This window comes from Gluconobacter sp. Dm-74 (assembly GCF_018256135.1).
GTDB lineage: Bacteria > Pseudomonadota > Alphaproteobacteria > Acetobacterales > Acetobacteraceae > Gluconobacter > Gluconobacter cadivus.
This window is the reverse complement of the sequence record NZ_JAERLX010000003.1, coordinates 171,302-286,644: the sequence shown is the minus strand read 5'-3', so window position 1 is coordinate 286,644 and position 115,343 is coordinate 171,302. Positions and strand designations below refer to the sequence as shown.

99 protein-coding genes and 2 tRNA genes (2 of these 101 running past the window's edge) are annotated in these 115,343 nt (G+C 61.0%); 54 read left to right on the top strand and 47 right to left on the bottom strand.

What is annotated here, in order from left to right; all coding sequences use genetic code 11:
* The 3 genes from dinB to JK208_RS06790 all read left to right on the top strand — a co-directional run.
* Positions 1-600, top strand: the 3' portion of a protein-coding gene (dinB, locus tag JK208_RS06800) for a DNA polymerase IV (RefSeq protein WP_249201983.1). Its footprint begins 492 nt before the window's first position; 600 of the gene's 1,092 nt are visible here — the last part of the coding sequence; the start codon falls outside the window, past its left edge; its stop codon occupies positions 598-600.
* Positions 601-716: 116 nt separating this feature from the next.
* The gene (locus tag JK208_RS06795) at positions 717-1,910 is read left to right on the top strand and encodes an MFS transporter (protein WP_211575264.1); all 1,194 of its coding nucleotides are present in this window, start codon (positions 717-719) and stop codon (positions 1,908-1,910) included.
* Between the two features lie 32 nt (positions 1,911-1,942).
* On the top strand, positions 1,943-2,497 hold the full coding sequence (locus tag JK208_RS06790; RefSeq protein ID WP_211575113.1) for a TIGR00730 family Rossman fold protein: 555 nt from the start codon (positions 1,943-1,945) through the stop codon (positions 2,495-2,497).
* Positions 2,498-2,522: 25 nt separating this feature from the next.
* On the opposite strand, the gene JK208_RS06785 is transcribed toward JK208_RS06790, so the two are convergent.
* Complete coding sequence (locus JK208_RS06785; RefSeq protein ID WP_211575112.1) at positions 2,523-2,999, bottom strand: GAF domain-containing protein; 477 nt, start codon at positions 2,997-2,999, stop codon at positions 2,523-2,525.
* A gap of 221 nt (positions 3,000-3,220) precedes the next feature.
* Between JK208_RS06785 and JK208_RS06780 the strand changes: the two genes are divergently transcribed.
* Positions 3,221-4,696 (top strand): mannitol dehydrogenase family protein, encoded by a 1,476-nt coding sequence (locus JK208_RS06780; RefSeq protein WP_211575111.1) that lies wholly within the window; start codon positions 3,221-3,223, stop codon positions 4,694-4,696.
* Positions 4,697-4,781: 85 nt separating this feature from the next.
* Here the strand turns inward: JK208_RS06780 and murA are convergent, their stop codons facing one another.
* The 8 genes from murA to JK208_RS06740 form a co-directional block, all read right to left on the bottom strand.
* Complete coding sequence (gene murA / locus JK208_RS06775; protein ID WP_211575110.1) at positions 4,782-6,038, bottom strand: UDP-N-acetylglucosamine 1-carboxyvinyltransferase; 1,257 nt, start codon at positions 6,036-6,038, stop codon at positions 4,782-4,784.
* Positions 6,039-6,076: 38 nt separating this feature from the next.
* Positions 6,077-6,628: a dCTP deaminase gene (gene dcd, locus JK208_RS06770; RefSeq protein ID WP_062031134.1), complete on the bottom strand. Its 552-nt coding sequence runs from the start codon at positions 6,626-6,628 to the stop codon at positions 6,077-6,079.
* Between the two features lie 90 nt (positions 6,629-6,718).
* Entirely contained in the window at positions 6,719-7,633 is a 915-nt protein-coding gene (locus JK208_RS06765) for a DMT family transporter (RefSeq protein WP_349291964.1), read from the bottom strand.
* Between the two features lie 6 nt (positions 7,634-7,639).
* Positions 7,640-7,819 carry a hypothetical protein gene (locus tag JK208_RS06760; RefSeq protein ID WP_099285779.1) on the bottom strand — a complete coding sequence of 60 codons (180 nt, stop codon included), beginning with the start codon at positions 7,817-7,819 and terminating at the stop codon, positions 7,640-7,642.
* Positions 7,809-8,993 carry a glycosyltransferase family 4 protein gene (locus tag JK208_RS06755; RefSeq protein ID WP_211575109.1) on the bottom strand — a complete coding sequence of 395 codons (1,185 nt, stop codon included), beginning with the start codon at positions 8,991-8,993 and terminating at the stop codon, positions 7,809-7,811. The genes JK208_RS06760 and JK208_RS06755 overlap by 11 nt, the downstream gene beginning before the upstream one ends.
* A gap of 191 nt (positions 8,994-9,184) precedes the next feature.
* Positions 9,185-11,404: a pyrroloquinoline quinone-dependent dehydrogenase gene (locus JK208_RS06750; RefSeq protein WP_211575108.1), complete on the bottom strand. Its 2,220-nt coding sequence runs from the start codon at positions 11,402-11,404 to the stop codon at positions 9,185-9,187.
* Positions 11,404-11,784, bottom strand: coding sequence for a glycerol dehydrogenase (locus JK208_RS06745; RefSeq protein ID WP_099285782.1), 381 nt, complete (start codon positions 11,782-11,784; stop codon positions 11,404-11,406). Before JK208_RS06745 ends, JK208_RS06750 begins: the two co-directional genes overlap by 1 nt.
* Positions 11,785-11,935: 151 nt before the next feature.
* On the bottom strand, positions 11,936-13,084 hold the full coding sequence (locus JK208_RS06740) for a hypothetical protein (protein WP_194261147.1): 1,149 nt from the start codon (positions 13,082-13,084) through the stop codon (positions 11,936-11,938).
* 282 nt (positions 13,085-13,366) lie between these two features.
* On the opposite strand from JK208_RS06740, the gene dnaK reads away from it, so the two are divergent.
* Both dnaK and dnaJ read left to right on the top strand, forming a co-directional pair.
* A complete protein-coding gene (gene dnaK / locus JK208_RS06735) occupies positions 13,367-15,271 on the top strand; it encodes a molecular chaperone DnaK (RefSeq protein ID WP_211575107.1) in 1,905 nt (634 codons plus the stop codon).
* Between the two features lie 145 nt (positions 15,272-15,416).
* Entirely contained in the window at positions 15,417-16,559 is a 1,143-nt protein-coding gene (gene dnaJ, locus JK208_RS06730; RefSeq protein ID WP_211575106.1) for a molecular chaperone DnaJ, read from the top strand.
* Between the two features lie 75 nt (positions 16,560-16,634).
* Here dnaJ and aroE read toward each other — a convergent pair whose 3' ends face one another.
* Together aroE and JK208_RS06720 are read right to left on the bottom strand one after the other, a co-directional pair.
* Positions 16,635-17,489 carry a shikimate dehydrogenase gene (aroE, locus tag JK208_RS06725; protein ID WP_211575105.1) on the bottom strand — a complete coding sequence of 285 codons (855 nt, stop codon included), beginning with the start codon at positions 17,487-17,489 and terminating at the stop codon, positions 16,635-16,637.
* Positions 17,490-17,588: 99 nt separating this feature from the next.
* Positions 17,589-18,056 carry an Rrf2 family transcriptional regulator gene (locus tag JK208_RS06720; protein ID WP_194267057.1) on the bottom strand — a complete coding sequence of 156 codons (468 nt, stop codon included), beginning with the start codon at positions 18,054-18,056 and terminating at the stop codon, positions 17,589-17,591.
* An 80-nt stretch (positions 18,057-18,136) separates the two neighbouring features.
* Between JK208_RS06720 and JK208_RS06715 the strand changes: the two genes are divergently transcribed.
* Complete coding sequence (locus JK208_RS06715; RefSeq protein ID WP_211575104.1) at positions 18,137-19,318, top strand: globin domain-containing protein; 1,182 nt, start codon at positions 18,137-18,139, stop codon at positions 19,316-19,318.
* A 2-nt stretch (positions 19,319-19,320) separates the two neighbouring features.
* Here the strand turns inward: JK208_RS06715 and JK208_RS06710 are convergent, their stop codons facing one another.
* Complete coding sequence (locus JK208_RS06710) at positions 19,321-19,926, bottom strand: FMN-dependent NADH-azoreductase (protein WP_211575103.1); 606 nt, start codon at positions 19,924-19,926, stop codon at positions 19,321-19,323.
* A 91-nt stretch (positions 19,927-20,017) separates the two neighbouring features.
* On the opposite strand from JK208_RS06710, the gene JK208_RS06705 reads away from it, so the two are divergent.
* Positions 20,018-20,455: a helix-turn-helix domain-containing protein gene (locus JK208_RS06705; protein ID WP_211575102.1), complete on the top strand. Its 438-nt coding sequence runs from the start codon at positions 20,018-20,020 to the stop codon at positions 20,453-20,455.
* 25 nt (positions 20,456-20,480) lie between these two features.
* Entirely contained in the window at positions 20,481-21,227 is a 747-nt protein-coding gene (dapB, locus tag JK208_RS06700) for a 4-hydroxy-tetrahydrodipicolinate reductase (RefSeq protein WP_211575261.1), read from the top strand.
* Between the two features lie 64 nt (positions 21,228-21,291).
* On the opposite strand, the gene JK208_RS06695 is transcribed toward dapB, so the two are convergent.
* Positions 21,292-22,080, bottom strand: coding sequence for an SDR family NAD(P)-dependent oxidoreductase (locus JK208_RS06695; RefSeq protein WP_211575101.1), 789 nt, complete (start codon positions 22,078-22,080; stop codon positions 21,292-21,294).
* Positions 22,081-22,417: 337 nt separating this feature from the next.
* Between JK208_RS06695 and metK the strand changes: the two genes are divergently transcribed.
* The 7 genes from metK (at position 22,418) to JK208_RS06660 (ending at position 28,746) form a co-directional block, all read left to right on the top strand.
* Positions 22,418-23,602: a methionine adenosyltransferase gene (metK, locus tag JK208_RS06690; RefSeq protein WP_099285788.1), complete on the top strand. Its 1,185-nt coding sequence runs from the start codon at positions 22,418-22,420 to the stop codon at positions 23,600-23,602.
* 28 nt (positions 23,603-23,630) lie between these two features.
* Positions 23,631-24,326: a tRNA (guanosine(46)-N(7))-methyltransferase TrmB gene (locus JK208_RS06685; RefSeq protein ID WP_194261330.1), complete on the top strand. Its 696-nt coding sequence runs from the start codon at positions 23,631-23,633 to the stop codon at positions 24,324-24,326.
* A gap of 38 nt (positions 24,327-24,364) precedes the next feature.
* A complete protein-coding gene (locus tag JK208_RS06680) occupies positions 24,365-26,005 on the top strand; it encodes an electron transfer flavoprotein-ubiquinone oxidoreductase (protein WP_194261137.1) in 1,641 nt (546 codons plus the stop codon).
* Positions 26,006-26,111: 106 nt separating this feature from the next.
* The gene (locus JK208_RS06675) at positions 26,112-26,861 is read left to right on the top strand and encodes an electron transfer flavoprotein subunit beta/FixA family protein (RefSeq protein ID WP_211575260.1); all 750 of its coding nucleotides are present in this window, start codon (positions 26,112-26,114) and stop codon (positions 26,859-26,861) included.
* Positions 26,861-27,766, top strand: coding sequence for an FAD-binding protein (locus tag JK208_RS06670; protein WP_211575100.1), 906 nt, complete (start codon positions 26,861-26,863; stop codon positions 27,764-27,766). The genes JK208_RS06675 and JK208_RS06670 overlap by 1 nt, the downstream gene beginning before the upstream one ends.
* A 135-nt stretch (positions 27,767-27,901) precedes the next feature.
* Positions 27,902-28,609, top strand: a complete 708-nt coding sequence (gene lepB, locus JK208_RS06665) for a signal peptidase I (RefSeq protein WP_211575099.1) — start codon at positions 27,902-27,904, stop codon at positions 28,607-28,609.
* A gap of 60 nt (positions 28,610-28,669) precedes the next feature.
* A tRNA-Pro gene (locus JK208_RS06660) sits at positions 28,670-28,746 on the top strand.
* 128 nt (positions 28,747-28,874) lie between these two features.
* Here the strand turns inward: JK208_RS06660 and JK208_RS06655 are convergent.
* Together JK208_RS06655 and hemH are read right to left on the bottom strand one after the other, a co-directional pair.
* A complete protein-coding gene (locus JK208_RS06655; RefSeq protein ID WP_194267077.1) occupies positions 28,875-30,185 on the bottom strand; it encodes a glycoside hydrolase family 68 protein in 1,311 nt (436 codons plus the stop codon).
* 351 nt (positions 30,186-30,536) lie between these two features.
* Positions 30,537-31,568 carry a ferrochelatase gene (gene hemH / locus JK208_RS06650; protein WP_211575098.1) on the bottom strand — a complete coding sequence of 344 codons (1,032 nt, stop codon included), beginning with the start codon at positions 31,566-31,568 and terminating at the stop codon, positions 30,537-30,539.
* 458 nt (positions 31,569-32,026) lie between these two features.
* Between hemH and JK208_RS06645 the strand changes: the two genes are divergently transcribed.
* A complete protein-coding gene (locus tag JK208_RS06645; RefSeq protein WP_211575097.1) occupies positions 32,027-32,449 on the top strand; it encodes a host attachment protein in 423 nt (140 codons plus the stop codon).
* Between the two features lie 26 nt (positions 32,450-32,475).
* Here the strand turns inward: JK208_RS06645 and JK208_RS06640 are convergent, their stop codons facing one another.
* The 5 genes from JK208_RS06640 to JK208_RS06620 all read right to left on the bottom strand — a co-directional run bounded on the left by JK208_RS06640 (position 32,476) and on the right by JK208_RS06620 (position 36,605).
* Complete coding sequence (locus tag JK208_RS06640) at positions 32,476-33,561, bottom strand: anhydro-N-acetylmuramic acid kinase (protein ID WP_211575259.1); 1,086 nt, start codon at positions 33,559-33,561, stop codon at positions 32,476-32,478.
* A 29-nt stretch (positions 33,562-33,590) separates the two neighbouring features.
* Entirely contained in the window at positions 33,591-34,481 is an 891-nt protein-coding gene (locus tag JK208_RS06635) for an N-acetylmuramic acid 6-phosphate etherase (protein WP_211575096.1), read from the bottom strand.
* Positions 34,478-35,539 carry an aspartate-semialdehyde dehydrogenase gene (locus tag JK208_RS06630; protein WP_211575095.1) on the bottom strand — a complete coding sequence of 354 codons (1,062 nt, stop codon included), beginning with the start codon at positions 35,537-35,539 and terminating at the stop codon, positions 34,478-34,480. Before JK208_RS06630 ends, JK208_RS06635 begins: the two co-directional genes overlap by 4 nt.
* Before the next feature lie 23 nt (positions 35,540-35,562).
* A complete protein-coding gene (locus tag JK208_RS06625) occupies positions 35,563-36,201 on the bottom strand; it encodes a 2OG-Fe(II) oxygenase (protein WP_211575094.1) in 639 nt (212 codons plus the stop codon).
* 80 nt (positions 36,202-36,281) lie between these two features.
* Positions 36,282-36,605 carry a hypothetical protein gene (locus JK208_RS06620; protein ID WP_194267084.1) on the bottom strand — a complete coding sequence of 108 codons (324 nt, stop codon included), beginning with the start codon at positions 36,603-36,605 and terminating at the stop codon, positions 36,282-36,284.
* Between the two features lie 175 nt (positions 36,606-36,780).
* Here JK208_RS06620 and JK208_RS06615 point away from each other — a divergent pair, with 175 nt between their 5' ends.
* Positions 36,781-37,743: an alpha/beta hydrolase gene (locus JK208_RS06615; RefSeq protein ID WP_211575093.1), complete on the top strand. Its 963-nt coding sequence runs from the start codon at positions 36,781-36,783 to the stop codon at positions 37,741-37,743.
* Between the two features lie 73 nt (positions 37,744-37,816).
* The gene (locus JK208_RS06610) at positions 37,817-40,471 is read left to right on the top strand and encodes a 2-oxoglutarate dehydrogenase E1 component (protein WP_211575092.1); all 2,655 of its coding nucleotides are present in this window, start codon (positions 37,817-37,819) and stop codon (positions 40,469-40,471) included.
* A gap of 22 nt (positions 40,472-40,493) precedes the next feature.
* Here JK208_RS06610 and JK208_RS06605 read toward each other — a convergent pair whose 3' ends face one another.
* Positions 40,494-40,655, bottom strand: coding sequence for a hypothetical protein (locus tag JK208_RS06605; RefSeq protein WP_167383417.1), 162 nt, complete (start codon positions 40,653-40,655; stop codon positions 40,494-40,496).
* A 111-nt stretch (positions 40,656-40,766) separates the two neighbouring features.
* Positions 40,767-40,842: transfer RNA gene (locus JK208_RS06600), tRNA-Lys, on the bottom strand.
* Positions 40,843-40,993: 151 nt separating this feature from the next.
* Between JK208_RS06600 and arfB the strand changes: the two genes are divergently transcribed.
* Positions 40,994-41,416 carry an alternative ribosome rescue aminoacyl-tRNA hydrolase ArfB gene (gene arfB / locus JK208_RS06595; RefSeq protein WP_062031087.1) on the top strand — a complete coding sequence of 141 codons (423 nt, stop codon included), beginning with the start codon at positions 40,994-40,996 and terminating at the stop codon, positions 41,414-41,416.
* Positions 41,417-41,481: 65 nt separating this feature from the next.
* Here the strand turns inward: arfB and JK208_RS06590 are convergent, their stop codons facing one another.
* Positions 41,482-41,664 carry a hypothetical protein gene (locus tag JK208_RS06590; RefSeq protein ID WP_211575091.1) on the bottom strand — a complete coding sequence of 61 codons (183 nt, stop codon included), beginning with the start codon at positions 41,662-41,664 and terminating at the stop codon, positions 41,482-41,484.
* Positions 41,665-41,759: 95 nt separating this feature from the next.
* Here JK208_RS06590 and JK208_RS06585 point away from each other — a divergent pair, with 95 nt between their 5' ends.
* Positions 41,760-44,402, top strand: coding sequence for a TonB-dependent siderophore receptor (locus JK208_RS06585; protein WP_211575090.1), 2,643 nt, complete (start codon positions 41,760-41,762; stop codon positions 44,400-44,402).
* Positions 44,403-44,539: 137 nt separating this feature from the next.
* Here JK208_RS06585 and JK208_RS06580 read toward each other — a convergent pair whose 3' ends face one another.
* Genes JK208_RS06580 through gyrA form a run of 3 tightly spaced genes read right to left on the bottom strand, consistent with a single transcriptional unit; the run spans position 44,540 to position 48,366 of the window.
* On the bottom strand, positions 44,540-45,025 hold the full coding sequence (locus tag JK208_RS06580) for a peptidylprolyl isomerase (RefSeq protein ID WP_086649281.1): 486 nt from the start codon (positions 45,023-45,025) through the stop codon (positions 44,540-44,542).
* Positions 45,026-45,056: 31 nt separating this feature from the next.
* Positions 45,057-45,587 carry a pantetheine-phosphate adenylyltransferase gene (gene coaD / locus JK208_RS06575; protein ID WP_211575258.1) on the bottom strand — a complete coding sequence of 177 codons (531 nt, stop codon included), beginning with the start codon at positions 45,585-45,587 and terminating at the stop codon, positions 45,057-45,059.
* Positions 45,568-48,366, bottom strand: a complete 2,799-nt coding sequence (gyrA, locus tag JK208_RS06570) for a DNA gyrase subunit A (RefSeq protein WP_211575089.1) — start codon at positions 48,364-48,366, stop codon at positions 45,568-45,570. Before gyrA ends, coaD begins: the two co-directional genes overlap by 20 nt.
* Positions 48,367-48,638: 272 nt before the next feature.
* Here gyrA and JK208_RS06565 point away from each other — a divergent pair, with 272 nt between their 5' ends.
* Complete coding sequence (locus tag JK208_RS06565; protein ID WP_249201982.1) at positions 48,639-51,713, top strand: Hint domain-containing protein; 3,075 nt, start codon at positions 48,639-48,641, stop codon at positions 51,711-51,713.
* A gap of 138 nt (positions 51,714-51,851) precedes the next feature.
* On the opposite strand, the gene ssb is transcribed toward JK208_RS06565, so the two are convergent.
* A complete protein-coding gene (gene ssb / locus JK208_RS06560) occupies positions 51,852-52,436 on the bottom strand; it encodes a single-stranded DNA-binding protein (protein WP_194261122.1) in 585 nt (194 codons plus the stop codon).
* A gap of 132 nt (positions 52,437-52,568) precedes the next feature.
* Here ssb and uvrA point away from each other — a divergent pair, with 132 nt between their 5' ends.
* Both uvrA and JK208_RS06550 read left to right on the top strand, forming a co-directional pair.
* Positions 52,569-55,613, top strand: coding sequence for an excinuclease ABC subunit UvrA (gene uvrA, locus JK208_RS06555; RefSeq protein WP_211575083.1), 3,045 nt, complete (start codon positions 52,569-52,571; stop codon positions 55,611-55,613).
* A gap of 151 nt (positions 55,614-55,764) precedes the next feature.
* Positions 55,765-56,415 (top strand): RNA methyltransferase, encoded by a 651-nt coding sequence (locus JK208_RS06550; protein ID WP_211586757.1) that lies wholly within the window; start codon positions 55,765-55,767, stop codon positions 56,413-56,415.
* A 45-nt stretch (positions 56,416-56,460) separates the two neighbouring features.
* On the opposite strand, the gene JK208_RS06545 is transcribed toward JK208_RS06550, so the two are convergent.
* On the bottom strand, positions 56,461-57,402 hold the full coding sequence (locus JK208_RS06545; protein ID WP_211575081.1) for a rhodanese-related sulfurtransferase: 942 nt from the start codon (positions 57,400-57,402) through the stop codon (positions 56,461-56,463).
* A gap of 167 nt (positions 57,403-57,569) precedes the next feature.
* Between JK208_RS06545 and JK208_RS06540 the strand changes: the two genes are divergently transcribed.
* From JK208_RS06540 to JK208_RS06525, 4 genes are all read left to right on the top strand, one after another.
* A complete protein-coding gene (locus tag JK208_RS06540) occupies positions 57,570-58,055 on the top strand; it encodes a hypothetical protein (RefSeq protein WP_211575079.1) in 486 nt (161 codons plus the stop codon).
* Positions 58,039-59,268: a hypothetical protein gene (locus JK208_RS06535; protein WP_211575077.1), complete on the top strand. Its 1,230-nt coding sequence runs from the start codon at positions 58,039-58,041 to the stop codon at positions 59,266-59,268. The genes JK208_RS06540 and JK208_RS06535 overlap by 17 nt, the downstream gene beginning before the upstream one ends.
* A 10-nt stretch (positions 59,269-59,278) precedes the next feature.
* Complete coding sequence (guaD, locus tag JK208_RS06530) at positions 59,279-60,631, top strand: guanine deaminase (RefSeq protein WP_211575075.1); 1,353 nt, start codon at positions 59,279-59,281, stop codon at positions 60,629-60,631.
* Between the two features lie 178 nt (positions 60,632-60,809).
* Positions 60,810-61,787, top strand: coding sequence for a DUF3034 family protein (locus tag JK208_RS06525; protein WP_211575073.1), 978 nt, complete (start codon positions 60,810-60,812; stop codon positions 61,785-61,787).
* 120 nt (positions 61,788-61,907) lie between these two features.
* Here the strand turns inward: JK208_RS06525 and JK208_RS06520 are convergent, their stop codons facing one another.
* From JK208_RS06520 to JK208_RS06500, 5 genes are read right to left on the bottom strand one after another with little or no spacing between them, the layout of a single operon-like run.
* Positions 61,908-63,311, bottom strand: coding sequence for a nucleobase:cation symporter-2 family protein (locus JK208_RS06520; RefSeq protein WP_211575070.1), 1,404 nt, complete (start codon positions 63,309-63,311; stop codon positions 61,908-61,910).
* 9 nt (positions 63,312-63,320) lie between these two features.
* Positions 63,321-63,653 carry a hydroxyisourate hydrolase gene (gene uraH / locus JK208_RS06515; RefSeq protein WP_211575068.1) on the bottom strand — a complete coding sequence of 111 codons (333 nt, stop codon included), beginning with the start codon at positions 63,651-63,653 and terminating at the stop codon, positions 63,321-63,323.
* Positions 63,650-64,174, bottom strand: coding sequence for a 2-oxo-4-hydroxy-4-carboxy-5-ureidoimidazoline decarboxylase (gene uraD, locus JK208_RS06510; RefSeq protein WP_211575066.1), 525 nt, complete (start codon positions 64,172-64,174; stop codon positions 63,650-63,652). Before uraD ends, uraH begins: the two co-directional genes overlap by 4 nt.
* Positions 64,171-65,070: an allantoinase PuuE gene (puuE, locus tag JK208_RS06505; protein WP_211575064.1), complete on the bottom strand. Its 900-nt coding sequence runs from the start codon at positions 65,068-65,070 to the stop codon at positions 64,171-64,173. Before puuE ends, uraD begins: the two co-directional genes overlap by 4 nt.
* A 14-nt stretch (positions 65,071-65,084) precedes the next feature.
* Entirely contained in the window at positions 65,085-66,545 is a 1,461-nt protein-coding gene (locus tag JK208_RS06500) for a SidA/IucD/PvdA family monooxygenase (protein WP_211575062.1), read from the bottom strand.
* A 174-nt stretch (positions 66,546-66,719) separates the two neighbouring features.
* Between JK208_RS06500 and JK208_RS06495 the strand changes: the two genes are divergently transcribed.
* The 3 genes from JK208_RS06495 (at position 66,720) to JK208_RS06485 (ending at position 70,825) form a co-directional block, all read left to right on the top strand.
* Positions 66,720-67,643, top strand: coding sequence for a LysR family transcriptional regulator (locus JK208_RS06495; RefSeq protein ID WP_211575060.1), 924 nt, complete (start codon positions 66,720-66,722; stop codon positions 67,641-67,643).
* Positions 67,644-67,836: 193 nt separating this feature from the next.
* Positions 67,837-70,194, top strand: coding sequence for a TonB-dependent receptor (locus tag JK208_RS06490; RefSeq protein WP_194261108.1), 2,358 nt, complete (start codon positions 67,837-67,839; stop codon positions 70,192-70,194).
* 100 nt (positions 70,195-70,294) lie between these two features.
* The gene (locus tag JK208_RS06485; RefSeq protein WP_249201981.1) at positions 70,295-70,825 is read left to right on the top strand and encodes a cupin domain-containing protein; all 531 of its coding nucleotides are present in this window, start codon (positions 70,295-70,297) and stop codon (positions 70,823-70,825) included.
* Positions 70,826-70,855: 30 nt separating this feature from the next.
* Here the strand turns inward: JK208_RS06485 and JK208_RS06480 are convergent, their stop codons facing one another.
* Together JK208_RS06480 and JK208_RS06475 are read right to left on the bottom strand one after the other, a co-directional pair.
* Complete coding sequence (locus tag JK208_RS06480; protein WP_249201980.1) at positions 70,856-72,952, bottom strand: protein-disulfide reductase DsbD; 2,097 nt, start codon at positions 72,950-72,952, stop codon at positions 70,856-70,858.
* Between the two features lie 127 nt (positions 72,953-73,079).
* The gene (locus JK208_RS06475; RefSeq protein ID WP_249201979.1) at positions 73,080-74,171 is read right to left on the bottom strand and encodes an SDR family oxidoreductase; all 1,092 of its coding nucleotides are present in this window, start codon (positions 74,169-74,171) and stop codon (positions 73,080-73,082) included.
* Between the two features lie 109 nt (positions 74,172-74,280).
* On the opposite strand from JK208_RS06475, the gene JK208_RS06470 reads away from it, so the two are divergent.
* The 5 genes from JK208_RS06470 to JK208_RS06450 all read left to right on the top strand — a co-directional run bounded on the left by JK208_RS06470 (position 74,281) and on the right by JK208_RS06450 (position 78,729).
* On the top strand, positions 74,281-74,670 hold the full coding sequence (locus JK208_RS06470; RefSeq protein WP_211575056.1) for a helix-turn-helix domain-containing protein: 390 nt from the start codon (positions 74,281-74,283) through the stop codon (positions 74,668-74,670).
* Positions 74,671-74,808: 138 nt separating this feature from the next.
* Positions 74,809-77,217: a mechanosensitive ion channel family protein gene (locus JK208_RS06465; protein WP_211575054.1), complete on the top strand. Its 2,409-nt coding sequence runs from the start codon at positions 74,809-74,811 to the stop codon at positions 77,215-77,217.
* Positions 77,218-77,437: 220 nt separating this feature from the next.
* The gene (locus tag JK208_RS06460) at positions 77,438-77,746 is read left to right on the top strand and encodes a hypothetical protein (protein WP_211575052.1); all 309 of its coding nucleotides are present in this window, start codon (positions 77,438-77,440) and stop codon (positions 77,744-77,746) included.
* A gap of 15 nt (positions 77,747-77,761) precedes the next feature.
* The gene (locus tag JK208_RS06455) at positions 77,762-77,986 is read left to right on the top strand and encodes a hypothetical protein (protein ID WP_211575050.1); all 225 of its coding nucleotides are present in this window, start codon (positions 77,762-77,764) and stop codon (positions 77,984-77,986) included.
* A 2-nt stretch (positions 77,987-77,988) separates the two neighbouring features.
* Positions 77,989-78,729: an RNase A-like domain-containing protein gene (locus tag JK208_RS06450; protein WP_211575047.1), complete on the top strand. Its 741-nt coding sequence runs from the start codon at positions 77,989-77,991 to the stop codon at positions 78,727-78,729.
* Between the two features lie 39 nt (positions 78,730-78,768).
* On the opposite strand, the gene JK208_RS06445 is transcribed toward JK208_RS06450, so the two are convergent.
* Positions 78,769-79,992 (bottom strand): YncE family protein, encoded by a 1,224-nt coding sequence (locus JK208_RS06445; protein ID WP_194267154.1) that lies wholly within the window; start codon positions 79,990-79,992, stop codon positions 78,769-78,771.
* Positions 79,989-80,846, bottom strand: coding sequence for a creatininase family protein (locus JK208_RS06440; protein WP_211575045.1), 858 nt, complete (start codon positions 80,844-80,846; stop codon positions 79,989-79,991). Before JK208_RS06440 ends, JK208_RS06445 begins: the two co-directional genes overlap by 4 nt.
* A 138-nt stretch (positions 80,847-80,984) precedes the next feature.
* On the opposite strand from JK208_RS06440, the gene JK208_RS06435 reads away from it, so the two are divergent.
* Entirely contained in the window at positions 80,985-81,482 is a 498-nt protein-coding gene (locus JK208_RS06435; RefSeq protein ID WP_194261100.1) for a DUF2721 domain-containing protein, read from the top strand.
* 283 nt (positions 81,483-81,765) lie between these two features.
* A complete protein-coding gene (locus JK208_RS06430; protein ID WP_156474507.1) occupies positions 81,766-81,903 on the top strand; it encodes a hypothetical protein in 138 nt (45 codons plus the stop codon).
* A 54-nt stretch (positions 81,904-81,957) separates the two neighbouring features.
* Here JK208_RS06430 and JK208_RS06425 read toward each other — a convergent pair whose 3' ends face one another.
* Positions 81,958-83,205 carry a multidrug effflux MFS transporter gene (locus tag JK208_RS06425; RefSeq protein ID WP_211575043.1) on the bottom strand — a complete coding sequence of 416 codons (1,248 nt, stop codon included), beginning with the start codon at positions 83,203-83,205 and terminating at the stop codon, positions 81,958-81,960.
* A gap of 148 nt (positions 83,206-83,353) precedes the next feature.
* On the bottom strand, positions 83,354-84,382 hold the full coding sequence (gene pstS, locus JK208_RS06420; protein WP_194261098.1) for a phosphate ABC transporter substrate-binding protein PstS: 1,029 nt from the start codon (positions 84,380-84,382) through the stop codon (positions 83,354-83,356).
* Between the two features lie 331 nt (positions 84,383-84,713).
* Here pstS and JK208_RS06415 point away from each other — a divergent pair, with 331 nt between their 5' ends.
* The 4 genes from JK208_RS06415 (at position 84,714) to JK208_RS06400 (ending at position 90,584) form a co-directional block, all read left to right on the top strand.
* Complete coding sequence (locus tag JK208_RS06415; protein ID WP_211575041.1) at positions 84,714-86,429, top strand: OprO/OprP family phosphate-selective porin; 1,716 nt, start codon at positions 84,714-84,716, stop codon at positions 86,427-86,429.
* 148 nt (positions 86,430-86,577) lie between these two features.
* The gene (locus JK208_RS06410; RefSeq protein ID WP_211575039.1) at positions 86,578-87,111 is read left to right on the top strand and encodes a heme-binding protein; all 534 of its coding nucleotides are present in this window, start codon (positions 86,578-86,580) and stop codon (positions 87,109-87,111) included.
* 161 nt (positions 87,112-87,272) lie between these two features.
* Complete coding sequence (locus tag JK208_RS06405; protein WP_211575037.1) at positions 87,273-89,192, top strand: AsmA-like C-terminal region-containing protein; 1,920 nt, start codon at positions 87,273-87,275, stop codon at positions 89,190-89,192.
* A gap of 66 nt (positions 89,193-89,258) precedes the next feature.
* Positions 89,259-90,584 (top strand): UDP-glucose/GDP-mannose dehydrogenase family protein, encoded by a 1,326-nt coding sequence (locus tag JK208_RS06400; RefSeq protein WP_211575035.1) that lies wholly within the window; start codon positions 89,259-89,261, stop codon positions 90,582-90,584.
* A 23-nt stretch (positions 90,585-90,607) separates the two neighbouring features.
* On the opposite strand, the gene JK208_RS06395 is transcribed toward JK208_RS06400, so the two are convergent.
* The 5 genes from JK208_RS06395 to pspF form a co-directional block, all read right to left on the bottom strand.
* Complete coding sequence (locus JK208_RS06395) at positions 90,608-92,017, bottom strand: sugar porter family MFS transporter (protein WP_241009395.1); 1,410 nt, start codon at positions 92,015-92,017, stop codon at positions 90,608-90,610.
* Positions 92,018-92,225: 208 nt separating this feature from the next.
* A complete protein-coding gene (gene cysC, locus JK208_RS06390; protein ID WP_211575033.1) occupies positions 92,226-94,106 on the bottom strand; it encodes an adenylyl-sulfate kinase in 1,881 nt (626 codons plus the stop codon).
* 2 nt (positions 94,107-94,108) lie between these two features.
* Positions 94,109-94,903 (bottom strand): sulfate adenylyltransferase subunit CysD, encoded by a 795-nt coding sequence (cysD, locus tag JK208_RS06385; protein WP_099285886.1) that lies wholly within the window; start codon positions 94,901-94,903, stop codon positions 94,109-94,111.
* A 77-nt stretch (positions 94,904-94,980) separates the two neighbouring features.
* Complete coding sequence (locus tag JK208_RS06380) at positions 94,981-95,661, bottom strand: phosphoadenylyl-sulfate reductase (RefSeq protein ID WP_211575031.1); 681 nt, start codon at positions 95,659-95,661, stop codon at positions 94,981-94,983.
* Positions 95,662-95,929: 268 nt separating this feature from the next.
* A complete protein-coding gene (gene pspF, locus JK208_RS06375; protein WP_211575029.1) occupies positions 95,930-96,991 on the bottom strand; it encodes a phage shock protein operon transcriptional activator in 1,062 nt (353 codons plus the stop codon).
* 113 nt (positions 96,992-97,104) lie between these two features.
* Between pspF and pspA the strand changes: the two genes are divergently transcribed.
* The 8 genes from pspA to radA all read left to right on the top strand — a co-directional run bounded on the left by pspA (position 97,105) and on the right by radA (position 104,071).
* A complete protein-coding gene (gene pspA, locus JK208_RS06370) occupies positions 97,105-97,788 on the top strand; it encodes a phage shock protein PspA (RefSeq protein WP_099285830.1) in 684 nt (227 codons plus the stop codon).
* Positions 97,789-97,815: 27 nt separating this feature from the next.
* Positions 97,816-98,055, top strand: coding sequence for an envelope stress response membrane protein PspB (gene pspB / locus JK208_RS06365; RefSeq protein ID WP_194267171.1), 240 nt, complete (start codon positions 97,816-97,818; stop codon positions 98,053-98,055).
* On the top strand, positions 98,052-99,311 hold the full coding sequence (locus tag JK208_RS06360) for a hypothetical protein (RefSeq protein WP_211575027.1): 1,260 nt from the start codon (positions 98,052-98,054) through the stop codon (positions 99,309-99,311). The genes pspB and JK208_RS06360 overlap by 4 nt, the downstream gene beginning before the upstream one ends.
* A 2-nt stretch (positions 99,312-99,313) precedes the next feature.
* The gene (locus JK208_RS06355; RefSeq protein ID WP_211575025.1) at positions 99,314-100,657 is read left to right on the top strand and encodes a GIN domain-containing protein; all 1,344 of its coding nucleotides are present in this window, start codon (positions 99,314-99,316) and stop codon (positions 100,655-100,657) included.
* Positions 100,658-100,709: 52 nt separating this feature from the next.
* Entirely contained in the window at positions 100,710-101,495 is a 786-nt protein-coding gene (locus tag JK208_RS06350; protein ID WP_062029251.1) for an ABC transporter permease, read from the top strand.
* The gene (locus tag JK208_RS06345; protein WP_211575023.1) at positions 101,492-102,295 is read left to right on the top strand and encodes an ABC transporter ATP-binding protein; all 804 of its coding nucleotides are present in this window, start codon (positions 101,492-101,494) and stop codon (positions 102,293-102,295) included. The genes JK208_RS06350 and JK208_RS06345 overlap by 4 nt, the downstream gene beginning before the upstream one ends.
* Positions 102,292-102,498: a hypothetical protein gene (locus JK208_RS06340; RefSeq protein ID WP_062029257.1), complete on the top strand. Its 207-nt coding sequence runs from the start codon at positions 102,292-102,294 to the stop codon at positions 102,496-102,498. The genes JK208_RS06345 and JK208_RS06340 overlap by 4 nt, the downstream gene beginning before the upstream one ends.
* A gap of 172 nt (positions 102,499-102,670) precedes the next feature.
* Positions 102,671-104,071, top strand: coding sequence for a DNA repair protein RadA (radA, locus tag JK208_RS06335; protein WP_211564581.1), 1,401 nt, complete (start codon positions 102,671-102,673; stop codon positions 104,069-104,071).
* Between the two features lie 9 nt (positions 104,072-104,080).
* Here radA and JK208_RS06330 read toward each other — a convergent pair whose 3' ends face one another.
* Both JK208_RS06330 and JK208_RS06325 read right to left on the bottom strand, forming a co-directional pair.
* Positions 104,081-105,751 carry an alginate export family protein gene (locus JK208_RS06330; RefSeq protein WP_211575021.1) on the bottom strand — a complete coding sequence of 557 codons (1,671 nt, stop codon included), beginning with the start codon at positions 105,749-105,751 and terminating at the stop codon, positions 104,081-104,083.
* A 99-nt stretch (positions 105,752-105,850) separates the two neighbouring features.
* Positions 105,851-106,438: a YigZ family protein gene (locus tag JK208_RS06325; RefSeq protein WP_211575019.1), complete on the bottom strand. Its 588-nt coding sequence runs from the start codon at positions 106,436-106,438 to the stop codon at positions 105,851-105,853.
* Between the two features lie 80 nt (positions 106,439-106,518).
* Between JK208_RS06325 and JK208_RS06320 the strand changes: the two genes are divergently transcribed.
* The 4 genes from JK208_RS06320 (at position 106,519) to JK208_RS06305 (ending at position 114,181) form a co-directional block, all read left to right on the top strand.
* Entirely contained in the window at positions 106,519-109,107 is a 2,589-nt protein-coding gene (locus JK208_RS06320; RefSeq protein ID WP_211575242.1) for an MMPL family transporter, read from the top strand.
* Positions 109,108-109,211: 104 nt separating this feature from the next.
* Entirely contained in the window at positions 109,212-109,763 is a 552-nt protein-coding gene (locus JK208_RS06315; protein WP_194267196.1) for a VOC family protein, read from the top strand.
* The gene (locus tag JK208_RS06310) at positions 109,760-110,275 is read left to right on the top strand and encodes a cupin (RefSeq protein WP_099285839.1); all 516 of its coding nucleotides are present in this window, start codon (positions 109,760-109,762) and stop codon (positions 110,273-110,275) included. Before JK208_RS06315 ends, JK208_RS06310 begins: the two co-directional genes overlap by 4 nt.
* Before the next feature lie 702 nt (positions 110,276-110,977).
* A complete protein-coding gene (locus JK208_RS06305) occupies positions 110,978-114,181 on the top strand; it encodes a TonB-dependent receptor domain-containing protein (protein WP_249194528.1) in 3,204 nt (1,067 codons plus the stop codon).
* Between the two features lie 133 nt (positions 114,182-114,314).
* On the opposite strand, the gene JK208_RS06300 is transcribed toward JK208_RS06305, so the two are convergent.
* Positions 114,315-115,343, bottom strand: partial view of an FAD/NAD(P)-binding oxidoreductase gene (locus JK208_RS06300; RefSeq protein WP_211574992.1) — the 3' portion only. The gene runs 207 nt beyond the window's last position; the window shows 1,029 of its 1,236 coding nt (coding positions 208-1,236); its start codon lies beyond the right edge, outside the window; the stop codon is at positions 114,315-114,317.

Sequence of the window (115,343 nt, the reverse complement as noted above, 5' to 3'; positions counted from 1 at the left end):
ATTACGCCCGCCATGGGGCCGGATTTCGTCGCAGCGCTGCCCGTGGATGCGTTTCACGGCATCGGTCCGGCCACCGCCCGGAAAATGCGCGCCCTCGGGATCGAGACAGGCGCGGACCTGCGGACACACGACATCGAAACCCTGACGCGGCATTTCGGCAAGGCGGCGGCGTTCTATTACGGCATCTCACGCGGCATTGATCATCGTCCCGTCGTTGTGAACCGGGAGCGCAAATCCCTCGGAACCGAGCAGACCTATCTTCAGGATCTGACCTCCGAAACCGACGCACACATGGCCCTGACGCAGATCGCCGCCAAGCTGTGGGGCAGTCTGCAACGGCGCCAGCTTCAGGCCCGGACCGTAACGCTGAAGGTCAAATACGCCGATTTCCGCCAGATTACCCGTGCCCGTACCCTGTCTGCACCGGTCCCGTCCGAAGAGGTCCTGCTGCAAACGGGCCAGAGCCTCATGATGCCGCTGTTTCCTTTCGTGCCGGGCGTCCGTCTGCTGGGCCTGACCCTTTCGGGCTTTCATGCCCCCGCACCCACGTCGTCCGACCAGATGGAACTGCTGTTCCGAGACGCGCCCGACCCCTCATAAGCGCCCTCCACGCGGAATTTATGACCCAAAGACAGGGCGGCCCTCGTGACGGCACCCGTCATCTGGCCTATGCCATGGGGGATCTTTTCACAGACAAGCCTCAGGAGAGCAGAGCCATGACCGCGCAGGAAACGTCGGCGGCCTCACCGACGAAACGCGTTCTTGCCGTCGTCCTGTTCAATCTGCTGGTCTATATCGTGATCGGCCTGCCCAATGCCGTTCTGGCGATTTTCGTCCATCAAGGGCTGGGCTACAGTACCACCGTCGCAGGCATCACGTTCTCGCTCCAGTATTTCGCGACCTTCGCCGCACGCCCCTCCGCCGGACGACTGGTGGACCGGATCGGCCCCAAACCCGTCGTTATTGGCGGACTTGTGACCTGTGTGCTGTCGGGCCTGCTGATCGCAGGGTCCGGGCTTTTGGCCGCAACACCGCTGCTGTCTCTGGGAGTGCTGCTGTCCAGCCGCCTGCTGCTGGGCTGGGCGGAAAGCTGGGCCGCGACCGGGGTGATCGTCTGGAACATCCGTCGCGCCGGGGCGGAGAATACCGCCATCGCCATTTCATGGAACGGCATCTGCTCCTATGGCGGAATCGCGCTGGGCGCACCGGTCGGCGCGAAACTCTCTCTGCTGGCCGCGCCTTATGGCGGTCTGGTCTCGGTGGGTATCCTCTCGGCGGCGCTGCCCCTGTTCGGCCTTGCGATCATCGGATTCTATCCCGCCGTCGAACCCCTCCCCGCAACCAGCAAGCCCATCGCTTTTTCGCGCGCCCTCAGACTCGTTCTGCCGCATGGATCGGCGCTGGCAGCAGGGTCCATCGGATTTGGCGCCATCTCGTCGTTTCTGGCCCTGTACTATTCCGTCCTGCACTGGGAGGGCGCCGCCACCGCGCTGGCGGTTTTCGGGTTCATTTTCGTCGTCATCCGGTTTTTCTTCGCCTCACAGATTGCGATCCGTGGCGGCGTGTTCGTAGCGATCGTCTCGCTGCTGGTGGAAGCGCTGGGACTCGCCACGCTCGGCCTGTTCCAGACGCCGTTCGCAGCCCTCGTCGGGGCCGCGCTGACGGGAGCAGGCTTCTCCCTGCTCTTCCCCGCACTCGGCGTTCTGGCCGTCAACAGCGCGGGTCCGGAGAACCGTGGGGCGGCTCTGGGCGCCTATTCCATCTTCATTGATCTTGCCATCGCCTTCTCGGGGCTGTTTCTTGGACAGGTCATCGAGTTCGCGGGCTACAGAACGATGTTCGCCACCACCGCAGTCTGCTGTCTGGGCGGTGTGCTGATCAGCCGTTCGCTGGGCCGCCGGATTTCCTGACAGATCCTTGCTTCAACTGACACGGACCCGACATGATCATTCGTTCCTGCGCCGTTTTCTGTGGTTCCCGCTTCGGCAACTCCCCCGCTTACGCTGAAGGGGCAACAGAGATCGGAACGGCTCTGGCGCAACACGGAATCACGCTGGTCTATGGCGGCGGGCATGTCGGGCTGATGGGCACGGTGGCGGATGCAGCGCTCAAAGCAGGCGGCAGGGTCATCGGCGTCATCCCCGAATTCCTCCATGCCCGCGAAGTCATGCACAAGGGCGTCACGCAGCTTGAAGTCACACCCGACATGCACACCCGCAAGGCCCGCATGTTCGAACTCTCCGACGCCTACGCCATTATTCCCGGCGGCCTCGGCACCTTCGACGAACTCATGGAAATCATGACCTGGAAGCAGCTCGGCCTGCATCAGGGGCCGATCTATATCGTCAATATCGACGGCTGGGCCACATCTCTGGTGCAGACGCTCAACGATGCCGTCGATCAGGGTTTCGCAGAGCCGTCAGCCCGCCATCTGTTTACGGTCGTGCAGGACGTGCCGGAACTGATGGAGCATCTGTCCGTCAGCGTCCCGGCCTGAGTTCTGGAGCGGGGCGCGTCCCCGCTCACCCCTCCAGCGTTGCCACCAGCAGCGCGACAACCTCTTCCAGCCGCACACGGTCCGCGTCCGAAAACCGGTCCTTCACCGGGCTGTCGATATCCAGCACGCCCACAAGCGCGCCCCCCGCCACGACCGGCAGCACGATTTCCGATTCCGACGCCGCATCACAGGCAATATGGCCCGGAAACGCATGGACGTCCGGGACCACGAGCGTCTCGCGGTTCTGCGCAACCGTCCCGCACACGCCCCGGCCCAGCGGAATCCGCGTGCAGGCCAGCCGCCCCTGAAACGGCCCCAATACAAGCTGCTGTTCCGCCTCTTTCCAGAGATAGAATCCTGACCAGTTGATCTGCGGCAGGGCCTCGAACAGCAGGGCCGCGATATTGGCCATGTTGGCGATCATGTCCGTCTCGGTCGACACGACGGACCGCACCATCGGAACAAGCTCGTCAACGCTCAGGCGATGGATGGGAGCACTCATAAAAAGACAGTCCTGCAAAAACAGAAGATTAGGACCGCCGATCATAGGTCAGATCGGAAAAAACGCGAAAGGACGCCATTTTTAATAGAAAAGCGTTCGTTTCCCGTAATGCTCCCGGGTCTGCGAGAATTATTAGAAATTATTCACAAAATAAAAAACAGTTTCTTCAAATGAAGAGACTTCTAAAAGAAGCCGGTCCTTTCGTCTGAAAGATCCTTTCCATGATCCTGACATCCCAGACCCTTCCGACTCTGCCGGACTCCATCCTGACCTCCCCCTATGATCGGGAAAACGTCACACCCGGCATTGTCCATCTCAGTGTCGGCAACTTCCACCGTGCCCATCAGGCCGTCTATACGGACCGCGCGCTGGCCCTTCCGGGACAGTCCGACTGGGGCATCGTTGGCATGGGCCTGATGGACTTTCCCGGCGAAGTGGCAAAGGCCGAGGCCCTGTACGCACAGGACGGCCTCTACACCCTGCGCGTCTGCCCGCCGAACCGGCCCGATACGGTCCGCGTCGTCAAGTCGCTGGTCGAATACATCCATGCCCCCGCCGACCGCGAAGCCGCTCTGAAGCGCCTGACGGACCCTGCTATCCGCATCGTCAGCCTGACCATCACCGAAGGCGGCTATTACATGGACGAGGCGGGCCGGTTCATGACCGAACACCCCACCATCGCCGAAGACCTGCACCGCCCGATCCCACAGACCGCCTTCGGCATGATGACCGAAGCCCTGCGCCAGCGCCGGGACGCCGGGATCGCCCCCTTCACCATCCTGTCCTGCGACAATGTGCCTGCGAATGGCGATGTCGCCCGCAATGCCGTGCTGTCCTTTGCCCGTCTGCGGGACGCGGAACTGGCGGCGTGGATCGAAGCTGAAGTGGCTTTCCCGTCCTGCATGGTCGATCGCATCACCCCGGCCGTTCATCCCGCCGACGTGGCGCGCCTCAATGCACAGAGCGGCATCGAAGACCGCGTTCCGGTTTTCTGCGAAGACTTCATCCAGTGGGTCGTGGAAGACAATTTCCCCGCCGGACGCCCGGCCTGGGAGCAGGTCGGCGTCCTGTTCACGGACGATGTCGAGCCTTACGAACAGGTCAAGCTGCGGATGCTGAACGCATCCCATTCCATGCTGGCCCTGCCCGGCGTGCTGATGGGATACCGGCTGGTCGATGAAGCGATGGGCGACGAACATCTCGCTGCCCTGCTGGAGCAGTTCCTGCGCCACGACGTCGCACCACAACTGACGGCGCCTCCGGGCATCAGCCTGTCGGACTATGCCGCCCAGCTTCTGGAGCGGTTCCGCAACCATGCCGTCAGCGACCAGCTTCTGCGCATCACATCCGACAGCACGTCCAAACTGCCGGTCTTCCTTCGCGCCACGGCGGAAGACGTTCTGAAAAATGCGCAGGACCCGCGCCGGATCGCCTTTGGCCTCGCCTGCTACTGTGCCTATCTGGTGGGCCGCGACGACGTACAGGCCAGCTTTGCCGTCACCGAACCCCGCCTGAGCGCCGACGACCGTGCTCTGGCGCTGGACCCGAACCCGGCCAAGGCGCTGGAGATGAGCGTGTTCGCCGGATGGGGCCTTGAAGACTCCGCCGAGTTCCTCACGCGCTTCATCCAGACCCGCGAAGACCTGAAAACACGCGGCACCGCAGCCGTCCTGAAGGATCTGGTCGCAAACGTCTAAAAGTTTTTGGGTTCCGCCTTTTTTCAAAAAGGCGGAGTTCTTTGAAGCTTTTTGAAAAAAGCTTCACCAAAAACTTTTATCCCTGTCAGTCCGAGACGCGGGCGATATCGGCACCGCAGGCGGCGAGCTTGCGGTCCACGCCTTCATAGCCCCGGTCCAGATGGTAGATGCGGCTGAGCTGCGTCTCGCCTTCCGCTGCCAGACCCGCGAGGATCAGCGAGAAGGACGCCCGCAGATCGGTCGCCATGACCGGCGCACCCGACAGCTTCGACACGCCACGGATAATGGCCGAGCGGCCATGCACGTTCACGCGCGCGCCCATCCGGTTGAGTTCCGGAACATGCATGAAGCGGTTCTCGAAAATCGTCTCGGTGATCATGGACGCCCCTTCCGCCACGGACAGCATCGCCATGAACTGCGCCTGCATATCCGTTGGGAAACCGGGATATGGCTCGGTCATGATGTCCACGCCCTGAAGCGTCCCGCTGCGACGGACCCGCAGGCCGCGCTCCTCTTCCACAACCTCGACGCCCGTTTCTTCCAGCGTGCGGATTACGGCACCCAGATCATCGGCCCGTCCGCCCACGAGCAGCAGATCACCGCCCGTGATACCAGCCGCGCAGGCATAGGTGCCGCACTCGATCCGGTCCGGCATGACGGCGTAATGCGCGCCGTGCAGCTTTTCCACACCATCAATAACCAGCGTGCCCGAGCCTTCGCCCGTGATCTGCGCGCCCATGGCGTTGAGGCAATGCACCAGATCGCTGATTTCCGGCTCACGCGCGGCGTTGACGATATGAGTGCGCCCCTTGGCCAGCGTTGCGGCCATCAGCAGGTTCTCGGTCGCGCCCACACTGGCAAACGGCAGGATGATCCGGTCACCCTTCAGCCCGTCCGGAGCGGTCGCATTGATATAGCCGTTCTCCAGCCGGATTACGGCCCCCAGCGTTTCCAGTCCCTTGAGATGCATGTCCACGGGCCGCGTTCCAATGGCGCAGCCACCGGGCAGCGAGACCTTCGCCTCACGCGCCCGTGCCAGAAGTGGTCCCAGCACCAGAATAGAGGCGCGCATCTTGGAGACGATGTCATACGGCGCCTCGACGGAACCGATCTCGCCGCCAATGGACAGGGTGCGCGGCCCGGCTTCCTCAACCGCAATGCCCAGCCCAAGCAGCAGGTCGCGCATCGTCTGGATATCCGCGATGCCCGGCACATTGGACAGCACCAACCGCTCGGACGTCAGAAGACCGGCGACCATGAGTTTGAGGCCGGAGTTCTTGGCCCCGCCGATCTCGATTTCGCCTGTCAGGCGGCGGCCACCGCGAATGATGAAACGGTCCATGGTGCGATCCTTGAGAAACGGGCCTTGAGAAGCGGAGGTTAGAGGCGGGGCGTGGTGACGCCGGACTGGCGCATGTATTTTCCGGCACGGTCGGCATAGCTGACCTCACAGGGGCTGGCACCCTGGAAGAACAGGAACTGGCAGATGCCTTCGTTCGCATAAATTCGCGCAGGCAGCGGCGTGGTGTTGCTGATCTCGATCGTGACCTGCCCCTCCCATTCCGGCTCCAGCGGCGTGACGTTCACGATAATGCCGCAACGCGCATAGGTGGACTTGCCGAGACACACCACCAACGTGTCACGCGGGATGCGGAAATACTCGACCGTATGCGCCAGCGCGAAGCTGTTGGGCGGGATGGTGATGTCGCCTGTACGGGTCACGAAACTGTTGGAGGCAAAATTCTTCGGATCGACGATGGCGCTGTCCACATCCGTGAAGATCTTGAATTCATCGGCCACACGCGCGTCATAGCCATAGGATGACAGGCCGAAAGAAATGACGCCCTCGCGCTTCTGGGCCTCCACGAACGGCTCGATCATGCCTTTTTCCCGGGCCATCTGGCGAATCCATGTGTCGGGCATGATGGGCATGAAAGCACTCCTGGGCGGGGGCGACAGAAATCGCCGTGCGTCTAACCCACCTGCTCTAGCGAGCGACGCCCGATCACGCAATGTGTCGGATCAGTCATTTTTCGTGAGCGCCTGTGACGAACGGCCCAGCAGAGCTTCCAGCCATTGCGGACGCAACTCACTGGTCAGCACACCGCCCACGATCAGCACAGCACCCAGCAGCGTCGCAGGAGGCAGATGATCGCCTGCCATCCATCCCACAAGCCCGCCCCAGACGGGCTCTCCGGCGTAGATCACGGCTGCTTTAGTCGGGGAGACGGATTTCTGCGCCCAGTTCATCACGACCTGCACCAGCGCGCTCAGCCCACCCAGTGTCAGCGCACAGGCGATCCAGACCCATGAGAAAGCCGGAAGCACTTCTCCCGAAACTGGGATCATCAGCCCGGCAAACAGACTACCCGCTAAAAGCTGCATGACCGTTATGCGCAGACTGTCCACACCGCGGGCATAAAGGCTGATGAGGACGATTTCGATCGCAATAGCAATCGCGGCACACAGCGTCAGCAGATCACCACGCCCAAAAGACAGCGACAGCGCCGCCGGCCCCGCCAGACAGACCAATCCTGCGAACGCCAGACCGATCCCGAGCCAGCTCATGAGATGTGGCGCCCGGCGCAGGAACGCCCATTGAAAGATCGGCACCAGCGGCACATACAGCGCCGTAATAAAGGCGGAGCGGCTGCTGGTGATGTCGTGCAATCCTGCGCTCTGCAACACATAGCCGGTCGCCAGAGTAACGCCGATCAAGGTTCCGGCCCAGATTTCCCGCCGGTTGAAATCCAGCAGTTTCCGCCCGGCCAGAAGGCCGACGAAAACTGCGGCCATCATGAACCGGACAAAAACGAAAAACCGCGGTCCGCAATGCTGCATGGCGGTATGCAGCACAAGGAAGGTCCCACCCCACAACACTGTCACGCCCGTCAGCGCCAGCTCCTCTGGGGACGGCATGGGGAACTTGCGTTTCACCGGCTCTCAGCGCTCGTCGGGAGCGGATGAGGGAGCCTCATCCTGCGGACGCGCACGCTGCTGCTGTTTGCGGCGCATCAGATTGGCCCGGAGCGCCTTGGCCTCCCGGCTTTCGCGCTCTTCCTTTGCGGCGGCAGCGCGGTCACGGATGATCTGCTCCGTAGGGTTTGCGTCCTTACCGGTCATGGGTCTGTTCCTCGAATGTCGTCCGCAGACGGGTACCAAGAAGCTCGTCATAAACGCCGAGCGTGCGGGCCTGCATGAGCGATGTCGTATAATGGGCGATAGCATGGGCGCGGGCCTTTTCCGCCAGCCAATTCAACGCATCTTCGTCCGTTTCCAGCACGCTTTTTAGCGCATCCGCCAACGCCTCCGCATCACCGGGCGGCACGACAAGGCCCGTCTCCCCGGGCAGGATCGTTTCCATCATGGCCCCCTGCGCCGTGCCGATCACCGGACGGCCCATCATCTGCGCTTCCACTAAGGTCCGACCGAACGGTTCTGGCCGAAGCGAGGGCGCTACGACAACAGTCGCCAGATCACAGGCCGCAGGCATGTCCGTACATGTTCCGGCAAACCGGACACGATCCTCAAGACCAAGTTCCCGCACGCGCTGCTGCAATCGACGCGAGAACTTCTGGTCACCCTCCGGCCCCGCTAGAACGCAGATCCATCCTGTATCCGCCCGATCCCGCAAGAGCGCCAGCGCCTCAATCAGAACGCCCTGCCCTTTCCACTCCGTCAGCCGGGCAGGCATGAGAATGACGTCTTCGCCATGCAACACCCCCCAAGCTTCAGCAAGTTTCTGCACGCGCTCACCGGAAATCACGCCGGGTTCGAACTCCTGCGGGTCTGCCCCACGCGGAATGACACGAAGACGGCTTTCCGGCACGCCGTATTCGCTCCGCAAACGGTTCGCAATGAACTCCGAAATGGCGATGACGCGCACGCCCCGCGCCAGCACGGAATTGTAGAGTTTCTTGCCCCACCATGTCGCCTCATGCACGCCATGCCATGTCGTCACGAGCGGGATGTTTTCGCGGCGACAGGCGATCCATGCTGCCCAGGCCGGAATCCGCGAGCGCGCATGGACCAGATCCACGCCTTCACGCCGGATAATCGCCTGAAGACCCCGCGCCCGGCGCAGAACGGCGAAAGGGGATTTTTTCTTCAGATCAAGCGCGATATGCCGCCCGCCCGCATGACGGAGCTGCACCAGAAGACGCCCCGGACGCGAAGCCACAATCGCGGTCCCGCCTCCTTGAGTGATGGCGGCGGCAACCTCAACAGCCCCGCGCTCCAGACCGCCGGTGCCCAGCGCCGGAAGAACCTGAAGGATGACGGGAGAGCGGTCGGTCATGAGGGTTCTGCGGAGCCTGTTCCGGAAGGGTATTTTCAGATGAAAACAGCCTGTAGCCGGGTCTGCCTCCCCTTCCCACCCGAAAAATGAAAAACGATCGCCCTGAACGACAAAAGGGGTGGGCCCCGTGCCATTTCCGGCACGAAAACCACCCCTTTCGCCTGTATCGGGAGCCGTAGCTCCCGGTTTTATCAGCCCTTGTGATCGGGCAGGGCGTAAACCACAAGCTGGTCGCTGACCGGCGTCATCATGAAGTGATGTCCACCCGCCATGATGGCGACGTACTGGTGACCATTGGCCTCGTAGGTCATCGGGTTGGCCTGTCCGCCGCCCGGCAGAACCGCGCTCCAGACCACCTTGCCGGTATGTTCGTCGATAGCGCGGATCTGGTTATCCGTAGCCGCACCGATGAACACCAGGCCACCAGCCGTCACGACCGAACCACCATTGTTCGGTGTGCCGATCTCCCAAGGCAGACCAGTCGGCAGACCCCATGGACCATTGGCGCGGGCCGTTCCCAGCGGGTGCTGCCACAGCACCTTTTGACCATGCTTCATGTCGATGGCCGTGATCATGCCGTAGGGCGGACGGTTGCACATCATGCCCGTGTACTGGTTCCAGAACGGGGTCACGACGATGCCGTAAGGCGTGCCGTCCATGGCGCCGTTACCTTCTGCTCCGCCACCACCCGGCTTGTAGTTCGGGTCGTCGATCGGCATCAGGCCAAGCTGGTCAGCCTTCTTTCGGGTCACGAGCTGGTCGTACATCGGGGTGATGTTCCAGTTCGCGATCAGGATGCCGCTCTGCGGATCATAGGACATGGAGCCCCAGTCACTGCCGCCGTTATAGCCCGGATATTCGATCCACGGCTTGTCGACGCTCGGCGGGGTGAACTCGCCCGTATAGTTCGCACGACGGAACTTGATACGGCAGAAGAGTTGGTCAAGCGGAGACATGCCCCACATGTCCGTCTCTTTCAGATCCGGCACGCGCAGGGCGGGCATCCCCGTGGACCAAGGCTGCGTCGGCGTACGCGGATCGCCCGGAATCACACCCGGAGACGGAGCAGGACGCTCCTCGACCGGCAGGATGGGCTTGCCGTCACGACGATCGAGCACGAAGGTCTGACCGCGCTTGGTCGGCATGATCAGCGCCGGAACCGTCTGGCCATCCGGGCCAGGCATGTCCATCAGCGTCGCCTGCGAGCCGATGTCATAATCCCAGACGTCCTTGTGAGCCGTCTGGAAGACCCAGCGCGGCGCGCCCGTCTTCACGTCGATGGCAACGACTGCCGAGGACACCTTGTTTTCTTCAGGGCTACGCAGCGCACTGTAATAGTCCGAAGCCGAGTTTCCGGTCGGGACGTAAACGAGGCCGAGCGCATTGTCGCCGGTCATCGCAGCCCAGGAGTTCGGCGTACCACGGCTGTAATGGTTGTTGCCCGTCGGCTGGCTGTGATCGTTGGGATTGTTCACATCCCAGGCCCACAGGAATTTGCCGCTTTCGGCGTCATAGCCACGGATCACACCCGACGGCGCCCAGCGACGCTGACCGTCGAGGACTTCGTGGTTGACCACGACCACACCATTCACAACCGGCGGCGGCGTCGTCATGGACACGAAGCCGGGAACGGACTCGCCCATGCCCTGCATCAGGTTGACCTGACCACCATGCCCAAAGCCTTCGCACAGATTGCCGGTCGCGGCATCAACCGCGATCAGGCGCATATCGAGCGTGCCTTCGAGAATACGATTGTGGCAAGGCTGGCCTTCCGGCACCTGCGAGGACGTGAAATACGTCACACCCTTACACGCGGCGGTGTAGGGAATGGCTTCATATTTCTCGTTGATGTTGTGACGCCAGATCTCCTTACCCGTCGCCGGGTCGAGCTTCATGATGTCGTTCTGTGCCGAACACATATAGAGGCCATCGCCAACCTTGATCGGCGTGGTTTCGGCAGCCCATTTGTTCGTCTGTCCCGGACGCGGATAGCTGCCCGTGTGATAGACGAAAGCAACCTTGAGCTGGTCGGCGTTCTGCGGCGTGATTTCCGACAAGGGCGAATAGCGCGTCTGGCTGTCATCACGACCATAGGCGGACCAGTCTCCCTGCGCAGGAGCGGCGCTCTGCTGCGGCACCATCTGCGGAACGTCGTTCGGGTCCATGGACCCGATATCCGGCAGATTGGCAGCGTTCACACCCGCAGCCTGCGGCGCATAGGGAGACGGGCCGGAGAAGCGGCTCGTACTGGCAGGAGTCGTTGCCGTCGGTTCGTCGGCATTGCCGGGGCCGGGAACGGAAGCCGTCGGCGAACCGCCACTTCCGGCAGGAGCAAACTGGGCGTTGGCAGCCAGCGGAGCACAGGCCAGCGTGACGCAGGCTGCGGTGGCGAGAAGATGGGATCTGCGCATCAGATGGCTCCCCTCAGGGTGCGGCGGGTTTCCAGTCGGCGAAGAACAGGAATGGTGAGAACGACGAGGATACCCAGCAGCGTGGGGCCAAAATCGCGCGGCAGAAGATCAACCGGGCTGAAACCCACTTCCCACAGCGACCAGACCCATGTGTAAGCCAGCGCGCCCAGATAAAGGAAGGCACCGAGCGTACGGCCCAGAACCATGAACACGCCGCTGGCAACCAGCACGACGCCACAGATCAGATAATAGACGGAGCCGCCCAGCATCGCGAGTTGAGCCCCGCCGATAACAAAGAACAGCCCCACCAGAACGATAACAACCCCGAGCACGAGCGTGAGCCACTCGGTCAGGGTTCTGTTGCCATAAGTATTTGGCATCGGTGAAAGCCTCCTGCACTGATACCCCGGACGGTAATTCCGGACTTTCAGGAAAGCTACGGCTCTTTTGCAATATTCCCCTGTTTTATTCTAACAAAACCGTGTGCGAATACAGTTTCATTATGGTGAATTCAAATAAACGTTATTCCAATTACCCAGCCGGAATCGTGACAACCGCGCCACCCGTATGGTTGGTCGCCGCAAGGGCTGCCAGAACCTGCACCATCGTAAAGGCCAGTTTGCTCTGGAAATCCCGATCGCTGATCCAGAACCACGCATTGTGATAACTGACGGCGGCATAAGGGCCGTCCGGCTCGTCCTTGCTCGAATGGATCACGACTTCCGGCCGGTTTTCAATTCCGACCTGCCCGATCGTTGGCGGGGTCCGACCAGCCTTGATGTCGCCTTCAGGAACTTCAACCTCATAGGCAAGCTGCGTCAGCATCGCGAGCATCGAGCGCGTCAGAATCGCAATCTGGCCCGGATGCTTGGGGTACGGCCCATAGACGATCTCGGCCTCTTCCGCCGTCGGATCGAGATGCAGCAGACGACGCACTTCGGCCTGAATCGCGAGCAGATTGCTTTCCGAAGTGGATGTCAGAACAAGATAGGACCGCTCAGGCCCCGGCCCGCTGCCACTGCCGTTACTGTCGGACTTGCCACCGTTCTTCTTGCTGTCCGTCGGCGTCGCCGGATCGGTCGTGATGCGGATGGTCATGGCGCCCGCAACCTGAAGCTGCCTCAGATCATGCAGCAGCAGATAGAACCGTACGGACCCGCCGCCAAACGGTCCCGCGCCGAGGCCCCGCACATTGGACAGGCCATCAATGGACTGCGCCGTCAGACGCAGCAGCGTGTCGATCGGCAGCCCGCCAAGGCTGAGCGGCATAATGACGGTCGGCGAGATCGGCCGGACCACGTTCTCGGCATATTGCTGCCCGGTGACGGGCTGATAGGTGAAAGTCGGGCTTTCCCCCAGCGACATCGTCCCTGTGCCGAACAGGTAGTTCCCGACCGCCGTGGCCGGATAGGCGTAAAAACCGCCGCTGACGCTCTTGGAGACACTGTAACCCGCAATCACCTGAGTTGTATCGAGGAAGGTCGGCGGATCGGCATAGCGCAGCCGCACGATATTGAGCAGCATCTCGTGCTTCTGGGTATCCCCCAGCGCGCGGGAGTATTCGAGCTGGTCGTTACGCAGCTTTCCCGGGCCCATGGGACCACAGGCAGAGAGCCCGATTGCGGAAAAACAGGTCAGGGCAGCCAGCAGCGTGGCACGAAAGTAGGAAGGATTCGGCATGGCTGTATGAAGACTGTCCCATTGGCAGGCAAAGCGGAAGGCCCGACCTTACTAAAGGGCGGTGGGCATATCTGAAACCGCCATATTTCTTTTGAATGCCCTTTTCACCGCGCGGCAGGACAAGATTCTCGACGAAATGTGTCGTCCAAGTGCTTGAAACACCCTCCAGCCTTGCCTAGATCAGTAGTCGAAACACAGGCCCGTGAGGGTCTGGGGACGTCAATAGGGTTCGATCCGGTGCCTCACAGGGCCGGGACGGACCGCTGAGAGGACTGATTTTACATGAGCAAAGTCATTGGCATTGACCTTGGTACCACCAACTCCTGCGTCGCCGTACGCGAGGGTGACGAAACCAAGGTGATCGAAAACAGCGAAGGCGCTCGCACGACGCCGTCCATGGTCGCTTTCACCGACAAGGGTGAGCGTCTCGTCGGACAGGCCGCGAAGCGTCAGGCTGTCACCAACCCCGCCAACACACTGTATGCCGTCAAGCGCCTGATCGGCCGTCGTTACGACGATCCGACCGTCCAGAAGGACAAGGAAATGGTGCCGTACGGCATCGTCCGTGGCGACAATGGCGATGCATGGGTCGAAGCCCGCGGCGAGAAGTATGCTCCGTCGCAGATCGCAGCCTATGTTCTGGGCAAGATGAAGGAAACCGCCGAAAGCTATCTCGGCGAGACCGTCTCCCAGGCCGTCATCACGGTTCCGGCCTACTTCAACGACGCCCAGCGTCAGGCCACCCGTGACGCTGGCAAGATCGCTGGCCTTGAAGTCCTGCGTATCATCAACGAGCCGACCGCAGCAGCCCTCGCCTATGGCCTTGGCAAGCGCGATTCCGGCACGGTGGCCGTTTATGACCTTGGCGGTGGCACGTTCGACGTCTCCATCCTCGAGATCTCCGACGGCGTGATCGAAGTGAAGTCCACGAACGGCGACACGTTCCTGGGCGGTGAAGACTTCGACAACCGTATCATCGGCTTCCTCGCCGACGAGTTCAAGAAAGAGCAGGGCATCGACCTGCGTGGCGACAAACTCGCCCTGCAGCGCCTGAAGGAAGCCGCCGAAAAGGCCAAGATCGAGCTGTCCTCCTCCAAGGAGACCGAGATCAACCTGCCGTTCATCACCGCTGATGCTTCCGGCCCGAAGCACCTCGTCGTCAAGCTGTCCCGCGCCAAGCTGGAAAGCCTCGTCGATGATCTGGTGCAGCGTACCCTCGGCCCGTGCCGCGCAGCCATCAAGGATGCGTCCGTCTCCCCGAGCGAGATCGACGAAGTCATTCTCGTTGGCGGCATGACGCGTATGCCGAAGGTTATCGAGACGGTTAAGGAATTCTTCGGCAAGGAACCGGCCCGCAACGTCAATCCTGACGAAGTGGTCGCCATCGGTGCTGCCGTTCAGGGCGCTGTCCTGAAGGGTGACGTCAAGGACGTCCTGCTCCTCGACGTGACGCCGCTGTCGCTGGGTATCGAGACGCTGGGTGGCGTGTTCACCCGTCTGATCGATCGCAACACGACGATCCCGACCAAGAAGAGCCAGACCTTCTCCACGGCCGAAGACAACCAGAACGCCGTGACCATCAAGGTCTATCAGGGCGAGCGTGAGATGGCAGCCGACAACAAGCTGCTGGGCAACTTCGACCTTCAGGGCATTGCGCCTGCACCGCGTGGCGTGCCGCAGATCGAAGTTACGTTCGACATCGACGCCAACGGCATCGTGAACGTGTCCGCCAAGGACAAGGCCACGAACAAGGAACAGCAGATCAAGATCCAGGCTTCTGGCGGTCTGTCTGACTCTGACATCGACCGCATGGTCAAGGACGCGGAAGCCAACGCAACCGCCGACAAGGCCAAGCGCGAACTGGTCGAGCTGCGCAACAGCACGGAAAGCCTCATCCACCAGACCGAGAAGTCCATCACCGAAGGTGGCGACAAGGTTCCGGCGGCTGACAAGTCCGAAGCTGAAGCAGCCATTGCCGAAGCCCGCGAAGCTCTGGGTGGCGACAATCTCGACGCCCTGAAAGCTGCCAGCGAGAAGCTGACGCAGGCTGCCATGAAGGTTGGTCAGGCTGTTTATCAGGCTGGTCAGGGTGCTGAAGGCGCTGCTGCTCCGGAAGCTGAAAAGAAGGACGACAACGTCGTCGATGCCGACTTCGAAGACCTCGAAGACGACCACAAGAAGCACTGATCGGGTGACTTTCCCGGATGGAGCGCAATGCTCCGTCCGGCCCTGTTTTCCGAGGGCGCCCGTTCCCGCAAGGGGGTGGGCGCCATTCTTGTTTTTCCGGCCCATAACAGGGACCGCCTTCCGGAACGCCCCCTAAGGACCGAACATGGCCATCAAAATTGACTATTACGAATCCCTTGAAGTCTCCCGCACGGCCTCGCCGGACGAGCTGAAAAAAGCCTTCCGCAAACAGGCCATGCGTTACCACCCCGATCGCAATCCGGGTGATGACGCCGCCGAGCAGAAGTTCAAGGAAATCAACGAAGCCTATGATGTCCTGAAGGACTCGCAGAAGCGCGCGGCCTATGACCAGTACGGCCATGACGCCTTCGAAGGTGGTATGGGCGGAATGGGCGGCGGCTTCGGCGGTGGTTTTGCCGGTGCGGGCGGTCTGGGCGATATCTTCGACCAGATGTTCGGAGACATGATGGGCGGCCGTCGGGGTGGTGGACGCCGGACCGGGGCGGATGTCCAGGTTCAGGTCGAAATCACGTTGATGGAAGCCTTCACGGGCGTGAAGAAGGATGTCGAGGTTCGCACCCGCGTGGCCTGTGAGTCCTGTCACGGTTCGGGCTCGGCTGATCCCAAGGCGGGCAGCACCACCTGCCCGACCTGTCATGGTGCGGGCAAGGTCCGGGCGCAGCAGGGCTTTTTCCTCGTCGAGCGCCCCTGCCCGACCTGTCATGGTTCGGGACGGACCGTCGCCAATCCGTGCAAGGTCTGTCACGGCACGGGAACGCAGGCGAAGACCGAGACCATCAGCATCGATATCCCGGCTGGCGTCGAGGACGGCACCCGCATCCGCATGGCGGGCAAGGGCGAAGCTGGCGGCGAAGGCGTGCAGCCGGGCGATCTGTATGTCCACATCTCCGTTCTGTCGCACGACATTTTCCAGCGCGACGGTGCGAACATCTATTGCCGCGTTCCGCTGCGCATGACGCAGGCAGCTCTGGGTACGGAAGTGGAAGTGCCGGTTGTGGATGGTGGCCGCAGCAAGGTCCGCATCCCTGCCGGAACCCAGACGGGCGAGACGTTCCGTCTGCGCGGCAAGGGTTTCTCGGTCCTGCGGTCTTCAGCACGCGGGGACATGTATATTCAGGTCTCGGTCGAAACGCCGAGCCATCTGACGAAGCGCCAGCGCGAACTTCTTGAAGAATTCGAGAAGGAAGCCGGGGACGACCACGCCAAGGGCAGCCCCGAAAGCAGCGGCTTCTTCGCCAAGGTCCGCGACTTCTTCGACGGCCGCTGATCTTTATCAGGCTCACGAAAAACCCCGGTGCCCTCTCTGAAGGCACCGGGGTTTTTTTTTGTCAGTTTTTTTATATCAGGCCGCGCCGAAAATATCCTTCAGGGTTTTTTCCATCACATCGGCATCCAGCGTCTTGCCCAGCCAGTGCTCCACGCAGATCACGCCCTGATTGACCAGCATGCCAAGCCCGTCCAGCGCGGTGCAGCCCTTGCCTTCCGCTTCGCGCAGCAGGCGGGTTCTGGGCGGGTTTGGAATCACATCCGCGACGATCAGACCCTTGCGCAGGGTTTCGACCTTCAGCGGCGGCATGGTTTCGGAATCGCCCAGACCAATGGATGTCGCATTGATCAGAATGTCCACGTCTTCCGGCACGCTGGCATCACCGTCCCAGGCCTGAACATCCGACTTGGCCGACGTATTGTCCCGGACGAGGGCGGCGATGGTCTCGGCTTTCTTCGGATCGCGGTTCATGACGGTGATATGGGCGGCAGAGGCCAGACCCAGTTCCACAGCAATGGCGCGTGCGGCCCCACCTGCGCCCAGAAGCAGGACCTTCTTGCCGGACGGGTCGGTGACCTTTTTGAGAGAGGCCAGAAAGCCCTTGCCGTCCGTATTGTCGCCGATCAGACGGCCATCGCGGATGGAGACGCAGTTCACGGCCCCGATGATCCGGGCGGATTCGGCCACTTCGTCGAGATACTCGATCACCTTGACCTTGTGCGGCAGGGAACAATTGAACCCGACCCATTCCATGGCCCGCGCGCCTGCTACGGCGTCCTTCAGACCCTCGGCCTTGACGTCACAGTTGATGTAGCGGGCGTCGATGTCGTGGTGCTGATAGGCGGCCTCGATCATGGCGACGGTCGGGTTGTCGTCGCAGGGTGTCGAGAACGATCCCGTCAGGATGCTGCGGAAATTCTGCTGGCTCATGAGAGGCTCCTCGGATCTGTGCAGTCTTGCGTTCACACGACATGACGCACGAGAGCGCAGAAGGTCCATTCACATTCCGGAAATCCCCAATTTTCTGTCTCAGTCGTCGACGGGCACAATCAGACCCAGAAGGGCCGCCTCCCGTCCCGTTAGCAGATCAGCGAGCGTATAGCCGTCCAGAACCGCCAGGAACGCGCCCAGCGCATCGCCCAGCACGCTCCGCAGCACACAGGCCGGAGACAGCACGCAGGGCCGTCCATCCGTGCTGTTACGGCCTTCGCAGTCCACCAGCGCCATGTCGTCTTCGGTAAAGCGCACGACCGCGCCCACGTTGATTTCCGCAGCTGGCCGCGCGAGTTCCAGCCCGCCGCCCCGTCCACGGACGGTGGTGACGAAACCGCCCTGCCCCAGACGATGGACCACCTTCACCAGATGGTTTTCAGAAATACGATAAGCCTGCGCGATCTCACGGATGGAAACACGGCGTGAGGCATGGGCGCCCGGATGGTGAATCCCCAGATGGATTAGCACGCGCAGGGCGTAGTCAGTGTGCAGTGTCAGACGCATGGCGACTCCTCTGCCAGATTGACAGGATCAGGTCACGTTTATAAAGATGTATTTTATATACACCTTTTAGGGGACCGCTCATGTCCACTTCCGCCGACCGCAGCCTCACGCCAGACGTCATCGCCATCATCAAGGCCACCATCCCGGCACTTGAAGCGCATGGTGTGGCCATCACATCCGAAATGTATCGTCGTCTTCTGGCTGATCCGGCGATTGCGGAAATGTTCGATCCGACCCATCAGTCGACAGGAATGCAGCCCCGCGCACTGGCCATGGCCGTGCTGGCCTATGCGAAAAATATCGACAATCTGGGCGTGCTGGGCGGGGCGGTCGAACGGATCGCCCAGAAACATGTCAGCCTCGAAATCCAGCCCGAACACTATCCGCATGTCGCAACAGCTCTGCTCGGCGCGATTTCAGCCGTTCTGGGCGATGCCGCAACACCGGAAATCCTTGATGCCTGGGGCAGGGCCTACTGGGCACTGGCCGATATCCTGATCGGTCGCGAGCATCAGCTTTACGACAGCAGCGCCCATACCGAAGGAGGCTGGACGGGTTGGCGGGCTTTCCGCATCGCGCACGCCACGGCAGAATGCGCGACCGTCACGTCGCTCGAACTGGAACCTGTGGACGGAAAGGCGGTCATTAGCGCCGTTCCGGGTCAGTATCTGGGTGTTGATCTGGACATTCCGGGCCATGGCCGGACCCGCCGCAATTACAGCATTACCTCCAGCCCCAACCGGACGGGCTATCGCATCAGCGTGCGTCATGTTCAGAACGGCGTTGTTTCAGGCTGGCTGAACAGCAACGCCTGCATCGGCACGCAACTTCTGCTTTCACCGCCTGCGGGCAATTTCGTCCTGCCGGAAAAAATCGAGGGACCGCTGGGCTTCATCTGCGCCGGGATCGGCATCACACCCATGATCGGAATGCTGGAAACACTGGCCGGACCAGACATCACGACGCCTGTTCAGGTCGTACAGGTTGCCCATTCCACCGAAACTGCGCCCTTCGCGGCGCGTCTGGCGGAACTGTCCCACAACACGGCAGGGCGCATCCGGGTCGTGACACGTCTGACTTCAGAAGACGGACACCCGACCGCCGCCTGGGTCGCAGAGCAGCTGCCGGATGGCGTCTCGGCCTATCTGTGCGGGCCGACAGGCTTCATGCGCGACATGGTGCAGGGCCTGCCGGGCGCCGGAGTTCCGACCAACCGCCTGCGTTACGAGACGTTTGGACCGGATACCGGCGTAACGGACTGACTTTAGAGCGCGCTGGCCTTCTGCTCCGCGTCCGACAGGATGCGGGCACGGTCAGCGCCGCCATTGGTGGCGAGGCCCTCGGCTTCGATCACGGTGATGTCTGTAATGCCGATCATGGTGAAAACGGATTTCAGGTAGCTGAGCTGATGCTCGAAGGAGGCTGCGGGCGAGCCTTCGCCATACAGACCGCCACGCGCCACGGCCAGCACGACTGTCTTGCCCTTGGCCAGACCTTCAATGCCGGACGGGCCATAGCGGAAGGTCTGGCCCGCCACCATGATACGGTCGACCCAGGATTTGAGCTGGCTGGGAATCGACAGGTTGTACATCGGCACACCGATGACGACGACATCCGCAGCTTTGAAGTCGCTCAGAGCCTTGGCGCTGGCAACCAGTTCGGGACGGGCCGACACATCCGGCGTCAGTTCCTTGCCGAGCCATGACAGGGCTTCGACGTCGAGATGCGGCAGCGGATCGCTGGCGAGATCGAGGGAAATAACCTCGACGGACGGGTCTTTCTTGCGAAACTGGGCGACGGCGGCGGCGCTGACCTGACGGCTGGCGGAGCTGTCACCGAGAATGCTGGAATCGATGTGAAGAAGTTTCATTTTGATCTTTCCGGTTCCTGATCGTAACCAGCACCAGATAAGGAACCTTTGAACCTCGCCGCAAGAAGGCACATTCCGGAGCCATAGGCACATGGATGTTCGCGTCAGTGACACCACCCTTCCCCCGAAACTGTCCGTAAAGCCGGGTACGACGCCTCTGGATAGCGCGCAGGACAGCAGCGCCTGCGCCGTCATCCGCTCCATTCTCGCCCGCACGACGGACAAATGGAGCATCCTGATCGTCAAATCGCTCGGACGCGGACCACACCGTTTCAGCGAACTGCGCCGCGCGATCGACGGAATTTCACAGCGGATGCTGACGCTCACCCTCCGCAATCTGGAACGCGACGGCCTCGTCCTGCGGACAGTCACCCCCACGACTCCGCCGCGCGTGGACTATGAACTCACGACGCTTGGGGAATCGCTCTGGACACTGACGGAAGCCTTCGGTCAGTGGGCCATGTCGAACCGCCCCGAAATCGAGGCGGCACGCGCCCGCTTTGACGCCCGGCTTGACGCCGATCTCTGATATTTTCGTACGCAAGGCCCCGATCATGACCCTGATTTCCGCCCCCCGTATTGGTATTGCCGGCATCACGGGCCGACTTGGCACCCTCTGCGCCGAGGAAGCCGGAAGCGCCCTTGCAGGCGGCCTCTCACGCACAGCAGATGCCTCACGCAACATCACGACCGACCCTGCTACGCTCGCGAAGAACTGCGATGTGGTGATTGATGTCAGCCACGCCATCACTGTCCCTGCCCATGCGGCCGCTTTCGCGCAGGCCGGATGTGCGTGGGTTCTGGGGACGACGGGGCTCGACCAAGGCGCGCAAGACGCCGTGAACGCGGCAGCGCAGCATATTCCTGTGCTTCAGGCCGCCAATTTCTCTCCGGCGCTGACGCTGTTTCTGGAACTGGCCCGGCAGCTTGGCGCGGGCCTGCCGGATTATGATGCGGAAATTCTGGAGGTCCATCACCGCCAGAAGCTGGACGCCCCCTCGGGAACGGCGCTGGCGATCGGTAAGGCCGTGGCGGAAGGACGCGGAGTCGCATTCGAGGAGGTGGCCCGAACCGATCAGAACGGTCTGCGCCCGGACGGGGCGATCGGATTCGCCTCCCTGCGCGGCGGGCAGATCGTAGGCGAGCACGACCTCGTCCTGATGGCAGCGGACGAACAGATCACCCTGTCTCATCGCGCGCTGGACCGGAGGGTCTTCGCCAGAGGCGCCCTGCTCGCCGCAAAATGGCTCGCCGGACGCCCCGCAGGCCTCTACACAATGGCAGACGCCTTAAAACCCTAACCCCGAATCAGGGTGCAGGGATCAAGATCCCTGCCGGGCCCGGGCAGAGCCCGGACACCCCCGATCAACCACCAGCGATCGGCAGATTCACCCCCGTCATAAAGCTGGAATCGTCCCCCAGCAGAAACGCCACCACACCGGGGATTTCGTTGATATCGCCATAGCGGCGCATCGGCACGCTGCCGATCATCTGCTCGGACACCACCTTGGGGTCGGTGGAGAAATACTGGCTTCCAACCTTGGCCTGAAGCTCGACCTGACGCTCCCACATGAAGCCGGGGCCCATATAACCAGGGCTGATGGCATTCACGCGGATGTTGTAGGGCGCAAGATCCAGCGCCGCCGTTTCGGTCAGGGCGATGATGGCCCCCTTGGACGCACCATAGGCGGCCATGTTCGGCGGCCCCTTCACGCCCGCCATGCTGGCGGTGTTCACCACACGACCGTAATTCTGCGCGATCATATGCCGCACGACGGCCTTGAGGACGTGAAATGCACCTGTGACGTTGATCGTCAGCACACGCGCGAAATCTTCGGACGGGTAATCCTGCACCGGGGCGAAAGCGCCCTGATATCCGGCATTGTTGAACAGGAAGTCGATCTTCCCGAAATCCCGCACCACGGCCTCCACGGTCTCGGTCACAGCCTCTTCGGACGTCACGTTACAAACATAAGACCGAGCTTCGACGCCCTTTTCCCGCACGGCGGCTTCGGCTTTCTCAAGAGCCTCCCGGTTCATGTCCAGCAGGGCAATGGCCGTCCCTTCCCCGGCCAGACGGAGGGCGGTCGCAAGACCGATATTGCCACCCGCACCGGTGACGAGACAGACTTTACCGCTGAAGTGATTCGACATTTCAAATGCCTCAAATTCTCTGTTTTTCCCGGACTCGACCGTGGGCGGCGCCTTTGACGGGCCATGACGGTCACGGGAACACAAACGCAGCATGACCGGTGTCGTTGAAAAATGAAACGGGGGCCAACGCTCTCTTTTTCGTAATATCCGTCTGGTTTTTTTTGTAATTTCAGAGTGGCTTTCCGGACTTTTCCGCAGAAAACCGCGTTCAGACCTCACACGGCCCCTTGACCCTTGCGCCCAATTCCGCCAAGCCGTCCCCTCCCTGAATGCCACAGACCGCCTGCCAAGGCACACTGTGGCCCTTCTCACCACTCATTCCCTGCGAGGTCCCTGAGTGCGCAATCACGGCGATTTCCTTTTCACATCCGAGTCCGTTTCCGAAGGCCATCCCGACAAGGTGGCGGACCGCATTTCCGATACCGTTCTGGACGCCTATCTGCAGGCCGATCCGGAAGCGCGTGTTGCCTGTGAGACGCTGGTCACCACCAACCGCGTCGTCCTGGCCGGTGAAGTCCGCGGCCCCAAAGAGGTCGAGGACACGCTGATCGACCGCGCCCGTGAAGCGATCAAGGACATCGGCTACGACCAGGAAGGTTTCTCCTGGAAGAAAGCCGAAATCACCTCCTACCTGCACGCACAGTCCGCCGACATCGCTCAGGGCGTCGACAGTGCCGGTGACAAGGACGAAGGTGCTGGCGATCAGGGCATCATGTTCGGCTACGCCACGCGCGAAACCGAACACCTGATGCCTGCGCCGCTGTTCTATGCGCAGACGATCCTCGAGCGCATCCGCGACTACCGCAAGAGCGGCGACGCCCGTGGCGTTGGCCTTCTGCCGGATGCCAAGAGCCAGGTTACGTTGCGTTATGTCGACGGCAAGCCCGTTGGCGTCACGTCCGTCGTGATTTCCACGCAGCATGTCGAAGGCATGAGCCAGCACACGATCCGCGAGACGCTGCGCGACGTGGTCAACGGCATCCTGCCCGAAGGCTGGAACTGCCCGGAAGACGAGTTCTATGTGAACCCGACCGGCAACTTCGTCATCGGCGGACCGGACGGCGACGCAGGCCTCACGGGCCGCAAGATCATCGTCGACACCTATGGTGGCGCAGCCCCGCATGGTGGTGGCGCATTCTCCGGCAAGGACCCCACGAAGGTGGACCGTTCGGCAGCCTATGCCGCGCGTTACCTCGCCAAGAACGTCGTGGCCGCCGGCCTGGCCGACCGCTGCACGATCCAGCTCAGCTACGCCATCGGCGTGTCCAAGCCACTCTCGGTCTATGTTGACCTCGATGGTACGGGCAAGGACGTGGACGAAGCCCGTCTGGGTGCCATCCTCAACGACGTTGTGGACCTCTCCCCGCGCGGCATCCGCAAGCATCTGCGCCTGAACCGCCCGATCTATGTTCCGACTTCCGCTTATGGCCATTTCGGTCGTGCGCCGGATCCGGTTCTGGACAACTTCACCTGGGAACAGACGGATCTGGTCACCACGCTGCGTGGCGCCCTGAACCGCTAAGTCTCACCGGTAATCTGGCAGAAAAACCCTGGTCGAGTCTCTCAAACCCCAGCCGGAGCGGCTTTACGGCCGTCAACGCGGCCATCCGCTCCGGGCCCGGCAGCAGCATCTTCTTGAGAAGGCGCTGCCCCGGCTTTCCTTTACCTCACCGGAAAATCCCGCCGCGGGATTCTCCGATGCGGTCTCGCGCGTCTTTCTCGAAATCGGTTTTGGCGGTGGCGAACATGCCGTTGGCCAGTCCGAACTGAACCCGGATGTCGGCTATATCGCCTCCGAGGTCTTCGAGAACGGCCTATGCTCCCTGCTGTCGCGCCTCGTGCCCGAGGGCGAGGAAGACACGGCCACGCCGCCTCCCCATTTCCGCATCTGGGCCGAAGACGCCCGCCTGCTGCTCAAGGACATGCCCGACGCATGCCTCGACCGGGCCTATCTGATGTTCCCTGACCCGTGGCCCAAGGCCCGGCACGCCAAGCGCCGCTTCGTGCATCCGGAAAACATCAAGCAGATGCACCGCGTCCTGAAACCCGGCGCCATCTGGCGCGTCGCCAGTGACCATCCCGTCTATCAGGAATGGGTCACAGAAGTGATGGGCAAGCAGGACCTGTTTGATGCGCCGCCCCCGGCCAAGGAACGTCCGGAAGGCTGGTCGCCCACACGCTACGAGGCCAAAGCCTTCCGCGAAGGGCGCGTGCCGTTCTACTGGACTTTCACCCGCCGTCCCTGAAACCCTTATCCTAGTTATTCAGCGAGTTTCCTGACATCATGACCCAGATCGAACGCGAAGAAATGGAATTCGATGTCGTGGTGGTCGGTGGTGGTCCCGCCGGTCTGTCCGCCGCGATCCGCCTGAAACAGCTGATGCCGGATGCGGGCGTCTGCCTGATCGAAAAAGGCAGCGAGATCGGCGCCCATATCGTTTCGGGCGCCGTCATCGAGCCCCGCACGCTCGATGAACTTCTGCCGAACTGGCGCGATCTGGACGCCCCGCTGCGGACGCAGGTGACGGAAGAGCGGATGCTGTTCCTGACCGAAACGCGTTCCTTCGCAGTTCCGTATCTGGATCGCGTGATGCCGCAGATGGCCAATCATGGAAATTACGTCGTCTCGCTCGGCGAAGTCTGCCGCTGGCTCGGCGAGCAGGCTGAGGCTCTGGGCGTTGAGATCTATCCGGGCTTCTCGGGTGCGGAACTGTTCATCGAAAATGACCACGTCGCTGGCGTCATCACGGGCGACATGGGCATCGAGCGCAACGGCGAACACGGGCCGAACTTCACGCCCGGCATGATCCTGCGCGCGAAGCAGACCATCCTGACCGAAGGCGCGCGCGGCTCCCTCACCGGCCACGCCATGAAGCGTTTCGGCCTGCGCAAGGGCGTGGAGCCGCAAACCTATGGCCTCGGCATCAAGGAAGTCTGGGAAATACCGGCAGAAAAGCACCGGCCCGGCCTCGTACAACACAGCTTCGGCTGGCCGCTCGACGACAACACTTATGGCGGGGCGTGGCTCTATCATTTCGGGGAAAATCTGGTCAGCTTCGGCTTCGTGACCGGCCTCGATTACGCCAACACCTATCTGTCTCCCTTCGAGGAAATGCAGCGCACCAAGTTGCACCCGGCCTTCCGGGAGCATTTCGAAGGCGGCAAGCGCCTGATTTACGGCGCACGTGCCCTATCGGAAGGCGGATTCCAGTCCATTCCGCGCCTGACTTTCCCCGGCGGCGTTCTGGCTGGCGATTCGGCAGGCTTCCTGAACGTGCCCAAGATCAAGGGCACGCATACGGCCATGAAGTCCGGCATGATCGCGGCTGAGGCCGTGGCCGAGGCTCTGGAAAAGGACAAGAAGGAAGCCGCCAGCATGACGGCGCGCGTCCAGCAGTCCTGGCTGTGGTCCGAACTGCGCGACGTCCGCAACATCCGCCCGGCCTTTGCAAAATGGGGCATGAAGCTCGGCGCGCTCTATTCCGGGATCGATAGCATGATCCTGCGGGGCCGTGCGCCTTGGACGCTGCATCACCCGCACGCCGATAACGAGACGCTGCGTCCGGCCTCGGTATGCACGAAAATCGACTATCCCAAGCCGGACGGGAAGATCACCTTCGATCGCGTCAGCTCGGTCTTCCTGAGCAGCACGAATCACGAGGAGAATCAGCCGGTTCACCTCAAACTCCGCAACGAGACCGTCTGGCAGACCGTCAATCACGACGTGTTCGATTCGCCGGAGAGCCGCTACTGCCCCGCTGGCGTGTATGAACAGGAACAGACGGGCGAAAACGCCTGGCAGCTCCGGATCAATGCCCAGAACTGCGTGCATTGCAAAACCTGCGACATCAAGGACCCGACGCAGAACATCGATTGGTGCACGCCCGAAGGCGGCGGCGGTCCGAATTATCCGGTCGGGATGTAATTTTCTTCCCGCAAAAGGGCACGGCCAGAGCGGAATGTGACTTTTCCGGTCAGTCCCGCTACGGTGGCGCCCGTTTTTGTGGCGGCGACAGCAGCGAAAGATGACGATGAAAGTTCTGGTCCCAGTCAAACGGGTGGTCGATTACAACGTCAAGGTACGTGTAGCGGCTGATGGCAGCGGTGTCGAAACGCAGGGCGTGAAAATGTCCATGAATCCGTTCGACGAAATCGCAGTCGAAGAAGCAGTGCGCCTGCGTGAAAAAGGTGCGGCCAAGGAAGTCATGGTCGTGACCGTCGGCGCACAGGCCGCGCAGGACGTGCTGCGTACGGCCATGGCAATGGGTGCAGACCGCGCCATCCTCGTCCGCACGGACGACACGCTTGAGCCACGCGCCGTGGCCAACGTGCTCAAGGCGATTGCCACGCGCGAAGAAGCCGGCCTGATCTGCATGGGCAAGCAGGCGATCGACGACGACATGAATGCTACGGGCCAGATCCTGGCCGCGAAGCTTGGCTGGCCGCAGGGCACATTCGCCAGCGCGGTAACGATTGCCGATGGGCGTATCGAAGTTGCCCGCGAGATCGATGGCGGCACGGAAGTCGTGTCCCTCACGCTCCCGGCGGTGGTGACGGCGGATCTGCGCCTCAACGAGCCGCGCTATGCGTCCCTGCCGAACATTATGAAGGCCCGCAAGAAGCCGCTTGAGACGGTCGAAATCGACAGCCTCGGCGTTGATACGGCGTCACGCCTGACGGTGGTCTCTGTGGCCGAGCCCGCCGAGCGCAAGGAAGGCGTGAAAGTGAACAGCGCGGCCGAACTGGTCGAGAAGCTCAAGACAGAAGCGAAGGTGATCTGATGACCGCTCTTGTTCTGGTTGAAGTCGAAAACGGCGCGGTCCGTCAGGCTTCCCGTTCGGCTGTTGCCGCTGCCTCCCGCTTTGGTGCCGTCGATGCCATCGTATTCGGAGACGGCGCACAGGCCGCTGCCGCCCTGCCGGGTGTGACGCGCGTTCTCAGCGTGCCGGGTCTGGTCAACGATCTGGCCGAGCCCGCCGCCGACCTGCTGGCCGCCCGCGCGAAGGACTACAGCCACATCGTGGCCGCAGCCTCCGCCACTGGTAAGAACATCCTGCCGCGTCTGGCGGGCCTGCTGGACGTGCAGCCCATTCCCGATGTGGTCGAGATCAAGGACGCCGACACGTTCGTGCGCCCCATCTATGCCGGTAACGCGCTGGCAACGGTCCGTTCCGCCGACAGCATCAAGGTGCTGACGGTCCGCGGCTCCAATTTCGATCCGGTTGCTGCCGAAGGTGGGTCCGCCACGGTTGAGACAATCGAAGCTCCGGCCAGCGAGAAGTCTGTTTTCGTGAAGGTCGAGCTTTCTGCATCCGACCGTCCGGAACTGGAATCTGCCCGCGTGGTGATTTCCGGCGGCAAGGGTCTGAAGGACGCTGCGAACTTCAAGCTGCTCGAACCCATTGCCGACAAGCTGAACGCCGCCATCGGCGCGTCGCGTGCGGCCGTGGATTCCGGTTTTGCTCCGAACGAAATGCAGGTTGGCCAGACGGGCAAGATCGTGGCGCCGGAACTCTACATCGCCGTCGGCTTGTCCGGTGCGATCCAGCATTTGGCTGGCATGAAGGACAGCCGCGTCATCGTGGCCATCAACACCGATCCGGAAGCGCCGATTTTCAAGGTCGCCGATTACGGCATCGTGGGTGATCTGTTCGAAGTCCTCCCGACGCTCGAAAAAGCGCTGTAAGGCACCGTTTACCTGAAACGACAAAAAGGGGCGCCCCATGACGGGACGCCCCTTTTTTCATGACAGGATCTGACGCAGGTTTAACTGGCACTCCGGTCCCCATGAGGCACTCTGTCGGGCACGGAGACCCTCATCATGACCCTGCGCAAGTTCATCCGCGACATCCTGTCCTGCCTGCCCGTTCTTCTGGGCTTCCTGACCATTCACAGCGCCCTCGCCGCCGCTTACATCGTGCCTTCGGCCTCCATGGAGCCGACACTGCGGATCGGCGACCAGATCGGCGTTATTGTCCCGTCCTACGGTCTCAGCACGGCCAATCTACCGTTCGGCGATGCCTTAAAGCCTTCTTCCGAAACGGAAAGCCGCCTGTTCGGACATCTGCCCCATCGCGGCGACGTGGTCGTGTTCCGCGCACCCGCCAACCTGCATCAGACCTGGATCAAGCGCGTGATCGGCCTGCCGGGCGACACAGTGGCCCTGGTGCATGGTCGGGTCATCCTGAACGGAACGGTGCTTCCATGGAAAGACATGGGGCCAACACGCGAGGAAAGCCGAAAGAACGTCTGGCGTGCGGCAGAACGTTATGAAGAAACCCTGCCGGGAAACATCCACCACGACATTCTCAAAATGTCGCAGGACGGAGAGCTAGATAATGTCGCGCCCTTCACCATTCCCGCCAATCATCTGTTCGTTATGGGCGACAACCGTGACAACTCCGCCGACTCGCGCGTCAGCGTAGCGGATGGGGGCGTCGGGCTGCTTCCCGTCTGGAACCTTCAGGGGCAGGCCCGCGCCGTCCTGTGGTCATGGCGGGATATCGGCAGAACGGCGCTCGTTCTCTGATTTTTCACCCTAACCCTCTTGCAGGAAAGCATTAACCCCTGTAGGAGAAGCGCCGTCGGCCGGAGTGTAGCTCAGCCTGGTAGAGCACTGTGTTCGGGACGCAGGGGCCGGAGGTTCGAATCCTCTCACTCCGACCAGCCGATAATTTTTCCAGAAATCGCTAAAACAGTTTCAGGCCCGCAGGCCAGCGCATTTCTGCGTCTGAAATGCAGACCCTGAAAACGCAAAAAATGCCCTCCCCCTTTCGGGAGAGGGCACAACGGCTTCAGGAACGCTTGTCAAAGGCCGAAGAGGTCGGCCAGACGCCCTGGGCATAAACCTGCCCGTAAGCGTGAACTTCCGTCAGATAGGTCCGCTCACCTTCGAGGACGATCTTCACGGTCGGGGCCAGCGTACCACCGATGCGATAGGTCGTCGGGTCCTGCGGGTCAGCCGAACCGGGCTGCGGCAGGGTGTCGATGAAGGACTGCACGTAACCGGCAGGATCGACGAAGTGCGAGTAGGTCTCGTACGGCGCAGCAGACGGATTGCCGAGCACGAGGCCCGAACCGTTCAACGGGGCATACGGACCGAAAATGCCGTTTCGAGACACGAAACCATACACACCATCCGGACCCGTGCTGTTGCCAGTGAAGGTGGAGTGATGAGAGATCGTGAACAGATAGGTCAGACCATCCTGGAAGACGACATGGGGGCGCTCCGTCTGGTCATTGACGCCAAGCGCCGTAACGAGGGCCGGCAGCATTTCCCATTTGGAGAAATCGCCCCGCGTGGAGTCGGATGTCAGGCGGGCAATGCCGATGGCAGCAGCGCCATACTGCGCGCCAGCCGGAACGGTCGTGGCAGGCGGAACCGGACCCATCTCGTCGGAACCGATGGTGAAGTTTCCGCGCATGCCCGGAACATTGCCTTCAAACAGGGCATAGATCTGGTTGTCGTCAGGATTGCGGAAAATATGCGGATCGCGGAAATCCCAGTAGGCATCTTCGACGATGTTGGCGTAGTTCACACCGTCTGCCTGGAACATGTCCGTGCAGACATCGAAGCCCTCGAACCAGACGCCGGTGGCATCTGCCAGAATGCGGCCCGTCGTGTAGGACGGAACAGACTCGGACGGCGTATCGTTGACGGAAGTATAGAACAGATCGACCGTATTGGCGCTGTTCTCGCGCATGACGGCACAACCGGACCATTCCCAGCTGCGGGAGTTGGCACCTTCCTTGATGACGCGGCCACCGAACTTCCAGTCCGCGCCATTGCCGGTGCGGCTGTAGTAGTAGCCGATATAGGAATAGTTGTTGCGGCTGTGCCAGCCCTCGGTCGTATCGCCCGTGGCGGCACGATCGGCAACGAGGGCGAACATGACGTACCAGCCCTTGAAGGTGACGGTTTTGCCGTGAATATCGCGCAGCAGCCAGGTGTCCCACTGCCACACATCGGAATCGATGACGGGGAACGCATAGTCGATAACCGGCATGGTTGTGGTCGGATCATCGGTACGGATCTTCATCGCATCAGCGATCGTCCAGCGCGAACCCGACTGGACTGCGCTCTGCGTGCTGGAAACAGCGTTCATGAGTTTTCCTGTAGCTGAAAAGAGAAAAGCCAGACGCACGCCAGCATCCGAACCCTTATTTCAGGCCCGGATGCTAGAGAAACGTCCGAATAAAAAGATCAAGTCCTGTACTGAGCCGTAATTTTCACGCAGAAAAACATGTCTTGTTTCTGAAATGCGCAACAAAAAAGGCCGCTTCTTGTGGAAGCAGCCTTTCTAAAATTTTTTGACCTGAAATTATTTTTTGAACCAGTAATCAATAACGTTTAATGGCTCAGTGCCACAGTTATAGGAAAAAGCTGCGCGCGATGCAAGCAAAAAAACCCACCCGTCATCGGGTGGGTTTTCAGAAGGTTCAGAAGTCCGCAAGCCTCAACGGCGCTGAAAACCCGCCACAGCAGAACGCGAGAGCTCTTCCAGAAGATCAATCGCGCCTTTCGAGTCGTTCAGGCAGGGCACGAGAGCAAACTCTTCACCCCCTGCTTCCATGAATTCTTCCCGAAGCTCGTTCCCGATTTCATCCAGCGTTTCAATGCAGTCCGTCATGAAGCCCGGCATGATGACCGCAATCTTCGTAATGCCCTGTGACGGAAGAGCTTTGACGAAGGGCGCCGTATAGGGCTGGATCCATTCAAGCGGTCCAAAGCGGGACTGGAACGTCAGAGGCATCTGCGCCTCACTCAGTCCAAGAGCCGTCCGCAGTCCGGCGATCGTCCGCTCACATTCGTCGCGGTACGTATCACCCTTTTCGATGCAGGTTTTGGGAAGGCCATGAAACGACGCAACAATCTGCTGCGGCTTGAAGGACAGTTCCGCCAGCGTGTCCTGAACTGACGTCTCAAGGGCACGGATGAAAGCAGGGTGATCCGGAAAGGACGGAACTGTCAGAACGGCTGGCTGCCGGCGTAGGCGCATAAGCGCACGGAAAAGCTGGTCATTGGCCGTGGCGGTCGTGGTTGCGGAATACTGCGGATAAAGCGCAATGCTGACGATCCGGTCACAGCCCTGGTCCATCAGGCTTTCCAGCGCTTTTGCAACGGAAGGGCGACCGTAACGCATCCCCCATTCCACCGGCACACCATCAGCCCTCAACCGCTCAGCAAGCCCTTCGGCCTGCCTGCGCGTATAAACACGCAACGGAGAAGCATTTTCGTCCCGATCCCAGATCCGCGCATAATTCGCACCGCTAGCGAAAGGACGTTTTGTGAGGATGATGCCCTGAAGAATGGGCTGCCAGATCAGAGGAGGACTCTCGATGACGCGACGGTCAGAGAGAAATTCGCTGAGATATCTTCTGACTGAGAAATAGCCTGTATCGTCAGGCGTCCCCAGATTGATCAGAAGAACACCCGTCCTGCCTTCTGGCGGAGGAGTGATGCGGGGGGTTTTATGTAAAAAAGCCATGGTGCCCTCTACTGTGGAACCGGGCACGCATTCAGGTAAAGAGGGAAAACGTCTGGAGATACGCGTCCCTTACGGGACGCTATCGTCGGTGCCTTACTTTCGCATAGGAAACATCCGGTTTCCGCACCCCTTGCAGGAGAGTATAGGCACACACCGCAACTGCGGCAGCCATCGGACCAACATACGGCAAAAGAGTATTCGTCAGAGCCATACTTGCCTCCTTTGAGCCTTTGGAAAAGATTTTCCGGTAAGCTCAATTCAGAGATTGAGCACATCTCTTCTGCATTTCAAGAAAAAAATCGAAATTCTTCAAAAAACATTCAAAAAAATGAAATAATCTCCTTTTTTCAATACCTTAAGCACATACGACTCTGCATCACCTTGGCAGCTTTACGCAACCATCCCACCTCAGAGGGGTTACAGACGCATCGTCCGATTTTGATTAAGGATTTCCAGACATGGCTACACAGGACCCCGTCATTTACGTTGTTGCGGATGGCGAAAAAGCCCGTTTCCTGCGCCTTGAAGGCTCACAACTCCGCACCGTCGAAACCTTCGACCTGCATAAAGGCTCCAGCGCGGAAAAGGACGTCGCGTCCATCAAAGCGCCGCATGAAAACCCGCGGGAGCAGCTCAAGGTGCATTTCACCCGCGATCTGGCCGCCCATATCAACAAGGCCGCACAGAGCAGCGATGTCGAAGGTATTCTGCTTGTTGCTCCTCCGCAGGCTTCACACGAGATCCGCGAACATCTCGACAAGCCGACCACCAAGAAGCTCTTCAAGACGCTGGTCAAGGATCTCGTCAATACGCCGGACCACGACCTGCTGAAGCATCTCGACCGCCCGGAAACAGGCTGGCCGGAACTCGCCTCCGTCTGATTGTCATCAGACCGTCGGAAGGGCCGTCAGACAGTCCTTCCTGCAAGACAGGGCTGCCTCACCCCGGTTGTCCCCGGCCAGGAGGACGGCAGCCCGCGCAGACAGCGCACGGCCAGAAGGCCGAAACATTGCGCTTCCAGAGCATCCCCGTCCCATCCCAGATTGTCCACGGATGCCACAGGCCCTAGCCGCCGGTTCAGTCCATCCATCAGGACCGGATTGTGACGCCCGCCTCCCGCCACAAACCACAGTTCCGGCCTCACCGGAAACGCCGTTCGGGCCACGGATTCAACCGTAAAAGCCGCCAGAGTCGCTGCACCATCTTCCGCAGACAAATCCCGCACAAGCGCCATGGCTTCAGGATGGAAACTCAGCCTGTCGAGTGATTTGGGCATAGGACGCGCAAAATATGGCATCGCCAGAAGCGCTTCCAGAACATCCTGACAAACCGTTCCCGCGGCTGCCAGCGCGCCACCGAAATCACAGGGTTGGCCCGTATGCTGGAGCGCCCAGTCGTCCAGAAGCGCATTTCCCGGCCCGGTATCACAGGCCCACACGCCTCGCTCCCCGGCCGGATCCTGCGCTCCCAGAACCGTCACATTGGCGACGCCACCAATATTGAGAACCGCAACAGGACGACTTTCCTGCCCAAGCAGAGCGGCGTGAAACACAGGAACCAACGGCGCGCCTTCCCCGCCATTTTCCAGATCCCGCGCCCGAAAATCGTACACGACTGGAACGTTGCACCGCTCCTGAAGGAGCCGGGCATCCCCAATCTGCCAGCTTCGACCCAGTTCCGGCTGATGCAGGATCGTCTGACCATGAAACCCGATCACCGCAGGCTCCAGATCCGGTGCCTGCTCCCGCAACAGACGCACCGCCTCCACATGCTGCAAAGTCAGATCCCGGGCGATCGCCAGAACGTCGGGATCATCCTCCGCCAGACCCGCCGCACGATCCAGAAGCGACCGCGTTTTGGCCCGGAGTTCCGGGCTGTAGGGCAGTGTCAAAGAGGGCCCGATGCGCCCGATGCGCACGCCATCCGTTTCGATCAGAGCGGCATCCACCCCGTCCAGAGACGTCCCGCTCATCAGTCCAAGCGCCCAGACCATCCCGGTCGCGCCCGCGTTGGCCGCAGCGTTCAAAGCAGCCCGGCGAGCGCCAGATGCAGATTGCCCTGACACCGCTCCAGAAGCGGCTCGATCTCCGCCAGAGCCACGCCGTGCCGCAGCAGAACGGCCCGTTTCGTGTTTCCTTGCACGCGTTTCAGGGCGTCTCGTGCCTCTTCGGCTGTTCCTCCGGCCAGTTCCATGACCATACGTTCCGCGCGCACCTGAAGCTTGTCGTTGCTAATGCGCATATCCACCATGCGCCCACGATAGACATGCCCCAGACGCGTCATCAACGCGGTGGAAAACAGGTTCAGCGTCACTTTCTGCGCCGTTCCAGCGGCCATCCGTGTCGAACCCGCCAGAACCTCAGCTCCGGTCGGAATGCAGATCCCGAACTCCGCTTCCCGCAACAGACGCGACTCCGGATTGCCACTCACACCGATCGTCAGGGCTCCGACTTCCCGTCCGAGCTGGACAACCGCACAGGTGTAAGGCGTGTTGCCGCTGGCCGCGACACCGATCACCACGTCGTGTTCGGTCGGATGGTAATCCAGCAGATCAAGCCGTGCCTGATCCTCCCGGTCTTCCGCGCCTTCCGCCGCCTGTGTCGTCGCCCCGGCCCCACCGGCCAGCAGCAGAACCAGCTTTTCGGGCGCGACACCAAAAGTCGGCGTCAGTTCCACGCCATCCTGCAAACCGATACGACCGGACGTCCCGGCCCCCGCATAGACCAGCCGCCCCCCGGCCTGAAGCCGGGACACAGCCGCCTCAACGGCGCGTTCGATGGACGGCAATGCCTCACCAACCCGATCCAGCGCCGCCTTCTGCGACGTCAGAAGCCGGTCCAGAAGGGCATCAAGCGGCAGACGCTCGATATCCTCATTGATCGCAAGAACCGTCTCTGTGCGGGACGTTGTCATTCGTCTTCGTCCGGAATTTCATTACGACGGAAAAGCTGCCCGTCCTTCAAAAGCCCCTGCTCCACAATGCTTTCCGCAATCTGAACTGCATTGAGAGCCGCGCCCTTGCGCAGATTGTCGGACACACACCACAGCGCCAGACCGTTCTCGACCGACGGATCAATCCGCAGGCGGGACACATACGTCGCATCCTCGCCCACACATTCGATCGGCGTGACGTAACCACCATCCTCGCGCTCGTCCCGCAGAATCACGCCCGGCGCCTTGCGCAGTGCCTCACGCGCCTTCTTCAGATCGACCGGCTTTTCGCACTCGATGCTGATGGCTTCCGAATGCCCGATGAACACCGGAACGCGCACGCAGGTCGCCAGAACCTTGATGTCCGGGTCCATGATCTTGCGGGTTTCGACGGCCATCTTCCATTCTTCCTTGGTCGCACCGTCGTCCATGAAACGGTCGATATGGGGAATGACATTGAAGGCAATCTGCTTGGTGAACTGAGCGACCGTTGGCGGATCGTTGACGAAGGTGCCCTTGGTCTGGGCGAACAGCTCGTCCATCCCGTCCTTGCCCGCGCCTGAAACGGCCTGATAGGTCGAGACCACGATACGCTTGATGCGGAACAGGTCATGCAGCGGCTTGAGCGCCACAAGCATCTGCGCGGTAGAGCAGTTCGGGTTGGCGATGATGCCCCGGCTCGCCTTGCCAATGGCGGCGGCGTTCACTTCCGGCACGATCAACGGGATCCCCGGCTCCATACGGAAATGGGACGTGTTGTCGATCACGACGCATCCGGCAGCCGCAGCCTTGGGCGCATAAACAGCCGAAACCGAACCGCCCGGCGAGAACAGCGCAATATCCCAGCCCTTGAAATCGAACGTCTCAAGGTTCTGAACCTTCAGGACCGTCTTGTCCCCGAAGGAAATCTCGCGCCCTGCCGAACGCGGCGAGGCCAGCGCCACAACCTCATCGACCGGAAATTCCCGCTCCGCCAGAATTCGCAGCAGTTCACGCCCCACCGCACCCGTGGCGCCAACAACCGCAACCCGATAACCCATGATCTTTTCCCGTTCCCTGAAAATCAGCCCGAAAAGGGCAGACGCTTTAAAAGCGCCGACAGACGGTGCCGCCGCAGTTCGTAGCGGGCCTTGCGCCCCGTCGCCATATAGTTGAGCTGGATCGCATAGCGCGTTCCGACAAACTGCCGATGTCCGTGCCAGGTGGCCGGACCGTTCGGAAACACCAGAAGCGTCCCTTCCGCGGGTGTCACCTCAACATCGAAATCCTCGACATCATCCGGCCCGTTCAGCAACCGCAAACAGCCATCGCGCGAGGCCCAGTCCTCGCCGCGCGGATTGAGATACAGCAGGATCGTGACCAGCTTGGCCTCGGAATCCCGATGGATCCGCCCGTCCTTTTCCCGCGTGCGCCCGCGCACCGTCAGCATGGTCGGCGCATCCGCCAGATCCAGCCCGAATTTCTCCCCCACCAGCGCCTTGAGCTTCGGCCCCTGCAATTCCGCAATCATGCCCGCAACACGCGGCGTCAGCTTCAGGGCTTCCGGCGGAAAGGAACCACCGGATTTCATTTCCGGCAGATCGGAGACAACCGCCTTCAGGTCATCGTTGCCGATGAAATGCGGCACTACCAGATGCGGAAACGGTTTTTCCGCAACGGGTGCGCTCTCGAACGCATCATAATCAAGAGAAATCCTGCTCATGGCGCGGAAGGCTAGACGCGGCCCACGTCGGCGACAAGGCCTATTCCACACATGTGAGACCTGCCTTTTACGAAAGAATATTACCCCCGCAGCGGCTTATGCGCCCTTACCATCCGGCTCGTCGCCAGATAGCGGACATATCCTGCCCCCAGACGGTTCGCCCCGCCCGTGCAGACATGTGGCCCCGGCAGGGACGAAATCCTCCCGTCCCACACGGTATGAAGCAGACGCGGATCCGTTCGGCATTCCAACGTCCGGTGATCCACTCCCGACTGCCCCACATCATCCGCCAGAACAGAGTGCGCGGAAAGATCATTCCGACGCGGCTCCTGTGCTCCCGCCGACAGATCCGTCAGCGCCAGACCACTTCCCGTCAGAACTGCAAGCAACAGCAGAGCACGCATCAGCGAAACTCCCATCCAACAAGGCCGGCTCAGGACCGGTCGGTTAACAAGACGACTCTCGGGCCTTAAAAGTTGCGGCAACTTTGTGGCAAGGCGAACAGATTTTTGCCTTCAAGCCGTCCGACCACTGGGCGTACAGATGGTTTTCCTGCCTCCCCAGTGCAAGGTGACGCCCATGAACACCCGGACCCTCGTCCTCCCCGAACTTCTTCCGCTCCTTGAAGAGATCCCGACCGTCGATCTCTCGCCGGACTCCCTGCCCGCCTTCCGCGGCGGACTGGAACAGGCCGCCGGACAGTCCTTTCTCCAAGCCGAAGACTATCCCGTCATCCTTGAGCGCCTGACCATCCCCGCCACGGACACCGCGCCCGCCCTCCGCCTCCTGAGCGTTCGCCCTCGCAAGGATGCCGCGGCTCCGCGCCCGGTCCTTCTGCACCTGCATGGCGGCGGCTATTTCGCAGGCCAGCCCGAACTCACCGCCACCCAGCTCTGCCAGTTCGCACAGGATCTGGACTGCGTGGTCATTTCCCCGGACTACCGCCTGACCCCGGAGCATCCCTTTCCGGCAGCGATCGAGGATGCCTACACGACGCTCTGCTGGATCACGCGCAACGCCGACACACTCGGAATCGACGCCTCCCGCATCGGCCTGACCGGTGAAAGCGCGGGCGGCGGGCTCGCAGCCGGACTGGCCCTCCTCACCCGGGACCGCGAGGGACCGACGCTCCTGTTCCAGAACCTCGTCTATCCCGTTCTCGACGACCGCACGACGACGGGTCAGCCCGACGCCTCCCCAGTTGGGGGCGAGTTCATATGGACCCGCGCCAGCAACACCTTCATGTGGACTTCCCTCCTCAATCCCGTAGCGCCCGGCTCGGCTGACGTCTCACCCTACGCCGCGGCCGCCCGCGCCACCGACCTGTCCGATCTGCCCCCGACCTATCTGTCCGTCGGCGCGCTGGACCTGTTTCTGGACGAAGACCTCGCCTACGCGCAGCGCCTGATCCATCAGGGCGTTTCGGTAGAACTGGAAATCGTGCCCGGCGCCTGCCATATCTTCGACCAGACAGACACCCCGGTCGCCACCCGCTCCATCGCACGCCGTATCGACGCCATGAAACGCGGATTCGGTCTCTGAAGAGTGCGCGGCCAAAAGACAGGCCCCGGTTCCCATCATGTCACAGGGGCCGGGGAGACAGGAGAACAAGTTCATGGGCGACCATCGCGATGACCGGGACGCCATCAACGGCGAAAACACCGTCTATCTGGCGGAGCTGCACGCACGCTGGCAGCATGACCCGGCCTCCGTAGACACGGCCTTCGCCTCCCTGTTCGAAACCCTTGGCTCTGACCGCCTGCCCGCGGAAACAACAGAGCAGACCGACGCCAGCGCCGAAAGCCTGAAATTCGCCTATCGCCTGCGCGGACATGCCATCGCAAAGCTGGACCCGCTGGGCCTAGCCCACGTCCCGGACATCCCCGAACTGAACCCGCCCGGTGCCGACCGGGACCTGATCGCCCGTCTGCGACGTGCCTATTGCGGCACCACAGCCGCCGAGTTCATGCATATTCAGGACCCCGCCCAGCGCCAGTGGTGGATCGAGCGTCTTGAAAACCCTGTTCCCAGCCCCTCGCTGGACCAGAAGCGCCTCCTCCTCGCCCTCACCCGCGCCGAAGCCTTCGAGCAGTTCTGCCAGAAGCGCTTCCTGGGCATGCGCCGTTTCGGCCTTGAAGGTGGCGAGAGCGTCATCGTCGCCCTGCGCACCCTGATCGACGCTGCCGCACAGGACGACGTGCGCTCTGTCTCGCTCGGCATGCCCCATCGCGGCCGTCTGAACGTGATGGCCAACATCCTGCGCAAGCCGTTTGCCGCCATTTTCAGTGAATTCGCAGGCGCCTCCTTCAAGCCCGACACCATTCAGGGCTCAGGCGATGTGAAATACCATCTCGGCACTGCCACGACGCTCGAACATGCAGGCCATACCGTCCGTATTTCGCTCCTGCCCAACCCGTCGCATCTGGAAGCGGTGGACCCCGTCGTGCTCGGCCGTGTCCGCGCCGACCAGGACCGCGAAAAGGACTACGACCGCCAGCATCATCTCGGCATTCTCGTCCACGGCGACGCCGCCTTTGCCGGTCAGGGCGTCGTGTACGAAACCCTCAGTCTGTCCAAGCTGGAAGGCTACCGGACGGGCGGCACGGTTCACGTCATCATCAACAACCAGATCGGCTTCACTACCGTCCAGTCCGACGCCCATTCCGGCATCCACAATACCGACATCGCCAAATCCGTTCAGGCCCCGATTCTGCACGTCAATGGCGATGACCCCGAAGCCGTCTCCCGCTGCGCTTTTCTGGCGCATGAATGGCGCCGCACCTTCCAGTCCGACATCGTGCTGGACGTGGTCTGCTATCGTCGTCACGGCCATAACGAAGCCGACGAACCCGCCTTCACGCAGCCCGCGATGGTCCACGCCATCCAGTCCCGCGCCACGACACGCAGCCTCTACGCCCAGCACCTGACCCGCACGGGCGTCATGACCGCGGCCGAAGTCGAGGAGATGTGGAACCACTTCCAGAACCGTCTGGAAGAACAGTTCGAAACCTCTAGAACCTATCGACCCAACAGCACGGACTGGCTCGACGGCCCCGAAGATCCGACACGCCTGCAGGATGAGCAGGACCGCATCCAGCCCATGACCGGCGTGCCGCTCCGACGCTTGCGGGATGTCGGAGAGGCCATCGGCACGATCCCCGAGGGTCTGGCCGTCCACCCCCGTCTGGCCCGCCAGATCACCGCACGCGGCAAGGCGGTAGCCGATGGCGGTCCACTCGACTGGGCCACGGCGGAAGCCCTCGCTTTCGGCACCCTGTCCATGGACGGCCACCCTGTCCGCCTGTCCGGTCAGGACAGCCGTCGCGGCACGTTCAGCCAGCGTCACGCCGTGCTGTTCGATCAGGACACAGGCCGCGAAGACACGCCCCTGACCCATATCGCGCCCCATCAGGCCCCGCTGAACATCTGGAATTCGCCGCTCTCGGAATATGCTGTTCTCGGCTTCGAATACGGCTATTCCCTCGGTGATCCGGAAGCTCTGGTTCTGTGGGAAGCGCAGTTCGGCGATTTCGCCAACGGCGCGCAGATCATCCTCGACCAGTTCATTGCCTCAGGCGAAACCAAGTGGCTGCGGACCTCCGGCCTGACCCTGCTTCTGCCGCATGGCTATGAAGGCGGCGGCCCGGAACATTCTTCCGCCCGCCCCGAGCGCATTCTTCAGCTCTGCGCCGAAAACAACATGCGCGTGTGCAACATCACCACACCCGCCAACTACTTCCACGCCCTGCGCCGCCAGATCGCGCGACGCTGCCGCAAGCCGCTGGTCGTTTTCACGCCCAAATCCCTGCTCCGCAACAAGGACGCGGTGTCCATGCTGGACGAAATGGGACCGCACACCCGTTTCCAGCCCGTCATCGCGGACCCGGCCAAGGAAGAAGGCGCACGCCGCGTCATTCTGTGTACTGGCAAGGTCTATTACGAACTGGTTGCCGAACGCGCGCGCCAGAGCCGCAACGACGTCGCCATCATCCGCATGGAACAGCTCTATCCCTTCCCACACCATGCACTCATGGAACAGCTCGCCCGCCACCCGGACGCAGAACAGGTCGTGTGGTGTCAGGAAGAACCCCTCAATAACGGGGCCTGGATTTTCGTAGACCGTCGCATCGAACGCGCCCTGCGCGCCTGCGAGCATCGGGTACAGCGCCCGGATTATGCAGGCCGCGACAGTGCCGCCTCTCCCGCAACCGGACTACCGGGCGTTCACGCCGCCCAGCAGGAAAAACTGGTTCAGGACGCCCTGTCCTGAACCACCCCAAAAAGGGGAAAACTCAGGTCGGGCCGCCCTGATAGCCATAACTGCTGCGGCCCGCGCCCACATTGCCATAATCATCGCCCCGAAACTGCCGAGACCCCTGCCCGCCATAATCCGGCCCACACGCCGCCAGCGCCGCCAGAAGTCCAAGCGCTATCCCAATCCGAACCCGCGTCATCAGCATTTTCCTTGCGTATCAGCCTGTTGCGACATCATAGGCCGCAAAATCCCGACAGACCACCAGCGGATCGCTGTTGGATGTAGGGGCATCTGCTCTTTTCGGGAAAAATGGTGAACCGGCTGGGACTCGAACCCAGGACCATTCGATTAAAAGTCGAATGCTCTACCAACTGAGCTACCGGTTCATCCGCACGCTGGCTACCCCACAACCCATAAGGGCGTCAACCTCACAACCGCGAAAAACAGGCCCAGCGCCTCTCCAGACATGGTCTCTCCTCGCAAAAGAGGCTATGGGCGCCCCACACTTCGTCTCTCAACCCCGAAAGGAAGAAACAGATGCCCATCCAGATTCTTCCCGGCCTTGCTCTCGAAGACGACGAACTGAAAGTGACCTACATTCTGGCGTCAGGCCCCGGTGGTCAGAACGTCAACAAGGTGGCGACGGCCGCACAGCTCCGCTTCGACGCCGCACGATCTCCCGCCCTGCCAGACCGGATCAGAACCCGCCTAATCGAACTCGCCGGGAGCCGGGCCACGCAGAATGGTGAAATCATCATCACCGCCCGTCGCTTCCGGACACAACAGCGCAACCGCGAAGACGCCATCGAGCGTCTGGCAGAACTGATCCGGAAAGCGGCCCACCGTCCGGCGTTCCGCGTCGCCACACGCCCCGGAAAAGCCGCCAGACAGCGCCGTCTGGACGGGAAGTCCCACCGGGCGGGCATCAAGCGCAACCGGACTGTGCGTCTGGACGACTGATTGAGGCCATCGGCGATATCCATGCCGAACAGGACCGGCCACAGCTTTTTTCTTCCCCCATGGTCTCATCCGATACGGTCAAATAACATAAATCCGGACCCAGAACCGGTCCCTACAAACATCACCGAAACGAACAATTCTATATTTCTCCAGAAAACACCAATCTGGAATTTAATTTCCCCAACCCGAACCGTAAAATCTTTTTGTTGCCAACCTGCAACAGGGAGAAAAACAGTTTCAAAAATCATTTTTGCTACTTTCCCGTAACAAGTTTTTGTCATTACTCTTTCTAACCCCCCGCTGAACCCAAGGGCGGTGTCTTATGGAGGTACAAAGAGTAATAATGAAATCCCGGCACCGCATCTCCCTGCTCGTGACAACAGCCTTTTCTGTCATGCCGTGTCTGTCCGCTTTCGCCGCGACGACAACCCCTCATCCTGTCCGTCACCACAGCACCAAGACCGGCAGCAGCACGCACGCAACTGCACATCCCGCCAATACTCCAGTCGCGAAGACTGCAACTGCCGCACCACGCAAGAAAAAGACCGACGTCAACTTCGCGGGTGAAGCTGAGACGATCAACGTCACCACCGGCACCCACGCGACGAACCGCAAGGCCCGTGAAAGCACGTCCCCCGTCACGGTGGTCTCTGCCGCGACGCTCCGCCGCTCTGGCATGCTGAACCTCTCGGACGCCCTGACCCGGACCTATGCCTCAATCAACGTGGTGGCGATGGGCGCGGATTCCGCAGCCCTGACGTCTTCCATCCAGATGCGCGGCCTCGGCCCGAACGAAGTGCTGGTTCTGGTGGACGGCAAGCGCCGCCACAACACGGCGAACATCACCGCCGATGCAGGCCCGCAGTTCGGCTCCACAGGCGCCGATCTGAACACAATCCCCGCAAACGCCATCGACCATATCGAAGTGCTCGAAGACGGCGCGGCTGCGATGTACGGCTCGGACGCCATTGCCGGTGTGGTGAACATCATCACCAAAAAGCAGGCCCACGGCATGCAGACCTCCGTGCAAACCGGCGCAAATGCCTATAACGGCGACGGCTGGCAATACAAGGTCGGTGCCGATGGCGGCGTGAAATGGGGCAGCGACGGCTACCTGCATCTCAGCGGCGAAGTCTATCACACGGATCACATGGTCGTCGGCGCGCGGGACCACCGCCTGATCGGAAGCTGGCCCACAAACGCCACAACCACGGGCTACTATAACGGTATCGTTCCGAATGCGATGAACGTACCAACCAATTCCAACAAGATCATGAGCACGCCCGAAGAAACCCGCGAAAGCCTCGCCATCGACTTCGGCAAAACCATTACCGAAGGCGTGAATTTCTACGGCCTCATCACCTATATGCACCGCCACGGCGAAGCGTATGAAAACTACCGCACGCCCGTCATCGCGCCCACCATGTATCCGGCCGGTTTCTCTCCGCTCGAAACATCGGAAGAGAACGACTACGCCGCCACGCTGGGCCTCAAGGGCGACAACTTTCTGGGCTTCGATTGGGATCTGAGCACCACATACGGCGCCGATGGCAACAAAATCGGCAACAAAAACACCGTCAATACCGGTATGCTGGCCAGCACATGCTCCACAGTTCCGGGCTCGGCCTATTATTCCACCGATGGTTGCGGCTGGTCCCCCAACACGACGCGTGCTGAAACCTATCGTATGGCGCAGTGGACCAACAATCTGGACTTCCGCCGCCACTTCAATATCGCCAACGTCGTGCCTATGACGCTGGCCTTCGGTGGCGAACACCGCCTCGAAACCTATGAGATCAAGGCTGGTACACCGCCCTCCTATGAACTGGGCGGCACACAGGGCTATGCCGGTCTCGGCCCCAACAGCGCTGGCAACTGGAGCCGTGACATCTGGGCTGCCTATGTCGATGGTGACTTTCACCCGCTCCCACACTGGGATCTCGATTTCGCAGGTCGCTTCGAGCACTACACGGATGTCGGCAACACGGAAAACGGCAAGGTCTCGACCCGCTACGACGTGAGCAAACGCATCGCGATCCGTGGCACGATCAGCACCGGCTTCCGCGCGCCGACGCTGGCCGAACAGCACTATAGCGCCATGAACGTGGACCCGACCGGCGCCTCCGGCCTGCTACCCGTCAACTCAACAGCCGCCCGCATTCTGGGTGCCAGCGCCCTGAAGCCGGAACGCTCCGTCAGTGCCAGCGGTGGCATCGTCCTGGAGCCCGTAAAGAACTTCCATGTCGAAACAGACGTCTATCAGATCAATCTGCGTGACCGCATCGTGGGCGGTGGTACCGTCAACGGTCAGCCCGCCGTCGATGCCATCGAAGCCATGGGATATTCCCTGCCTCTGAACAGCATCACGCTCGACAACGTCTCCGCCTACTACATGACCAACGGCGCCAGCACCCGCACGCAAGGCCTCGACATCAAGGCGGACTACATGTTCCGCTTCCACAATGCCGGCAACCTGAACCTCAGCATGGCGCTGGACCTGAACCGGACGCGTCTGCACCACAACGGAACAGATACCAACGGCAATCCGTTGCTGAACGCGCAGAACATCGGCTACATCACGACCGCCTATCCGCGCAGCAAGATCATCCTGAACGCGTTTTATACGATCGGAAAATGGGACCTCAACGTGCGCCAGACCCGTTACGGTGAGACCACGGACATGCTGACCTACTCTGACTGGACGGACAAGACGCTCACCTGCCCGAGCGGCGGCAAGCTGGCCTATTCCAACAGCTGCTTTGCGCAGTTCAAGAATACGCCGCGCTGGCTGACGGATATCGAAGTCGGCTACCGCTTCAACAGCCACTGGCATCTGGCGATCGGTGCGAACAACGTCTTCAACGTCCGCCCCCGTCGTGTTCCGCAGATCAACAACTCCCGCGGCGCCCAGATCTACGACCAGTTCTCGCTGCAGGTTCCCATCACCGGCGGCTACTATTACGGCCGTATCAACGCCAGCTTCTGAAACCCTCCTACAAAAAAGGCGCCCCGTTACAGGGCGCCTTTTTCTTTAGAAAACACCCCCTGCACACCGAAGATCGCAACAAAAAAAGCCGGCGCATCACTGCACCGGCTTTCGTAAAATCCGCTTTCAGGCAGGATTCAGGCTTCGACATAGGCCTTGACGATGATGTCGGGGTCCTTGACCACGCCACCTGCGCCGGAACCGCGCTTGAGCTGGTCCACATATTCCATGCCTTCCGTAACCTGACCGACGATCGTGTACTGACCGTTCAGATGCGGGCTGGCGGCGAACATGATAAAGAACTGGCTGTTGGCGGAGTTCGGGGCCATCGTGCGGGCCATGCCGACCGTGCCACGCTCGAACTTGGCGGCATTCGTGAACTCGGCCTTGAGGTCCGGATAGGAGCTGCCGCTCGTGCCGGTTCCCGTCGGATCGCCGCCCTGTGCCATGAAGCCCTCGATCACGCGATGGAACTTCACGCCATCATAGAAGCCTTCGCTGGCCAGCAGCTTAAGGCGCTCGGCAGCCAGAGGCGCCAGATCGGGGCGCAGCTCGATGACCACCTTGCCAGTCTTGAGCTCGAAAACCAGCTTGTTGCCGTCGGGCACTGCAGTATCGGACATCTTGGAACCTTCCAGAAATCGTTGAAGGTTCCTATGTCGGCCCTCGGCCCAGTTTCGACAAGACGATATGTGCAACATCTTCGCTGACGAAGGGTGAAATATCGCCTCCCAGCCGCGCGATTTCCTTCACGATACGACTGGCCGTGCTGCGATGTTCTTCGGAAGAGAGCAAGAAAACCGTCTCGATTTCCGGGGCCAGACGACGTAGAGCGCCAGAAAGCTGGCTTTCGTAATCGAAATCTCCACCGGACCGAAGGCCGCGCACAACCGTGCCCGCCCCCGCCTGACGCACGGCATCCACCAGAAGCGTATCGAAGCCAACAACCTCGATCCGCTCCCCATGCGGCAGCTTGTCCACCTCATGCCGCAGAGCCGAGAGCCGGGCCTCCAGATCCAACAGAGGCTGTTTGCCTTCATTGACTGCCACCCCGACCAGCAGTCGGTCGAACAGCGCGGACGCCCGATGGATGATGTCCAGATGCCCGAACGTGACCGGATCAAACGTGCCGGGATAAAACCCGACACGCGGATCCATCCGCGCCTCAGGCGTCAGGTGCAGCATCGTCACCAGCGGCAGGGACCTCGGAAACCACAGTCTCGTCGGCATCGCCCTCTTCCGTGTCATCTTCCAGAACCGGGAAGACACAGATGACGGTTTCGCTATCATTCAGGCGGAACAGCGTCACACCGCTGGCCTGACGCGCCATGACACGAACCTGCGAGACCGGCAGACGGATCAGACGCCCCGTATCCGTGACCAGCATGACGTCCGTACCATCAAGCGTCGGCAGAGTGCCCACCACTTCCTTGCCCCGACGGTTCGCCGAGAAGGTCATGTTGGTGATGCCCTGACCGCCACGACCCGACACACGGTAATCATAGGCCGAGGAACGACGGCCAAAGCCACCATCCGTCACGGTCAGGAGGATTTCTTCCTGCTGTTCCAGTTCCTCGAAGCGCTCCTGCGTCAGATCGCCGGTGATTTCGACGGTTTCCTCGTCACCAGACACGGTTTCGTCTTCGGCACCGTCCTCCAGAGCGGCATTTTCAGCACGCCGCTTGGCATTGGCCATCCGCAGATAGGCAGACCGTTCCTCGACGCTGGCATCCACATGATTGAGGATGCACAGCGAAATCACCGCATCGCCATCCCCCAGACGGATGCCCCGCACGCCCGTGCTGCCACGACCGGCAAACACGCGCAGCGTCTCATCCGTGATCTGGAAGCGGATGCAACGCGCGTTCTTCGTTGCGAGGAACACATCCTGACCTTCACGGCAGGTCGCCACACCGATGAGGGAATCCCCCTCGTCGAGCTTCATGGCGATCAGGCCAGACGCACGGATATTGCGGAAATCGCTCAGACGGTTCCGGCGCACATTGCCGCTGGCCGTCGCGAAGGCAAGGTGCAGGTCGTCCCACAGTTCCTCGTCCTGCGGCAGCGGCAGGACAGCCGTGATGGAATCCGTTCCCAGTTCCGGCAGCAGGTTGACCAGCGCACGGCCCTTGGCGGTCGGCGCGGCTTCCGGCAGATGCCAGACCTTCATCCGGTAGGCCTTGCCGCCCGAGGAGAAGAACATCACCCATTGATGCGTATGCGCGTTGAAGCTGCGGATAATCACGTCATCGCCGCGACGCCCCGAGGCCGTACGACCACGACCACCCCGGTTCTGGGACCGGAAAACCTCCAAGGGCGTACGCTTGATGAAGCCGTCACGCGTGATGGTCACGACCATCTGCCCCGGCTCGATCAGGCTTTCATCCGTCTGGTCGCCGAGTGAATCGGAAATTTCCGTCGCACGCGGGGTCGCGACTTCCGCACGGGCCGCCAGAAGCTCCTCGCGCATGACTTCCATCCGGCGCGGACGGCTCTCGATGATCTGAAGCAGCTCACCGATCTTGACGGCAACGTCTCCCAACTCACCCTGGATCTTCTCGCGCTCCAGACCCGTCAGGCGTTGCAGACGCAGCTCAAGAATACCGCGCGCCTGCGCTTCCGTCAGACGAACCTTGCCATCGATGATGACATTGCCTTCGTCGTGGATCAGTTCCAGAAGCGGAATAACTTCCGAGGCATCCCATTCCCGCGCCATCAGCGACTCACGCGCCGTTGCAGCATCCGGGGCCGCACGGATCAGCGCGATGACCTCGTCGATATTCGCAACAGCCAGAACGAGACCGACCAGCAGATGCCCGCGGTCACGCGCCTTGTTCAGATCGAACCGGGCGCGACGGAGAATGACTTCTTCGCGGAAACGCAGAAAGGCTTCCAGAATGTCCTTCAGCCCCATCGTCCGCGGCTTGCCGTCATCGAGCGCCAGCATGTTGGCGCTAAAGGACGTCTGAAGCTGCGTGAAACGATAGAGCTGGTTCAGAACCACGTCCGGCGTCGCATCGCGCTTGAGCTCGATGACAACACGCATCCCCGATCGGTCGGACTCGTCGCGGATGTCGGAAATGCCTTCAATTTCCTTGGCCCGGACCAGATCGGCGATCTTTTCCTGCAACGTGGCCTTGTTCACCTGATACGGGATCTCGGTGATGATGATGGCCTGACGGTCCTTGCGGATCTCCTCAATCTCGGCCCGCGCCCGCACCGGAATGGACCCGCGACCCGTCTCATAGGCACGGCGGATGCCGCTGCGCCCCATGATGATGCTGCCCGTCGGGAAATCCGGCCCCGGGATGATCTGCATCAGCTCGTCGAGTTCGATGTCTGGATTGGCAATCATCGCCAGTGTGGCATCAATGACTTCACCCGGATTATGGGGCGGAATATTGGTCGCCATACCAACGGCAATACCGGCCGCACCATTGACGAGCAGGTTCGGGAAAACCGCTGGCAGAACCTTCGGCTCGTTCTCGCTCTCGTCATAGTTCGGCTGGAAATCAACAGTATCACGGTCGATATCGTCCAGCAGGAAGGACGACGCCTTGGCCAGACGCGCTTCAGTATAACGCATGGCCGCCGGGCTATCGCCATCGACCGACCCGAAATTGCCCTGACCGTCGATCAGCTTGACGCGCATCGACCAGTGCTGCGCCATCCGGACCATGGCGTCATAAATCGAGCTGTCGCCATGCGGATGGTATTTACCCATCACATCACCAACCGCACGCGCCGACTTGCGATACGGCTTGTCAGCGGTAAAGCCGCTTTCGCGCATAGCGTAGAGAATACGGCGATGAACCGGCTTCAGACCGTCCCGCACATCCGGCAGCGCGCGCGATACGATCACGGACATCGCGTAGGCCAGATAGGAGGAGCGCATTTCCTCCTCAATCGTCACAGGAAGACGACCGGAAGGGGTCAGATCAGTCGGCTCGGTCAGCTCGGTCAAGACAGGTCACCACGCTAGAATTCAGTTCTTCCAGCATACCGCATGCGTCGCCATCATGCCAACCTAGTCCAGCACAACACACCCTCGTGGTTCAGAAGACATTATTTAGCGAATTCGACAAAAAAATCGCCAACACAAAAAAATGACAAAATTATCTAATCGACGAATTTAATTTACACCTTATTAACTTGCGAGCAGCAATCAAATCCGTTAGCAATTCTCAAACACACTCCGGCGAGTCCGTGCCGGAAATTTTTCGGAAAGATCTGATCATGGCCGATACGACCACCGACGACATCACGCCCGCCGGCAGTGATAACGCCAGCTACAACGCCACTGAAACAAGCTACCATCAGCACGACTATGTCTGGCGCTGGGTTGGCTCTGCAACGGGCGGAGACTGGACCGATCCCAGCAACTGGGTTCTGACCGATGCTGGCAATCCGGTTGATACGTCCTCCGACGCCTTCAGCGGCTATCCCATTCCCCAGAGCGAGCAGAATGCTGACGTCAATGTCGGCTATTCCGGAAACGAAACCCCGAACGTCGTCGTCTCCAATGCCGTTCTCTACAACCAGATCCGCAGCCTCAGCATCTGGCAAAACAGCACCCTGAAAATCACCGCACAGGGTGGAAACGGAAACGTTTTCGCAACAGCCGGTTTTGAGAACTACGGCACCCTCATTATCGACACCCCCTCCAAAGTCGAACTTGGCGGCGTGACAACAGGTAACGGCACCCTGACGATCCTGAACAACGACGGCAATGTGATATTAGACGATGGGCAGCTGAACAACGGCACGCTCAACCTCGTCAACTCGACCCTCGGCACCCTTGCAACGCCCATCAGCGTTTCCGGCGGCACGATCAACCTTCAGCAGAACAGCACGCTCATTGCGAACCTGTACGGCGAAGGCTCCACGATCAACGTTGACCCGGCATCCACCAACACGCTGTATGTCAACGATCGCTTCTCCAACAATAGCGGCTCCGTCCAGAACACCGTCATCAACGGCGTTTCCGAGAACACCCATTTCGGCATCCTGAGCGGCTCCTCCAAGCCGGTCTCCGCAACGTATGAAGCCAATGCCGACGGCTCCTACAAGCTGACGATCACGCTCGATAACGGCCATGCCATCACCTACCCGACGGTCAATGTCGCAGACGGCTACACGCCTGCTGCCCAGGCCACGATCGTGCAGGACGGCTCGAACGGCTGGCTCATTGAAGACGCAGGCACCTCGACGGCTCCGGCCTCCTACGTCAACAGCGACCTGCACCAGCAGCTTGCCGCCACAGCCAGCGCAGCAGCAGCCGCCGGTGGCGACACGTCGCAGTACAGCAGCAACGCCGTCAGCTACCATAACCATGGCAACACATGGCGCTGGAGCGGCTCCGCAACCGGCGGTGACTGGTACGACCCCAAAAACTGGACGCTCTATGACGGCCACGGCAATGTCGTGGACACATCAGGCGATTCCTTCAGCGGTAACGCTGTACCACAGAGTGATCAGAACGCTGACGTTAACGTCGGCTATGTCGGCAACACCACGCCCAACGTCGTCGTCGCCGATGCGCCGTCCTACAACCAGCTCCGTAGCCTCAGCGTCTGGCAGAACAGCACACTTGAAATCACCGCGCAGGGCAGCAGCACTTATAACGGCTATGTCTTCACAACGGCCGGTTTTGAAAACAGCGGCACGATCCTGATCAACACCCCGTCCAAGGTTGAACTCGGCGGCATCGGGGTCAACCGTGAAGACGGCACGATCACGATCATGAACAACGACAACAACGTCGTGTTCGATACAAACAACGTCAACAACGCCGGCACGATCAACCTGATCAACGCAACGCTGGGCGCTGCCACCAACCCAATCTCCGTTTCCGGCGGTACACTCAACCTCTCGCAAGACAGCAGCCTGTTCCTGTCTCCGGGCGAAAACATCAATACCATCAATGTTGATCCGAACACGATCAACACGGTGTACGTTCAGGCTAACGGCCTGCTGCACACAGACTCATCGAACACCCAAAGCGTCGTGATCAACGGCGTCTCCGCCAACACGCATTTCGGCATCTCCGGTGTGTCTTCCGCTCCGACGGCTGCCACCTACACGCCGAACGCTGATGGCTCCTACACGCTTCAGATCACGCTGGCTGACGGTCGCCTGCTGACATTCGGCGACCTGCATATGGCAAACGGCTTTGTTCCAAGAACCAACGCCACCATCGTCCAAGACGGCAGCACTGGCTTTCTTGCGGAAGATTCAGAGGCAGGCTTTTTTATTATCGAAGCCATAGCTGAAGGCCCCTGCTTCCTCGCAGGCAGCATGATCCGCACGCCGGAAGGCGATGTGGCCGTCGAGACCCTGCGCCTCGGCAGCACGGTTCTGGCCTTCGTGAACGGCGAAACCGTCGAGCGCAAAGTCACCTGGGCCGGCCGCTCCCACATGATCGCCAAGGCCGGTCTGGCCGACGCGGAAGCCGGTTATCCGGTCCGCATCATGCAGGGCGCACTCGCCGAGGGCGTGCCTTACAAGGACATGCTGGTCACGCCGGAACACTGCCTGTTCATCAATGGCGGTTTCATCCCGGCCCGTATGCTCGTGAACGGCCGCTCTGTGGTCTATGACCGCACGATCGCCGTCTATGACTACTTCCATGTGGAAACGGCCGAACACTCGGTCATCATGGCAGACGGCATGATGACGGAAAGCTACCTCGACACCGGCAACCGCCAGTCCTTCCGTCAGGACGGCAGCGTTGTTGCTCTGGGTGGCCGCGAGCGCAACTGGAATGACGACGCAGCAGCCCCGCTGTCCGTCAGCCGGGACGTGGTCGAGCCGATTTTCCGTGAGATCGAAGCCCGTGCCATTGCAGCTGGCCTTGAGAACACGGTTGCCGCTCCGGCTCTGACCGAAGACGCCAACCTGTACCTCGTCGCCAGCACGGGCCAGACCATCCATCAGGTCCGCACCGCCAATGGCCGCGCGATGTTCATGATCCCGTCCGACGTGACAGGCGTTCGCATCGTGTCCCGTACCTCCAGCCCGAGCGAAACGGTCGGACCGTTCGTGGACGACCGTCGTCAGCTCGGTGTTCTGGTGGGTGAAGTCACACTGTTCGACTCGGGCAACACGATCCGCATCGATCAGCACCTGACGGACGCAGACCTGAACGGCTGGGATGTTCAGGAAAACACCCCAGTCCGCTGGACGAACGGTAACGCCATGCTGCCGCTGACGGCCCGTCAGCCAAACAGCCTCGGCATGCTCGCCATCCAGATCCTGGCCGCCGGCCCCTATCTGGCAACGTCGGAAGCAGACGTCGCCCTGACCGCCTGAAACCAGCCGGTCTGAAACGAAAAAGCCTCACCCTTTCGGGGGTGAGGCTTTTTTTTGTCTGCACCACAGTCAAAAAAAACCCGGAGGCCTGAGGCTCCGGGGTTTTTCAGTCTTCAGAAACCTTAGACGGCTCTGAACTCAGAACGGGATTTCGTCGTCCAGATCATTGTCCGGCGGAGCATCCCAGCCGCCATTGCCGCCACCCGAACGACCGCCAGAAGCCCCGCCGGAATTCCCGCGCGAACCGCCACCAAAGCCACCACCCGAACCACCAGCGGAGCCGCCACGGCTCCCACCGCCGAAGCCGCCGCCATTGCCACCGCCATAGCCGCCACCATTGTCAAAACCGCCATCATCGCCGCCACCGCTGCGATTGCTGTCGATCAGCACCAGATCGCCACGGAACCGGTCAATCACGACTTCGGTCGTGTATTTTTCCTGACCGGACTGATCGGTCCACTTCCGTGTACGCAGCTCGCCTTCAATATAGACCTTGCGCCCCTTGCGCAGGAACCGCTCGGCCACATCCGCCGTCCGCTCGTTGAAGATCACCACGCGATGCCACTCGGTGCGCTCCTTGCGCTCTCCGGACTGACGATCGTTCCAGGTGTCCGACGTCGCAACGGTCAGGTTGACGATCTTAGACCCCGACTGCGTGTTGCGGACTTCCGGATCCTTGCCCAGATTTCCGACCAGAATCACCTTGTTGACGCTGCCTGCCATTCCCGTCCCAACCAATTTTCTCGAATTGTTCTTTTCATACGTGCGTAAGTTCCCATCTAATGGGGAACAATCCAACGCCATTCAAGCGCGTTCGATCTCACAACTGCCTTTTCTCCACATTCCGGGGTCTCCGTGAGCTTTCCAGACAATCATTCGATCCGTGTCCGTGGGGCCCGCGCCCATAATCTCAAGAATATCGACGCCACGATCCCACGGGATTCCCTGACGATCATCACGGGCCTCTCCGGCTCCGGAAAATCCTCTCTGGCCTTCGACACGATCTATGCCGAGGGACAGCGGCGCTATGTGGAAAGCCTCTCCGCCTATGCCCGCCAGTTCCTTGAACTGATGGGCAAGCCAGACGTGGATTCCATTGAAGGCCTCTCTCCGGCCATCTCGATCGAGCAGAAAACCACGTCCAAGAACCCGCGCTCGACCGTCGGCACGATCACGGAAATCCACGACTACATGCGGCTGCTCTGGGCGCGCGTGGGAATCCCCTATTCCCCCGCGACCGGCCTGCCGATCGAAGCGCAGACCGTCAGCCAGATGGTGGACCGCATCATGGCCATGCCCGATGGCATGCGCCTGATGTTGCTCGCCCCCGTCGTGCGGGACCGCAAAGGCGACTGCAAGCGTGAACTGGCCGAGCTGACCCGCAAGGGCTTCACCCGCGTGAAGATCGACGGCGAACTCTACGAAATCGCCGAAGCCCCGGAACTGAACCGCAAGACGCGCCACACCGTCGAAGTCGTCGTGGACCGGATCGTGGTCAAGGAAGGGCTCGAATCCCGCCTCGCCGACAGTTTCGAGACCGCCCTCGAACTCTCGGACGGTCTGGCCTACGCGGAGGAAGTCAAACGTGCAGGCGAGAAAGAGGCCCCGGCGCATGTCGTGTTCTCGTCGCGCTTCGCCTGCCCGGTCTCCGGCTTCACGATCGAGGAGATCGAGCCGCGCCTGTTCTCCTTCAACGCCCCGATGGGCGCCTGCCCGGTTTGTGACGGTATCGGCACCGAAACCCATTTCGACGAAAACCTGATTGTCCCGGATGACAGCCTGACGCTGGCCGAAGGTGCGATTGCTCCATGGAAGGGGGCAAGCACGGACTGGTACGACCAGACGCTCGCCGCTCTCGCCCGCCATTGCGGCGATGACATGCACACGCCCTGGTCTGACCTCCAGCCCGCTACGCGTGACCTCATCATCAACGGTTCCAAAGAGCCGATCGACATTCCCTATACCGATGGCGGGAAGGTCCATATCGTCACCAAGCCGTTCGAAGGCGTGCTGAAGAACCTGCGCCGCCGCATGGCCCAGACTGACAGCATGTGGGTCCGCGAAGAACTGTCGCGCTACCAGTCCGAAAAACCCTGCCATGCCTGCCACGGCGCACGCCTCAAACCCGAGGCGCTGTGCGTGAAGGTCAAGGACCTCAACATCGCCGAAGCCTCGGACATGCCGATCCGCAAGGCGCTCGACTGGTTCTCCGGCGTAGAAGCAACCCTCACGCCCCAGCGCGCCGAGATCGCCCGCCGTATCCTGCGTGAAATCACGGATCGCCTGCACTTCCTCGACGATGTCGGGCTGGACTACCTCACCCTGTCGCGCGGCTCCGCAACCCTGTCGGGCGGCGAGAGCCAGCGCATCCGTCTGGCGTCGCAGATCGGTTCGGGCCTGACGGGCGTGCTGTATGTGCTGGACGAGCCTTCCATCGGCCTGCACCAGCGCGACAACGAACGTCTGCTCGGCACGCTCGAACGCCTCAAGCGCCTCGGCAACACCGTCATCGTCGTCGAACATGACGAAGACGCCATCCGCGCCGCCGATTACCTGATCGACATGGGACCGGGCGCGGGCAAGTTGGGCGGACAGGTCATCGCCGTCGGCACCCCGGCCGAGGTCGCCCAGAACCCCAACAGCATCACCGGCGCCTATCTGTCAGGCCGCAAGGTCATTCCCGTCCCGACCGAACGCCGCAAGCCCAGCGGCATGCTCACCCTGCACGGCGCACGCGGCAACAACCTCAAAGACCTGACGGTCGATTTCCCCCTCGGCACCTTCATCGCCGTCACGGGCGTTTCGGGTGGCGGCAAATCCACACTCGTCATCGACACGCTGTATAAGGCGCTGTCCCGCCAGCTTATGAAATCGAGCCAGACACCGCTGCCCTATGACCGTCTGGAAGGCGTGGACAATCTCGACAAGATCATCGAGATCGACCAGTCCCCGATCGGCCGGACCCCACGCTCCAACCCCGCAACCTATACGGACCTGTTCGCCCCGATCCGCGACTGGTTCGCCGAACTCCCCGAATCCAAGGCACGCGGCTACAAGCCGGGACGCTTCTCCTTCAACGTGAAAGGCGGACGCTGCGAAGCCTGTCAGGGCGACGGTGTTCTCAAGATTGAAATGCACTTCCTGCCGGACGTGTACGTGACCTGCGACACCTGTAAGGGCGCGCGCTATAACCGCGAAACTCTGGAAGTGAAGTTCCGCGGCAAATCCATAGCGGACGTCCTGTCCATGACCGTGGACGAGGCCCTGCCGTTCTTTCAGGCCGCCCCCAAGATCCGCGACCGTCTCGCCATCCTGCAACAGGTCGGGCTGGGCTATGTCGCCCTCGGCCAGCAGGCCACCACGCTTTCAGGCGGCGAGGCCCAGCGCGTCAAACTGTCAAAGGAACTGGCCAAACGCGCCACTGGCCGCACGGTCTATATCCTCGACGAACCCACAACCGGCCTGCATACCGAAGACGTCCGCAAGCTGCTTGAAGTGCTGCACACCCTCGTCGATCAGGGCAACACGGTGTTGGTGATCGAGCACAATCTCGAAGTCATCAAAACGGCCGACTGGCTGATCGATATCGGCCCCGAAGGCGGTGACGGCGGCGGTCAGGTCGTCGCAGCCGGAACACCGGAAGACATCGCCGCGTGCAAAGCCAGCCATACCGGCCGCTTCCTCGCCCCGCTTCTGGACGCACCGGGCGCAAGACAGCCCCGCAAAGTCACAGCCACCAAAATCACACAAGCCATGCTCGCCGCCAGCCTACCACCGCCAAAAGCCGAGCGCACAGCCGCGAAAAAGGCAAAAGCCGCTAAGGAAAAAGCAGCGGAAAAGACTCCCGAAAAGAAGCCCAGAGGCCGCCCCGCCGGGTCCCGCAACAAAACCAAAGCCTGAACCCGATTACGTCTTTCAGAATACGCTGAAAAGACAACAGATCATGATGCATGGCCTTTCCTCACTGAAGAGGCCACGCATCTGATCCCGACTTTGGACAGCAACCAACATCGTCGCTAGGTATGGTGCCCGGACGGTGGAGGGCTTGAGTGTGACGATCGAACGCAAACAGACAGACAAACCAACCGCCCGGAAACGGGCGGACGCGATACGAGACTTCCGGTGCAAAAACCTCATCGTTGTTATCGAAGACCCGGAAAACCCACGAAATATTGGAACCGTCATCCGGAACGTGAACGCTTTCGGCGCAGAAAAAGTATACGTCATTGACCCTCGTGGAGTTCTTTCGGACGACTGGAATGAATTGCGTACCGAACCAAAACTCTCGAAGCTATCAGTTTCCGCCGTCAAATGGACATTCGTAAAGCGCTTTGACAGCACAGAAGAGTGCCTCGCACATTTGGAAAAAAACCACTTCGTCTCGATCGTCACGTCACCCCATCGAAAGGGCATGTCCAATGTTTTGTTGGACGAAGGCGATTTTACCGAACATGCCAAACTGGCAGTCTGGTTCGGAAGTGAAACTAAAGGAATCAGCGACATTGCCGCCCAACGAAGCAGGCAATGTGTATCCATTCCCATGTTTGGAATGATCGAAAGTCTCAATCTGGGAACAAGTTCAGGAATTGTTTTGTATGAAATAACAAAACAACGTCGACAATATCAATCCCACAACAGGCTCCGCGCCTCTCGGGAAAATCTTAAAAACCCTACTCCCGCTTTGATCGTCGAGGAAAGTTAGGAGCCCTTTCAGCGAGAGTATCTTCTCTTCCCCGCCCGGCCACACTTACTTCTGCCGAACACCCAGATGCCCAACCTTTCGCGCCTGAGCCAGTGCTTCCTGACGCTCACGCTCGGCATAACGATGGCGCTGCTCTTCCGTCCGTTCGTTGTGGCAATGCGGGCACGACACACCCTGCACGAACAGCGGCGAGGCCTTGTCGTGCGCGTTTAGTGGCCGACGACAGGCATGGCACACATCATGCGTCCCGATCTCCAGCCCATGCTTCACCGACACACGCTGGTCGAACACGAAACACTCGCCTTCCCACAGGCTCTCTTCCTTGGGCACGGTCTCCAGATATTTCAGAATACCGCCTTTGAGATGATAGACCTCGTCCACACCCTCCGCCCGCGCAAAGGACGTTGATTTCTCGCAGCGGATACCGCCCGTGCAGAACATCGCAATCTTCGGCAGACGGCCTTCCGCTTCCAGTTCCTGCCGCCGTTTGCGAAACCATTCCGGGAATTCACGGAAGGATTTCGTCTTCGGGTCTTCCGCGCCTTTGAACGTGCCGATCGCCACTTCATAATCGTTGCGCGTATCAATCAGGATCGTATCGGGGTCGGAAATCAGCGCGTTCCAGTCTTCCGGCGCCACATACCGCCCCACGCCCTGAAGCGGGTCGATATCCGGCTCGCCCATCGTGACGATTTCCTTTTTCAGCCGCACCTTCATGCGGCGAAACGGCAGTTCAGGCGCGCGGGAATCCTTGCTTTCCAGGTCCGCACAGCCCGGAAGCGCGCGAATATGCGCCATCACGCGCTCCATACCCTCATCAGTGCCGGCAATCGTGCCGTTGATGCCTTCGCGCGCCAGAAGCAGGATCCCTCTGATCCCCTCACGCTCGCACAATTCCAGCAACGGCCCGCGCAATGCGGCAGGATCGGCGAACGGCGTGAAATGATACAGCGCGACAATGCGGATCGGTTCGAAAATATCGGACATGAGGCAGGCATCCGGCGACCGGGACCGCAGACACAGCCGCGATCGGATGAAAAAGACAGCCCCGGAAATATCAGGGCCAAAGCCTCGATACCAGCCCGAAAGGCCGCATGGACAGGCTGCTGCCCGAATGGCAGACAGGACATCTCCCGAACGGCCAAAGCAGACCGATGAAGATACCCGATGCCCTGCATCAGAGCCTCATACTTCTGAAGAACCATGCCTTTGTGCTCGGGATAAGCCTCTCACTTCTTATGGCGCTGGCCATCGGCCATGCCTGGACGGCACACAGAGCCTTCAGGCCGGACAGTTTCACCTCCGCAGACGACCCCTCCCTGAAAGTCCGCGTGGAGACCTGTCACATCACCCCGAAATTCATCTCCGTTTCCGGCTGGGTTCTGTCAGATCTCTGGCCCGGACCCAAAGCGTCTTTCGTCCTCACTGCCGGAGACAGAGCGCAGGAAGTGTCCATTCCCTACAGGCTTCAGGAGCGACCTGACATCGCACACGCCGCCCATAAGGACGGCAATGCGTTTCACAACCGGTACGGCTTCACCGCCATCGCCCGCATCCCTGAGGGACTAACCCCAGACGTGCACCTAAACATCATTGCAGGACACACGCTCTACAGGATGTCGCATGTCTGCCGCACTTAAGCGCAACGGCGCCTTCATCGCCTTCCTTCTGATCGCGACTCTCTGGATCGACACCCACATCAACCGGTCGATCTTCATCGACAACGACATGTTCCGCCACGCCCTCGATCACCGGAGCCTGCTATCCTTCCTGCACATGCGTTACATGACATGGTCCGGTAGGGTCGTCATTGAGGCCGCACTGGCGGAAACCATCCGCTATGCGCTCTTCTGGAAACTCCTCATCCCGTTCTGCACGGTTCTTCTGGCCTATGCCATCTGGTCCTGCACCCTGCGATCGTCCCTGAAACCCGCTTTCGGAATCCCGCTCGTCATGGGGCTGTTTCTGCTCCTCCCGCACGAGGTCACGGAAGAGTCCGTTTACTGGCTTTCAGGCTTCTACAATTACCTGCTCCCGGTCTCCTTCGCCTTTTTCTCGATCAGCGTGTTTCTGCGGCAGAACGAGGCTGGAAACACGATGCGTTTCCTGTCGCTTGCAGCCCTGCCCATCGGCTGCTCGATCGAACAGTCCTCCCTGCTCCTGCTGTTCTGCACAGCCATGTCCACAGCCCTGTCCGCCCTGGGCCGCCGAACGGTTTCTCTTTACAGCGCCCTCTACCTGACGCTCGCCGCCATCCTCTCAGCGATCGTCCTCGCCGCTCCCGGAAACGGCCGCCGCTATGTCGCGGAAATCGGCAACTGGCTGCCGGAATTCCCCCAGTACAGCACCCTTCAAAAACTCTCCCTCGCCCTCGACCGCATCCACCGCACCAGCATCAGCCCGGACAACCACATCCTGCTCGCAGCCCTCGTGCTGTCCCTCTGCTTTCTGACGTTCGTCAAACGGAACCGGGGCTTTCAGGATATGGCCGCCATGGGCGTGATGCTGCTGGGTCTCCTGCTCATGCTTCCCACACACCTGCTCGGAGCCCTGCGCTGCGATCGGTTCCTCTATGATCTGAACTGGGTCTCTCTCAACACCTATGTCGCGTTTTTCCTCACGCTGTGCCTGTTCGTCTCGATCCTATGGTGCGCCCTGTCCCTGAAAAACGCCGCAACCCTCCTGTCCTTCCTGACCGGAGGGTTCATCATCACGATCCTGACGGGCCTGTCCCCCACAATCTACGCTTCCAGCCACCGCATCCTCCTCGTGCTGGACCTGACGCTGCTCCTCTATACCTGCGGCCTGATCCATACCCTTCTGACGCAGACACGGGTGCGTTTCCTGCGGTAAAGGATTTCCCATGACCGAGAGCAGCACTCCCCGCACCAGTTCCCCCACCATTTCCCACCGGGCCATTCGCGGCCCGTTCCTGACCTTCCATGCCGATCCCTTCACCACCGATCCCATGGACGCCCTGCATCACGAGTCCGACGGCCTGATCCTGATCGAAAACGGCCGCATCACCGCTGCTGGTCCATGGGACAGTCTGCGCGATACAATCCCCGCCGGAACACCCATCGACCACTACCCCGACATGCTGATTTCCGCCGGCATGATCGACACGCACGTCCATTACCCGCAGCTTCCGGTCATCGCCTCCTATGGCGAGCAGCTTCTGGAATGGCTGGAAAGCTACGTCTTCCCCGCCGAAGCCCGCTACGCCGATCTGACTTACGCACGCACCGTCGCCCGGCAATTCCTGAACGAACTTCTGCGCGTCGGCACCACGACAGCCGCCGTGTACTGCACGGTCCACCCCCAGTCCGTGGACGCCTTCTTCGAGGAATCCGAACGCCTCAACACCTTCATGATCGCAGGCAAGGTCCTGATGGACCGCAACGCCCCGGAAAACCTGCGCGACACCGCCCAGAGCGGCTACGATCAGTCCGCGGACCTCATCGCACGCTGGCACAATCGCGGACGCCAGCTTTACGCCGTCACTCCCCGCTTCGCCCCCACCAGCACCCCCGAACAACTTGATCTCGCAGGCGCCCTCCTCGCCACGAAACCCGACCTGTTCATGCAGACGCATCTGCTCGAAAACCGCTCCGAAATCGCCTGGGTCCGCGAACTTTTCCCCGATCGCAGTTCCTATCTGGACGTGTACGACAAGGCCGGCCTCCTGCGCCCCCGCGCCATCCTCGCCCACGCCGTCCATGCCGAAGAAGCCGATTTCCAGCGCTGTCACGACACCGGCTGCTCCATTGCACACTGTCCCGGCTCAAACCAGTTCCTCGGCAGCGGCTCTTTCCCGCTCTTTGAAGCCCTCAAACCCGACCGCCGCGTGCCCGTCGGCATCGGCAGCGACATCGGCGCCGGGCCGTCCCTGTCGCTGCTTCAGGTCCTGTCCGACGCCTACAAGGTCGCACAGGGCCTCCAGACCAAACTCCATCCCGCGCAGGGGCTCTGGCTTGCCACGGCGGGAGGCGCACAGTCCCTCGGCCTTCAGGACAGGATCGGCAGCATCCAACCCGGTCTCTACGCCGATCTCTGCGTCTTCGATCCCGCCGCCACACCTCTGGGCCGCATCCGCGCGCAGACAGCCGAAACCCTCGCCGACCGCCTGTTCGCCCTCACCATGCTGGGTGACGACCGCAGCATCGCCGCCACCTATGTCGCCGGGGAGCTCCGCCACCAGCGCAGCGCAACCTGACGCCACAAGCACACACATCACAGAAGGGGCGATGTCATCTTTTGACACTGAATTTTTTCAAAATTGCGCGGCCATCTTAATTATTTATCAGTATTTCCACAGTCATACTGACGGCAGTATTTAACCTGCGAGAATACTCCTGGCTCACCCTCGGGCTCGCGACCTAAAAGCAGGACCCATGCACCGCTTCTCCTCATCCGCACAGGCCGTCCGATCCCTGATGTCCCTGACTGCGGTCCTGTCCCTCAGCACCTTTCTTCCAGACCACACCGCCCACGCCGCAGACAGCACAGCAGAGACGCCGCAGGTCACCCTCGGCAATGACGGCAACAGCAAATCCCTGTTCCGCACCCTCTTTGACGGACAGCGCGCCATCGGCACCGGTGGCATGACGTCTCTTGAAGGTTCAAGCGGCGGCGGCCTCGCAAGCTGGGCCACCATCAGCGGCTATGGTAGCGACAAGAGCGCAGGCATGGCCTTTCACTACAGCTACGTGAACCTCACCAATTACTGGGACCAGAACGTCGGTGCCTCGATCGGCCTTTTCGACCGCGTCGAGCTTTCCTACACCCATAATTTCTTCCAGACCCGCGCCACAGGCGCCAAGCTCGGCATCGGCAACGGCTACCAATTTGACCTCGACGTCGCAGGCGCGAAAGTCCGCCTTTTCGGCCATGTCGCCGACAATACCCTGATCCCACAGGTCGCCATCGGCGCCATGTACAAACATGATAGCGACAGCCGCATCATTCACATGGTCGGCTCAAAACACACCGATGGCGCAGACGCCTATCTCGCCGTCACCAAGCTGTTTCCGAAAGTCGGCATCCTGATCGACACCACCGTCCGCTTCACCAAGGCCAACCAGTGGGGCATCATCGGTTTCGGTGGCGACCTCGATAACAATTACCACGCGCAGTTCGAAGGCTCCCTCGGCTATCTGCCGCCCTTTCTGCCCGGCCTCATTGTTGGCGTTGAATACCGCACCAAGCCCCGCAACCAGCGCTTCACCGACGAAAGCAACTGGTTCGACGTCTACACCAGCTATTTCATCAACAAGCATCTGAACATCACGCTCGCTTATGTGTCACTTGGCACGATCGCGACGTTCAAAAACCAGACGGGCTTTTATTTTTCCGCCCAGACAGGATTCTGAGGTGACAATCCGGGCTCTGCCCGGACCCGGCAGGGATCTCGATCCCTGCACCCTGATTACACGAATCGGTGTCCAGAGGCCTCCGGCCTTTGGCGGGTTTCAGGGCAGAGCCCTGATCCCTCACCCCTCCCGGATACGCTCGTCGATCAAAGACTCACGCGGCACATCCGTCGCATGCGTTGCCTCGTGAATCGTCCGCTTCACATTGAAAATCAGATGCAGCGAAATTGCTGACAGCGATCCAAGCGTAATCCCGCTCCCGAAGACAATCTTCGCCCACATCGGAAACGTATCGGAGATATGCGGCTGCGCCGTCGCCAACATACTCAGCCCGATGCTGGTCCCCACGATAATGACATTGCTCTGCCGGTTGAAATCCACCCGTGACAGCGTCTGCACACCCACGACCGCCACGGTCGCAAACATTGCCAGAGCCGCTCCGCCCAGAACCGGCAGCGGTACCGCAGCCACCAGCGCGCCCAGACGCGGCAGACACCCCAGCAGCATCATGATGACCGCCGCCGCCGCCACAACCCAGCGGCTCTTCACCGCCGTCATCCTCACCAGCCCGACATTTTCGGCAAAGCATGTGTAGGGAAACGAGTTCAGCACCCCGCCCAGCATGGTCGCGATGCCATCGGCCCGAAGCGTGCGGGCGATGTCTTCGGACGTGATCGGCTTGTCCACGATTTCACCCGTCGCATAGACGTTGCCGATCGTCTCGATCATGGAAATCGTCATGACGATCACCATCGACAGGATCGAGACCGGATGAAATGTCGGCATCCCGAAATAGAACGGATGCGTGATGGACAGGAGCGGCGCGGACGACACTTCTCCGAAATTCGCATCGCCCAGTATCCAGGCCACCAGCGTTCCCAGAACCAGTCCGATCAGCACGGCAATCGTGGCAATAAACCCGCGAAACAGCCGCTGGATCACCAGAATGGATGCCAGCGTCCCCAACCCGTACCAGATGCTCCGCAACGGAACATGATCCTGCATTACGGACGGACTGGCTCCCGAGACAATATCATTCGCCGCCACCGGCAGCAGCGCCAGACCGATGATGAGAATGATGGACCCGGTCACGACCGGCGGAAAAAACCGCACCAGCCCGGCGAAATGCCGCGCCATCAGCAACGTCACGAACCCCGCCACGATGACCGACCCGTAGATGGACAGCAGCCCCGGCGTCCCCCCGCCCACAGCAGAGCCAATGGCGATCATCGGCCCCACGGCGGTAAACGTCACACCCTGCAACAGCGGTAGCCGAACCCCGACCGGGCCAAACCCCACCGCCTGAAGCAGTGAAGCAATCCCGCAGGTGAACAGATCCGCATCAATCAGATGGATCAGCGTCTCGCGCGGCAGATGCAGCGCCCCTGCCACGAGGATCGGGACGATGACCGCCGCCGAATAGAACGCCAGCACATGCTGCAACCCGTAGGCCCCAAGCCGCCAGACCGGCAGTTTCTCGTCAACGGGATGCAGACCGGTCATCGCGGCATTCTCGGCAGTCATGAAAAGCCCTCAGCTTCCGCGATAGGTGGAATATCCGAACGGCGCCGCCAGCAGCGGCACATGCGCATGGGCTTCCGCCGCCAGCCCGAACACGATCGGCACCACATCCAGAAACGGCGGATCAGACAGAACCTGCCCGCTTTTGCGAAAATAATCGCCAATCCGGAACTCCAGACAATACGTCCCTTTCGAAACCGCAACATCCCGCAGCTCCGGGCAACGCCCATCTGCATTCGTCTGGCCTTCAAACAGAACCCGGTCCCCCTGCAACAGACGCAGGCTCACACCCGCAGCAGGCTTTCCGGACACCGTATCGAGAACATGCGTGGACAGAGAACTCATGCCGTCACCAGATCTTTCAGACGAAGCCCTGCAATCGCATCAATCTGCGTCAGCGCCTCGGTCAGTTCCTGTTTGGGAGTGCCAGAAAGACGGCGCTCCATTTCATCCATAATCACGGTTTTCGCCGCTTTTCCGGGTGCAGCGACCTTGCGCACGCAGATCACGAACGGCATGGCAAACCGCGCGCGATACGCGTCATTCAGCCCCCGAAACCGCTCATATTCCGCAGGCGTCAGACGATCCAGCCCGACCGAAGCCTGTTCCGAGGCGGAATGTTCCGTCAGATCCGGATCAATCCCGGCCCGGTGCCCAAGCTCCGGATGCGCCCGCACCAACGCAAGCTGCGCCTCCACGCCCGCAGACCGCACAACCTCCGCAAACGCGGACAACATCGCATCCCCATCCACAAAAGGCCGTGCCTTCAGTGCCCCTACCGCCACCCACGGCGAATGTTCGTAAAGCCCACCGAACCGGGCAACAAACGCCTCAGCCGACAGTGCATTGACGTCAGAAATCTTCATGCCGGATGCACAGACTGCCAGTGCCGCGCAATATCCAGCCGCGTCGCCACCCACACGCCTTCGCGCTTCTGAATATGCTCCAGAAACTTCAGCAGCCCCAGCGCCCGCGCTGGCTTACCCGCCAGACGGCAATGCAGCCCGACCGACATCATCCGTCCGCCCTCGCGATACAGCATGTCGAACGCATCGCGCAGATAGGTGAAGAACTGCTCGCCTTCCGTAAAACCGTTCAGCGCCGCAAACTTCATGTCATTCGCGTCCAGCGTATAGGGCACGATCAACTGCGCCCGACCATTGGTCCGATCGTAATACGGCAGATCATCCGCATAGGAATCGGCGTCGTAAACAAACCCGCCTTCCTCCGCGACCAGACGCGCCGTGTTCGGGCTGGTACGCCCCTGATACCAGCCGAGCGGCCGCTCTCCCGTGACTTCGGTATGCAGCGCAATCGCCTCGCGAATATGCGCCCGCTCCACGTCTTCGGGAAAATCCTGATAATCAATCCAGCGCAGACCGTGAGACGCAATTTCCCAGCCGCTCTCCTTCATGGCCGCCACCGCCTCCGGATTGCGGGCCAGAGCCTTCGCCACACCAAACACCGTCACCGGCATCCCGGCTTCATCGAACAGCCGCCGCAGCCGCCAGAACCCGGCCCGGCTGCCATATTCGTACAGGCTCTCCATCTGCGCACAGCGCGCGCCGATGATGGATTTCGTGCCCACCATTTCGGACAGGAACGCTTCGGACCCCGCATCCCCATGCAGAACCGAATTCTCCGCCCCTTCCTCGTAATTGATGACGAACTGCACGGCGATACGCGCGCCATTCGGCCATTTCGGATCCGGCGGCGTGCGGCCATAGCCGATCATGTCCCGCGGATAGCTGTCCTGCGTCATGAGCGTTTTCCTTTTCAAAGAACCGGCGGATCGAGGCTGACGAGTTCTTCCGTGTCATAAGCCAACAGGCTCGCCAGATGCCTGTCCCCGTCCTCCACGAACAGATCGCGCGCAATGCCCCGCGCCAGCTTCTCCACACCGAAACGCATCCCGCTGATGGACGCCCCCGAAAGCCCCATGCTCGGCATGGCCCCGAACGTGAAATTGTAGATCTTCGCCAGCATCGGCGCCTTCGGATCGGACGCCTCCTTCGGCAGGAACTGGAACCGCGCCCCCAGATAGGGATGGCTCCCCAGAAGCGCGCTGTCTTCCCCGGCAGGTGGCGTGAAATGATCGCGCCACAGCATCACCGAAGACGCAAAATCCCGCGTTTCCGGACGTTGCGACAGGTCGATCGTGAACCCCGTCCCGATAATCAGGAAATCGAAGCGCATCTCGCCCTGCGGCGTCGTCACCACGATCTCGTCGCCATCCATCCGCGTTGCCGTCCAGGGCGTTCCGGGATGGAAGGCGAAGTTCTCATGACGGCGGCAGCGCCAAAACGTGTCCTGCGGCGGCGGCTGGTTCAGGCTGTAGATCTGCCGCATGAAGCGCCAGCGCGTCAGGTCCGGCAGTTCCGAGAAATGCGCGAGAAAGCCCGCATTTTCCATCCAACGATACGGATTGATGGCCGGGATTTTCGCCCGACGCAGGCACAGATCCACCCGCCCCGCGCCCTTTTCCAGCGCCGTCGCAGCGTTATCGAACGCCGAGGCCCCTGCCCCCAGAATACCGATCCGCTTGCCCTTCAGAGCTTCAAAATCAATGTCTTCATGCGTATGGGCATAAACGGATTTGGGCAGCGTCTCGGAAATGAAGGAGGGCACATGCCACGTCCCGCCGCCGTCAATGCCCGTCGCCAGAACCATCCGCCGTGCCAGACGCACCGTTTCCTGACCGGCCGCATTGCGGAACGTCAGCCGCAGCAGCCCCTCGTCCCAGCCGACATGCACCAGTTCCTGATCGTTCACGACCGGGATGTCGAGCGTCTGCCGCACCCAGTCCAGATAGGCCTGCCAGTCATGACGGGAAATCTTGTCCAGATCTTCCCATGCCTGCGCGCCGTAACGCGCCTCGAACCAGGATTGCGGCGTGAGGCTCGGGATTCCCAGATCAGGCCCCGTGACATGCCGGGGCGTGCGCAGCGTGATCATGCGCGCAAACGTCACCCACGGCCCTTCGCCACCTTTCACTGCTTTTTCAAAGACCTGCACATTGGTCACACCCTGCCGCCGCAGACCGAAGCATGACGTAATGCCCCCCTGCCCCGCGCCGATGATCGCCACATCCAGAACCGCTTCCCCGTCACGATCCTGCGTCAGGCTCCAGTTTCCCGTCGCATAACGGATTTTCGCCAGATCCTCCCGCACACGCTCCGAAAGCGCAGCCAAAGCCTCCAGAACCGGAGCATCGACGGGAGAAACGGTGGATGTCATGTGGTCAAACCCCAAAGAACCGGTACGGACAGGGCAGTCTCCGGAGGGCGCCGGAGTGTCTTTCCGCATCAAAAACGACAGGTCACCTGTCGGGCGGGATAGTTTCACACCGCCTCAAGGTCGTATACTCCATAAAAACGCTCCTCCCGTTCGCAAAAAGAGAGCAGTTCTTCCATGCCTGTCTTCTCACGCTTCCTGCGCTACTTCCTCGCCGTCGCCCAGCACGGTTCCATCCGCCGCGCCTCCGAACATCTGCGTATCGCCGCTTCCGCCATTGACCGGCAGATCCTTCAGGGCGAGGAATCCCTCGGCACGCCCCTGTTCGAGCGCCTGCCCACCGGACTACGCCTGACCGCCACAGGCGAACTCCTTTACGCGCACGGCAAACAGTGGTCGCGGGACCTGACCAATATGTGCGTCCAGATCGAAGACATGCGCGGCCTGCGCCGTGGACAGGTGGATATCGCCGTCCCCGACGCCCTGACCCGTGGCTTCCTGCCGCGCCTGCTGCGCGCCATGCGTACGACCCATCCCGGCATCACCATCTGCACCCATGTGCTGGACAACAGCCGCATCCAGAACACCCTGATCGACGGTTCCGTCGACCTCGCTCTGCTGCTCAACCCGACCCATGCCCGCGGCCTTCTGGTTCGCGCGCACAAGGACTTTCCACTCGGCTTCGTCTGCCTGCCGAACCATCCCGTCGCAGAGCGCAAAAGCGCCCGTTTCAGTCTGGCGATGAATTATCCCATGATTATGCCCGAGCCCCCGCTCGCCCTGCACCGCCAGATCGACATTCTTCAAATCGACAGCAATCTCAACATCCACGCCGCTGCCTCCTCCGACAATATCCAGATGATCAAGTCTCTGGTCCGCGAGGGCATCGGCCTCGGAATCCTCAGCGCGCTCGACGTCATGGAAGAGGTCACACGCGGTGAACTGGCTTTCATTCCGATTTCCAACCACGATCTCGCTCCTCTGACGCTCGCCTTGTGCGTGGACCACTCCCGGCAGCTTTCCGGCGCGGCCCGACTGGTGATTTCCGAACTCGAAAAAGAGTTCCTCTCCCCCACCACACAGCCCCACCCCGCGGCCTGATTTCCCGCCCCGAAAAACCGCGTCATACAGGAGACATAGACTGTCACATTTTTGCACCACCCTAAAAACGGCAATGCCCCGGCCTTCATTTTATCTTTGATGGAGATAGGCCATCCGTTTTACATCCACGTTTCGAATAAATACCGTTTCCAAAGTGCACCTTTTGGTGCGACAGACGCAGGAGCCCGGCAGCATGAAAGACAACCATCAGTCCCGCGGCTCCGGATCACGCTCCGGCTCACTGGGCTACAGACGTCAGCTTCTCGCCGTCACCTGTCTCGCCGGCAGCGTGCTCGCCGCTTTCGCAACGCCAGCCCGCGCCGCACAGCCAGCGAAACACCACACCCCCCGCCATCAGACCTCCAGCCGCAATGCTCCGAAAGCGGCCCGGACACCCTCACGCGCAGCCGCTGCACCGCGCGCACCCCATGCGCTTGATGCGTCTGCTGCCGAAACGGTCTCCGTCACGTCCTCGCGCCGCGCGCTGAACGGCGGCGGCGGCATGATGCGCGTCGAAACCGCCCCCCATGCGGTACAGACCGTCACCAAGGAATTCATCGACATGCGCGCGCCGACCAGCACGGCGCTCGACCTGATCCAGAACCTGCCGAGCCTCAACGTTACGACGCCGGATTCGTCGGGCATGCAAGGCGGGCAGATCCAGTCCCGCGGCCTGACGGATCTCGATATGGGCCTTCTGGTGGACGGCGCTCCGGCAGCGGCAGCGAAATATCTGAGCGAGAACGTCGACTCCGAAAACGTCGAGAGTGTCAGCGTCACGCCCGGTTCCTCGGCAACAGATCTTCCCGTCATGTCCGCCGCCGGTGGCGTCATGAACGAGGAAACGCGCACTCCCTCGCAAAAGCGCGGCGGCCTGATCGACTTCTCCTACGGCACCAACAACCTGTCACGCGAGTTTCTGCGCCTCGAATCCGGCGAAATCGGCCATAGCGGCGTGCGCGGTTATTTCTCGTTCTCCAACACCCATGCCCGCTCCTGGATGGGTGCTGGCACCAACCAGCGCAAACACATCGATTTCGGCCTCCAGAAAGACTGGCATAACGGCTCCAACGCCAAGTTCTTCCTGTCCTGGAACTCCGCCGACTTCGTCATCGACAACTACCCCACCTCCGACCAGTTCTTCCGCTACAAACACACCGGACAGGGCTATGGCCGGACGGATGACCGCAAGAGCAACAACTACTGGGGCAACAACAACGACCACTGGAACCAGATTTTCATCTCGGCCCCGGTTCATATCGTGCTCCCCTCGCACCTGTCGTTCGACATCCATCCCTATTTCAGCTTCGGGCAGGGCTGGGACGCCTCTCCGGGCGGCACGACGACCGATGCCGCAGGCGTTACGCGCGGCCTGACGAACTACTTCCTGCAAAACGAATACCGTTCGGTCGGAACGATCACGAAACTCAACTGGGAAATCGACCGGCACAACACCTTCTCGGTCGGCTACTGGTATGAAAACACCCAGACGATCCAGTCCTACCCCAGCAGTTACCAGATGGCGGACGGCAACGCGCCAAGCCCCAACTGGGCCGCGTACCAGATTTCCGCTGGCGACAAACAGACGGCCGGTTACGAAATCCAGTCCCTGTTCGTGCATGACACGGCCAAGTATTTCAACGATCACCTGACGGTGGATGCCGGGTTCAAGTTCGTCATGACGAACATCTGGAACAAGGACTATTACGGCCGTCAGGAAGCCAACCGCACCGCCCCGCTGCCGCAGCTTTCAATCGGCTACCGTATCAACAACCACCATCAGGTCTACCTGAACGTGGAAGGCGACTACCGCCAGCCCAGCGCGGTCGATCTCGGCTGGCTCTACACCAGCGTCGCGATCCCCAAGAACCAGTATTCCATCAAGGAAGAACTCGGCTACCGCTACCATGACGATTACATCGTCGCCGATGTCGCGTTCTTCAACTACAACCTCACCAACCGCATCGTGGACCAGTATGTCGGCATGAACAGCTACAAGCCGTTCAATATCGGCAGCCAGCAGATGCGCGGCTTTGACGTCATGATCGCCGGACGCCCGATCCACGGCTTCAGCCCTTACGCCTCCGTCGAATATCTGCATGCCTCACAGGACAGCAACGTCTTCGATCCGTATCTGAACACGATGCTGCATTCCAAGGGCACGCAGGCCGTCATGGCCCCGCATGTCATCGCGAATTTTGGTCTGACCTATACCTATAAAGGCTTCTTCGCGAACGGCACCGTCCACTATACCGGTCCGCAATCCGTCAGCATCGCAGGCGACCAGCGCATTCCGGGCTACGTCACCGACACGCTCTCGATGGGCTATCACTTCAAGCCCTTCATGTTTGCGCAGTCCCCGACCTTCCGCCTGAACTTCACCAACCTCACCGGCTCCATCGTCCGCACCGGCGCCATGGGCGCGGTCTATAGCGCCAAGGACCCGAGCACGGTCCATAGCGGCAATCTGGCGCCCTATACCGGCTACGGAAACTCTTTCATGGTTTCCCCGCGCTTTTCCATGACCGGAACGATCTCCACCGCCTTCTGACGGGAAGGGGCGGGGCACACGCCTCGTCCCAAAACCACGTCTCCTCCGCTGCGTTCCCGCAACACGCCCCCACATCCCTGTGGAACGGAGGAGACCCCCAATGCCCTTCGGCATGATTTCCAGAAAACAGTCCGCCAGCTCAGCCCTGCTTTTCGGCACAGCGCTCGCATTATCCTCGGCAGCACAGGCTGCCCCGATCCCGACCGAACCCGCGCAGGACAACTCCGGCGTTACGATCATTCAGGGTTCAGATGCCGTAGCATGGAAGCCCGCGCCCGCCATGTTCCCGCACGGAACGAAAATCGCCATCCTGACAGGCGACACCACAAAACCCGGCCCCTTCACCCTGCGCGTCATGATGCCAGCCGGATCATTCATCCCGCCACACACCCATAATCTGGACGAAATGCTGACCGTCATCAGCGGCAACATCCAGCACTTCGTAGGGCAGAACATCGACACAACACAGCAGCGCGCGCTCGGACCGGGCGGCTTCGTCCACCTGCCGGTCAACGTCCCACACGCCATCAAGGCCGGACGTCAGGGCGCCGTGCTTCAGGTTTCGGGAACGGGCCCGTTCAGCATGGCCTACGTCAATCCGCAGGACGACCCGCGCAATACGGGTCGTTGAATCGTTCCAGACGGCCCGAATATCGCAACGTCATTTCCCGATTGTCGAGAGCACAATACCCGGCGTCAGGATCTGCGGCAGCACAACGCCATCCTGATGCGGCGCATAATAGATGTAGAACGGCACACCGTCGCGCCCATGCGTCTTGAGGAACGCGCCGATCGCCGCATTGCGGTTCGTCCAGTCCCCCTTAAGGAACACGATCTTGTGGTCCCGGAACGCCTGCTGAACGGATGGCACATCCAGCGCCACACGCTCATTGACCATGCAGGTGATGCACCATGACGCCGTCATGTCGATGAACACCGGCTTGCCCTGCGCCCGAAGCTCGGCCAGACGCGCTTCTGAAAACGGCTCGATCCCGGAGTCCGATGCGCCCACAACCACAGGAACAGGCGCGGCCCGCAGCCCCTGCGCCAGCGCGGCTCCACACACCACAACACACAGCACAGCCACGATCCGGCAGAACGCCACCGCCCCACGGCCGCCTTCCAGCATGGACCGACGCTGCCCAACACCATAAATCCAGCCCGCAAAGCCCAGAAGCACAACGCCCCCGGCCGTCAGCGCCACAAACGTCACGCCCCGCTGGATTGCCGCCACCCAGAGTAGCCATACACAGGTCGCAAACAGCGGAAACGCCAGAACCTGCTTGAGAATACCCATCCAGGCCCCCGGCTTCGGCATCCGGGACGCCACACCCGGCACCCCGGCCACAAGAATATATGGAAACGCCAGCCCCAGCCCCATCGACAGGAACACCAGAACGCCCATCACCGGCGGCCCCCCCAGAGCCCCAGCAATGGCGACCCCCATGAATGGCGCCGTGCAGGGCGTCGCCACAATGACCGCCAGCAGACCCGTCATCATGTCCCCGCTCCGGCCGCCGCCTGTCTGAACCTGCCCCAGACGCCCGGCGCTGACTTCAAACACACCCAGCAGGTTCAACCCCATCAGGAACAGCAGCCAGCACACGCCGACCACAAATCCCGGCGACTGGAATTGAAAGCCCCATCCCGCCGCAGACCCGGCCAGACGCAGCCCGATCATGACAATGCCCAGCGCCGCAAAAGCCCCGGTCACACCCAGCGTATAGAACAGCGCGCTCTGAAGCTGCGCGCCCCGTCCGGCACCGCCCATCTTCGCCAGAGACAGCGCCTTCATCGCCAGAACCGGAAACACACACGGCATCAGGTTCAGGATCAGCCCGCCCACAAAAGCAAACAGCAGAACCCGCAGCCAGCCAGCTCCCGTTGGTACATCCGAAGCCGGTGCCGCATCCGCCTGCACAGGAGCCGCAGCAGACGCGCCCCCAACCGGGCGAGCCTCAATCTGCAACGGGCTTTCCTGCCCCGCCGCATCCTTGAGCACGACTACGCCCACAAGCGGCTTGTCCCGATGCGCCAATTTCAGGAATTTCAGCCCGAGCGTGAGCTGGCCGTCAGAGACATGCAGCTTCTGTTCCGCCACCTGATCGATCACGCCCCCATCCTGCGGCAGGAACCACGCCTGCGACACGGACGCCGCAGACAGCCCTTTGCCCGAAAGCGTCAACACACCATCGCCCGACACGCTGGCAGCAAACGGCGACGCCACCGGCGTTGCAGCCTCGGCCTTGCGGAACAGGTCCGCCTGCGCGCCGCCTTCCGGCACATCAGCCGCCGAAGCCGGAAGCGTCAGCGTGAAATCACCGCTCTCGGGAATGCAGACCTGCGCGCAGACAAGCCACTCCGCATGGGCATGCAGCGTCGTCCCGCCGGAACCCTTGAGAACCAGATCCTCCGGCAGCGTCACTTCATTGATATAAGCGTAGGACATGAGGCCGCCCTCGCTGATCCGCACCGGCACAGGCCAGTGGATCGGGCCGCCCTTGCCCGTCGCCCCGCCATCAGCCGTCACATCCAGCGTCGGCGTGTCTCCGGCATCGCCCGGATTAATCCAGTAGGTATGCCAGCCCGGCTTGAGCTGAAGCCGGAGCCCGACCCGAAGATGCTGGTCCGGCCCGACCGCATCGCGATCCGTGACCAACGTCGCGGTGTCGTTCGCGGACGCAACCGGCGCACTTTCGGTCGCCCGTGCGGACACGGAACCCAGACCCAGAACCCCTGCCAGGAGCAGGGCCGACATGCTGAACATTCGATGCAAGACAGGCTCATTCCACGTTTTCAGAAAACAGCCCTCACCATATCACTGACTGAAACGAAAAGCAGGACCCTTCCGGTCGTGAAACCGGAAGGGTCCTGCAAACCCCGTGTTACGGGATCAGCTTCTCAGCCCGCAGCCGGGTAAACAGATCGGTGAAAGAGTCCGGCGTGTACTGATATCCCGCAAACCCCGCCAGGCGGCTTTTGCTGATATCCGTCACACATTCGACCGGCCGCCCCAGATCGGCATCCGTATGCCAGGCCGAAGCCAGCCGCTCGATCCGGCTCTCCGCAAGCCCGTATTTCGTGGCAATCCGCTCCCAGAGCTCCGCATCCCCGGCAAGTGTCTCTTCAAGGGACGTCGCATGGCCGGGATATGGTGCCGCCTCGATTCCAAACCATTCCGCCAGACGCGGCCAGAGCCATTTCCAGCGAAACACATCTCCGTTCACGATATTGAACGCCTGATTGCGTCCTCCCGCCTCGGTCGAAGCCCAGAAAAGCTGCCGCGCCAGTTGCCGCGCATCGGTCAGATCCGTCAGGGCGTTCCACTGCACGGGAGATCCCGGAAACACGAAAGGCCGTCCGGTCTCGCGGCAGATCGTCGCATAAACCGCAAGCGTACTGCCCATGTTCATCGCATTGCCAACCGCATAGCCAATCACGGTATGCGGACGATGCACACTCCACGAAAACCCGTGTTGGGCAGCGGCTTCATAAAGCGCGTCTTCCTGATCGTAATAGAAATTCGGCAGATCCAACCGGGGCGCGTCTTCGCGGAACGGCGTCACCGGCGGCTCACCGGACGCATAGGATTCAAACGGACCAAGATAATGCTTCATGCCCGTCGTCAGCGCCGCATGAACCAGAAGCCCCGGCTCCGGCAGAGCGGCGAACACATTGCGGATCATCGCGGAATTAACGCGGCAGTTCTCTTCCTCCGTCTCCTGACGCAGCCAGGAGCAGAAAAACACATGGCTCGGCCGCAGATCCCGCAGCGCATGGGTCAGCGCCGGCAGATCCAGCAGATCGGCTTCAACCGGCAGCACGCCCGCCATATCATGACGCGGCCTGCGCGCCAGACCATGCACGGTCCAGCCTTCGGCCACGAGACGCGCCGCAATGTTCTGGCCAACAATCCCGGTCGCCCCGACGACCAGCGCGGTCCGAGCTGAAACCATGGCAGGAACAGAAGATGTCATGGGATTTTTCCTTTGCAGAAAACAGGGTCTGCTCCACATCTTGGAGACGATCCGCATTTCCGCCAGACGGCACCTTTTCGTGCCCTGGTGACCAGAAGGTTCCCACTCCATGACCCCGCCGCTGCCCGAACACTACCGTCAGGCGCCCTTCGCCGAAGACTGTGCGCCCCGCCGGATCCTGAGGCTTTTCAGCGGAAAATGGACCACCATGATCCTGCACACGCTGCATCTTCTGGGCGGCACGGCCCGTCCCGGAAAGCTCCAGCGCAGCATCCCCGGCCTGTCGAAAAAAATGATGACCCAGACCCTGCGCGAACTCGAAACGCAGGGCCTCATCCGCCGCAACGTCCGCCAGATCATGCCACCCCATGTCGATTACAGCCTAACGGATCTGGGGCAGACCTTCATGGAACCCGTGGAGCTTCTCTACCACTGGGCCATCAGAAACGCCGAGGCTCTCGACCGGCTGATGCCCGACGACAGACCCCTTTCCGAATAAAACACCCACAGGAAGAGGGGTAGGACAGAGCCACCCCCCTGTGCCATGTTTGCACATAACAACCGCCCTCGGCGGACCACCCGGCGCGGATATCAGACCGCAGCCCAGAACGCGTAATCTCAAGGACCCAACAGACCGATGCCGTCGATCCCCCGTCCCGATCCGTCCGCCACACCCCGCCCGCGAACCGGACGTGCCGTCCTCGGCCTCTTCCTCTTTCTGCTCCTCGGTTTTCTGGCGCCCGCCCTTCCGGCAAAAGCCGCCGACAGCACCCATCCCCTCAGCCAGCAGGAAGCCCAGCAGCTCCTCAACGTCCTAAACAACCCCAAGGAACGGGACGCCTTCACCCACACCCTTGACCTGATGGCCCGCGGCCTTCCGGTCGCAGCCTCAACCCCTGCCGCAGCCCCCGCAAAAGCCGCACCCTCCAAAACCGTCGCCGATGTGCCGCCCGACATCCATACCGGCCTGAGCAGCATCCGCCTTCAGGCCCTTGGCTATCTGCATAATTTCCTCGATCTGTTCAGCGACCTCGGAATCGTTGGCCGATGGGCCCACACGACCCTTGCCTCCCCCGATACCCGCAGCACGATCCTGCATGCCTTCGCAGGCGGCATTGTGGTCATGCTTTGCGGCGTGGCTCTGGAGCGGATCGTCGCCTTAAGCCTGCATAAACCACTGGTCCAGCTCACGCAGAACGCCGAAAACCGCGAACAGCGCAATACCGTCGCGAACGAAGACGCCGCAGCGCATGACCCCATCGTTGACGGCTCCAGCGAAACCCGCGCCGCCGACCAGCGGCGTCAGGTCGAAACCCTGCGCTTCCTGTCCCGCGTCCCCTACGCGCTCGGACATTTCGCGCTAAAAGCCATCCCGGTCCTCGTTTTTCTGGCCGTCGCCTATCTGGCCGTTCTGGTCCTGCCCTGGAGCGCCAAGACCGACAACGTCATCATGACGCTCGCCAACTGCTACGCCGCCGCCCGGATTCTCTATCTTTTCGTCGAAACCGGATTCGCGCCCCGCTCCCCCACGATCCGTCTCCTGCCCGCCACGGACGCCACCGCCTTCCTGCTGACCCGCTGGTGGAACGTGCTGGTCGCAGCCCCCGCGATCGTCTTCTGCCTGTCCACACTGGGCAGCCAGTTCAATCTCTCGCCGCGCGGCACGGATGCGATGATCCGCGGCATCATCCTGATCGAACATATCCTGATCGCCGTCTTCATCTGGCGGGTCCGACACCTCGTCAGCAGCGCGCTTCAGCCGCGCGCCGTCCCCAACACCGCGATGTGGACCTTCATCGTCGCCATCACGCGCCTGTGGTGGGTCCCGGCCATGTTCCTCGACGCCTCCCTCTGGATCGTCTGGGCCGCCCATCTTCCGGGGGGCTATCGCTGGATTCTCGACACCACGGGCATTACGATCGGCATTCTCGTCGCATCCCGTCTGATCGCCGTGCTCGCCTACGGGCTTCAGGACCGCTTCTTCCGCATCAACCCCGTCCTGACCGAACGCTTCCCCGACATCCAGAAACGCGCCGATCGCTACTACCCCTTCGCCCGTCGCATCCTGACCGGCGCCATCCTGTTCCTGACCCTGATCGCCATGACCGAAGCCTGGGGTCTGCCCACGTTCGGCTTCTTCATCAAAAATGCCGTCGGCCGCCATTTGCTCGACGCCGTTCTGACCATGCTGGTCGCCTTGAGCATCGCGGTCACGATCTGGGAAATCATCAACGCCTTCCTTAGCCAGCAGCTCACCCGTTTCGAGAGTTCGGACCAGTTCGCCCGCGCAACCCGCCTGCGCACGGTGCTGCCCATCATCCGCACCGTTCTGCTGGCCATCATCATCATCATCGTCGCCGTCACAACGCTCTCGCAGATCGGCATCAACGTCACCCCGCTGCTCACCGGCGCAGGTATCATGGGTGCAGCCATCGCCTTCGGTTCGCAAAGTCTGGTCAAGGACTTCATCACGGGCTTCTTCATGCTCGTCGAAGACGCCATTCAGGTCGGTGACTGGGTCACGACCGGCGGTGTTTCCGGAACGGTGGAAAACCTCTCGATCCGCACCGTGAAGGTCCGCGACATCAACGGCGACCTTCACATCATCCCGTTCTCGTCCGTCTCCTCAATCGCCAACACGGCCCGCGGCTACAATCAGGTCATCGTCAAACAGCAGCTCGACCTGTCCGAAGACCTGCCGCGCGTGACAGCCATCATGACGAAAACCCTCAAGGAGATGCGCGACGATGCGGTCTTCGGCCCCATGATCCTGTCGGACTATAACGATCTGGGCGTGGACAACAGCGACAGCGGCGGCGCCACCCTCCTCGGCAGCTTCCGCACGGCACCAATGATGAAATGGAAGGTCAAACGCGAGTTCTACCGCCGCATCACCAACCAGCTCGCCGCCGCCAGCATCAAATTCTACACCGGCACGTCCTACTTCACGACGCCGCCCGGCAACGCCATGCGCATCACCACAGATGCCCCTCTGCCCATCCCGGCCAATGACGCCCCCGGGAACAACGCCCCCGGTCAGGCCTGACCCCGAACCGGCTCCTGTAAGGAGCCGGTTTTTTATTGCCGGGAAGCCTAACCCTTAATCATTTAAATAAAGTCTTGCATTGTCGTGCGGACAGGCTCATTCTGCCCACACATTATCGAGAACCCTCCTCCCGGTTCCCCGCAGACGATTTCCCGGCCCGATCATCCCGTGGCCCCGCATCGCCCGCCGATCGGCGAGGATCATGCCAAGGAATTCAGCGATGTCTCTTGTCCTGGTCTCACCAGAGCCGTCAGCCCCCGATCAAACCACCGCCCCGGCCACCACCGAAACACCGATGGCCCGCCCCGATCCCGCCGCTCTCGCCGAAAAGAACCGTCAGGAAGAGCAGGTTCTGAAGAAGCGTTTCATCGGCATGGTCCTCGGCCTCGTCTTCGCCCATGTCTATGTCGCGCTCGCGCTGGCCTATTCCTACATGGACAACCTCAACCACCTGCACACCTGCTGGCTGCCGCTGTTCGGCGCCTTCATCTGCGGGATGATCTTCGTCTTCCACGTCTCGATCTCGTAAGCCGGAGCACCCCTCATGTCCCGCACAGTCCGCCACGCCTGGCTCCAGCCCTTCCTGTCCACAACATTATGGACCCTCGTCCTGATCGACATCGCCGTCATGACAGTTCTGGAAAATCAGGATTTCTTCAAGGATTACGCCGGCTGGGCCTGGCCCTCCGTCCTCATCACCGGAATCATCGGCTACTTCATCGGCCCCGCAATCGACCGCATGTTCACCAAAAAATCCCCGAGCTCATAAAAATGACCATCCCATCAGACCTGCCGGATCAGGAATACCGCCGCCTCTTTCCACAACTGGCCAGCTACGGCGCCGGTCCGTTCGGGGAGGATGTCGACACATTCGGCGAAACCCTGATGGACGTCATTCAGGACGTGACGGAAACCCGGACTTTCCTCACCCGGGCCGCCGCCATCCGCGAACTCGAAACCCTGCTGGCCTGCAACGAGACCGATCTGACCCGGATCACATGGGCCCTGATCGCCTTCGATCCGGTTGCACGGTTCAATGACCAGACTGCCTGGCTCCCGGAACACGCGGCTCCGTTTCCCAGCCTCCGCGACTTCTGGACAGCCCTGTTACAGAGCCTGCAAATCGGACCTCCTCCCTGGCCAGACACGTCAGCTCGCCAGCTCGGAGGCTCCGTTATGGATCGGCATATCGCCCTGACAGACTCGGACATTGAAGAACGGTTTACCTCCGAAAAACTCCGCTCTGTTTCCTTCTTCCACACAAAGGAAGACGCAGAACGTGCCATTCTCCAGACGCTTCAGAGCAACGCGGACGCAATCGACGCATGGCTTGCTGAAACGCCTGACGGTATGCGCGCGAGCTTCGAACAGGATTTTCCCGAAGGCGTCGGCATTGTCATCATGGAACAGGATCGCCGCCCGACACCCGGCAAAACACTGTCCGTCACCCTGACCAAGCGCGAACTCCGCGGAATGGCCTATTATATCGAGACCATCAGGATCTACGCCTGACAAAAAAGGGGGGAGCAGACCGCTCCCCCTTTTCAGACCTTACCGCAAAATCCCCGTATGCCCGACGCTGTAGCGTCCCGGCTGCGGCCAGACCGTCAGGCCATGCGGCTCCGCGCCAACCGGGATCTTGCGCATCGCCCCCGTATCGGTGTCGATCGCATAGACCACATCGTCGAACCGGCCCGACAGCCAGAGCAGCTTGCCGTCCGCGCTGACATTGCCCATGTCCGGGCTGCCGCCACCGGGGATCATCCAGGTCTTGACGACCTTGTCTGTCGCGAAATCGATGACCGAAACGCCACCCGGCCCATGTTTCGGACCATGAATGCGATGTGACCCGCGATTGGCCACATACATCATCTTGCCATCACGGCTCGGATACAGGCCATGCGTGCCGATACCCGTCGGGATAAAGCCGGTTTCCTTGAAGGAATCCCCGTCCACGACGAACACACCGTCCGCCATCATGTCCGCCACATAGAACTTGTGACCATCCGGCGCCGTCAGGATGTCCTGCGGCATCCCGCCCTTGGACAGCTTCAGCATCCCGATCATCTTCAGATTCACCGTATCGACCTTGGCGACATACCCGCCAAACTCGCAGGTAAAGATCGCGTATTTCCCGTCAATGGAGAAATCAGCGTGATTGACGCCCTTGCATTCCGGCGTCTCGACCGAACCCTTCAGCTCCATCGTATGCGGATCGCGGAAATCCAGACGCTTGTGCGCCTCGGCCACCGTAATTGCGTATTTCCCGTCCGGCGTGAAATACATGTTGTACGGATCATCCACGGCAATGGACGGGCCCGGCTTGGCCGTCGCCGGATTGATCGGCGTAAGCGACCCGTCCGGACGGCCTTCGCTGTTATTCGTCACCCACAGCGTCCGCAGGTCCCAGGACGGCACCACATGCTGCGGCGAATGGCCGACCGGGAACGTGTCCACAACCTGAAAAGACGCCGGATCAATCACGGAAACGCTGTCTCCCCGCAGGTTCGGCACATAAACGCGCGCCGGGTCCTGCGCGATCGCGGGCGAGATATGGGACGGCGTCGTCTCGCTATAGATGTTCTTCGAATCAATCACCGGCGGCATCCCCGGAATCGTCTGGATGCCGGATGCCGCAACCGGGGCGGCCGCAGCATCAGCCGGAACCGGCACCATCGGCGCGCTCGGAGAATAGTCCTGCGCATGGGCCGCAGCAGCTCCCAGGGTAGTTCCCAGCAGCGTCATCGCCACCAGAAGAGGAGTCTTGAATGTCATGGATGGCTCCTTTGGAAAGACTGGATTGCCGCAACCGCGGTCCGGATCTGCATGTCCGTGCCGATCCGGCCGAGTCCGGCCGATGCCCGCCGCGGATCGCCACCATAGACGCCCTCGGCCACACCCGGTTGCGAAGCCTTGCGCAACGCCTCCTGACGCACAAGCGACGGATCGACCGCCAGCATCAGCGACGTATCGCTCAGCTCCGCATGAAGCCCCACTTCCGCGCCATAACCCTGCGCACGCAGGGCATCGGCATACTGATGGGGCACGACTTCATAATAATCCCGCACATAAAGCACGGCGGCCTGACCCTTCCAGGCCCGGTTCAGCTCCTGCGCCACCTGCGCCATGAAAGACTGATAGCCCCCATGGTCGCCCAGCAGCACGATCCGCCTGAACCCCTGAACACGGAAACTCTCCGCCGCGCCCTTGAGCAGCCCCTCGAATACGGCAGGCGGCACGGAAATCGTGCCCGGAAACTTCATGTGGGACGTGCGTGGGCTCGTAGACCCCTCCGGCACATAGGCCACAACAGGCGCCACCAGCGTATGCCCGGCCTGAACGGCAATCATATCGGCCAGAACCTGAGCCCGCACATTATGCTTGCCGACCGCAATATAAGGCCCGCTCTGCTCGGTCCCGCCGACAGGGATAATGACGGTATCGGTCCCCGCTTTCACATCCTGCGCCACCTCGGTCCAGCTCCGGCACGCAAACTCGGCCTGAAGCGCAAGCCCGGTGCAATGTGCGCCGCCCTCGTCCAACCCCTGCGCCTGCGCGAAACCCGCAGACAGCCCAATCCCCGCACAGAAGAAGGCAGAACGACACGACAGGCGAAGCAGGTTGAACATCAGGGCCGGAACACCTCTGGCAATGGCTGCCCTTCCCTACCCCATCTTCCCCTTCCTGTTCCAGAGGCGGCGTTTCCAAAGCGGCCCTTTCAGAAGAAGCCGGTCTTTTCGCAAACGCATCATGCAGTATAAGACATCATGCCTTTTCCGATTTCCTACGACCCCGATCCTGTCGACAGCGCCGCCCACCTGATTCAGGTCGCGCTTACGCCGGTTTTCATGCTCTCCGGCATCGGCACCCTCATCAATGTCTTCAACACCCGGCTGGCCCGCGTCACGGACCATCTTGAAGACGTCCGCAAGAAACTCGGCACTCCGAAAACGGACGATACACCCGTCGATCCCATCGACACGCCCGCCCGCCTGCGAAACCAGCAGGCCCGGCTGCATCGCCGCGTCTTCGTTCTGGACGCCGCGATTCTCCTGAACGGGATCGGCGGCGCCTCAACCTGCGGCGCGGCCATGGCGCTGTTCGTAGGCTCTCTGCGCGATGCTTCGACCTCGGCATGGCTGCTGGCGTTTTTTGGCATAGCTCTCGCCTGCACCGTCGGATCGCTCATGTTCTTCCTCGCCGACACCCTCCTGAGCTGGCACGGCCTGCGCCATGACAGCGATCTGAGCCTCAACGCGGAATAAGCCGCTACGCAATTTTATTTCAAAAACCACCGGGAACGGTACTGTTTTCCGAAAGAAATCCGGGCAATTCCCCTGATCGCGTTTTACTTCATCCTTGATGAAATAATCGCATCTTCGTAACGGAAACCTCCGTTCCACAAAGACGGCGAAAGTTTAAAAAGCATTTATGCAGGAAATGCAGGTCTGACCCTGCATCTGTATTTGTTGCTTCGAACATCGATTCTGGAGTTTCTCCCGCTGCACGCCGCAAAACGGCACACAGATCCACACGGAGATTTTCCAGATGACGTCCATGACCCTGATCCACCTGATCGGCCTTCCCACCAGCCTTCTCGCACAGTTCTCGATGGTTGCCTTCGTTCCGATGATCGGCGCCCTGATGATCGCTACGGTTGCTGCTGACCGCGTTTCCGAGAGCTGATCACAGTCTTCTCGGGACAAGCCCGGCCTCGCGCCGGGCGTCCCGCTCCGGCCCTTATTGCCGGACAGACAGATAGGATTGCGGATCCAGCCGGCGGCGCCACAGATCGCACAGCCAGCAGAAACTGATCCCCACCAACATTCCGACCGATGTCGACCCGACCCAGTCCGTCGGCAGAAACGACATCAGCACCCCCGCCAGACCGGCAATCGTCCAGTTCAACGTCCCCATCAGCGCCGCAGCCGCGCCCGCCTGATGCCCATGATGCGTCAGCGCCAGAATACCTGCATTCGGCCCGATAAAGCCCAGCGAAAATGTGGTGCACCAGATCAGCGCGCACAGAATCCACGGATTCTGCGGCCCCGCAAATCCGCTCAGACACACCACCACCGCCAGCGCACAAAACAGCAGAACCGCCAGCATCGCAGTCTCCATCACCCGCGTGAACAGGAACCGGTTCGCCAGTTTGGCATTCACCTGTGAGCCGATGATGAAGCCGATCCCGTTCAGCCCAAAGAAAATGGCGAACAGATGCGGCGAGAAATGCAGGATATTCTCGAACAGCGCAGGCGCATTCGACAAATAGGCAAACATCGTGAACGTCGCAAAACTCACGACCATCACCGCAGAACAGAACAGCGGCTCCCGCAGCAGATCGCGGTAACGCGCCACCATCCCGCTAACAGGCAGTGCAAAACGCCGGTCCAGGGGCAGCGTCTCGGGCAGCAGAAACAGCGTGCAGAAGAACATCACGACGCCAAAAACAACATTCGCCCAGAAAATCAGCCGCCAGCTCCCCCAGTCCAGCAGAAAACTCCCGATCGACGGCGCCAGCAAAGGCCCCAGACCGAAAATCAGCATCAACTGCGACATGAGCTTCACGCCCGCCGACCCAGTCGCCACATCCCGCACCATTGCCCGCGGCGCCACGGAACTGATCGCCCCACCCAGAGCCGCCACAAAGCGCAGCGTGCAGAACATGTGAAAACTGGTCGTCAGCGCCAGCCCGACCGAGGCAAGCGCATACACCACAAGCCCGAACAGGAGCGGCAGCTTGCGTCCATACCGGTCGCAGAGCGGCCCCAGCGTGAACTGCCCGATCGCCAGCCCCGCCAGCCACGCTGTCAGCGTAAGCTGCGCCGTACCGGCCCCATGCCCCAGATCATGCTCAAGTTCCGGAAAGGCCGGAAGATACATGTCCGTCGAAACAGGCCCCAGAATGAAGATCACACCGATCAGCACACGGGTCAGGCCATTCATCCCCTGTGGGGATGTCTGTTCGGAAAGCGACGTAACGGACACGCGGGCACCACGACTCAACAGAGCAAAAAACAGAAAACGGGCTTCTCCCACACAGGAGAAGCCCGTTCCATACTCAACGCCTTTTTATCCTGACTGACCAGCCCTGAAATTCAGGTCCGGCCTGTCATTGCGGAGACAGACGCAGGACTTACTTCGGCCAGTTGGCCAGAATGTCCGTGCGCACGCTCTGCGGCAGGCCGACATAGTCGAGGCGGGCATTGTCTGCATCGCCGTGCTGGAAACCCCAGGTAAAGAAGTCACGAACAGCCTTGCCGGACTCCTTCTGCGCCGCATCGACCGGCACCAGAACGAACGTCGCCGTCACGATCGGCCAGGAAGACGCACCATCCGTGTCCAGCAGGTTCACGGCATAATGATCGGCATGAACCCAGTCAGCAGCCTTGGCGGCTTCCGTGAAGCTGGCCAGCGTCGGAGCCACGAAAGCACCGCTATGGTTCTTCATCTGGGCAATGTTCAGGTGGTTCTGGGCGGCATAGGCGTATTCGACATACCCCAGACCACCTTCCGTCTGACGCACCAGAGCAGCCACGCCGTCATTGCCACGCGCACCCGAACCGCCCGGCCAGGCGATGGACGTACCGGCACCGAGCTTCTGCTTCCAGGTCGGGGAGACCTGCGACAGATAGGACGTGAACACAAAGCTCGTGCCCGAGCCATCGGCACGGTGAATCGGAGCCACATCCGTATCCGGCAGCTTCAGACCCGGGTTCAGGGCCTTGATGCGATCGTCATCCCAGGTCGTGATCTCACCGTCATACAGCGCAGCCAGCGTCGGACCATCCAGACGGAGCTGGCCCGGAGCCAGACCCGGCACATTCGCCACAACCACGATGCCGCTCATGACGGTCGGGAACTGATACAGCTTTTCCTTGGCCAGACGCTCACCGTTCATCGGCTTGTCGGACGCACCGAAATCAACCGTACGGGCGATAACCTGATCCTGACCGGCGCTGGAGCCCACGCTCTGGTAGTTCACGGAAATACCGGCCTGGCTCTTTGCAGCCGTGCCCCATGCACCATAGATCGGTGCGGCGAAGCTGGATCCTGCGCCAGTGATGTCCGCAGCCTGCGCCGACGACACGAACGGGGTCATGGCAACAGTGCCAAGGGCCGTGGCGACGAGAAGACCGAATAGCGGAGCTCTGCTCTTGATCATGGGAATCCCTTATGGGGCGTGAAAACTGCCCCTTAGTAACGCTGGCACGGATACAGAAACAGTGGGACCTGCGTGATAGTTTCATGACAGCCCCCGCACACCCCTAAGTGCCGAAATGTCACACCCCTCCTGCCCCGACCCGCCGGTCAGCGCTCCCCTCGCAACAAAACTGACATATGAAATCCGGAACTCCCTGTTTTCCGGGGCTTTTCGCGCCTTCTGTCATGGAACTGTCATGTTCCCGTCATGAAACCTTCCCATTATTTCAAAAAGCGAATCAGATACCTGAACTGCGGAACACACGCCCTCCCCAGAAGGACGCACCGCAGCAATGGCTTTCTCTTTCCGTCGGACCACGGCCCTCTTGGCCACAACGACCCTGGTTTCCCTCCTCCCGCTTTGTGGCCACGCCCGGGCCGCCGACCAGATGCAGATCATGGAACGGCAGATCCAGGCCATGCAGGCCCAGCTCACCAGCATGAAGAAAGAACATGCTGAAGAAGTGAAGCGCGCCCGCGCCGTCCTCGCCCGCCAGCGGGAAGAAGCCGAAAACAACCCCTACGCCCAGCGTGGCCGTTATATCGGACAGCCACGCACGGCCGCACAGCCTCTGATCAGCGTTCGCCCGGCCAAGCCCGGCGCCGATGATGGTCGTCCGCCGTCAGACCGCGCTGACGTCTCCTCCTGGGCCGACTTCCAGCGCGCAACCGCGCAGGACGAAGAAGTCAGCGTCGGCGGCATCAAGGTCGGCTTCCCGGGCGGTCGCCCGACGATCCAGTCTTCGGACGGCGCCTATGCCCTCTCGATTGGCCTCGCCTATCATGAAGACTTCGGCGGCTTCTTCAATTCCGGACCTCGCGGCAATGACACCCGTGGTGCTTTCAACAGCTTCACCACCAACCAGCGCCGCCTGCGTATTCCGTTCATGTTCCGCTACAAGAACTGGGTCGCGGCCGTCACGCCTGATTTCGGCGCCAACCATAACGATGGTTATGTCGGCCTTTACGAAGGCAACCTGAACTACACCGGCTTCCGCAACACCATCCTGACGGTCGGCTATTTCCAGCCGCGCGTGACGGAAGAGGACGCCGAAAGCTCCAACGACTTCATGACGCTGGAACGTCCCAGCATCACGGATATGGTCCGTAACATCGCAGCGGGTGATGCCCGCTTCGTGGTCGGCGGCCTGCATTACGAGAAGCGCTGGTGGGTTGCCGGTTACTTCACCGGCCAGGAATGGGGTCACCGCAACGCCTCTGACATGAGCTCCACCTATTACGGTGGTGGCAGCGGCTCCACGATAGACAGTCAGACGGGTGGTATGCTCCGCGCCGCTGGCCGTCCAATCGCCACCAAGGATGTGGATCTTCACGTCGGTGTATCGGCGATTGCCGCTTTCCGCCTCGCCTGCAACACCGGAGCTAACGCCAATTACTGCTCTCGTACGACGTCCTTTGGGCAGCGTCCGGAATTTGATATTGGTGAAGCCAGCCTCGTAGCGACGGGTTCAATCACCAAGGCTGCCCAGGTCTGGGCCGCAGGCCCGGAACTCGGATTCCGCTGGGACCGCTTCCTCGTGAAGGGCGAATACTATCACGTTGGCGTTCAGCGTTCGCAGGCCAACCTGCCCGCGTTCAACTTCCAGGGCTGGTATGGTGCCGCTGCCTACACGATTTTCGGCAAGCCCCGTATGTATAACATCAAGGAAGGCGCTTTCGGTGCACCTGGTGTCGGTGCTGATCAGGAATTCAACCCTGCGCTCAACCACTGGGGCGCCCTCGAAGCCGTGGCCCAGTACAGCGGCCTGGACCTGAACAGCAACATCAATGCCGCAACGGCCGGGATCACGAGCCAGAACGGCGTCAGCTACGTTCGGGGCGGCATGCAGAATGTCTATACCGGCGGCCTGAATTGGTACCCGAACCGCCATTTCCGCTTCATGGTGGACTACAGCCACTTCGTCACGTCTCGTAGCGTAGCCTCTGCCACCAACGTTTCCGGTCGCTCTGGCAACTCTTTCGCTGCCCGTATTCAGGCTGCGTTCTAAAACAGACCCGTTCCCCTCTCCCGGACCCCGGTCCGGGAGAGACCCCCAGCCCCCCAGCAAACACCATTGCGTGCACCCCCGCATTCCCGATTGCGATCCACGCCCCGCACACAGCATGCTTCTGGTTCCACAACGAGAGAACCGGCTGATGCTCCCCAACGCAAAAATAGTTCTGCCCGCAGCAGCGCTCATCGCAGCCCTTCTGAGCCCCACCACCCGCGCGCAAACACCTTCCCATATCGTCACCAGTCAGAAACTCGACTGGGAAACCGCCGCCGCCCTCGCCGCCGAAGCCGTGCGCCTCTGCGCCGCACAGGGCTATTCCGTCACCGCCACCGTCGTGGACACGACCGGCCATGAACAGGCCGTCGTCAAAGGCGATACGGTCCCCCTGCAATCACTCTCCGTCTCTTACCGCAAAGCCTATACGGCCTATGCCTACGGTCTGGCCTTCAATAAAAACACAACCAGCGAACTGATCGCCGCAGGCGTCACCGGCCCCGCAAACGGCGCCCTGAACACCATCCCCGAAGTCCTTTTCGTGCCCGGCGGCGTTACCCTGCGCAGCGCAACCGATCATGCCATTCTCGGTGGCCTCGGCGTCTCCGGCGCACCCGGCGGCGACAAGGACGAAGCCTGCGCCCTGCACGCCGTCGAAAAATTCCGCAGCATCTTTCAGTAACGCGACCATCAACCACACAATCAAAAAACTGCGGTCTTTTTATTACAGCAGAATTTTCAGAAATATTCCGTGTATCCCCCGGCCCTTACCGTGGAGTTCCCCTTTGCAAAACTTCCCGGTATTGTCCGGCTTCATTGAATATATCCTGAAAGACTGCCCTCTTGCTGCGCTGGTTTCTGGTTTCCATCCTGTCCCTCACCGTTCTCCTTCTGGCCCTGTTCGGCGCAGGATGGATCTGGATCGACCATCGGGACCTCGCCGCGTTCGCCACGCCACGGCTGGAGAAAAAGCTCGGCCGCACCGTCCATATCGGCGCCCTGCACGTCCATCCGGGCACATGGCTGACCATCGATGCCGACGACGTCTCCGTCGCCAATATCGCCAGCGGCACCCGCCCGCAGATGATGACGCTCGGCCATCTCGGCGCACAGATCCGCCTGACCTCCCTGATCTGGGGTCCGCCCGAAGCGCGCAATATCGTCATCTCCAAGTTTTCCGGCCTGTTCGAGCGCACCCCCGCGCATCTGCCCAACTGGCGCTTCGGCCCCCACCAGAACGAGCCCCGCGCGCCCCTCACTCCCGAGGAACAGGCCAAAGCAGACACGCCGCCCGATCTGAGCAGCGCACCGGGCCTGCGCAACGCCACGATCCTCGACAGTGACGTCACCTACCGTTCAGCCAATGGCGCGTCCTACAGAACCACGCTTGCAAAGGTCACGTTCGCCTCCACCAGCGACAGCAGCCCGTTCACCATGACCCTGACCGGGGCCTATAACGACACCCCCGTCAGCATTTCCGCCGAAATGGAGCCTATCAACGACCTCCGCAAGACGCCCCACCGCCCCTACGCCACCACAGCCCATGTCACCTCCGGCGACATGACCTCGGACTTCACCGGCACCCTGACGGACCCAATGAATTTCGAAGGCGTGGAAGGCCACACCACCGTCACGACCCCCACCTCCGATACCTTATTCAGCGTCGCGGGAATCACAGGCGACCACGCCCCCGTCAAACTCGCCCTGTCCGGCGATTTCAGCCATTCCGGCGATGACTGGCACTTCACCAAAGCGCACGGCACCATCCAGTCCAGCACGATGGAAAGCGGCGACTTCACCCTGATCGAAGGCAGCCACGGCAAACCCGATGACGTCACGGCCAAAACCGGCTTCGGGCGCCTCGACATCAACGGCCTGATGCCCATCCTCGCCCCGCCGGGCGCAAAGGGCACCAAAAAAGGCTCTTCCACCCTGCATGCCGACCTTCTGCTCATCACGCCCCCCGATCCGGACCCGCTGGTCCATTTCGAGCTGACCGCCCGCCAGCTGATCTACAACGCGCTCAATTTTACCAACCTCAGGATTCAGGCCGCCCAGACCCCCAACCGGATTGAAGTTCCCCTTCTGCGTCTGGACTATATCGGCGCGTCCCTCAGCGCCGATGGCCGGATCGAAGCCGATGGAAAATCCTCCCGCGTCGCAGCGGACGTCGCCCTGACGCATGGCGACATCGACCGCCTGCGCCGCGTCGCCGGTCTCGCGCCCGTTCCGGTCAAGGGCAGCCTGAACTTCCGCATCACCGCCGGTTCCAAGAACGTTCATACCCTCAACGAAGCCATCAGCCGCGCCGACATGACCGCCGCCGTCAGTATGGAAAAAGGTGAAATCGCAAAGGAAATCGTCGAGGCCGCCTCGATGGATCTGCGCCTGCTGTTCCGTCACGCCAAGGGTGTGACCCCCATCACCTGCCTGCTCGGCGTCCTTCAGATGCATCAGGGCATCGGCACCGTCATCCCGCTCCGCCTGCGCACAGGTGAAGGGACGATCGCGGCCAAGGCGAATTTCGACCTCAACCGCAGATGGCTCGATCTCGTCTTCGCCAGCCGCCCCTTCTCGACGAGCTTCTTCGCGCTCGATGTTCCCGTGCGCGTCAGCGGCCCCTTCGACGCCCCGACCCTCTCCCTCGCCACATGGTCGAAGGTCGGGCGCGACATGCTCGCGGATTCCAACGCGGTCACAAACCTTCCTCCCGCCCTTCAGGGTTTCGCAGCCTCAAACGCCTGCGCCCGCCCCACGCGTTAAGGCCCAATTTGCACCTCATCCTGCCCCCGGCTATGCACGTCGGACCGTAAAAGAGAGGGTCCAGAGATGCGTATTGCAATGGTCGGTGGCGGATATGTCGGTCTCGTCTCGGGTGCCTGCTTCGCCGAGTTCGGAGCGGACGTCGCCATCGTGGAGCGGGACCCGAAAAAGCTCACGGCCCTCCATGACGGGCGCATCCCGATCTACGAACCCGGACTGGACGCCCTCGTCAGCAGCAACGTCGCTTCCAGCCGCCTGACCTTCGGAGACGATCTCGTCGCGGCCATGGAAAACGCCGATGCCGTGTTCATTGCGGTCGGCACCCCCACCCGGCGCGGCGACGGCCACGCGGACCTCACCTATGTCTATGCGGCCGCGGAAGAAATCGCCCGCGCCGCCCGGACGGACCTTCTGGTCGTCACGAAATCGACCGTCCCCGTCGGTACGGGCCGCGAAGTCGCCCGCATCCTCCGCCAAACCCGCCCGGACCTGACCTTCGACGTGGCCTCAAACCCCGAATTTCTACGCGAAGGCAACGCGATCGACGATTTCATGCGCCCGGACCGGGTCATCGTCGGCATCGACCGCTCCGGCCCGGATGGCGGCAACCGCGCGCAGAGCCTGATCGAACAGCTCTATCGCCCCCTCACAGCCATTCAGGCCCCGATCGTCCTGACGGATCTGGAAACGGCAGAACTGACCAAATACGCTGCCAACGCCTTCCTCGCGATGAAGGTCACTTTCATCAACGAAATGGCCGATCTGTGCGAAAAGGTCGGGGGCAACATCCATGACGTTGCCCGCGGCATGGGCCTCGACCAGCGGATCGGCAGCCGCTTCCTCAGCCCCGGACCGGGCTATGGCGGCTCCTGCTTCCCCAAGGACACCCGCGCCCTGACCGCCATCGCCCAGGATGCCGGCGCGCCCACACAACTCGTGGAAGCCACGGTCGCCATCAACGAAGCCCGCAAAACCGGCATGGCCGAACGTATCATCACACAGGTGGGCGGAACCCTTGAGGGCAAAACGGTCGGCATTCTCGGCCTGACCTTCAAACCCGATACGGACGACATGCGCGAAGCCGCGTCCCTGCCCATCCTCGCCCGCCTGCACGACGCGGGGGCAACCCTTCAGGTTTTCGACCCCGAAGGCATGGACGCTGCCCGCTCGCTCCTGCCGGACGGCGTGCGCTACTGCGAAGACGCCCTCTCAGCCGCGCAAGACGCCGATGTCGTGGTAGTCCTGACGGAATGGAACATGTTCCGCGCCCTCGATCCCCTCCGCCTGCGTGACGCCATGCGCGGCAACGCCATCGCGGATCTGCGGAATATCTGGAGCCCCGACCTCATGCGCGAGGCCGGATTCAATTACCAGTCCATCGGCCGTCCCTAAAGGAACGGCCTTAAGAACCTGCCTTAGCGGGCCTGAGCTTCCGCCCGGGCCGCCGCACGATCCACCGGTGCAAACGTCCCGTTCTTCAGACGACGTTCCAGTTCTTCAAGCGACTGCCCCTTGGTCTCGGGCACATAGCGCAGCACGAACCAGAACGCGAAGGCATTGACGGCGGCAAACAGCCAGAACGTCCATCCCGCACCCAGAACCTGCACCAGAGACAGCGTCGTCAGCGAAATCACCAGATCCGCGCCCCAGTGCCCACCAGCGACGAGGCTCATGCCCTTACTGCGGCAGGACAGCGGATAGACTTCCGCACCCACCAGCCAGATCGCAACCGACAGACTGCCCGTATTGAAAATGGTGTAGGCCATCACCGCAGCCACCGTGATCCACGCCCCGACGCCACCCGTCAGATGCATCGCAAACGCCGTTCCCAGAACGACCAGCGCCACCACAGCTCCCGGCAGCAGACGCAGCAGCAGAGTGCGCCGTCCCCAGTTATCAACGGCCCAACCGCCAAACACCGTCGCAAACACCATGCCCACACCCACGGCCACAGATGTCAGCAGCGCCGAGTCCTGACCGAAACCCGCATCGGCAAAAATCGTCGGCGCGTAATACATGACCGCATTGATGCCCGTGAACTGGCACAGCAGCGCAATGCCCACCGAAGCCATCAGCGCTGGCCGCACCCAAGGCTTTGCCAACTCGGACCAGGGCGCCTGCACATCGTGGTTCTCAAGAATGCCGTCCAGTTCGCGATCCGCAATCTCGTCGGTCGCCCGCACCCGCCGCAGAACCATCCGCGCCTCTTCGGTCTGACCGTTCAGAGCCAGCCAGCGCGGGCTGTTCGGCAGAAACGCCATGCCCAGAAACAGGATCAGCGCCGGAAGCATCCCAATCCCAAACATCAGACGCCAGCTCGAATCCCGCAGCAGATAACCGGTGATGAAGGAAATCGTCACGCCGGACACCACCGCAAGCTGAAAGCCCACGACAAGGCGACCACGACGCTCGGGAGGGGAGATCTCAGCGATATAGATCGGCACGATCTGCGATGCCCCACCAATCGCCAGCCCCAGAATAAGCCGGGCAAGAATCAGAACAGCCACGCTATGCGCCGAGGCCACAATGACCGTCCCCACAAGGAACAGCGCCGCCGCAATCATCACCGTCCGCCGACGCCCGAGCCGGTCGGAAATGCCACCCGCCACCAGACACCCGATCAAAGCGCCCAGAATAATGGCCGATGTCACGACTTCCGCGCCAAGCGTATCCAGATGAAACTCATTGCGAAGCTGGAGCAGTGCGGAGGAAATGATGCCGGTATCATACCCGAACAGCAGCCCGCCCGTTGCCGAAATCGTTGCAATGAAATTCGTCAGAGCATTTCCGCTCAACCTCATGGACCCGTTCGTGCCCTGCATCATAAAACCTTCCGCCGCGAAGCCGCAGACCGCTATTGTGTAAACAATCCGTCCTCTTTAACGCTCCATCTCACGGAAGTAACATCACAAAAGTGACGGTTTTCGTTTTTTGCGTGAAATTTTTCGTGTCCACGACCTTTCTCCAGACATGAAAAAACCCCCTTCCCAAATGGAAAGGGGGTCTGACACCACATCAGCAGCAAAAAGATCCTTACGGCTGAACAATCCGCAGGATAAACGCCGTCAGGGTGTTGACGGCATCATGCTCCAGACGGTCCGCAGCCAGACGCAGCTCCGGCGATACCGGCGCTTCATAAGGCGCGGAAACGCCCGTAAACTCCGGGATTTTCCCCGAACGCGCCGCCGCATACAGTCCCTTGGGGTCCCGTTTTTCGCAGGTTTCCAGCGGCGTATCGACGAAGACTTCATGGAAGTTCTCGCCCACGATCTGCCGCGCCTGCGCCCGGTCCGCCTCAAGCGGAGACACCAGCGCCACGATCACGACCTGACCGCTCTCGGCCAGAATTTTCGCCACATGCGCCGCACGGCGGATGTTTTCGCGACGGTCTTCCGGTGAGAAGCCAAGATCGCTGCACAGCCCGGCCCGCAGTGTGTCCCCATCCAGAACGGTCGCATTGATCGCCTGTTCCGAAAGCGCAAGCTCGGCCGCCCGCGCCACCGTGCTCTTGCCCGAACCCGGCAGACCCGTCAGCCAGAACACGCCGTTCTTGTGACCACGCGTTTGAACCTGACGGGCCGCAGACACGCGGCTGGCTGTCGGATGAATGGCATGTTCGCCGTCCGCCAGTTCAGCCGGACCAATCAGCGGCGCACCGCCGACGATGCGCTGGTAACGATCCACCAGAACACCACGCCCATCACCAAAGCCCGGCGCGAACGGATCGAACAACACAGCATGAGACGCCGCCAGCGTGATTTCCGCAAACCCGTCCGGCGGCACGCTGTCGCCCTCACGCAGGGTCAGATCTTCCAGATCCACCACGGCATCGATGGACGCCACCGTCACGTCATGCTCGGCCGTCGCCAGACGCAGCGTAAAGCTCTCACCCACCCGCAGCGGCTCACCGCGCAGCCAGAACAGACGCGTGCGAATCCGGGCCGAACGCTCTGGCGCCGCAACCTTGTCATCCGCCGGGAACAGCAGATCGCCCCGATCCGGCACCAGATCCGGCTCCAGACGCAGCGCGATGGACTCGCCCGCACCCGCAACCGGAAGCTCCGGCGCATGCCAGCGGCAGACCTCCGCAACCGTCGCAACCTGCCCCTGCGCACCAATCGTCAGACGATCGCCCGCACGGACGGTTCCGCGCTCGATCCGCCCCGCCACATAGCGCACGCCATCAAAACGATAGACATCCTGCACCGGCATCCGGAACGGCAACGCAGCGCGCGAGGCCGGCGGCGGCACATTGGCCAGCGCTTCCACCAACGTCGGCCCCTTGTACCAGAGCGCCCGCTCGGAACGGCTGGCGATGTTATCACCATCGCGCGCGGAGGCCGGAACAACCGCCTCAACCTCGATTTCCAGACGGCCCAGAAGCTGACGCACGTCGGACTCGACCTTGACGATCTTCGCTTCGTCAAAGTCCAGAAGATCGGACTTGTTGAGCAGCACGATCACATGACGAATGCCGATCAGACGCAGCAGCATGGCATGACGCCGCGTCTGCTCCTGAGCGCCCTCCTTGGCATCGACGACCAGCACGGCGGCCTCCGCATCGGCGGCCCCGGTAATCATGTTGCGCAGGAACTGGCGATGGCCCGGCGCGTCCACGATCACAAATTCCCGCGATCCCAGACGGAACGGAATGCGCGTGGAATCAACCGTCACGCCCTGATCGCGCTCGATCTGAAGGGAATCGAGCAGGAAGCTCCACTCCACCGCCAGACCACGCTTGCGGCTGCTCTCGACGATCTGCGCCAGCTTGCCGTCCTGAAGGCTGTCGGTGTCATACAGCAGACGCCCGATCAGCGAGGACTTGCCGTGGTCGACATGCCCGACAATGACGATGGGCGTTGCCGCAGCACGATGGGTTTCGGAATACTGTCCGGTCACGATATTGTCGCCCATTGTCACAGATACCCCGCCACACGCAGACGCTCGAACACGTCCTCGGATTCATGATCCATCGCACGCCCCGCACGTTCGGACGTCCGGCTGGTTTCCAACTCGGCAATCACTTCCGCCACAGTGGAGGCATTGCTCTCAATCGGATTGGTGATGTCCTGATCGCCCAGCGAACGATACCGCTTGCCGTCTTTCGCGAAATACAGATCCACCAGCGGGATGTTCTCGCGCTCGATATAGCGCCAGATGTCGATCTCGCGCCATGACAGCAGCGGATGGACACGGATATGCATGCCGTCTTCATACGGCGTCGCATACTGGTCCCAGAACTCGGGCGGCTGGTTACGCACGTCCCAGCGATGCCCCGCACCACGCGGGCTGAACACGCGCTCTTTTGCCCGCGTCGCCTGCTCGTCACGACGGATACCCGCAATAACGCCCCGCAGCTTGTGCTTCTCGATCATCGCAGCCAGACCAGCCGTCTTGCGCGCGGCAGACCGGGCGGCAGGCGGAAGCGACGGGTCGATTTCCTCAACTGGCGGGCAGTAGCCCAGCAGCAGGTCGAGATCCCATTTCTTCGTATATTCGTCGCGGAACGCATACATTTCCGGGAATTTCTTCTCGGTATCGACATGCATGACCGGGAACGGCACGCGCCCCATGAACGCCTTGCGCGCCAGCCACACCATCACATTGCTGTCCTTGCCCAGCGACCACAGCAGGGACAGGGGCTTCAGCTTGCGATAGGCCTCGCGCAGAATGAAAATGCTCTGGGCCTCAAGCTGGTCCAGATCATCCATGATCCGTGGTTGTGCCAAGCTTGTGGTGGACTGATCCCGCGACAGGATCGGTGTCTGCGTCATTATCCGCTCCGTAGTCATGCCGGCCTGTGAATGCCACATTCCGTCTTGGCCAGACCGGCCCACCGGCCCGCCCGTCCATCTTCACCATCCTTGACCGCCCTTGTGCACGGAGCACAACCGATCGAGGTGTAACCTTTTGCAACCAGTGGATGCCGCGGCAGATCACGACGCTGCATCTGCGCCTCGATCTGCGCCGGGCCCCAGCCCGCCAGCGGGTTGAGCTTCACGCTGCCATCAGGCTGCGGGTCCAGAACCGGCAACGCCGTGCGCGTTGCGGACTGGCTGCGCTTGCGCCCCGTAATCCAGACATCGAATTCCGGCAGCACCAGATCCAGCGGCTCAACCTTACGCAACGCACAGCACGCATCCGGATCGAACGCAGCCAACTGGTCCTGCGGATCACGATCATGCAACGCTTTGGGCGTGGGCGAGAGGGTCCGCACATCAGACAGACCCAGACTGCGCACCAGACGGTCGCGATACTCCAGCGTCTCAGGGAAATGCCGCTTCGTATCCAGAAAAAACACCGGAACAGACGGATCGATCTGCGCCACCAGATCCAGCAGAACCGCCGACTCCGCCCCGAAAGACGACACCACAGCCACACGCCCGCGCAGCCGTGTCAGCGTCTCCTGCAAAATCCGGTCTTCCGGGACCTGCCGAAGATGATCCAGTTCCGTCCGTGAAAGAGACATGCGTCGCACCTGCCTGTGTCCAGATCAGTCCGACCGCTCAGGCGGCCTGCCAGAGACATAGGCGCACACCTGCCAAAAATAAACTATTTTGTTTGATATAACTTTTTTGTTTAGTTTTAATTATTCATCACACAAATTGGCTTGAGACCATACAAAATGGCCTCAGACGCCATTTCTGAATGAAGTGAAATGCGCTCCCACCCCGACGCCCCCACCCAAAACATCATCTGGCACGGTTCCTGCATCGGAGGGCTTCATGGACACGCCCTCACTCCTTCACGCCAAGCGCCTTCCGCGCCTCCTTGTCGGCCAGCCCGTGCAGCCGCAGATGATGGCGGAACTGGTAGTAGGTCAGACCCAGCAGCTCTGCCGCGCGCCGCTGGCTGAACTGCGCCTCGCGCAAAGCAGCTTCCAGCAAGGCGCGCTCATGCGTCCTGACATCCGCCCCGAAATCGCGCGGGAACGTCAGCGCCTCTCCTTCAGCCGACGCAACCGCGGGCACCGCCGGCACGACGCGCTGAACCTGCACGTCCTTCCAGTCCGGCACAACGAACGGGTCCAGCACGATCTCGTCCAGCGCCTTTTCCGGCCGGTCCATCCTGTAAACGCTGCGTTCCACCACGTTGCGCAATTCGCGGACGTTGCCGGGCCAGTCATAGGCCTGCAACCGCTCCAGCGCGCGCTCCGTGAACCCCGCGAACATCTTCCGCCCCAGTTCCGCACTCATGCGGGTGGCAAAATGCTCGGCCAGCAGGAAAATATCCTCCGGGCGCGCCCGCAGCGGCGGAATATTCACAACATCGAAGGCCAGCCGGTCCAGCAGATCCGCCCGGAAGCGCCCCTCCCGCGCCATGGCGGGCAGATCGGCATTGGTCGCCCCGATCAGCCGCACATCCACCCGGATGGTCTCGCTGCCGCCCACACGCTCGAAGCTGCCATATTCAATCACCCGCAGCAGCTTTTCCTGCACAGCCTGCGACGCGGTACCGATCTCGTCCAGAAACATCGTGCCCCCGTCTGCCCGCTCAAAGCGCGACAGACGCCGCTTCTGCGCGCCGGTGAACGCCCCCGCCTCATGGCCGAACAGTTCGCTGTCCAGAAGCGCTTCGGGCAGGGCCGCACAGTTGAGTTTCACCAGCGGCCGGTCCCATCGGTCCGACAGCAGAGCCAGACGCGCCGCCACCAGTTCCTTGCCGGTCCCGCGCTCTCCGATCACCAGAACCGGACGCCGCAGGGGCGCCAGACGGGAGACCTGATCCAGCATCCCCAGAAATGCCGGAGCCCGCCCGATCGGGGTCGGCACCTCGTCCATATCGGTGCTTCTCGCCATTTTATGGTCTCTCACGCCCCCGTTCAGGTCTTCAGTTCATAACACCCTCAAAACAGCATCACTGACAAGAGCAGGGATCTGTCCTAAGTCTCTTCAACAGGAAGGAAAGCATCATGGGTATTTTTTCTCGCCTCGCCGATATCGTGAACTCCAATCTGAATGCGATTCTCGCCAATGCCGAGGACCCGCAGAAAATGATCCGTCTGGTCATTCAGGAAATGGAAGACACGCTGGTCGAGGTCCGCAGTCAGGCCGTCCGCACGATCGCCGAACGCAAACAGCTCGAACGCCGCGTGCGCACCATGATGCACGAAGAAGACGAATGGCACCGCAAGGCCGGTCTCGCCATCGAACGGGACCGCGACGATCTCGCCCGCGCGGCCCTTGCCGCCCGCCACAGCGTGGAACAGTCGCGCGAAGCACTGGAACAGCAGATCGCCCAGATCTCGGACGGGCTGGACCAGCAGAACGACGACATTTCCAAACTTCAGGCCAAGATCGCCGACGCCAAGTCCCGCGAAAAGGCGCTCTCCATCCGCGCACGCACCGCACAGGGCCGCCTGAAAACTCGCGAAAAACTCTACGACACCCGTATCGACGACACGCTGAACCGCTTCGATCAGGTGGAACGCGCTCTTGATGAGCTTGAAGGCAAGGCAGAGGCGTATGATCTGGGCCGCCGCACCGGCCACCCCACACTTCAGGAGGAACTCGCAGCCCTTGAAACCGATGCCGTCGTGGAAAACGAATTCGAAGCCCTCAAGCGCCGTGTGGCCGAAAAGAAAAGCGCAGGCTGAGAAAAGGCTGACCGAAAGGCCCAAGGCATGAATTCGTCCATCTTCCCCTTCCTTGTTCCCATCACAGCCATCATCTGCTGGTCTGTCGTCAGCATGGTCAAACATGCCAACGGCTCACCAAAAGGCACGCCCCAGCAGGACCCCATGCTTCAGGCCGCCCTGACACAGGCCGAAGCCCATGCTACGCGTCTGGAAGAAAGGATCGACCAGCTCGAACGCATCCTCGACGAGGATATCCCGGGCTGGAGAGCAAGGAACGCACGATGACACGCCGCCCCGTCCTCTTTTCCGGCCGCCGCCCGGCGCTTCTGGCCCTGCTGGCGGGTACCGTCCTGCTGTCGCCCGCAGCCCACGCCGCGCGCATGACCCTGTCCGGAGAGGATCTGGACCTGTCGATCCCCTGCACCGGACAGGTCAGGGTCGTGGTCGATCCCAACATGAAGGACGGGGCAACGCTTGATTCAAGCAGCCTCGCACAGGTCTCCATGCATACCGGCAAGGAAGAAGCGCAAAGCCGCATCTCCATCGCCACGAAGTCCTGCGCCCCCAACGGGAAGCTGACAATCAGCATTTCCCCCAGCACCGGCCTGACGATCCACGACAGCCACGACACGCATTTCGTCATCGCCGGAAAGCTCGCCTCCCTGGACGCCAGCCTCGATTCCGCCACCATGGACATCGAAAACACCCAGTCCCTCGACCTGGACATGCAGGGCGCCTCCAGCGTCCACATCCACTCCCTCGAACGTGCCGCCCAGATCGTGGCCTCCGGCACCTCGACCCTGACGGCTGATACGGCGCAGCTCGCGGCTCTTTCGGTGCAGTTGACGCAGAATGCGGGCATGACGCTCTCGGGGGGCACTATCGACGCCCTGACGCTGATTACGGCCGATCAGGCCAGCGCCACCATTCTGGCTCACGCGACGGTCGCGACGGTCGCGGCCAACGGAACGGGCGACGTCAATATCGAGGCCGTCACCGGGCCAATGGTGCGCTCGGGCAAAGGCACTGTTCGTGTCGGCGCGGAGAATGGCGTGATCTATCGTCCCACGCCGCCGCCGCCAGCTGCCGTACCGACACCTCCTCCCGCAGCGCCGCAGCCCTCCCTTCCGGTCCAGACGCCCACTGCCAGCGCGGCCACGACCGTTCCGGCACCCGTGGTCCCGCCTCCGGCAGCTTCCGCGCCCGTCATGCAGGCACCTGTGGTTCAGCCACCTCTGGTGCAGGCCCCAACCACGCCAACCGTGGTTCCGGCTCCCGCGCCTGTCCGCCAGCCTTCCGCGCCTGACAGCCCTGCCATCCCGCAGGCGCCCAGCGTTCCGGCTCCCTCAAAAGACGCCGCGTCGAATGCGCCGCAAACAGCGCAGGCGCCTGCCAGCCTTCCTGTCACAAGCGCGCCCGCCCAGACCGCGCCGCAGACAACGATTCCGGCTCCCGCAGTGACCCCCGCCGCCCCAGCAGCTAATCCGACCACACCCTCGACGACCGGAAAGAGCGCTCAGAATGGCGCTCAGGGAGAATAGGGATGCGCCACCATCTGCATGCGCGTCTGGCTCTGCTCGCGCTTCTGAGCTGCGGTGCCGCGCCCGCGCCACCAGCCCCTCCGGCACCTCCCTCGCCTCCAGCCCCGCCATCCTTCAACGTGTACTCAACAAGCAGCCCTGACACGCTCGTCATCCCGGCGACATGTCTTGAAAACCTGTCCGTCGTGAGCGGCCCGGATGCGCATATCGTCTCCGGCAGCGGCAGCCTGAAAAAACATGGGGAACGCCTGACTTTCACGACCACTCCGCAGGACTGCGCGGCTCAGGACAGTGCGACCGTCATGGTTCCGGTACGGACCAGCCTCGACATCCAGTCCTCCCACAGCCATACGACGCTCTATCGCATCACCGGCGTCAACGGCGACGTTACGGCGGAAAGCGGACACGGCGATCTCGACATTGATCAGGCTAGCGGCCTGAACCTGACGATGACAGGCCCCGGAAACGTCTCGGTCGGGCGGCTGACGGGACGGATGACCGTGCAAAGCCTGTCCAGCGGCGACCTGCAGATCGGCGATCTCGCAGCTTCAAGCGCCAGCATCACGGCTATGTCTTCGGGCGATATCCGGATCGAACGTGGGAGCGCGGATGTTCTGACGGTCCGGGATTATGGCTCGGCCGATATTACGCTGAACGCCACCGCCCACGATGCGGATCTGACCCTCCTCGGCAGCGGCGACATCACGCTTCAGAAAGCGAGCGAAACGCTGAAAAAGCGTCCGATCGGGTCCGGCACGCTCTCCGTGGAGGACACAGCCGGTGCGCGGATCACGACCGTGACCACACCGGACGGTTCTGCCATCCTGTCCGATGCGACACGCAAGGTTCTGGACCATCTCGATATCCATATGGATACGCCTGAGATCACTTTCGGCAACACATCCACTGTCCATTATTCCAGCGGTCATGGGGTGATTGGGCTGCTGCTGAAAATCTTTCTGATCATCTGGGCCGTGCGTCTTTTCCGACGCTATCGCCGGACAGGCGTTATTCCGTTCCGGGGAACGCTGGACAAGGCCGCCGCAGGATATGCGGAGGGTGTGCGGAGCTGGTCCCGGCACCGCGCGGCATGGCAGGAAACACCCGCTGCCAGCGCGACAGCCGTGGTCAGGGATGCCGTGCTCGGTTTCCGGCGGCCGCAACCCGAACCGACGGAAGATTTCTCCCGTTCCGTCCCGCCGGGCCATCCGCTGGCCCGGCTTCAGGATCGGCTGGCGCGCATGGAGCGCAGGCTCGGCCTGATCGAACGCTGCGTTACATCCTCCGATTTCAGTCTGGAGCGGCAGTTCCGGGATCTGGAGCGGACCGATGGCCGACGCGCCTGAATACAGGACGGAAACTTTGACGTCCGGATGCAGGCAGGGTAGGGGCTGAAGGGTGAATGCCGTTCTTGACCCCATAGCGGCCCTTGGCCGCGCCGCTCTCGGCCTTATCAAGCAGGCAGGTGCTCTGGCCCTGTTCGCGCTGGAGGCTCTGTCGCATCTGGTGCGACCGCCCTTTTACTGGCGGATTTTCTTCTCCAGTCTGATCGAGACGGGGTTCTTCTCCCTCCCCGTCGTGGCGCTGACGGCCCTGTTTTCAGGGGCCGTGATCGCACTTCAGTCCTATGTGGGCTTCGGGCAGTATCATGTGCAAAGCGCGATTGCCGGAATCGTCGTCCTCGCCGTGACCCGCGAGCTTGGCCCCGTTCTGGCCGGACTGATGGTCGCCGGGCGCGTGGGCGCGGCCATGTCCGCTCAGATCGGCACCATGCGCGTGACCGACCAGATCGACGCGCTCACCACGCTGTCCACCGATCCGATGAAATATCTCGTGACGCCGCGCCTTCTGGCCGGAACGCTCGCGCTGCCCTGTCTCGTGCTGGTGGCGGATATTCTGGGTGTGATGGGTGGTTTCACGGTTTCGGTCGCCAAACTTGGTTTTTCGCCCTCGACCTACATCACGGCCACGCTAGATTCGCTCAAGACGATGGATGTCGTCGTGGGCCTCGTCAAAGCGGCGGTGTTCGGATTCCTGATCGCGCTTCTGGGCTGCTATAACGGCTATAACAGTCGTGGCGGCGCAGAGGGCGTGGGCTCGGCCACGACAGCCGCTGTCGTGGGCGCGTCCATCCTGCTGCTGCTGTTCGATTATCTCCTGACGGATCTGTTCTTCTCACAATGAGCATTCCCCCCGTAAGCACTCCCAAGATCCGCATTCGGGGCCTGCACAAGGCTTTCGGCTCCAAGATCGTGCTCGATGGCGTGGACCTTGATGTCGAAGCTGGCACGTCCATGGTCATCATCGGCGGGTCCGGCTCCGGAAAATCCGTCCTGCTGCGCTGTATTCTCGGTCTGATCGAGCCCGATGCCGGGACGATCGAGATCGACGGCGAAAACCTGCTGACGGCTTCGCGTTCCAAGCAGGATGCCCTGCGTCGGCAGATCGGGATGCTGTTTCAGAACGGTGCCCTGTTCGACAGCATGAGCGTTGGCGAGAACGTAGCGTTCGGCGTTCGCGCCAAACATTCCGACCGCAATGGCGCGACCCCGTCCCGCACGCAGGCACTGCAAATAGCCGGAGGTCTGCTCGAACAGGTGGGGCTGGACCCGTCCGTTGGCGAACTCAGCCCGTCCGAACTTTCGGGCGGTATGCAGAAACGCGTGGGGCTGGCGCGCGCGATTGCGGGCAGTCCCAACATCATGTTCTTCGACGAACCCACGACCGGGCTGGACCCGATCATGGGTGCCGTCATTGACGGGCTGATCGTGGACTGCGTGCAGAAACTCGGCTCCACCGCCATTGCCATCACTCACGATATGGCCTCGGCCCAGCGGATCGGAAACCGCGCGGCGATGCTCTATCGCGGGAAGCTGATCTGGCAGGGGGACGCCTCCGAGCTCATGAATTCCGGCAATGCCATGGTCGATCAGTTCACGCATGGCCGACGCGAAGGCCCCATCACCATGGAGCTGCGCAAATGAGCCTCCTGCCCCGTTTCCCGAAAACCGATCCCATCGTCTGGAAGCGCATCGGGCTGAGCTATCTGATCGCCCTGCCGCTCCTGTTCATCATGTTCCGCCATCAGCCGGCCCATCCGAACATGGTGCTCCAGCTTCTCGGTTTTCTTCTGATTATCGTGGTCTCGCGGCTTCTGGCGCGTCTGATCCTGCGGACACGGGAGTAAGGATTCCGGGCTCTGCCCGGGCCCGGCAGGGATCTTGATCCCTGCACCCTGATTCTAAAGGTTTCCAAAGGTCGCGACCTTTGGTGGGGTCCGGGGCAAAGCCCCGGCTGGATCAACGGCCAAGCACTCCCTATATACTGGGTTTGTTCCCCTCAAATCGAAGAGACCAGCCTTGGCCAAAAAGCCGACCACCCGTTACGTCTGCCAGAACTGTGGCGCCACCTATCCGAAATGGAACGGGAAGTGCGAAGCCTGCGGCGAATGGAACACGCTGGTTGAGGAAACTCCCGAACCGACGGCGCGCAAGACCGGAAAACTGAGTTCAGGGCGTCTGCAGACCGTCCGGCTGGATGGCGAAACGCGCCCGCCCCCGCGCATCACGACAAGCATTGCAGAGTTGGACCGCGTTCTGGGTGGCGGACTTGTCCCGGCGTCTGTCGTGCTGGTCGGCGGTGATCCGGGCATCGGCAAATCCACGCTCATGCTCCAGACGACCTGCGCGCTGGCGCGGTCAGGGCATCGCGTCCTGTATGTTTCGGGCGAAGAATCGGTGGACCAGATCCGCATCCGCGCCCAGCGGCTGGGTCTGGACCGCGATCCCAAAATGCTGGACTCGCTGGATCTTGCCGCTTCGATCAATGTTGGCGAGATCGTGGGCTCGCTGGAACAGGACCGGGCGCATACGGTCGTGGTTATCGATTCCATCCAGACGATGTGGCTGGAAAGCGTGGAAAGCTCACCGGGATCGGTCTCCCAAGTGCGGGCGAGTGCGTTCGAGCTGATCCGGCTGGCCAAGACGCTCGGTTTTGCGCTGATCCTGATCGGGCATGTCACGAAGGAAGGCTCCCTCGCCGGGCCGCGCGTTCTGGAACACATGGTCGATGCGGTCATGTATTTCGAGGGTGATCGCGGGCATCAGTTCCGCATTCTGCGCGCGGCCAAAAACCGCTTTGGCGCGACCGACGAGATCGGCGTTTTCGCCATGACCGATATCGGGCTGACCGAAGTGCCCAACCCATCCGCGCTGTTCCTTGCGGAGCGGCGCGGCAATATTGCGGGGTCGGCCGTTTTTGCGGGGCTGGAGGGCACGCGCCCGGTCCTGCTGGAAATTCAGGCACTGCTGTCTCCCAAAGCCGGGGATGGTGCGCCGCGCCGGGCTGTTGTGGGCTGGGATACGTCGCGACTGAATATGCTGCTGGCCGTGCTGGATTCTCGATGTGGCCTCAAGCTTGCGAATATGGACGTCTATCTGAACATCGCGGGCGGTTTGCGCGTGAACGAACCGGCTGCCGATATGGCGGTGGCCGCGGCCCTTGTGTCCGCCGCCACGGGCCATCCGACCTCCCCCAGTGCCGCCTATTTCGGCGAAGTCGGGCTTTCGGGCGAAATCCGGCAGGTCAGTCAGGCCGATCTGCGCCTCAAGGAAGTCGCCAAGCTGGGCTTTGGCGAGGCCATTCTGCCCCGGCGCGTCTCGGCGGCGTCCGCGCGGGTCAAGCCGCCCGCAGGCCTGAAACTCCGCGAAATCGGGCATCTGACGGATCTGGTCGGGCTGTTTTCCGACAAGGACGAATAACAGAAGCTTTCAGAAGCGGAAGACGACATTGGACTGGGCGTAGCTTCCGCTTTTGCCACCCGCCGCATGCAGTCCGTTCGAGGCTATGAACCGCGCGCCATAGATCTGCCAGGTCAGGTGCCGGTTAAGCTGGAGCTTGAGAGACGCCTGCGGCACCACGCCGATATAGCCGCCGTGATAGGTTTTCGAGAATGTGTACGGGCCGGACGAGTTCCAGATCGCGCCATCCGCATTCTCCCGCCACATGAACGGCACCTTGAACTGAATGCTCGCAAAGCCTTTCCACGGCGTGACGCTCAGGACCGGCGAGAGGCTGACGAGGTTGGAGGGCTGGATGTAGGTCGTGGTATCCAGATAGTTCGTCTGCGGGTTGAAAGGCGCCATATAGGTCCTGACCGGGCCGTCCGTTCCGTTGGCCCCGCCGGAATACAGATCCGCCTGAACGCCGATGAACGGATGCAGGGGCGAGGGCGTATGCCGGTATCCCACGATCGTATTGACCGAATAGGCCTGCACATCGCTCTTCTTCGCGCTGCCGGATTTCTGGAACGTCCCGTCCTGATAGAGGCCGCCGAACGAATATTCGAAAGATGCGGCGGTACCGTACCAACGGAAACCGACATTCCCGCGTGAGGACGTGCCTTTCAGGGCACCGGATGCAAGCGGGACGACGGACAGGCTGCCGCCATAGCGGTAACCGTAATAGAAAATATCCAGAAAGGAATGGACCGTCTCGCTACCGATGGAAAACTGCGGCACGAGAACCGTGATGTCTCCGCCATAAAGGCGCGTGTTGTAATCTTCCGTATCGTGAAACATCAGGGTTGCGTCGGTCTTGGTCTGGACGAAATCGAACGCATCCACGCGGATATTGGGCCAGATCGCATAAATGCGGCCGCCATTCCACGACAACGGCACGTTGGGCGTTTCGCGGTTATACAGGACGTAAGACGGCGCATCGAGAAACTGCTGACGGCCAAACATGAAGCCTGTCTGCGCGCCCGCGAGCTTGCCCTTGAACTCGATGAAAGCCTGCTGGAGATCCAGCCGTTTGCGGTACGTCGTATTGTAGCCGAAGCCTTTCCAGCCCCCCGCATCCGCATTGATGAGCTGCCCGAACAGTCGGACATGTTCGCCCAAATGCAGATCCGCGCCATACAGGTTCCGCACACCGAAACGCCCCGAATTGCTGTTGCCCTTCTTCCCCAGAAAAGGCGCCTCCTCGTACCAGTTGCGCAGACGCGTCTCGCCGGAAAAGGACAGCCAGATCGTCCTCGCATCGTTCAGTGCGATGAACTTCAGCGGATCGAACGGATCGTCGCGCCGACTCTTGTCGCGCAGAAAGCTCCAGTCTTCCGCCCAAGGGGCTACACCGTAACGTCCGACCGGCCCGAAGCCCGCTGATTCGCCGTTGCCGTAACTGAACGCGCCCCACGGACCCTGCCGCCCCTGCGGCGCATGGTTCTGACTGGCCACAACACGGCGCGGCTGGCCTACGACGCCGGCATGGGGATAGTTCTGGATGGGGGGACGTTCTGTGGAGAGAACGTGGATCCATTCTTCCGAGTGTGCGGTCGGGGCGGTGGACGAATCTGCTGCCGCTGCCAGTCGGGAGGTGCAGATTCCAAGCGCCATCATAGCCAGAATAGACCGATTCCGATATGAATGATGACGTAACATGCCCTGAAAACTCCAGACGGGATTGTCAGAAGATTATGCAGCAACAAAAAAACATCAATCCTGATAGTTTTAAATAAAAATGACTATTTTTTTTAGTATTTAATTCAGCCGGGCAATGTCCATCTGCCCCCGCGTCAGATCCCGCAGCCAGTCCGTGATGGCATCCGCCTCTTCGACTGGCACGGCCAGCGTCATCCACGCGCCTTCGGCGTCGAACTCGCATTCGGTACGGCTTGCCCGCCAGCTTTCGATCTTGGACTCCACCATCGCATAGCTGGAAAACGGGCAGTGAAAGCGCAACGGCACGGTTTCAATCCGCTCAATCCGCTCTGCTTCGCGCAGACAGGCGGACGCCGCGCCGCTATAAGCCCGCACGAGCCCCCCGGCCCCGAGCTGCACGCCACCATACCAGCGCGTGACGACGATCATGACATTGTCGAAATCCTGCCCTTCGATGGCGGACAGAATGGGCCGCCCCGCCGTCCCACCGGGTTCGCCGTCATCGCTGCATCGGAAGCGCTGACCGGTTTTGAACGCCCAGCAGTTATGGGTCGCCTCCAGCACGGCGACGTCACGAAAGAAGGCCATGGCGGCGGCTTCGTCTTCCACAGGAGCTGCGGAAGCCCGGAAAACGCTGTTCTTAATCACACTTTCGTAGGTCGCGAGGCCGGGCAGAGTCCATGTCATGGCTTTCCTTCTGCATCAGGATCGCCGAAATGTCAGGATGGGGTAGGGAAACGCTGCCCGTTCTGTTAAGGGTAGCCCCCATGTTTTCGGATCTGACCGGTCGGCTGAATGCCGTCTGCGCGCGTCGTGCGCCCCTCGTTCTGGCGCTGTTTGCACTGCTCTGTGCCGCCTGCGTTGCCCTGAGTGTCACACGCATCAGCGTGACGACTGACACGAGCAAGATGTTTGCCAACAGCCTGCCGTGGAAAAAGCGGAGCATGGAGCTGACGCGCCTGTTCCCGCAGGACAGCAACCAGCTCGTCGCCATCCTCGACAGCCGCATCCCCGAACAGGGACGCATCGCAGCACGGGAGCTTGCGGCCACGCTTTCGCAGGACCACACGCATTTCAAGACGGTCAGCCTGCCCGGCGACAACCCTTTCTATAACAGTCACGGCTTCCTGTTCCTCGATACGAAAGATCTGGAACCGCTGCTGGATTCGATCGTCTCCGCGCAGCCCTTTCTGGGCACACTGGCCGCCGATCCGTCTGCACGCGGGCTGTTCGGCGCACTTGGCCTGATCGGTGAGGGCATCAAGGCCGGACAGGGCATCCCCAGTGGCTTCAACGGCGCGCTGGACGGGTTCGCAACCTCCCTGACACAAGCAGCGGACGGCCATCCGCAGGACATGTCCTGGCAGAACCTGCTCATCGGCAAGCTGGCGGAACTGGGCTCGCGCTACGAATTTGTCGTCACACAGCCCAAGCTCGATTACAGCTCCTTCCAGCCCGGCGAAGGCGCTACGACCGCCATGCGTCAGGCGATCAACAACCTTGAATTCGTGAAAACGAAGCAGGCCACCGGCATCATCACCGGTGAGGTGAAGCTGTCGGACGAGGAGTTCTCCACCGTCGCACACGGCATGGTGCTGGGGCTCATCATTTCATTGGTTCTGGTCGCAGTCTGGCTGATCCTCGCGGTCCATTCCCCACGCGTCATTCTTCCGATCCTGCTGACCCTCATCTCTGGCCTGCTACTGACGACCGGCTTTGCCGCTCTGGCGGTGGGTGAGCTGAATCTGATCTCGGTGGCCTTCGCCATTCTGTTCGTCGGCATCGCGGTCGATTTTGCCATCCAGTACAGCGTGCGCCTGCGCGGACAGCGCAACCCGGACGGATCATATCCATCCCTGCACGATGCCATCGTCCTGACGGGTCAGGAGAGCGGCGCACAGATCCTTGTCGCAGCCCTCGCCACGGCGGCGGGCTTCCTCGCTTTCTACCCCACGAGCTTCATTGGTGTGGCGCAGCTCGGGCTGATTGCGGGTTTCGGCATGCTGATCGCCTTTTTCTGCACCATGACGCTTCTGCCAGCCCTGCTGTCCGTCTTTCGCGCGAAGCTGGGCAGCGGAGAGCCGGGCTTTGCGTTCATGGCGCCTGCGGACGCGTTCCTGCGCCACAAACGCCACAAGGTCGTCGGCATCTTCGCCCTTCTGGGCATTGTGGGGCTGGCCCTCATGCCGCTCCTGAAGTTCGACGCCGACCCGCTGCACACCAAGGACCCCAATACCGAGGGGATGCGGGCGCTGCATCTGCTGGAAGCCAATCCGCTCACGACGCCCTACAGCGCACAGGTCCTGACCCCGAACCTGACGGACGCGGCAAAGGAGGCTGCAGAGTTCTCGAAGCTCCCCAGCGTGCATGACGTATTGTGGCTTGGCGCGCTGGTTCCCGATGACCAGAAAACCAAGCTGGCCATGATCGAGGATACCGCCTCCATCCTCCTGCCGACCATCACGGTGGCCAATCCTGAACCCGCGCCGGACGCTGCCGCCATCCGCGCTGCCGCCATCGCTGCCGTGCAGAAGCTGGACGCCGTAAAGGAGCAGCTTCCCGCACCGCTGGAAAAGATCCGTCAAGCATTGCACACGCTCTCCACGGCCCCGGACAGCACGCTGCTTCAGGCCAGCACAGCCCTGACGCGCTTCCTGCCGGACGAGCTTTCGATGCTGCGGATGGCCCTTCAGCCCACGCCCGTCACGATGGAAAACATTCCGCAGGATGTGCGCCGCGACTATGTCCTGCCTGATGGCCGCGCACGGCTGACAATCCATCCCAAGGGACAGATGTCCGAAACACCGGTGCTGCACCGCTTCGTCAGCGAACTGCGTTCGGTCAATCCGGATGTCGCCGGCCCCGCGATGGAAATCACGGAAAGCGCCAATACAATCGTGCATGCCTTCAAGGTGGCGGCCATCTGCGCCCTCATCATGATCGCCATCATCCTGCTGGTCGTGCTGCGCCGCCTACTGGATGCCGCCCTTGTCATGGCACCGCTGCTGATGTCGACCCTCCTGACCGTCATCCTGATCGTCACGGTGCCGGAGACGCTGAACTACGCCAACATCATCGCCCTGCCGCTGCTTCTGGGTGTGGGCGTGTCGTTCAACATCTATTTCGTCATGAACTGGCGCGAAGGAGTGAAGGGCCCGCTGACGTCTCCGACGGCGCGCGCGGTGCTGTTCTCCGCCCTGACGACCGCCACGGCTTTCGGCTCCCTCGCCCGCTCCGGCCATCCGGGCACGGCGAGCATGGGGCGACTGCTTCTGATGTCCCTTGGCTGCACACTGCTCTGCACAATGGTGTTCGTCCCGGCCCTGCTGCCCAAACGCCCAACCGACGAGGCCTGATTACAGGCCTCCCCTGCTGACACGGTTTGCCGCAATGTGACGAGCATTCTGGCAACCGTGCGTTTCCTCAGGGGTTGAGATCTTCTGCAACGGAGGATCGCCCCTTGACCACAGAACATTCAGGCTTGCCGCGTGGCATCGACCATGTCGGCGTCACCGTCCCGGACATCAACTCTGCCATCCGCTTTCTTGAAGAAGCGTTCGGGGCAGTTGCCCTCTACCGAAACGTCACCCGCACCGCGCCTCAGAAAGGTCCGGAGACGGAAAAAATCCTCGGCCTTCCGGGCGGCACCGTCGTCATCGAAATGTGCATGATGGCGCTCGGTCATGGGCCAGGCATCGAACTGTTCGAGATGAAAGGCCCTGACCAGCGCGAGGCCGCGCGCCCGTGCGACTGGGGCCTTCAGCATTTCGCCGTCTATGTCGATGACATTCACGCGGCCTGCCACCGTTTCCAGAAGGCCGGTGGCACTCTCCTGACCGAACCACAGGGCCAGCCCTCTCTCGAAGCCGCACCGGGCAACATGTTCTGCTACGGCCGCACGCCTTGGGGCATGATCGTGGAACTGGTCTGCACGCCACATCAGGAACGCTTCAACGACATCGCTCCCATGAACCGATATCAGCCACCCGCCCTGAAAGGATCAGACGCATGACACGCCTTCTTCCCCTAGCTGCGGCACTCCTTGTGGTAACGGCCTTCGGTGCCGCACACGCTGCTGATCCCACTCCGCCAACGGCCTGGTACTGGCATAACTGGACGGACCATGACGGCATCAGTCACATGACCCGCTGCCCCTTCCATAATTACGATCTGAAAACCATGTCCAAACCCGCAGGGCCGCAATGGCAGGACCATGTGCATGAAGGCAATGCCCGGATCATTTCCACCGTGCAGCCCGCGCACTGGGACGGAAGCTGGCACCCCGACCCCAAAGTCCAGTGGATCATCCCGCTGAAGGGCTCCTGGTACGTGACGGCCATGGATGGAAAAAAGGTCGTCATGGGACCCGGGGACGTCTCTCTCGGCGAAGACCAGATGAGTCGCAAGGACGCAAAAGGCCATATCGGTCATTTCGCGGGCAATATCGGCGACGGCCCCGTCACCCTGATGGTTATCCAGACGGACGAGCAGCCGACCACAGATCAGCCCTGCCGCTTTCATTAGGGTTTGGAAATGGTCGTACATTCTGTCGTCAAAAAGTACGACCATTTCTAAAGACGGCAGCGAACGTAAAACCGTAACAACCTTTATGATTCGTTATTAATGAGCAAAAAAAGGCTCCCGAATCGTTTTTCCTTTGTTTTCTGCCAGATTTAGGAAAAGAAAAAACTTCCATATGAACGATTATAAATCGCTACTAAGTTACTTTTCGGATTTTATGAAGAATGCCCGACAGTACCTAGATATCAAAAAAGAATTCCATATATACATGAGGATTATTTTTTTAGCATTAAAAGAAAAAATATAGATGAATGAAATAATTTTAATTTATCGGTTATTTAGAATATTTTCCTCGATATATATAAATATCATTTAGTTTTTATATTTATTTAAATCATATTGGTTTTTATATTTAGTTTTTATATTTATATTTATTTTATTCTTTCTGAATTTATTTGAAATAAAACTCTGGAATACAAAAATGTGACATAAGCGCAACGCCTTTCATGACATGTGTCAAGCATGTTGCATTTTCGTAGCAGAAGCATTGCACACCGTTTCGATTTTCGATGAACATGTCGCCAGAGATACAAAAATTTCATGCGACCTTATCGAGAAGGGACAACGGCCGCGATGACCACCTCTGTGCAACATTCACTCAAAAGACGCACACCTGCGCCCCGGACAGTCGTCCGGATGTTCCTGATGGCCGGCATTTCCTACAGCGTTCTGCCCAGCATCAGCGCTCATGCACAGACCACAACGACAGCCCCTACAAAACATGCTGCCGTTCATAAGAGTGCTACCAAGAAAAAGGCACATACAAAAACCGCTACCGCAACGACCGCCCCAACGGCGGCAGCTCCGGTCGTCGCTCCAGTCACGGCAACAGCAGCAACCAGCACCAACAGTAAGGTCATGCGAGACGCCGAAGCGTCTGCTGAAGCTGAAAATCTGAAGGTTTCTGAAACGGTTACGGTCACTGGCACGCGTCTGTCGCAGACGCGTCTGACAAACGTCATGGCTGGTACGTCACTGTCTGCAGACCAGATCAAGAAGCGCGGATACACCGATATCGGCATCGCGCTGATGCGTGAAAACCCGGCTTTCGGCGTCGGCGACAATACGCCAATCGGTGCCCAAGGCAGCTTCGGCGCCGGTCAGTCCTTCACCTCCCTGCTCAACTTGGGCAGTGACCGGACCCTGACGCTAATCGATGGTATGCGCATGGTAGGTGGCTCGACGGCCTCTCTGTACGGCGCGGGCTCGGGCTCCCAGGTCGACGTCAGCGCCGTTCCGACCTCTCTTCTAAAGGGTGTGGACACCAAGCTTGGTGGCGCTGGCGCTGCTTATGGCGCGGACGCCGTTGCCGGTGTGGTTAACTACCAGCTTGATGATCACTTCACGGGTGTGGACTTCAATGCTCAGGGCAACTGGAGCCAGAAGCTCGACGCCCCCGGCGAAAAAATTACCTTCAAAGTCGGCCATGATTTCGATCACGGCAAGGGAGGCATGGTCTTTGACGTTGAATACCGCAATCAGGGCGGTATGCTGGACAATGACCGTATCAACCTGACCGGTCGTGACCGGATCGGCTATGTCCGCGCACCGTACGGCAGCACAAACTCTCCCTATATCTATAATTTCGACAAGGCTTCCCGCAACATCACTGCTACCGTAACCGGTATTCCACAACTGACGGGCGAAAGTGTTCCCATCTCGTATGGCAAAGTTGTGGATGGCATTTCGAATGCCGCAGGTCAGCCACTGATGTTCAGCCGGAACGGGCAGTCTCTCGTTCCTGTCACGTGGAACTACGCAACAAAAAGCTCAACAACTGTGGTAGGGGGTAACGGAACTGCCCTTCAGGACTACGGCCAGCTCTTCACCCCGACCAACAAGCTCAACCTGACACTGCTCGGTCATTACGATATCACCGATCATATTCATGCAACGTGGCAAGGCTGGTACGCTCGCGGAACAGCGTCCAGTGAGGTCGCACAGGGCACCTGGAGCACGCCATCATTCAATGAGCCACTGACTCTGGAGAATTATCACAACGATGGTGCCGTAACAGGTGCTTACCAGCTCAGCACGAACAATCCGTTTCTGACATCTGCTGAACAGACAACGATCAAGAACGCACTTGCCGCCAAAGGTCTGCCGACCGACACATTCTATATGTCGCGTCTGAATCAGGATCTCGACGGCGGGATGTTCCAAACAACGATGCAGATGTTCCGCTTCCAGGGCGGCCTGAATGGTGACTTCGACGCCGTCGGTCGTCACTTCAACTGGAAAGTCCAGGGCGAATACAGCCGCTACCTGAACGATACATGGGCACCGTCCATCGTAGCACAGAACCTCATCAATGCGGTTAATTCCACAACGGATGCGAACGGTAACATCATCTGCTCCCCCGGCTACACCAACGCACCTGTAAAGACTCGCAGTGCTACCTGCGCACCGTTCAATCCTTTCGGTACGGGTCAGTCTTCGCCAGCAGCCGTGAATTACATAACGGCAGATGCCCATCAGAAAAATGCCAACGCACAGCGTGATATTCAGGGCGAAATTTCCAGCACAGTCATGCGGCTCCCCGCAGGCGACGTGAAATGGGATATCGGTTATGAACATCGTCGTGAGGGTTATCGCTTCACTCCCGATGCGTTCTCCCGCGGGTGGCTACAGAGCGACGGTTCGTATCTGCAATACGGCAACGCAACCTCACTTCCTCCCACCGGTGGCGCATATCACACGCATGAAGTTTTCGGTGAACTTGACGTTCCTCTGATCTCTCCCAGCATGCATGTCCCCGGCGCCTACAGCCTGTCCGCCACAGCGAACGGCCGTTACATCAACAACAGCATGACCGGCGGCTACTGGACGTACATGTTCGGTGGAGCATGGTGGCCGACACAGGACTTCGGCCTGAGCGGCAACTATGCACGCTCCGTGCGTAACCCATCTGTGACCGAACTATTCGCGCCCCGGAGCACAGACTATGAGTATGGTACCGACCCCTGCTCGACAGCGGGGATCGGCGCTGGCCCAAATCCTGCCATCCGTGCAGCAAACTGCGCAAAGGCCGGAATCAGCCAGCCTTTTGAATCCGACTTTAATAACTTCTCCATCACAGGCACGGCTGGCGGCAACAACAAGCTGAAGAACGAAGTCTCAACCAGCTATACAGGCAGCCTGGAACTTCGCCCGCACTTTATCCGCGGCTTTGACTTCACCGGCTCTTTCGTGGATGTAAAAATCAATAATGCGATCACGTATCTTGGCGCGGAAGATGTCATGGACGCGTGCTATGACTCGACGTCCTATGGTCCGAGCAACGCTTATTGCAATCTGTTCCAGCGTAATTCATCAACACATCAGCTTGAAAACTACCAAGTCGGCTACTACAATATTGCCAACTATGAGACGCAGGCCCTTCAGGCCCATCTCGAATACAACACATCCCTCACGCGTGTTGGCCTGCCTGCTTCTGCTGGTTCTGTTGGCCTCACAGGCACATATGTCCACTACCTAAAGAGCCAACAGTCGTATCTGGGCAGCAGCTATCTTCTGTCTGGTACAACGAGTGCACCAAACGACAGCTTCACGCTGAATGCCAACTACATTCGCGGCCCGCTCTCGGTTCAGTGGCAGACGATCTGGTATGGTCCAACAAAATATGCCGTTCAGGTTCCGTCTAACTATTATGCTGCTAACAACCGTCCTTCCTGGACTTACTTCAACCTGACGCTGGGCTACGACATCACCAAGAACTTCAGCGCCAACTTCATGGTGAACAACATCACCAATGCGCTGCCGAAATATCCCGGTACGGTCAGCCTGAATCGCTACTATGATGCGATCATTGGCCGTTCGTTCCAGATGAACCTCGGCGTTCATTTCTGATCCTGCGATCAGAGGGAAAACTGGAAAAAGGGGGGCTTCGGCCCCCCTTTTTTTGCCCGCAGCCCGAGACGAACATAAAAAAAGGGGCGGATTTTGATCCGCCCCGTTGCAATGCTCAGTGATCCAAAGAGACTCAACTCGTTTCTTTGGGCGTATGCTTGACCTTGATGTTGTAGCCCCTGAGCATTCCGTACCAGTAGAGTTTCGGAAAGACTTCCGTCTTGAGGAACCATGCGAAACGGCTGGGTTTGCGCTGGTCATACGGGAAACTCGGCGCGACCTTGCCGCCATACAGGAACTCGGCCAGCACGACCTTCCCATAAGACACGGTCAGCGGGCAGGCGCCATAGCCATCATAGCTACCCGTCTGCGGGCGGCCATCAAGCGAGGCGAGCAGGTTTTCCACAACGACTGGAGCCTGTTCGCGGGCAGCCGCGGCGGTCTTGGCGTTGCTGGTGCCCAGAACGTCTCCGGCACCGAAAATATTGTCATAAGTCTTATGACGCAGGCTGGCCGGATCGACGTCCAGCCACCCGGCTTCATTGGCCAGCGGGCTTGCCTTGATGAAATCCGGAGCACTCTGCGGCGGCACGACATGGAGCATGTCGAATGGCCGCACGACGGTCTCGTCCGTCCCGACGATCTGGAACGTGGCCTCGCGCTTCTCGCCATCCACCTTGATCAGGTTTTCCTGCTTGTGCAAGTTCACACCGTAATAGTCGATCTGGCGCTGGAGCGACGGGACGTAATAGGGCACGCCGAACAGCGCATTGCCCGCCATCGAGAAATCGACATCGGTGCGGTGGAGCGAACCTTCGCGGCGCCAGTGATCGCAGGCCAGATAGACGATTTTCTGGGGTGCGCCCGCACATTTGATAGGCATGGGCGGCTGCGTGAACAGCGCCTTTCCACCATCGAGATGCCGGATGCATTCCCATGTATAGGCGACCGTTTCGCGCGAATAGTTGGACGTCACGCCATTGCGGCCCAGCGTCTCGGACAGGCCTTCGATCTTGTCCCAGTCAAGCTGAAGACCGGGGCAGACAATCAGACGGCGATATTCGACAACGCGGCCGCCTTTCAGTGTCACGGTATTGGCTTCGGGCTGGAAGCTCTCAACGCTGTCCCGCAACCATTCGACATTGCGCGGGATCAGTCCGCC

Coding starts and splice junctions, on each gene's coding strand:
- ssb (WP_194261122.1), bottom strand. CDS start 52,436: ATGGCAGGCAGCGTCAACAAGGTGATTCTGGTCGGAAATCTGGGCAAG.
- JK208_RS06540 (WP_211575079.1), top strand. CDS start 57,570: ATGAAGATACCCGATGCCCTGCATCAGAGCCTCATACTTCTGAAGAAC.
- cysC (WP_211575033.1), bottom strand. CDS start 94,106: ATGGGCGACAATATCGTGACCGGACAGTATTCCGAAACCCATCGTGCT.
- JK208_RS06535 (WP_211575077.1), top strand. CDS start 58,039: ATGTCTGCCGCACTTAAGCGCAACGGCGCCTTCATCGCCTTCCTTCTG.
- JK208_RS06580 (WP_086649281.1), bottom strand. CDS start 45,025: ATGTCCGATACTGCAGTGCCCGACGGCAACAAGCTGGTTTTCGAGCTC.
- JK208_RS06415 (WP_211575041.1), top strand. CDS start 84,714: ATGGCTTTCTCTTTCCGTCGGACCACGGCCCTCTTGGCCACAACGACC.
- murA (WP_211575110.1), bottom strand. CDS start 6,038: ATGGACCGTTTCATCATTCGCGGTGGCCGCCGCCTGACAGGCGAAATC.
- JK208_RS06750 (WP_211575108.1), bottom strand. CDS start 11,404: ATGCGCAGATCCCATCTTCTCGCCACCGCAGCCTGCGTCACGCTGGCC.
- JK208_RS06720 (WP_194267057.1), bottom strand. CDS start 18,056: ATGCGTCTGACACTGCACACTGACTACGCCCTGCGCGTGCTAATCCAT.
- JK208_RS06755 (WP_211575109.1), bottom strand. CDS start 8,993: ATGACCGACCGCTCTCCCGTCATCCTTCAGGTTCTTCCGGCGCTGGGC.
- guaD (WP_211575075.1), top strand. CDS start 59,279: ATGACCGAGAGCAGCACTCCCCGCACCAGTTCCCCCACCATTTCCCAC.
- JK208_RS06495 (WP_211575060.1), top strand. CDS start 66,720: ATGCCTGTCTTCTCACGCTTCCTGCGCTACTTCCTCGCCGTCGCCCAG.
- cysD (WP_099285886.1), bottom strand. CDS start 94,903: ATGGATGATCTGGACCAGCTTGAGGCCCAGAGCATTTTCATTCTGCGC.
- pspA (WP_099285830.1), top strand. CDS start 97,105: ATGGGTATTTTTTCTCGCCTCGCCGATATCGTGAACTCCAATCTGAAT.
- JK208_RS06440 (WP_211575045.1), bottom strand. CDS start 80,846: ATGTTCAACCTGCTTCGCCTGTCGTGTCGTTCTGCCTTCTTCTGTGCG.
- JK208_RS06395 (WP_241009395.1), bottom strand. CDS start 92,017: ATGATGCAGGGCACGAACGGGTCCATGAGGTTGAGCGGAAATGCTCTG.
- JK208_RS06430 (WP_156474507.1), top strand. CDS start 81,766: ATGACGTCCATGACCCTGATCCACCTGATCGGCCTTCCCACCAGCCTT.
- JK208_RS06475 (WP_249201979.1), bottom strand. CDS start 74,171: ATGACATCTTCTGTTCCTGCCATGGTTTCAGCTCGGACCGCGCTGGTC.
- JK208_RS06500 (WP_211575062.1), bottom strand. CDS start 66,545: ATGACATCCACCGTTTCTCCCGTCGATGCTCCGGTTCTGGAGGCTTTG.
- JK208_RS06640 (WP_211575259.1), bottom strand. CDS start 33,561: ATGGTCTGGGCGCTTGGACTGATGAGCGGGACGTCTCTGGACGGGGTG.
- JK208_RS06670 (WP_211575100.1), top strand. CDS start 26,861: ATGACCGCTCTTGTTCTGGTTGAAGTCGAAAACGGCGCGGTCCGTCAG.
- JK208_RS06780 (WP_211575111.1), top strand. CDS start 3,221: ATGATCCTGACATCCCAGACCCTTCCGACTCTGCCGGACTCCATCCTG.
- JK208_RS06615 (WP_211575093.1), top strand. CDS start 36,781: ATGAACACCCGGACCCTCGTCCTCCCCGAACTTCTTCCGCTCCTTGAA.
- JK208_RS06695 (WP_211575101.1), bottom strand. CDS start 22,080: ATGTCGAATCACTTCAGCGGTAAAGTCTGTCTCGTCACCGGTGCGGGT.
- JK208_RS06785 (WP_211575112.1), bottom strand. CDS start 2,999: ATGAGTGCTCCCATCCATCGCCTGAGCGTTGACGAGCTTGTTCCGATG.
- JK208_RS06345 (WP_211575023.1), top strand. CDS start 101,492: ATGAGCATTCCCCCCGTAAGCACTCCCAAGATCCGCATTCGGGGCCTG.
- JK208_RS06450 (WP_211575047.1), top strand. CDS start 77,989: ATGACCATCCCATCAGACCTGCCGGATCAGGAATACCGCCGCCTCTTT.
- JK208_RS06520 (WP_211575070.1), bottom strand. CDS start 63,311: ATGACTGCCGAGAATGCCGCGATGACCGGTCTGCATCCCGTTGACGAG.
- JK208_RS06485 (WP_249201981.1), top strand. CDS start 70,295: ATGCCCTTCGGCATGATTTCCAGAAAACAGTCCGCCAGCTCAGCCCTG.
- JK208_RS06545 (WP_211575081.1), bottom strand. CDS start 57,402: ATGTCCGATATTTTCGAACCGATCCGCATTGTCGCGCTGTATCATTTC.
- JK208_RS06630 (WP_211575095.1), bottom strand. CDS start 35,539: ATGGGTTATCGGGTTGCGGTTGTTGGCGCCACGGGTGCGGTGGGGCGT.
- JK208_RS06620 (WP_194267084.1), bottom strand. CDS start 36,605: ATGCGTGCTCTGCTGTTGCTTGCAGTTCTGACGGGAAGTGGTCTGGCG.
- JK208_RS06745 (WP_099285782.1), bottom strand. CDS start 11,784: ATGCCAAATACTTATGGCAACAGAACCCTGACCGAGTGGCTCACGCTC.
- pspF (WP_211575029.1), bottom strand. CDS start 96,991: ATGGCGAGAAGCACCGATATGGACGAGGTGCCGACCCCGATCGGGCGG.
- JK208_RS06625 (WP_211575094.1), bottom strand. CDS start 36,201: ATGAGCAGGATTTCTCTTGATTATGATGCGTTCGAGAGCGCACCCGTT.
- JK208_RS06635 (WP_211575096.1), bottom strand. CDS start 34,481: ATGACAACGTCCCGCACAGAGACGGTTCTTGCGATCAATGAGGATATC.
- JK208_RS06705 (WP_211575102.1), top strand. CDS start 20,018: ATGGATGTTCGCGTCAGTGACACCACCCTTCCCCCGAAACTGTCCGTA.
- JK208_RS06675 (WP_211575260.1), top strand. CDS start 26,112: ATGAAAGTTCTGGTCCCAGTCAAACGGGTGGTCGATTACAACGTCAAG.
- arfB (WP_062031087.1), top strand. CDS start 40,994: ATGCCCATCCAGATTCTTCCCGGCCTTGCTCTCGAAGACGACGAACTG.
- JK208_RS06320 (WP_211575242.1), top strand. CDS start 106,519: ATGTTTTCGGATCTGACCGGTCGGCTGAATGCCGTCTGCGCGCGTCGT.
- JK208_RS06310 (WP_099285839.1), top strand. CDS start 109,760: ATGACACGCCTTCTTCCCCTAGCTGCGGCACTCCTTGTGGTAACGGCC.
- JK208_RS06380 (WP_211575031.1), bottom strand. CDS start 95,661: ATGTCTCTTTCACGGACGGAACTGGATCATCTTCGGCAGGTCCCGGAA.
- JK208_RS06340 (WP_062029257.1), top strand. CDS start 102,292: ATGAGCCTCCTGCCCCGTTTCCCGAAAACCGATCCCATCGTCTGGAAG.
- JK208_RS06325 (WP_211575019.1), bottom strand. CDS start 106,438: ATGACATGGACTCTGCCCGGCCTCGCGACCTACGAAAGTGTGATTAAG.
- JK208_RS06715 (WP_211575104.1), top strand. CDS start 18,137: ATGTCCACTTCCGCCGACCGCAGCCTCACGCCAGACGTCATCGCCATC.
- JK208_RS06445 (WP_194267154.1), bottom strand. CDS start 79,992: ATGACATTCAAGACTCCTCTTCTGGTGGCGATGACGCTGCTGGGAACT.
- coaD (WP_211575258.1), bottom strand. CDS start 45,587: ATGCTGCACCTGACGCCTGAGGCGCGGATGGATCCGCGTGTCGGGTTT.
- aroE (WP_211575105.1), bottom strand. CDS start 17,489: ATGAGCCAGCAGAATTTCCGCAGCATCCTGACGGGATCGTTCTCGACA.
- JK208_RS06605 (WP_167383417.1), bottom strand. CDS start 40,655: ATGACGCGGGTTCGGATTGGGATAGCGCTTGGACTTCTGGCGGCGCTG.
- JK208_RS06795 (WP_211575264.1), top strand. CDS start 717: ATGACCGCGCAGGAAACGTCGGCGGCCTCACCGACGAAACGCGTTCTT.
- JK208_RS06645 (WP_211575097.1), top strand. CDS start 32,027: ATGGCTACACAGGACCCCGTCATTTACGTTGTTGCGGATGGCGAAAAA.
- JK208_RS06330 (WP_211575021.1), bottom strand. CDS start 105,751: ATGTTACGTCATCATTCATATCGGAATCGGTCTATTCTGGCTATGATG.
- dnaK (WP_211575107.1), top strand. CDS start 13,367: ATGAGCAAAGTCATTGGCATTGACCTTGGTACCACCAACTCCTGCGTC.
- JK208_RS06655 (WP_194267077.1), bottom strand. CDS start 30,185: ATGAACGCTGTTTCCAGCACGCAGAGCGCAGTCCAGTCGGGTTCGCGC.
- JK208_RS06410 (WP_211575039.1), top strand. CDS start 86,578: ATGCTCCCCAACGCAAAAATAGTTCTGCCCGCAGCAGCGCTCATCGCA.
- JK208_RS06740 (WP_194261147.1), bottom strand. CDS start 13,084: ATGCCGAATCCTTCCTACTTTCGTGCCACGCTGCTGGCTGCCCTGACC.
- uraD (WP_211575066.1), bottom strand. CDS start 64,174: ATGAAGATTTCTGACGTCAATGCACTGTCGGCTGAGGCGTTTGTTGCC.
- hemH (WP_211575098.1), bottom strand. CDS start 31,568: ATGGCTTTTTTACATAAAACCCCCCGCATCACTCCTCCGCCAGAAGGC.
- JK208_RS06460 (WP_211575052.1), top strand. CDS start 77,438: ATGTCTCTTGTCCTGGTCTCACCAGAGCCGTCAGCCCCCGATCAAACC.
- JK208_RS06355 (WP_211575025.1), top strand. CDS start 99,314: ATGCGCCACCATCTGCATGCGCGTCTGGCTCTGCTCGCGCTTCTGAGC.
- lepB (WP_211575099.1), top strand. CDS start 27,902: ATGACCCTGCGCAAGTTCATCCGCGACATCCTGTCCTGCCTGCCCGTT.
- JK208_RS06525 (WP_211575073.1), top strand. CDS start 60,810: ATGCACCGCTTCTCCTCATCCGCACAGGCCGTCCGATCCCTGATGTCC.
- JK208_RS06465 (WP_211575054.1), top strand. CDS start 74,809: ATGCCGTCGATCCCCCGTCCCGATCCGTCCGCCACACCCCGCCCGCGA.
- JK208_RS06435 (WP_194261100.1), top strand. CDS start 80,985: ATGCCTTTTCCGATTTCCTACGACCCCGATCCTGTCGACAGCGCCGCC.
- JK208_RS06305 (WP_249194528.1), top strand. CDS start 110,978: ATGGCCGGCATTTCCTACAGCGTTCTGCCCAGCATCAGCGCTCATGCA.
- JK208_RS06710 (WP_211575103.1), bottom strand. CDS start 19,926: ATGAAACTTCTTCACATCGATTCCAGCATTCTCGGTGACAGCTCCGCC.
- dnaJ (WP_211575106.1), top strand. CDS start 15,417: ATGGCCATCAAAATTGACTATTACGAATCCCTTGAAGTCTCCCGCACG.
- JK208_RS06480 (WP_249201980.1), bottom strand. CDS start 72,952: ATGTCGGCCCTGCTCCTGGCAGGGGTTCTGGGTCTGGGTTCCGTGTCC.
- JK208_RS06585 (WP_211575090.1), top strand. CDS start 41,760: ATGAAATCCCGGCACCGCATCTCCCTGCTCGTGACAACAGCCTTTTCT.
- pspB (WP_194267171.1), top strand. CDS start 97,816: ATGAATTCGTCCATCTTCCCCTTCCTTGTTCCCATCACAGCCATCATC.
- JK208_RS06610 (WP_211575092.1), top strand. CDS start 37,817: ATGGGCGACCATCGCGATGACCGGGACGCCATCAACGGCGAAAACACC.
- puuE (WP_211575064.1), bottom strand. CDS start 65,070: ATGACGCAGGACAGCTATCCGCGGGACATGATCGGCTATGGCCGCACG.
- JK208_RS06565 (WP_249201982.1), top strand. CDS start 48,639: ATGGCCGATACGACCACCGACGACATCACGCCCGCCGGCAGTGATAAC.
- JK208_RS06760 (WP_099285779.1), bottom strand. CDS start 7,819: ATGACCGGTAAGGACGCAAACCCTACGGAGCAGATCATCCGTGACCGC.
- JK208_RS06470 (WP_211575056.1), top strand. CDS start 74,281: ATGACCCCGCCGCTGCCCGAACACTACCGTCAGGCGCCCTTCGCCGAA.
- JK208_RS06400 (WP_211575035.1), top strand. CDS start 89,259: ATGCGTATTGCAATGGTCGGTGGCGGATATGTCGGTCTCGTCTCGGGT.
- JK208_RS06680 (WP_194261137.1), top strand. CDS start 24,365: ATGACCCAGATCGAACGCGAAGAAATGGAATTCGATGTCGTGGTGGTC.
- JK208_RS06490 (WP_194261108.1), top strand. CDS start 67,837: ATGAAAGACAACCATCAGTCCCGCGGCTCCGGATCACGCTCCGGCTCA.
- pstS (WP_194261098.1), bottom strand. CDS start 84,382: ATGATCAAGAGCAGAGCTCCGCTATTCGGTCTTCTCGTCGCCACGGCC.
- dapB (WP_211575261.1), top strand. CDS start 20,481: ATGACCCTGATTTCCGCCCCCCGTATTGGTATTGCCGGCATCACGGGC.
- JK208_RS06790 (WP_211575113.1), top strand. CDS start 1,943: ATGATCATTCGTTCCTGCGCCGTTTTCTGTGGTTCCCGCTTCGGCAAC.
- JK208_RS06360 (WP_211575027.1), top strand. CDS start 98,052: ATGACACGCCGCCCCGTCCTCTTTTCCGGCCGCCGCCCGGCGCTTCTG.
- JK208_RS06590 (WP_211575091.1), bottom strand. CDS start 41,664: ATGATTTTTGAAACTGTTTTTCTCCCTGTTGCAGGTTGGCAACAAAAA.
- uraH (WP_211575068.1), bottom strand. CDS start 63,653: ATGAGTTCTCTGTCCACGCATGTTCTCGATACGGTGTCCGGAAAGCCT.
- JK208_RS06455 (WP_211575050.1), top strand. CDS start 77,762: ATGTCCCGCACAGTCCGCCACGCCTGGCTCCAGCCCTTCCTGTCCACA.
- dcd (WP_062031134.1), bottom strand. CDS start 6,628: ATGCCCATCATGCCCGACACATGGATTCGCCAGATGGCCCGGGAAAAA.